We start from the raw sequence: 90164 nt of genomic DNA, 5'->3' as shown, positions 1-90164 counted from the left end.
GGTACTGCAGGGGGGACCCTGTGGGAGAGTAGGACGCCGCCGAACAATTTTTGGGAAAACCCCCGCATCTTCGGATGCGGGGGTTTTCTGCGTTTCAGGACTTTTACGACGGCTGAACCAGCTTCGTGTCGTACGCCAGAATGACCGCTTGAATGCGGTCACGGGAACCGGTCTTCGCGAGAATGCGGCCCACATGCGTCTTCACCGTCGACTCGGCGAGATGAAGACGCGTGGCTATCTCCGTGTTCGTCCAGCCCTGGCCGATGACCGTGAGGATTTCGCGTTCCCGGTCGGTGAGGGACGCGAGGCGGGCGTCCTCCTGTGGACCGGCATCCGTCTCGGGGCCGGCCGGGAGGTGATGGACGTAGGCGTCCAGGAGGCGGCGGGTCAGGCTGGGAGCGACGACCGCGTCGCCGGTGGCCACCGCGCGAATGCCGGCGAGGAGCTCCTCGGGCTGGGCGTCCTTGACGAGGAAGCCGGAGGCGCCTGCGCGGAGGCCGGCGTAGGCGTACTCGTCCAGGTCGAAAGTGGTGACGATCAGGATGCGGGTGCGGTCGCCGGCGGCGGTGATGCGGCGGGTCGCCTCGATGCCGTCGAGGCCGGGCATGCGGATGTCCATCAGGACGACATCGGGGCGGAGCTCGGCCGCCAGGCGGACCGCCTCGCTGCCGTTCGGTGCCTCGCCCACGACCGTCATGTCGTCCTGGCTCTCCAGCAGCATGCGGGAACCGAAACGCTGAAGGGGCTGGTCGTCGGCGATCAGGACCGTGGTCACTGCGGGGATTCCTCCGGGAGATGCAGGCGGACACGCCAGCCCCGCTCCGGGTGGGGGCGAGGGCCGGCCTCAAGTGTGCCGCCGTACAGGGCGCTTCGCTCGCGCATTCCGGGTAGTCCCCGGCCGTCGCGGGACGGCCCGTCGGTGCGGCTGCCGACGCCGGTGTCCGTGATGGTGACGGTGACGGCGGCCTTCTCCTCGTAGCAGAGGGTTATCTGGGCGGTGGCTTCGGGGCCGCCGTGTTTGAGGCTGTTGGTGAGGGCCTCCTGGATGACGCGGTAGACGGTGAGTTGGCGGCCCGCGGGGAGGGTGGGGCTCCCGTGGATGGTCGCGCCGACGGGGAGGCCTGCGGAGCGTACGCCGTCGAGGAGCCGGTCGAGGTCGGTGAGGCCGGGCTGGGGGGTCAGGTCGGGTTGTTGCTTCTCCTCCTCTCGCAGGACGTCGAGGAGGCGGCGGAGTTCGGTGAGGGCCTGGCGGCTGGTGCCGGCGATGGCGTCGAGGGCCTGGGCCGCGCGTTCCGGGGACTTGGCGGCGGCGTATCGGCCGCCGTCGGCGAGGCCGGTGATGACGGAGAGGTTGTGGCCGATGATGTCGTGCATCTCGCGGGCGATGCGGGCGCGTTCGGCGGCGGCCGCGAGCTGGGCCTGCTGGTCGCGTTCGGTCTCCAGGCGGCGGGCGCGGTCCTCCAGGGCCTCGGTGTGGTCGCGGCGGGTGCGGACGGTGACGCCGATCAGGGCGGCCACGGTGATCGACAGCAGATACGAGCCGATCTGCTGGTCCCAGGTGCCCTCGCCGTGGCGGAGGACCGACACGAGGACCGGGGCGAGCACCAGGACCGTGGCCCACCACAGGTTGTGCAGCGGCCGGCGCAGGGCGAGGTGGTGGACGAGGACCAGTTGGAGCAGGGCTGCCTGGAGGGCAGCGCCGGTCCAGGCGTTGACGAGGGCGAAGGGGACCATGGCGGCCAGGACCGCCCCGGGGTGGGTGCGACGCCAGAGGAGCGGGGCCGAGAGGCCGAGGCTCAGGGTGATGAGGAGCCAGCCGGGGACGTCGAGGTCGTGGGCGTTGTGGCGCCAGCCGCCGCCGGCGTAGTCGATCAGGGCGGCTGTCACCCAGAAGCCGGTGAAGTGCAGGTCCCACAGGAGGGGGTGGCGTCGGTCGAAGGCGCGCACCTTGTGGGTGAGGCGCTGGGCGTACTCGGTGAGGGGCTCCGGCGCCCGGTCTTCCGTCACGGGGTCCATCGTGAGGGTTCCGGGGGCGGCGGGCGTCGGACCGGCGGGGTAATCGGGGTGAGGGGTGTCGTACTCGGGTACTACCGTTGCCGCATGAGCTATGTGATCCGGTCCGTCCGTGCCGGCGAGTGGGCAGCGGCGAAGGAGCTGCGGCTCGCGGCGCTGCGGGACGAGGTGGCGCACCTGGCCTTCCTGGAGACCTACGAGGAGGCCGTGGCCCGGCCGGACTCGTTCTGGCAGGAGCGGACGGCGGGGGCCGCCGAGGGAGCGGACCGGGCGCAGCAGATCATCGCCGAGGGGCCGGACGGGCGGTGGGTGGGGACTCTGACGGTGCTCGTGGAGGAGCCCGGGACGACCGACTGGGCCGGGTTTCCGGTGGAGCGGAAGCAAGGGCATGTGGTCGGCGTGTTCGTACGGCCGGAGGAGCGCGGGAGCGGGCTGACCGAGGTGCTGTTCGACGCGGCCCTGGAGTGGTCGTGGGCTCAGGGGCTCGAGCGGGTCCGGCTCATCGTGCACGAGGAGAACGGGCGGGCGCAGCGGTTCTACCGGCGGGTGGGGTTCCTGCCGAGTGGAGTGATCGTGCCGCTCGGGGACGCGGGGGAGCGGGAGCTGGAGTTCGTGCTCGAGCGGGAGTGAGCGTCTGCGGGGTGCGGCTTCAGACCGGTAGTTCGTCGTGCGGCCAGCGGGCGCGGCCCTGTTCGCGGGACCGGAGCAGGGCCAGGGTCGGCAGGCCCCGGTCCGCTCCGGTGGCCAGCAGCTCCGGGAGCTGGGGAAGCGGGGCCACGGCCGCGACGTCGTCCAGGACGAGCGTCATTGGTGGGTCGAGGCGACCGGCCGATGACCGTTCGGCCATGTGCCGGCCGCGCTCGACCACGCTCGAGACGAGGGCCGTCAGGAAGGGCATCGCGCCCGGGTTCGTCCTGGGGTCCTCGATGGATTCCCCCACCACGTAAAGCGTGCCCCCTTCGTGGACGAGGGAATCCAAGGCGAGGGCATCAGTTCGGTTGGGAGTGCAGGCTTCGCGGATGTTGACCGTGGAGAGGGCGGCGAGGGCACGGGTCGTCAGCTGCTGGGCCATGTCCCGGCGTTCGGGGTGGGCCGTGAGGGCGCCTTCGAGTTCGCCCGCGGAGCCGGGGGCCGCCTTGGGGTTGGTGCGGAGGATGCGTACGGCGTCCTGGATCTGGGTGCCCTGGGACCAGCGGTGGACGTGGCGGATGGTGCGGCCGTCGATCGCTGCGGCGTGCAGGTAGCTCCGCAGGAGGGTGGCGGCCGTGTCGCTGAGGGCCTGGTCGAGTTTGGCCGTGGGGCGGACGGGGGTGAGGAGGGCGGTGGCGCGTTCGGTCGCCGTTGCCTTGTCCTCGCAGCCGGTGGTGGGGGACCAGTGGAGGCGGGAAGGGGTGTCGCAGAGGTGGGTGGGGTCGTAGAGGTGGGTGGGGCCCAGTTTGGCTCTGGCGTCCTTGGTTTCCTGCCAGAGTGTGGGGTTCGAGGTGACGACGAGGGCCGGGCCCTCGGCGTCGCGGACCGCCTGGGTCGCGGTTGTCCGGCGGGTTTCCCTCGGGGCCACGAGGATTTTCTCCCATCCGCCCACTCGTTCCTGGGTGAACAGGGAGGCCGGAGTCAGGGGGACGGTTGCCGCGGGCGGGGCAGGCGTTGCCGTCGGGTGCGGGGGGCCGCCGAGTGGTGCCGTGGGTTCCAGGATCTGCGTGGGCTCGGAAGCCGCCCGGGGTGTGGGGACCTCGTGCGGTGTGGTCCTCGTCGGCATGCCGTGCCGGGCCGTTAGCGGTACGTCGTGCTGGCCGGGGTCGGGCTCGGGCTCGCGCTCGTGGGACAGGCTCTCCGCCCTGCGTCTCGCCCGTACGGCGCGCCAGCGGGCCCACGTCCCCATGACGAACATCGTCAGGACGAACAGGATCATGAGCTGGCCGATGAACAGGCCCCAGAACAGGCCGTAGCCGGAGAGTTCGCCGGGGGGTGTGTCGGGCCAGGCGCCGGGGATGTCGTGGGGCTGGGCGACGAGGTCGCGCATGGCCAGGGGCGTGCGTGTGAAGGTGACGCCGGACGGCCAGGAGCCGTGGGCGAACCAGGCGGCGAGGCCGGTGGCCGTCCACACCAGCAGGGTCATGCCGAGGAGGAACGCGAGTATGCCGATCAGCAGGCCGTCGGGGATGCCTCCCTGGCCGCCCCGCTGGGTGTGGCGGTCGTCCGGTCTCACGCGTCCTCCCCTGCCGCCTATGCCACCGTTGATTCGGAGTCGCCCAGGTGGTGCTCCACGAAGGCCGCGGCCCGTTCCTCCGCCTCGAGTTCGGCGGCGCGCAGGGCGTCGTCCGCGAGTTGGGCGGAGGTCTCGGTCATCGCGCGGTCGGTGAAGACCAGGGGGCGTTCGGTCTCGGTGATCAGGTGTTTGACGACCTGGACGTTGCCGTTGACGTCCCAGACGGCGATGCCGGGGGTGAGGGTCGGGATGATCTCCACCGCCCAGCGTGGCAGGCCGAGGACGCGTCCGGTGGCCCGCGCTTCGTCCGCCTTCTGGGCGTAGATCGTTCTCGTCGACGCCATCTTCAGGATCGCGGCCGCTTCCTTCGCGGCCGCGCCGTCCACGACGTCGGACAGGTGGTGGACCACCGCCACGAACGACAGGCCCAGGCGTCGGCCGAACTTCAGCAGGCGCTGGAACAGCTGGGCGACGAAGGGGCTGTTGATGATGTGCCAGGCCTCCTCGACCAGGAAGATGCGCTTCTTCCGGTCGGGGCGGATCCAGGTGTGCTCCAGCCACACGCCGACGATCGCCATGAGGATGGGCATGGCGATGGAGTTGCGGTCGATGTGGGACAGGTCGAAGACGATGAGCGGGGCGTCGAGGTCGATGCCGACCGTGGTGGGGCCGTCGAACATGCCACGCAGGTCACCGTCGACCAGGCGGTCCAGGACCAGGGCGACGTCGAGGCCCCAGGCCCGTACGTCGTCTATGGCGACGTTCATCGCCTCGGCCGACTCGGGTTCGGGGTGGCGCAGCTGTTCGACGATGTCGGTCAGGACCGGCTGGCGGTCGACGATGGTCTCGTTGACGTAGGCGTGGGCGACCTTGAGGGCGAAGCCGGAGCGTTCGTCGAGGCCGTGACCCATCGCGACCTCGATGATCGTGCGGAGCAGCGCGAGCTGGCCCGTCGTCGTGATCGCGGGGTCGAGCGGGTTGAGGCGGATGCCCATGTCCAGGGCAGCCGTCGGGTCCAGACGGATGGGGGTTATCCCCAGCTCCTGCGCGATGAGGTTCCACTCGCCGACGCCGTCCTCGCCCTGGGCGTCCAGGACGACGACCTGGCGGTCGCGGAAGCGGAGCTGGCGCAGGACGTACGTCTTCTCCAGCGCCGACTTGCCGTTGCCGGACTCGCCGAGGACGAGCCAGTGGGGGGCGGGGAGCTGTTGGCCGTAGAGCTGGAAGGGGTCGTAGATGTAGCCCTTTCCGGAGTACACCTCGCGGCCGATGATGACGCCGGAGTCGCCGAGGCCCGGGGCGGCGGTCGGGAGATAGACCGCCTGGGCCTGGCCCGTGGACGTGCGCACCGGGAGCCTGGTCGTCTCGACCTTCCCGAAGAGGAAGGAGGTGAAGGCGTCGGTGAGGACGGACAGCGGATCCCGCATCAGGTCCTACCTCCGAATGCCGGTGGCGAAGGGAAGGGTGTTCACGAAGGCGCGGTGGTGCTCGCGGTCGCACCATTCCAGCTTGAGGTACGACTTTCCCGCCGAGGCCCTTATCGTCCGTTTGTCGCGGGCGAGGGCGTCGGGGGAGCGGGAGCTGACGGTGATGTAGCCGACGAGGTTGACGCCGGCGGCGCCGCTGGCGAGGTCCTCGCCGCGCTGGTCGAGCCGGGAGTGCGCGGCGATGTCACGCGGGTCGACGGTGCGGTTCATCTTGGCGGCTCGGGAGGCCTCGGCCTCGTCGTTGGTCTTCTCGGTGAGCATGCGCTCGATGGCGACCTCGGTGGGTTCGAGGTCCATGGTGACGGCGACCGTGCGGATGACGTCCGGGGTGTGGACGAGGAGCGGGGCGAGGAAGTTGACGCCGACGGGGGTCATCGGCCACTCCTTCACCCAGGCCGTGGCGTGGCACCAGGGGGCGCGGGTGGAGGACTCGCGGGTCTTGGCCTGGAGGTAGGTGGGCTCCATGGCGTCCAGTTCGGCTGGCCAGGCGTTGCGCTTGGTCATCGCCTGGATGTGGTCGATGGGGTGGTCCGGGTCGTACATGGAGTGGATCAGCGAGGACAGCCGTCCCTGACCGAGCGGCTGGCGGACGCGGATGTCGGCTTCCTGGAGGCGCGAGCAGATGTCGGTGAGCTCGCGGGCCATGACGACGGCGAGTCCGGCGTCCCGGTCGACCTTGCCGCCGTGGGCGCGGGCGGCCCGGGCCATGGCGTTGGCCTCGGCGGCGAGTTCGCGGGTGTAGTGCATGCAGGCCACGAGGTAGGCGCGGTGCTGCTCGCTGCTGGTGGACACCATGGACTGGAGCTGTTCGTAGGACTCCTGGAGCCAGGGCAGGGCCTTGTCGTCGCCGCGGATGGCGACGTCCTTGGCGTGGGCGTCCGGGTCGGCCGGGAGGGTGCGGGCCAGCATCTGCAGGCGGGTGACGAAGCCGTCGCCGTTGGCCACGTGCTTGAGCAGGGTGCCGAAGCGGTCGACGAGGGCTTCCTGGTCCTCGCTGTCGCGCAGGCCGACGCCCGGGCCCTCGATCTCGATGGCGGCGGTGACGGTCTTGCGGTCGGCGTGCAGGAGGACGGCGATCTCGTCGGGGCCGAAGGGTGCGGCCAGCCAGGTGATGCGGCCGATGCCCGGGGGCGGGCCGACCTCGATTTCCTTGCCGTCCAGCCGGGTGCCGGCCTCGATCGCGGTGGAGCGGTAGGTGGTGCCCTGCTTGAGGGTCCGCTTGTAGCTGCGGTTGATCTCGAACCACTTGTAGAAGGTGCGGTGCTTGTACGGCACGTACACCGCGGCCAGCGCCAGCATCGGGAACCCGGCGAGCAGCACGATGCGCAGCGACAGGACCGGGACGAGGAGGCCGCACATCATGCCGAGGAACGCGCCCACGACGATCAGGGCGATCTCGCCGGTCTCGCGGTTGCGGCCGATGATCGCGTTCGGCCGGGCGCGGCCGATCAGATATGTCCGGCGGGGCGTGACCGGATGGGACACGTGGGACTCGGTCGTCAACGCCCTTCACCTCCCGTGCGGTTGGTACTGCTGTTGCGGGTGTTGCTGGCGTGGGGAGTGTTGACGGGGCTGCCCGAGCGGGGGGCGGGTGCGGCGGAGGGGACAGATCCGCCGCCGCCGTTCGAGGTGCGCGCGCTGTGCGCGGCGACTCCGCCGGAGGCTGGGTTGCTGGGGCGGGGGGCGGAGGACTGGCTGCCTCCGCCGTTGTTGTCGGCGCGGGTGCTGTGGGTCTTGATGCCCTGCGCGACGAGGGACGCCGGGGAGCTGATGACGGCCGCGGCCTTGCCTTCGGCGCCCTGCATGAGGCGGTTGTTGCGGGAGCCGGCGATCTCGTCGCCGAAGCCGGGGACGAAGCGGTAGATCATCGCGCTGGCGAAGATGGCGAGCAGGATGATGGCGAGGCCGGAGACGACGGCGGAGAAGGCGTTCGGGCCGTCGTCGGCGGAGAGTGCGCCGGCGAGGCCGAGGACGATGACGATGACCGGCTTGATGAGGATGACCGCGATCATGATGCCGGCCCAGCGGCGGACGTGGCCCCACAGGTTCTTGTCGACGAGGCCGGCGTAGACGACGGTGCCGAGGAGGGCGCCGACGTAGAGGAGCGCGGCCCTGATGACGAGCTCCAGCCAGAGGACTCCGGCGGCGAGGATGCTGACCAGGGAGACGACGATCAGCATGATCGGGCCGCCGCCGATGTCCTCGCCCTTCTTGAGGGCTTCGGAGAACGTGCCGAAGAACGCGTCGGTCTGGTCGCCGGTGGCTTTGGCGAGGACCTCGGTGATGCCGTCGGTGGCGGATACGACGGTGTAGAGGATCAGGGGGGTGAAGGCGGAGGCCAGCACCGTGAGCCACAGGAAGCCGATGGCCTCGGACAGCGCGGTGGTCAGGGGTACGCCGCGGACGGCTCGCTTGGCGACGGCCAGGAGCCAGAGCAGCAGCGTGAGGATCGTCGAGGCGGCGAAGACGACGGCGTACTGCTGGAGGAACTTGGGGTTGGTGAAGTCGACGTTGGCGGTCTCCTTCACGGCGTCGCTGAGCTTGTCGACGGTCCAGGAGGCGGCGTCGGCACAGCCCTTGGCGAGGGAGGAGAGGGGGTCGAGGGTGGAGGTGGGGTCGAGCCGGGAGGTTCCGCTGCCGCTTTGGCTGCCGGTGTCGCCTTGGCAGATCTCCAGGGCCCGGCCGGAGAGCAGGGAGCAGTTGTCGTTGCTGGGGCTGGGCGAGGGCGTGGGAGCGGCTGTCGCCCTGGTGGCGAACAGGACCAGGGCGGTCTGCACGGCGGTGAGGGTTGCGGCGACCTTGACTGAGCGGCGCGGGCTACCGGGCATACGTGAACCCTCCGAACTCCTCGACGGCCTTCGAGATGGCGTCCGACGTCGACACCCTGTTGTCGCCGTTGACCGGCGCGGGGCCTTCCTTCTGGGAGAAGCTGTCGACCTTCCAGTCGCCCTCCGTCCAGCGCAGCTGGAGGGTCATGGTGAACCAGTCGTTGGTGACCGGGGTCTGTGAGTTCTCCCCCGTCATCCCGAACACGCCCGTGCACCAGACCTCGACGGTGGCGGTGTTGCCCGAGTAGTCGGTGGCCTTGGTACCGACCGGCATGGTGCGGGAGACGTAGGTGCTGCCCTTGGGCGCTTCGCCGTTCGCGTCGAGGCCGACCTTCTCCAGGAACGCCTTGCTGTAGACCTGGTCGAGGTTTCTCTCCAGCTCGGAGACCTTGTCCGCGTCGAACACCTGACGGATAATCTCTGGCCGCCGCGCGGGCTTGAGGATGTCGGCGGAGACCAGCACGACGGCGTAGTTCGCCGCGGCGCTCTCCGCTCCCTCCTGGTCCTGGGCGAAGCCCGAGGGGATGCCGGCGGACGACTTGGACTTGACGGGGCGCTGGCCGGAGGGGGCCGTCGCTGTCGAGTCCGGTTTGCCCGAGGATCCGTCCGTCGAAGAGGACGAGTCGCCGTCCCCCCGGTTGGCGAACGCGATCGCTGCGATCAGGAGGACCACCACGCCGACCACCGTGACCAGGCTGCGGGACGAGGAGCGGCGGCGGGGGTCGCCGAAGGCGTCGCCGGAGTCGGGCAGGCGGGTGCGCGTCTGGCCCGTGCCGGCGTAGCCGCCGGAGGACTCGTGGTCGTCACCGAGACTCATGCCGCGTACGCCCCCTCGACGTCGTGCGGAAACACTTCGTACCGGTCGTACTTCTCATACTCCTCGTACGACGGTAGCCGTGCTGGTTCCCGCGCGGGCGCGGTGTGGTGACTCGACATCAGGGAAACGCAACCTCAGCCGGTGGGCACGACGGGCGGGTGGGATGGAGGGGGAGCCGGGCGTGACCGGCCGGGCGGACGGCGCCCGGGCTACACGGCCATGCCGTACACGATGGTGAAGAGAGTGCCGAGGGAGCCGATGATGAAGACTCCTGTGAGGCCGGCGATGATGAGGCCCTTGCCCTGCTCCGCGCTGAAGGTGTCCCGCAGGGCGGTCGCTCCGATGCGCTGTTTGGCGGCGCCCCAGATGGCGATGCCGAGGCAGAGCAGGATGGCCACCGCCATCACGACCTCGATCATCACCTTCGCCTCGTTGCCCAGGCTGCCGAAGGGGCCCCAGTCCGGAGCGATCCCGCCGATGATGGTGTTGATGTCTCCCTTGTCGGCCGCAAAGAGCATGTAAGTCACCGCCCCTGTTGGGTAGTTCCGCAACCCTCTGCGGTCGTGCAGAGGTCAGGCCTCATTGTCGCCGACAATGATGCTGTCGGATGTCGACTTGGCGTCATTGATTGGCGGGTTTCGTACGAATACCTTGCCACCGTTCCGCTCCGGGCCCTAGGGGAGGTGACGGGCGGTGCACGAAGGATCGTATGGTCACTCTGTGTATCACGGCAGGTCACGCCGGGCAATGAGGCCTGAGCGGAACCTGGTGTGTGGTTCCGTCGTTGTTCCCTCTCGCGGCCTTTCCCACCTTTGGGGGCCGTTTCTGACGGCTGGTCGGGTGAGTGGTCGCGCCGGTGTTCCCCGGGTGAAGGCTACCTGGCAAGGCGAAGGGGCCGCGGCTGGGATGCCGCGGCCCCTTCGTTTTCCCGCCGTCCCGGGCCCCCACGGCGCCGGGCGGCGCCCCCCCGGTGACGGTCTGTCACCGGGGGGAGGTGCGTCAGCCGGTGAAGGCGCCGAGCCCCTCCGGGGTGCCCAGACCGGTCGGGCCGTCGTAGCCCGTCCGGGCGGTGCAGAAGTAGCTGGTGGTGCAGCTGCCGTTGCTGCCACTGGTGACGTCGTTCAGGGCGGTGGTGTTCGCGTAGGGGAACCTGGCCGGGTAGGAGCCGGTGGACGGGGTGCCCGCGAGGGCGTAGACGCTCGCGATGATCGGGGCGGAGGCGCTGGTGCCGCCGTAGGTGGCCCAGCCCTGCCCGTCGGCGCCGTAGGTGTCGTAGACGGAGACGCCGGTCGCCGGGTCGGCGACGGCGGAGACGTCGGCGATCATGCGCTTGGTGCAGCCGGTGTCGGTCTGCCAGGTGGGCTTGGTGTCGTAGGCGGAGCAGCCGGAACCGGTGCCTTCGGTGCTGCTGGTCCGCCAGACGCTCTCGGTCCAGCCGCGGGTGGTGGAGGACGTGGAGAGCCGGGTGCCGCCCACGGACGTCACGTACTTGGAGGCCGCCGGGTACTCGGCGCCGTAGCCCGCGTCGCCCGCGCTGACGGTGATGGCGACGCCCGGGTGGTTGAAGTAGGCGGAGTCGTAGGAGGCGTCGGAGGAGGACTCGCCGCCGCCGTAGCTGTTGGAGACGTACTTGGCGCCGAGGGCGACGGCCTCGTTGACGGCGGTGCCGAGGTTGGCCATGGACGCCGACTTCGCCTCGACGAGGGTGATGTGGCAGTTCGGGCAGATGGCGCTCGCCATGTCGAGGTCGAGGGATATCTCGCCGGCCCAGCCGCTGTCGGGGGTGGGGAGGGCGGTGGTGGAGCCGGTCTGGCTGACCTTCTTGAAGCAGCCGTTCGCGGTGGTGCAGGCGGGCAGGCCGTACTGGGAGCGGTAGGCGGCGAGGTCGGACTCGGCGTTGGGGTCGTCGTAGGCGTCGACGATGGCGATCGTCCGGCCGGAGCCGTTGCCGGCGGCGGCGGAGGTCAGGCCGTAGGCGCTGCGGAGGTCGGAGGGGCCGTAACCGGAGGGGGAGGAGGCGTCGGCGGCTTTGGCGGAGATGCCGTGCTGCTGCTGGAAGGCGGTGCGGCCGCCGGTGACGCGCAGGGCGTTGCAGGCCATGTCGCCCTGGTGGCGGGGCAGGGCGCAGGAGCGGGTCCAGGTGACCTTGGAGGACGTCGACGAGGTGCTCGGGTCCGCGGCCTGTGCGTGGGCGGCGGTGGTGAGGCCGGTGAGGAGGAGTGCGGCGGTGGCGGTGACGGCGGACGCCACGCGGCGCCATCTGAGGCGCGAAGTGGGGGGAGTCGAGGGTGTCGTGCGCAAGGTACAGCCTCCTGGCAGTGGTGGGCAGAGGCCTGCGGGGGGACCGCCGGTGTGTTTCCCGGCGGGGGCGGCGACCCGCGACGACAATCGCTTGTTGAGTACGTGACAACAAGACGGCGATCGGAATCCTGACTTCCGCCTTACTGAAGAGGGCGTGGGGCTTACCGGTCGCTGACGGCCCGATGGCCGGGCGATGGGCGCGGCTTGACTCGAGGGGTGCGGCGGCAGGGAGCTTCAGGACGCCGTCGGCGGCTGGGTACGACAGCCCTCGGGTGAACGGCGAAGGGCAGGTCGTCGGTGTCCTCGGCGGGCACAAGCAGGGAGGGGCGACTCCCGACGTCTCCTACAGCGTCGTCCTCGGTGCGGAGGCGGAGCGGCTGTACCGGGCGGCGGCGGGGCGTGCGTGACGCGTCGCGATCCCGTACGTCGGCCGGATCCGTCGCGCGCCCGCCGCTCCCACCGTGCCCTTGCCGCCCCCGCCGTGCCCTCACCGTGCCCTTGCCGCCTCCGCCGTGCCCTCACCGTGCCCTTGCCGCCTCCGCCGTGCCCTCACCGTGCCCTTGCCGTGCCGCCCGTGCCACGCCCCGCCCCCGTCCGCCCCGACTCTCCTCCACGTGATCATTCCCGGGCGTGCCGACCGCCTCTACACTGGCCGACGGACTCCTGGGCGGCGAGGGGCGGTTGACGGTGCGTAAGGCATGGATCGTGGCGAGCGTTGCGATCAGCTCCGCCCTGGCCTTCGTGATGCTGCTCGTCGTCGGGGTCTATCTCGTCGCCGGGAACCTGGTCAACGGTGTGGGCGGCGGGGCGAAATCGCTGGCCAAGGGGTCGGTGCCGGCCGCGTACGCGGCCCTCGTGCAGAAGTGGGGCAACCTCTGCCCCGCGATCAGCCCGGCCCTGCTCGCCGCCCAGCTCTACCAGGAGAGCGGCTTCAACCCCAGGGCCCAGAGCCACGCCGCCGCGCAGGGCATAGCGCAGTTCATCCCCGGAACCTGGGCCAGTCACGGCATCGACGGTGACGGCGACGGCGACCGTGATGTGTGGGATCCGAAGGACGCGATTCCCTCGGCCGCCTCGTACGACTGCGAACTCGCCTCGTACGTGAAGAAGGTTGGCGGGAATCCGACCGAAAACATGCTGGCCGCCTACAACGCGGGTGCGTACGCGGTGATCAAGTACGGGGGCGTGCCGCCGTACAGCGAGACCCGGAACTACGTGAAGCGGATCACGACGCTCTCCGAGAGCTTCGCGGCGCCGGTCGGGCGGGTCGACCCCTCCGAGCAGGCCGCGGCCGCGATCGAGTACGCGCAGAAGAAGCTCGGCACGCTCTATCTGTGGGGCGGTACCGGCACCGCTGAGCAGGGCGGACGTTTCGACTGCTCGGGGCTGACCCAGGCCGCCTACGCGTCCGTGGGCATCAAGCTCCCGCGCGTGGCCAACGACCAGTACAACGCCGGCCCGCACCCCTCGCGGGACGAACTGCTCCCCGGCGACCTGGTGTTCTTCTCGGGCGACCTCACCAATTCCCGCGCCATCCGGCATGTCGGCATTTATGTTGGAGGCGGGTACATGATCGACGCGCCCCGGACCGGTGCCGTCATCCGATTCGACCCGATCGACACCCCTGACTACTTCGGGGCCACCCGCGTCACCGAAGATGGCGCGAAAGCACTGCCCACGACGGTGTGAACCGTCCGTGAACCCGCCCCCTGAGCTGCGAAGACTTGTCTCTCTTCGATAACGTCTGCGTGATCATTCGGTGGAGTGTGGAACGTATCAACGGGGACCATGCGTTCCTGATGACGTAGCCGAGCGGACGTCAGTGCAGCGGAAGCGGATCTACAACCACGGGGGTGGCAGGAGCGGCGCACGCACAGGTGCGCCGGGAGAGACGACGAAGGGGCCGCAGCGCCATGGCTGGACTCGCCGATTCCGGGTCGAACCCCGACGTCGACCTGCTGTACGACATCAATGGCCTGGCCAAGGACGCACCGCCGTGGTCCGACCGCGTCATGGAGTACGTCGGTGAGTACGGGCTGCTGCTCGCCATCGTCCTGCTCGTGGTGTGGTGCTGGTGGTCCGTGCGGCGGCGTGGCGACGAGGACGCGGCGTCCACCGTCGCGGCGCTGGTCTGGGCGCCGTTGGCCGCCGGTATCGCCGTCCTGGTCAACGTGCCCATCCGGGGATTCGTGGAGCGGCCCCGGCCGTTCCTGGACCACCAGGGGCTCGACGTGCTGGTCCAGGGAAAGACCGACTACTCGTTCGTCAGCGACCACGCGACACTCGTCATGGCCCTGGCGGTCGGCCTGTTCGTCGCCAACCGCAAGTTCGGGCTCGTCGGGCTCGTGCTGGCGTTGTTCGGCGGGTTCATCCGCGTCTACATGGGCGTGCACTACCCGACGGACGTTGTGGGCGGGTTCGCGCTGGGCACCGCCGTGACGCTGCTGCTGTCGCCGCTCGCCATGGCCCTGCTGACGCCTTTGGTGAAGGCCGTCGAGCGCTCGCCCCGGCTGGGGTCGCTGGTGCGCAGCAGAGGGCGTGCCGAAGGGGAGGACACGGTGATCCCCGAGACGCGCAGTGAGCGGGCCTCGGAGCGGGACCTCGCCGCGTAAAGGCCTTACAGCGCCTGGGGATGGGTGAAGAAGCGGTCGGGGTCGTACTGCTTCTTCAGCTTCGCCAGGCGCGTTGCCGCATCCCCGTAGTACGCCTTGCGCCAGTCGGTCAGGGTCGGGTCCGTGTAGTTCTGGTAGGCCGCCCCCGAGGCGTACGGGCGCATCGACTTGTGGGCGGAGGCCAGCCAGTCGCGGGCCGTCGCGCCGCTCGTGCCGGCCCGCCACGCGGCGATGTACTGGGCCAGCATGCGGGAGCGGCGGTGGACGAACGCCGTGGAGGTGGGGGAGACGCGGTTGACCGCTCCGCCGAGGGCGGTCAGCGCGATGCTGCCCGTGCCGCCGCGTACCGAACCGATCCCGGACAGCAGCGCGCGGATGCCGGCCGTGGACAGGGAGCGGTCGAAGAAGTCCGAAGCCGCGGCGTACGTCTCGCGGCCCAGTGCGCCCTTCGGTGAACGGCCCGGGGTCGAGCCGGGCAGATGGCACTGCGCGTCCGTCGGGAACGAGGAACAGCCCGCGTACACCTCCATCGACTCCTCGTACGAGCGGCGCTTCAGGGAGACGCTGCGGGCCGGGGCACCGACGCGGTCGGCCAGCCGGTCGACGGCGTTCTTCAGCTCGCCGTAGGTGCCCAGGGAGAACGCCGAGACCGAGACGGTCGGGGTGCCGCCCGCGGCGTTCGCCAGGTGCAGGGACGACCAGATCTCGTCGGGCTGCGACGGGCCCCACTCCTGCCAGGCCTTCACCACCGCGGCCGCCTTCGACCAGGGCCAGGACAGGTACGCCGAGACGCCCTGCGGTGCCGGGTGGGTCGTGAAGTGCAGCTCCGTGACCACGCCGAAGTTGCCGTTGCCGGCGCCGCGCAGGGCCCAGAAGAGGTCCTTGTTCTCGCGGGCGTCGGCGGTGAGCTGCTTGCCGTCGGCGGTGACCAGGGTGGCCCGGGTGAGGCTGTCGCAGGTCAGGCCGTAGGCACGAGAGACGACGCCGTGGCCGCCGCCGAGGGTGAGGCCCGAGACGCCGACGGTCGGGCAGGAGCCGGCCGGGATGGTGACGCCCTTCGCGGCGAGCGCCCGGTAGACGTCGATGAGTTTGGCGCCGGCGCCGACCACGGCGGTGGTGCCCGAGGCCCGGACGCGGTTGAGTTTCGAGACGTCGATGATCAGACGGCCGTTGCCGGAGGACCAGCCGGCATAGGAGTGGCCGCCGTTGCGGATCGCGACGCGCAGGGCGTGGGCGCGGGCGTAGGCCAGCGATGTGCGGATGTCGTCCGGGTGGGACACATACGCGACCGCGGCGGGCTTCAGGGTGTCGAAGCGGGTGTTGTAAAGCTGCCGGGCCGCCGGCCAGTCGGCGTCGCCCGGGCGGATGAGGGGGCCGTCGAGGTCGCGTGCCAGGGCGGACCAGTTCGCGGCGGTGATTCTCGAAGTGGTGGAGGCGCGCACGGCGTCGGTGGCCGTCGCCGTGGCTCCGGAGCGGCTGCCCGACCGGGTGCAGGCGGTGGTGAAGGGGGTCGCGGCCGCGGCGATCGCCGCCGTGCCGGCTGTGAGTATCGTGCGTCGTTCCATGGGGCCTCCCGGTGGTTCCGTCCTGGGAGACGGGATGACGGGGGTGGGGGTTCCATGGTCCGGACCCGGCCCGGCGGTGTCCGCCACGGGTCTCAGCCCGTCGCGTGCCGCTCCGCGTCAGTCCGCGCCTGGCTTCTCGCTCTTCGTGCCGGGCCACGCCAGCCACAGATGCACTGGGCCATGCAGAAACGGCCCTTCTCCATGGTCGTCGTGCGGTGTTCCGGGAGGTTGGGGGGAAGTTCCAGCCCGTCCTGCTGCGCCACGCCGACAACGTTACCCAGTACAGGTGAAGGGTTCGCAGGGCGGTCGGCGCGGGCTCGCGTGACGGGGGCACAAACCCGTCGTTAACCGGAACGACGAGGGGGCCCGTGACGGACGTACCGGCTGGGGGTAGGCAGGCGATGACTGGGCGGCAGCGGGAAGGGCGGCACAGGCGGACGGGTGCGACGGTCGTCGCCGCGGTGGTCCTGGCCGGGGCGGGGCTGGGGTCCGCGGGGTGCTCCGGGGGTGACGCGGCCGCCGGGGACTCCCGTGACGGGGAAGCGGTCACCGTGCTGCGGCAGTCCGCCGACCGGCTGGTCGGCGCGGGGAGTTCCAAGGCCCGTACGGCGATGGAGATGGCCGCCGGCGGGACCCGGGTGACCATCCGGGGCGCCGGGGTGTACGACTACCGCAAGCGGATGGGGCGGTTGAAGGTGCTGCTGCCGCAGGATCCCGCGGGAGTGGCCGAGCGCCGGCCGATCACCGAACTGCTCGCGCCGGGTGCGCTGTTCATGAAGAACCGGGGCGCCGGTGTGCCCGCGGACAAGTGGGTGCGGGTGGACACCCGGACCCTGTCCGACGGAAACCTCGTCACCGGTGGGGCCACCGACCCGTTCACGGCGGCCGAGGTACTGCTCGGGACGCGGACGGCGACCTATGTGGGCAGGACGGAGGTCGCGGGAACCGGAGTGCGTCACTACCGGGGGACGGCCAACCTCGCCGACGCGGCCAGGCGGGCGTCGAAGCGGAACGAGGGGCCCCTGAAGGCGGCGGCCGAGGGGTTCGCCACCGCCGAGGTGCCGTTCGACGCCTATCTCGACGACGAGGGACGCATCCGCAAGGTCAGGCACCGTTTCAGCTTCCTGAACGGTCAGCAGAAGCGCCCCGTCGCCGTCGCCTCGACGACGCTGCTCTACGATTTCGGGGCCTCGGTGCGCGTACGGTTGCCCCGGACCGACGACATCTACGCGGGCAGGATCGCCGAGGAGTGACCGGCGTGAACTAGCCCGTCCGTGCCATGCGCGGCGTGTAGGCCGCTCCCTACTCTAGGAAGTCGGCAACGGCAGAGACGAGGTGATGCACGTGGCTCCGGTCGGCGGTACGGCAGTTCAGGACCACGTGGCCCTCGCCGAGATCGAGCTGTGCGGAGAGCTGATCATCGCGGCCTCGGCCGCCCGCGAGCGGCTGAGCATGGAGAGCATCGACGAGGTGCTGAAAGTGGCCGAGGAGCGGGACTCCTCCCGAGGCTGAACAGGCAGAGGCTGAACAGGGCCCGGCTCACGTCCGCAGCATGCGGGCGATCGCCTGGGTCGCCTCCTTCACCTTGGCGTCGATCTCGTCACCGCCCTTGAGGGCCCCCTGAGCGGAGCTCTCAACGGCCGCCGTCGCGACGCAGTGCCGCAGGTGTTCCTCCAGCAGCTGCAGGGCGAAGGACTGCAGGGCCTTGGTGGAGGCGGAGACCTGCGTGAGTATGTCGATGCAGTAGACGTCCTCGTCGACCATGCGCTGCAGGCCGCGGATCTGGCCCTCGATGCGGCGCAGGCGTTTGAGGTGCTCGTCCTTCTGTTTGTGGTACCCGTGCACCCCGTGGTCGTGATCGGTCGTCGCGTCCGCACCGGCGGTCTCGGCGCTGCCGGTGGTGACATGTGCGACATCTGTTGTGTCGGTCACGTCCGTCATCGCTTCCTCCTGGTGGGCAGTGGGCCGACATATACCCCTGGTGGGTATATGGTACCGAACTTTGCGGGGTATACGGCCCTGACAACCGCCCCCGTGCTCATCACTGTGCCCGATGGGCGACACTGGTGGGCGGCCCGATAGCCGTGGCCGGATGTTGCACCTAGCATCAGCCTGACCGAAACCGAAGCACCCCGAGGACCCCACGTGCGCTTTCGTCTGACCCCCAGGGAGACGAGCTTCTACGACATGTTCGCCGCCTCCGCGGACAACATCGTCACGGGCTCGAAGCTCCTGATGGAACTGCTCGGGGCGGACTCATCCGCCCGGGCCGAGATCGCAGAGCGTATGCGGGCAGCGGAACACGCCGGTGACGATGCCACGCACGCGATCTTCCACCAGCTGAACTCCTCGTTCATCACGCCGTTCGACCGCGAGGACATCTACTCCCTCGCGTCGTCCCTCGACGACATCATGGACTTCATGGAGGAGGCCGTCGACCTGGTCGTCCTCTACAACGTCGAGGAACTGCCCAAGGGCGTCGACCAGCAGATCGAGGTGCTGGCGCGTGCTGCCGAGCTGACGGCCGAGGCGATGCCGCACCTGCGGACGATGGAGAACCTCACCGAGTACTGGATCGAGGTCAACCGGCTGGAGAACCAGGCCGACCAGATCCACCGCAAGCTGCTGGCACACCTCTTCAACGGCAAGTACGACGCCATGGATGTGCTCAAGCTGAAGCAGATCGTGGACGTGCTCGAGGAAGCCGCGGACGCGTTCGAGCACGTGGCGAACACGGTGGAGACCATCGCCGTCAAGGAGTCCTGAGCCCTTCATGGACACCTTTGCTCTGGTCGTGACCATCGCGGTCGCGCTGTTCTTCACGTACACCAACGGCTTTCACGATTCCGCGAACGCGATCGCCACGTCCGTCTCGACGCGAGCGCTGACGCCGAAGGCCGCGCTGGCCATGGCGGCGGTGATGAACCTCGCCGGTGCCTTCATGGGGTCCGGGGTCGCCAAGACCGTCAGCGAGGGCCTGATCCAGACACCGACCGGGTCGAAGGGGATGGGGATCCTCTTCGCCGCGCTGGTGGGGGCGATCGTCTGGAATCTGATCACCTGGTACTTCGGGCTGCCCTCCTCGTCCTCGCACGCGCTGTTCGGCGGCATGGTCGGTGCGGCGCTGGCCGGCGGGACGACCGTCTACTGGAGCGGGGTGCTGGAGAAGGTCGTCATCCCCATGTTCATCTCCCCGGTGGTCGGTATGCTGGCCGGCTATCTGGTGATGACCGCGATCCTGTGGATCTTCCGGAAGGCCAACCCGCACAAGGCCAAGCGCGGCTTCCGGATAGCGCAGACCGTCTCGGCGGCCGGCATGGCGCTGGGGCACGGTCTGCAGGATGCGCAGAAGACCATGGGCATCGTCGTGATGGCGCTCGTCATCGCCGATGTCGAGGACTACGGCGATCCGATCCCGGTGTGGGTCAAGATCGCCTGCGCGGTGATGCTGTCGCTGGGCACCTACGCCGGCGGCTGGCGGATCATGCGCACGCTGGGCCGGAAGATCATCGAGCTGGACCCGCCGCAGGGCTTCGCGGCGGAGACCACCGGAGCCTCGATCATGTTCACCACGGCGTTCCTGTTCAAGGCGCCGATCTCCACGACGCACGTCATCACCTCGGCGATCATGGGTGTGGGCGCCACCAAGCGCGTCAACGCCGTGCGCTGGGGCGTGGCCAAGAACATCATCCTGGGATGGTTCATCACGATGCCGGCCGCGGCGCTCGTGGCCGCGGCGTCCTTCGGGATCGTGAATCTGGCGTTCCTGTAGCGCACCGGACACAGACGACAGGGCCCGCCCCCGGGAGCCGGGGGCGGGCCCTTTTTCGGCCTCGCGGTGGCACCGCCATGCAGCACCGCGAGGAGACTCGGCGGACCGGGTTAGGCCGGATCAGCCGAAGCGGCCGGAGATGTAGTCCTCCGTGGCCTGGATCGACGGGTTGGAGAAGATGCGCTCCGTGTCGTCGATCTCGATGAGCTTGCCGGGCTGGCCGACCGCCGCGAGGTTGAAGAACGCCGTGCGGTCGGAGACGCGGGCCGCCTGCTGCATGTTGTGCGTCACGATGACGATCGTGAAGCGCTCCTTGAGCTCGCCGATCAGGTCCTCGATCGCGAGCGTGGAGATCGGGTCGAGCGCCGAGCAGGGCTCGTCCATGAGCAGGACGTTCGGCTCGACCGCGATCGCGCGCGCGATGCACAGACGCTGCTGCTGGCCGCCGGAGAGGCCCGAGCCGGGCTTGTTCAGGCGGTCCTTGACCTCGTTCCAGAGGTTCGCGCCCTTGAGGGAGCGCTCGACGATGTCCGAGAGCTCGCTCTTCTTGTAGTTGCCGTTCAGCCGCAGCCCCGCCGCCACGTTGTCGAAGATCGACATCGTGGGGAACGGGTTCGGGCGCTGGAACACCATGCCGACCTCACGGCGGACCGACACCGGGTCGATGCCCGTGCCGTAGAGGTCCTCGTCGTCGAGGAGCACCTTGCCCTCGACCCGGCCGCCCGAGGTCACCTCGTGCATCCGGTTCAGGGTGCGCAGGAACGTCGACTTGCCGCAGCCGGAGGGGCCGATGAACGCCGTCACCGAGCGGGGCTCGACGGTCATCGAGATGTCCTCGATCGCCTTGTGGGAGCCGTAGTAGGCGGTCAGTCCGCTTACGTCGATTCGCTTGGCCATTACTACTTCACTTCCAAAGTCTGGGGGTCGCTGTGTGGCCCCGCGCGGCGGTAGCCGCAAATTGACGCTTTAGCGACCGGTCTTCGGGGCCTTCCAGCGGGCGATGCCGCGGGCCACCAGGTTGAGGATCATCACGAAGGCGATCAGCGTCAGGGACGCCGCCCACGCACGGTCGTACGCTGTGGCCTCGCCCGATCCGTACTGCTGGTAGATGTACAGCGGGAGCGACGCCTGCGCGCCCTCGAAGGGGTTGGCGTTGATGAACTTGCTGCCGAACACCAGCAGCAGCACGGGCGCGGTCTCACCGGCGATACGGGCGATGGACAGCATGATGCCGGTGGTGATGCCGCCGAGCGAGGTCGGCAGGACCACCTTCAGGATGGTGCGCCACTTGGGCACGCCGAGCGCCAGGGAGGCTTCGCGCAGCTCGTTCGGGACGAGCTTGAGCATCTCCTCCGTGGAGCGGACGACGACCGGCATCATCAGGATCGCGAGGGCGAGCGAGCCGGCGAAGCCGAACGGCTCCATCTCGAACATCAGCATGAGGCTGAGGATGAACAGGCCGGCGACGATCGACGGGATGCCGGTCATGACGTCGACGAAGAAGGTGACGGCCCGGGCGAGGTTGCCGCGCCCGTACTCCACCAGGTAGATCGCGGTGAGCACGCCGACCGGCGCGGCGATCAGCGTGGCGAGGCCGACCTGCTCCAGCGTGCCGAGGATGGCGTGGTAGATGCCACCGCCCGCCTCCGAGTCGGCGACCACGCCCATCGAGTGGGTCAGGAAGTAGACGTCGAGGACCTTCACGCCGCGTTGGACGGTCGACCACACCAGGGAGGCCAGCGGCACCACGGCGAGCAGGAACGCGACCCACACCAGCGAGGTGACCACGCGGTCCTTGGCCTGGCGGCGGTTCTCGACCCGGGCCGCGATGACGTACGTGCCGAGGACGTGCAGGATCGCGGCGATCAGGGCCCACTGGATGTCGCTGTGCAGGCCGGCCGCGGCGCTGATGCCGAGGCCGAGGGCGACGGATCCGGCGGCGATGGCCCACGGGGCCCACTTGGGCAGATGGCCGCCGCGCAGGGTGCTGGGGCGCTTCGGGGTGGTGGTTGCGGTGCTCATGCGTTGGCCCCCGAGTACTCCTTGCGGCGGGCGATGATCGCGCGGGCCGCTCCGTTGACCAGCAGGGTGATGACGAACAGGACCAGACCGGAGGCGATCAGCGCGTCACGGCCGAACTCGGTGGCCTCGCTGAACTTGCTGGCGATGTTCTGGGCGAAGGTGCCGCCGCCCGGGTCGAGCAGGCTGGTGTGGATCAGGAAGTCGGGGGAGAGCACGGTGGCGACGGCCATCGTCTCGCCGAGGGCGCGGCCGAGGCCGAGCATCGAGGCGGAGATGACGCCGGAGCGGCCGAAGGGGATGACCGCCATGCGGATCACCTCCCAGCGGGTGGCGCCGAGCGCCAGGGCCGCCTCCTCGTGCATCTGCGGCACCTGGCGGAAGACCTCGCGGCTCACGTTGGTGATGATCGGCAGGATCATGATCGCGAGCAGGATGCCCACGGTGAGCATGGAGCGGGCGGCGCCGCCCTGCCAGGAGAAGATGCCGGTCCAGCCGAGGTAGTCGTTCAGCCAGCCGAAGAGGCCGTTCATGTGCGGTACGAGGACCAGGGCGCCCCACAGGCCGTAGACGATGGACGGCACGGCGGCGAGCAGGTCGATCACATAGGCGATCGGGCCGCGCAGCCGGCGGGGGGCGTAGTGGGTGAGGAACAGCGCGATGGCGACCGAGACCGGGACCGCGATGACCATGGCGATGATCGAGGAGATGATCGTGCCGTAGGCCAGGACCGCGATGCCGAAGACCGGCGGATTGACACCGGTGTTCCATTCGAACGTGGTGAGGAAGTTGCCCTCGTCCTTGCTGATGGCGAGGACCGCGCGGTAGGTGAGGAAGCCCGCGATCGCGGCCATGATCACCAGGAGCAGGATGCCCGAACCACGGGAGAAACCGAGGAAGATCCGGTCTCCGGGCCGGGTGGCGCCACGGGCCGCGCGCTTCTGCTCGGCCGTGGGTGGCTGCGTGGGGGGAGGTGCGTCGGCTATCTGTGTAGTGTCCATCGGATTCTCCGGTCTGCGGAACCGCACGTGCTGTGCGGCTCCTGGCGGCGGTGCACCGGACGGTGCGGTCCGGTCTCCCCGGGGAGACCGGACCGCACTCGGGTCAGCTCAGGCTCTCGACGGTCGTGCGGACCTTGGCGATGATGTCGTCGGGCATGGGCGCGTAGTCGTTCTCGGCGAGGATCTTCTGGCCGTCCTCCGAGGCCGCGTAGCGCAGGAACGCCTTGACTGCGGGCAGGGTGTCGGCCTTGTTGCCCTTGTCGCAGACGATCTCGTACGTCACCAGGACCATCGGGTAGGCGCCGTCGGCCTTGGTCCCGTAGTTCAGCTCCAGCGCGAGGTCCTTGCCGGTGCCGACGACCTTGGCCTCCGCGATCGCCTTGGTGGCGTTGTCGACGGTCGCCTCGACCGGCTCGGCTGCGCCGGTGTCGATGGCGACGGTCTTGATGCCGTCCTTGGCGTACGACAGCTCGAAGTAGCCGATCGCGCCCGCGGTCTGCTTGACCTGCGCGGCGACGCCGGAGGACTGCGGAGCGGACTGGCCGCCCTTGGCCTGCCAGGCCTTGCCGCCCTCGTACGGGAAGTCCTTCTTGGCGGTGGCGATCAGGTACTTGGTGAAGTTGTCCGTGGTGCCGGACTCGTCCGAGCGGTGGAACGCCTGGATCTTGAGGTTGGGCAGCTTCGCGTCGGGGTTCAGCTTCGCGATCGCCGGGTCGTTCCAGTTTGTGATCTTGCTGTCGAAGATCTTGGCGATCGTCGCGGAGTCCAGGACGAGCTTGTCGACCCCCGGCACGTTGTAGCCGACGGCGATCGGGCCGCCGACCATCGGCAGGTCGATGCCCTGGCCGCCGGAGCAGATCTTCTTGGAGGCCGCGACCTCTTCGGGCTTCAGGGCCGAGTCGGAGCCGGCCCAGGGGACCTGGCCCTGCGTGAACGCGGTGACACCGGCGCCGGAGCCGCCGGCCTTGTAGTTGATCTCCACCTTGCAGGCCGCGGAGAACTGCTTGACCCAGGCGTCGACCGCGTTCTTCTGGGCGGAGGAGCCGTCGGCGAGCACCTGGCCCGAAGCGTCGTCACACTTGACGTTGCTCGGCGCGGCGGCGTTGGAGGAGCCGCCGCTGGAGCCGCCGCCGGTTTCGTCGGAGCCGCACGCCGTGAGGGCCAGGGCGCCGGAGACGGCGAGAGCACCGAGAGCGAGGGCCCGCCGGTTCATGCGCTGAAGCTTCACTTGAGTTCCTTCCAGGAGCCGCCGTCCTGATCGGCGGCGTGCGAAGACGAGGTGTCGCGGACGCGGTCGCATTCAGAGGCGCGGCGCGCGTCGGTAAGGCCGAAATTAGGCAGATCAGGTGAAGGCGCCGATGGCCGCACATGAACGAGGGGTGAACCCCTGCCTAAGGCCTGGTGAGGTAACGGAATGCTTACGGGGAGAGCACGTCGGCATTCCGCTTTTGCGGACGAAACGGTACCGTCCGGTCAGCCACCCGCCCGGGGCAGGTGCAGAACGGCGAGCAGCTCCTCGACCAGGGGCCGGTCGTAGGGCTGCGTGAGACGGTCGCGGGCGGTGGCGGGCGCCAGCCACAGAACCCGGTCCACCTCGTCCGTCGGCGAGAACGCGCAGCTCACCGCCTCGGCTGCCCAGTAGCGGACCTGCTTGGGGCGGCCGCCCGCCAGGTAGCGCAGGGTGGACAGCTCGGGACCCGGCACCGCCTGGCAGCCCGTCTCCTCCGCCACCTCGCGCAGTGCTCCGGCGAGTGCGTCCTCGCCGCGCTTCAGTTTCCCCTTCGGCCACGACCAGTCGTCGTATTTCGGCCGGTGGATGAGACAGAGCTCCGGCCCGCCGGTGGCCGGGGACCGGCGCCACAGGACGCAACCCGCCGCCTGGACGGTGGTGTCCTTGGGAGCGTTCACGGTGTTTCACCGCCTCCTGGTGCCGGGCCCGGTCATGACGCGCCCACGGTCTCCTTCTCCCAGGCCTGCTGGAACGCGAAGCGCGCCGCCTCCACCTCGTGCCGCTGGTCGGCGTGGAGCACGCCGAGGGCGTACGCCGTGGCCGGGGCGATACGCGGGGTACGGGCGGCCTGGGCCGCCGCTGCCGCCGCCTCCGAGGCGTCGCGGTGCCGGTTCAGGGCCTGGCCCGCGGAGAGCAGGCGCAGATCCACCACGGCGTTGCCCTTCGGGCCGCTGAGGGCCTCGCGGGCGTAGCGGTGCAGGCGCAGCAGCAGCCGGACCTGGTGCCACGGGGCGTCCTGCGGGTGCGGCACCGTGTCCGGGGACAGGCCGTGGACGAGGGCCGTGGCGTTGTACGGGTTGCCCGCGGTGAGCAGGGGGAGGGCGGCCACGGCGTCGGCGAGGCGGTCCTGGGCGGCACCGGCGAGGGGGCGCAGGTCGGTGGTGCCGGCGGTCTTGGTCAGGGGGACCTCGCTGGCCAGGACGGCGACCTTGTCCGCGACGGCGTGGAAGCGGCTGCTGCCCAGGGCCTGCAGGGCGGTGGAGTGGGCCCGGGTACGGGCGAGGGTGAGCTGGCGGTCGAGCAGGGCGCCCGCCTTGGCCGCCCCCACGGTCAGGTTGCCGCGTTCCGGTGCCGGGGCCGGGGAGGTGCGCAGCCCGGCCTCGCGGGGCGCCGCTCTCTGCGGGGCGGGTGCCGCCCCGGTGGCACGACCGCCCGCAGCGGTGGCGGCCGGCTGGGACGGGAGGGCTGTGGAGCCCGACAAGCGGTGCAGGGCCGCCAGCAGGCGTTCCAGACGGGCCGTGTAGGCGTGCTCCATCGCCAGCGTCCCCGACACCCAGGCCAGTTCGGGGCGCATCGTCTCGCACCAGTCGGCGTCGAGAAGGGACTGGAACGAGTGCAGGCTGGCGCTGATGCGGCGGGCCGAGCGGCGCAGGGCGCGGGCCGCCTCGGCCGACCCCTCCGAGCCGTTCGGCCCCGACCCCGTCTCCCGGTGCAGGCGCAGCGCTCGGAGGAACTCCGTGGCCTGGGCCCGCAGATAGCCCGCGAGGGCGTCTCCGGTGGGGGTGGGCCCGTCGTGCCCGGACCGGGGGTCCGTAGGGTCAAGGTGTTGCTGTGCCACGCCGGCGCCTCCGGGCGTCTATGAGCATCTCCTGGACGTTGCGCAGGGGCTGTCCGTCCGCGTCGGTCGCATGCCGGGTCCAGTCGCCGTCCGGGCCGAGGTGCCAGGAGGCGGTGGAGTCGGACATGCCGGTCTCCAGCAGCCGGTTCAGGGCCGCCCGGTGGGCCGGGTCGGTGACCCGGACGAGGGCCTCTATCCGGCGGTCGAGGTTGCGGTGCATCATGTCGGCGCTGCCGAACCACACCTCGGGCTCGCCGCCGTTGCCGAAGGCGAACACCCGGGAGTGCTCCAGGAAACGGCCGAGGATCGAGCGGACCCGGATGTTCTCCGACAGGCCCGCCACGCCCGGGCGCACCGCGCAGATGCCGCGCACCCAGATGTCCACCGGCACGCCCGCCTGGGCCGCGCGGTAGCAGGCGTCGATGACGGCCTCGTCGACCATCGAGTTGACCTTGATGCGGACGTACGCGGGCCGCCCCGCGCGGTGGTGCTGGATCTCCTTGGTGATCCGTGAGACCAGGCCGTCGCGCAGCGACTTGGGCGCCACGAGCAGCCGGCGGTAGGTCTCCCGGCGCGAGTAGCCGGACAGGCGGTTGAAGAGGTCCGAGAGGTCGGCGCCGACCTGCGGGTCGGCCGTGAGCAGGCCGAGGTCCTCGTAGAGGCGGGCCGTCTTCGGGTGGTAGTTGCCGGTGCCGACGTGGCTGTAGCGGCGGAGCGTCTCGCCCTCCTGGCGGACCACCAGCGACAGCTTGCAGTGGGTCTTCAGGCCGACCAGGCCGTAGACCACGTGGCAGCCGGCCTCCTCCAGCTTGCGCGCCCACTTGATGTTGGCGTGCTCGTCGAAGCGGGCCTTGATCTCGACCAGGACCAGGACCTGCTTGCCGGACTCGGCGGCCTCGATGAGTGCGTCGACTATCGGGGAGTCGCCCGACGTCCGGTACAGGGTCTGCTTGATGGCGAGGACGTCCGGGTCTCCGGCGGCCTGCTCCAGGAAGGCCTGGACGGACGTGGAGAACGAGTCGTACGGGTGGTGCAGCAGGACGTCCCGCTCGCGCAGCGCGGCGAAGACGTCCGGCGCGGACGCCGACTCGACCTCGGCGAGGTCGCGGTGGGTGCCGGCGACGAACTTGCGGTACTTGAGCTCCGGACGGTCCAGGGAGGCGATGCGGAACAGGCCCGTCAGGTCCAGCGGGCCCGGCAGCGGATAGACCTCGGCCTCGCTGATCTTCAGTTCGCGCACGAGGAGGTCCAGGACCTCTCGGTCGATCGACTCCTCGACCTCCAGGCGCACCGGCGGCCCGAAGCGGCGCCGCATGAGCTCCTTCTCCAGCGCCTGCAGGAGGTTCTCGGCGTCGTCCTCCTCGACCTCCAGGTCCTCGTTGCGGGTGAGGCGGAAGGCGTGGTGCTCCAGGACCTCCATGCCCGGGAACAGCTCCTCCAGGTGGGCGGCGATGACGTCCTCGATGGGGACGTAGCGGCCCGGGGAGCTCTCCAGGAACCGCGACAGCAGCGGCGGCACCTTGACGCGGGCGAAGTGCTTGTGGCCGGTGACCGGGTTGCGTACGACGACGGCCAGGTTCAGCGAGAGGCCGGAGATGTACGGGAAGGGGTGCGCCGGGTCGACCGCCAGCGGGGTCAGCACGGGGAAGATCTGGTGCCGGAAGAGGGTGAACAGGCGGGCCTGCTCCTTCTCCTGCAGCTCGTTCCAGCGGACCAGGTGGATGCCCTCCTCCGCGAGTGCGGGGGCGACGTCCTCGTGGTAGCAGGCGGCGTGCCGGGCCATGAGTTCGCGCGAGCGGGCCCAGATCATCTCCAGCACCTCGCGCGGCTGGAGGCCGGACGCGGACCGCGTGGCCACGCCGGTGGCGATGCGGCGCTTCAGACCGGCCACCCGGACCATGAAGAACTCGTCCAGGTTGCTGGCGAAGATCGCGAGGAAGTTGGCCCGCTCCAGCAGGGGCGTGTTCGGGTCCTCGGCGAGTTCGAGCACCCGCTCGTTGAACGCGAGCCAACTGCGCTCCCGGTCGAGGAAACGACCCTGCGGCAGCTCGGGCCCGTCGTACGGCGACTCCTCGTACGCGTCGAGGTCGGCGTCGATGTCGGGTTCCAGATCGGAGACGACGGCCGCCACCGTGTGGGGGCGGTGCGCTGCTATGGAGCCCACGGAGGGCTGCGCGTGCTGGACCTGTGCCTGGGCGTTCGGCTGGCTCATGGACCCATTCTTCCGCGCCGCGAGCATCACGGGCGCGTCGGACAGCGCGGGCGGGAGCGGAGGTGTCACATGAGTGCTCCCATTTCCCTCGGGACCCTCACGGGGCGGGGGAGGCTCGGGCACGGCGGGATTCATTGGCCGAGCTTCGCAAGCTCGTCTGAATCGATGGTTACGGAGACATGACGTGCGGGACACCGGGGGGCGGCCCGCGGGCGTCCACAGGGCAGGGCGGGCGGCCGGGGCGGTTGCCCACAGGCTGTGGACGCTTCTTCGCGCCGCCGTGCGTCACGGGGTGTTCCGGTGTTGGTGTGGGGCGTGTGTCAGGGGGTGTTCCGGTGTTGGTGTGGGGCGTGTGTCAGGGGGTGTTCCGGTGTTGGTGTGGGGCGTGTGTCAGGGGGTGTCCCGGTGTTGGTGTGGGGCGTGTGTCAGGGGGTGTCCCGGTGTTGGTGTGGGGCGTGCGTCAGGGGGTGCCGCGGTGTCGGCGTGGGGCGGGCGCCACGGGGTGTTCCGGTGTTGGTGTGGGGCGTGCGTCAGGGGGTGCCGCGGTGTCGGTGTCGGGTGTGCGCCACGGAGTGTCCCGGTGTCGGTGTCGGGCGTGCGCCACGGGGTGTTCCCACAGGGCGGGCCGCGCGTCCATCCCCCCGTGGAAGGACGCGCGGCCCGGGTTCAGGGGAGGCGGCGGCCCAGGAGGAGGAAGGCGGCGGCCGTCGCTGTGCCGGCCACGGCCAGCAGGAGGCCGGTCTCCACGTACTGGAGCGGCCAGAAGTGGGACTGCGGGTGGAATGTGACGTGGCTGATCTGGACGCCGTCGGGGGTGGGGGCGTCCCAGGTGACCTGGAAGACCGAGCGAGGGAGCTCGATGCTGCCGGGCGCGATGCGGCCGACGGTCGGCCAGAGGTCCTCGCGGTGCCGTTCGAGGAGGCTGTGGAGGAGCAGCGAGGCGGCGAGGGCCACTCCCGTGGCGGGCAGGGCCCGCCGCCACACCAGTCCGGCGAGGGCGCCGAGGGCGAGTCCGGCCAGGGCGTAGGCCACGGCCACCGGGCCCGTCGACACGAACACGTCCGGGTTGTACCAGTCGCCGACCAGGTCGGGATCGCCGTCCCCGCGCGCCCAGACGTTCAGCAGCACGAGCGCGCCGGTGCCGGCGGTGAGCAGCGCGGCCGGGGCGGCCAGTTTCGCGGTCAGCCAGCGCAGGGGCGTGATCGACTGCGTCCAGGCCAGCTGGGCGGTGCCGCTCTCCAGTTCGCGGCCGACGAGGGCGCCGCCCGCCCAGGCGGCCACGGGGAACATCACCCAGGACAGGGCGGTGGCGAGCACGGCGATGCCGTTCGCGTACACCTCGTCGGCGGTGATCGCCTCGACCGCCGCGCAGGAGGGGAGCCGGTCCGTGGGGGGCGTGGCGCAGGCGCTCATGCCCGCCCGGGCCTCGGTCTCGAGGGTGTGCAGCCAGACCAGGGCGGCGGTCGCGGCGGCCAGGGCCAGCAGCGACAGGACGAGGGCCGTGCGGTGGGTCCGCAGCACCGCCCGCAGCAGGCCGTACCGGTGGAGGGCGGGGCGGGCGGCGGGGCTGGTCGTCTCGGCGAGGGCGGTCATGCGGCGGCTCCCGTGCGGCGGCGCAGCAGGGCGAAGGCGGTCGCGGCGGCCAGGGCGGCGACGGCGAGGAGGAGGCCGGTCTCCATGAGCTGGAGGGGCCAGAAGTGGGAGGCCGGGTGGTAGTCGGCGTAGTAATGAGTGATGCCGTTTCTGGCGTCACAGCCGGGCTCGCCCGAGCACGCCGGGATCGGGACGCGGGCGCCGGTGGCGGTCAGGGCACCGGTCTCGACGATCATGCTGTCGGAGCCGGCGGTGCCGTCGTCCAGGCCCCTCACGACCGTCTTCACCGGCCACAGGTGCGGGCGCAGCTCGTCGAGGACGTAGACGAGTGACACGACGGCCAGGATTGCGACGCCGAGGGCGGGCAGCGTCCGGCGCAGCAGCAGCCCCACCAGGACGCCGAGGGCCAGGGCGGCGAGGGCCTGGGCGGCGGCGATGGTGCCGTTGAGCTCGAAGATGCCGTCGTCGTACCACGCGTGCCAGCCCATGACGCTGAGCGGGGCACGGTCCGACGACCACAGCGCGCGGTGCAGCAGCGTCAGCGTGAGCGTGCCCGTCACGAGCAGCAGGGCCGGGACCGTGAGCTTGGCGGCAAGCCAGCGCAGAGGGCCCACCGACTGGGTCCAGGCGAGCTGTGCGGTGCCGTTCTCCAGCTCCCGGCCGATGAGGGCGCCGCCCGCCCAGGCCCCGGTGAGCAGCGGGAGGAGCCTGACGAGGCCGATGCCGACCGTCACGGCTGTCTGGTACCGGCTGTTCGCGGCGCCGGGGAGGTCGCAGCCCAGGTTCGGACGGGACAGGTCGCAGCCCATGGCCTGGTACTCGGCCCAGGCGGCGTCCGCGCCCGGGCCCATCGCCCACAGCAGCGCCCCGGCGGCCACCGCCACCAGTCCCAGCCAGAACAGCAGCGCCGTGCGGTGCAGCCGGAGCATGGCCAGGAGCAGGCCGCGCGACGGCGAGGTGTGCCGGGTGAGGGCGGGTGTGGTCAGGGTGTCGAGGGCGGTCATACGGCGGCCTCCCGCGCGTCGAGCAGGAGCGGCGGGGCGTCGGGGGAGCGCAGGTGGGCCAGGACGACTTCCTCCAGGGACGGGCGGTCACCCTGGAATCCGTCGCCGAGGGGGCCCGTGGGCCGGACCAGGGCGGTCAGCTGGCGGCCGGTGGTGCGGGACTCGACCACCGTGTGCGGGCCGAGGGACTCGCCCGCCCGGCCGGTGACCAGGGTGTGCGCGGCGAGCAGGTCGTCGAGCGGCCCGGCGAGCCGGACGCGGCCCGAGCCGAGCAGCAGCAGGTGGTCGCAGGAGCCCTCCAGCTCCGCGACGACGTGCGAGGACATGACGACCGTGGTGCCGTGGTCGGCGGCGTCGGCCATGAGCGTGGCCGTCAGCTGGTGCCGGGCGAGCGGGTCGAGGTCGGCCATCGGCTCGTCCAGCAGCAGCAGTTCGGGGCGTTTGCCGAGGGCGAGGGCGAGCGCGACGCGGGTGCGCTGGCCGCCGGAGAGCGCCCGGATCTTCGTGTCGGGGTCGAGGCCGCCCTCCGCGACGATCCGCTCGGCGACCCGGGCGTCCCAGCGGCGGGGGTTGAGGTCGCGGCCCAGCCGCAGGGTCCCGGCGATGGTGAGCTGGGGGTGCAGGGGCTTGTGCTGGGCGACGTAGGCGAGGCGCTCGCGGGCCGCGGCCGGGGTGGTGCCGAGCACGGTGACGGTGCCCTCGGTGGGGCGGAGCAGCCCGGCCGCCAGGGCGAGCAGGGTGGACTTGCCGGCGCCGTTCGGGCCGGTGAGGGCGCAGACGCGGCCCGCGGGGAGCCGGAAGGCGCAGCCGTCCAGGGCCGCAGCGCGGCGTCGCCCGAACCTCCTGCCCAGCCCCGCCGCCTCGATGGCGGTGTCGGTCATGCGTCCCCCTTGAAGTCTGCGAAATGCGCGTCGAGTACGGAAGTGAAGAGGGCGGCCACGTCCTCGCGCTCCAGGCCGGCCTCGCGGGCCCGGACCGCCCAGGTGTCCAGGTCGGCGCGCAGCGGGGAGTCGGCGGGGGCGGTGCTCAGGGCCTTGCGGACGAACGTGCCCAGTCCGCGGCGGGCCTCGACCAGGCCCTCGCGCTCCAGCTCCCGGTAGGCCTTGAGGACCGTGTTCGGGTTGATGGCGGTGGCCTCCACCACCTCACGGGCCGTCGGGAGCTTGTCGCCCGGCTCCAGCAGGCCCAGGCGCAGGGCCTGTTTGGTCTGCTGGACGATCTGGACGTAGGTGGCGACACCGCTGCGCCGGTCGATGCGGTACTCGACCACTGCTGCACCACCCTTTCACTAATTGAGTAGTGAAAGGGTGGTGCAAGGGGGCGGGGAAAGTCAAGCGTGCTTTCGTGAACCGTTCGGGCCGGGCCGTCCGATGAGGAGACGTGAGCGATACGAGAAGCGACGGGGAGCTGCTGCGGGCCATAGCCGCGGACGCCGACCGGCGTGCCTTCGAGGAGCTGTACCGGCGCCACGCGCCATGGCTCCGGGCCCGGTTGCGGGGGCGGTGCGCCGATCTCGGGGTCGTCGACGACGTGGTGCAGGAGACGTTCCTCGCGGTGTGGCGGGGCACGGCCCGCCACCGGCAGGAGGGCCACTCCCCGGACGCGGCCGGGTGGCTGTGGCGCATCGCCTCGCGGCGGCTGGTGGACGCGCTGCGGGGCGACGGGGCGCGGGGCCGGCTGCGGCAGGCCCTGGCGCGGCTGCGGCACCGGGACGAGGTGTCGGCGGAGGAACGCGTGCTCGCGGGGGTGGAGCACGGGGACCTCGCCGGGGCGCTGGTCCGGCTGTCGCCGGAGCTGCGGGCGGTGCTGCAGGCGACCGTCATCGACGGGCTGACCACCCGTGAGGCGGCCGTACTGCTCGGGATACCGCCCGGGACGGTCAAGACACGGGCGATGCGGGCCCGGAAGCAGTTGCGGGAGGCCCTGGCATGAGCTGGCACGTGTCCGAAGAGGAGCTGCGCGCCTATGCGCGAGGGGAGTTGCAGGCCCCCGCGCTCTGGTCCGCCGACGCGCATCTGACCTCCTGCGCCCGGTGCCGCGGGGTGCTGGCCGAGGCCAGTGATCCCGTCGCTCTCGACGCCGGCTGGGACCGGCTCGACGCCGAACTGGACGCGCCCCGGACGGGGTTGCTGGAGAGGCTGCTCGTGCGGGCCGGGGTGGCCGGGCACACCGCGCGGCTGCTGGCGGCGACGCCGGTGCTGCGGCGGTCCTGGCTGGGGGCGGTCGTCGCCGTGCTGCTGCTGAGCGTGGCGGCCGGGCATGCCGTGCGCGGCGGGGAGTTCCCCACGCTGTTCCTGGCCCTCGCGCCGCTGCTGCCGCTGGCCGGGGTGGCGTTGTCGTACGGGCCCGCGCTGGATCCGACGTACGAGATGGCCGTCGTCGCGCCGATGCACGGGTTCCGGCTGCTGATGATCCGGACGGTGGCCGTGCTGGCCGTCGTGCTCGCTCTGAACGGGCTGGCGACCCTCGCCCTGCCCGCCTACGGGCTGCGGGCGCTGGCCTGGCTGCTGCCCGGGCTGGCGCTGACGACGACCGGACTCGCGCTGATGCCCCGTCTCGGCCCGGTGCTCGCACCGTCGCTGGTGGGCGGGGCATGGGCCGGGCTGCTGCTGACGGCCGACGCGCTGCGGGCCGGGGCGGACGTACCGCTCGCGCCGTTCACCGTGGCCGGGCAGGGCGTGGCGGCGGTGGTCGCCGCGCTCGCCGCCGGGTCGCTCTTCCTGCTTCGTGACCGATTCGATCTCTTCCAGGGACGTGCCGCATGACCACGACCGTGTCCGCCTCCGGGCTGAGCCTCCGCTACGGCGGTACCCGGGCCCTCGACGACGTGTCGCTGCGGCTGTCCGCCGGCGTCACCGGGCTGCTCGGCCCCAACGGCGCCGGCAAGACCACCCTGCTGCGGGTGCTCGCCACCGCCCTGCCCGCCGACCGGGGGGCCTTCACCGTGCTCGGGCACGACCCGGGCACCGCCCGCGGCCGGCAGGAGGTGCGGCGCCGGCTGGGCTACCTGCCCCAGACCCCGGGCTTCCACCCGGACTTCACCGCCTTCGAGTTCGTCGACTACGTGGCGATCCTGAAGGAGATGACCGACCGGGCAGCCCGGCACCGGGAGGTGCGGCGGGTGCTCGACGGGGTCGGCCTGGCGGACGTGCGGGGCAAGCGGATCCGCAAGCTGTCCGGGGGCATGCGGCAGCGCGTCGCCCTGGGAGCCGCCCTGGTCGGCGATCCCGGGTTCCTGGTGCTCGACGAGCCGACCGTCGGGCTGGACCCCGAACAGCGCATGCGCTTCCGGGAGTTGATCGCGGAAGCCGGTGAGGGGCGGACGGTGCTGCTGTCCACCCACCAGACGGAGGACGTGGCGATGCTCTGCCACCGCGTGGTGGTCATGGCCAGGGGCCGGGTGCGGTTCGAGGGCACCCCGGCCGAGCTGACCGGGCGGGCCGCGGGGCGGGTGTGGAGCAGCACCGAGCGGGCCCCCGGGGCGAAGGCGGGATGGCGCACCGGGACCGGCACCTTCCGCAACGTCGGGGACCCGCCGCCCGGCGCCGAGCTGCTCGAACCCACCCTGGAGGACGGCTACCTGCTCACGCTCGACGACGCCGGAGCGGAGGTGGCGGCATGACCACGGTCGTGGAGAAACCGCTCGCACCCGGGATACGGAATGAGCCCGGCGGGCCCTTCAAGGCCGTGCTCGCCCTGGCCCTGTTCGAGTCCCGCCGGCTGCTGACCCGGATTCCGGTGCTGCTCGCCTTCGCCGTGTACCTCGGCTGGACCGTGTGGCGCGCCGGCAAGGCGTGGGGCGACTACCCGGCCCTCCAGGACGCCGACCGCGCCACCCAGAACGCCCCGATGCTGGTCGGCCTCGCGGTCCTGCTGTCCGTCAACCAGGCCGCACTGCGCTCCCGACGGCACGACACGGAGCGGCACTTCGCGGTGCTGGTGCTCCCGCACTGGTGCCGTACGGTCGCCCACGCCCTGTCGGTCGTGGCCGCGGCCCTGGTCACCGCCGTGTGCGTGGCCGGGCAGTTCGGCTGGGAGGCGCTGCGGCCCGGGGCGATCGGGCAGGGGTCGGTGGGCGAACTGCTCGTGGGTCCGCTGACCGTGCTGCTGTCGGGGCTGGCCGGGCTGCTCATGGCCGGGCTGGTGAGGTCGGTCATCGCGGCCCCGCTGCTGGTCGTGTTCGGGCTCTTCCTGTTCGCCTTCTTCTGGGGCACGAGCGACGACGCGAGCCGCTGGCTGCTGCCGGCCGTCGGGGAGGCCACGAGCAACACCCTGCCCTCCGACCTGATGGGCCGGCCCGCCGGCTGGCACGCCCTGTACCTCGCCGGACTGGCCCTGACCTTGGGCCTGGTGGCGGTCCTGGTCGCCGGTGGCCGCAAGCCGGCCGTCCTGGCCGCTGCCGCCGGGGCGCTCGCCATGACACTGGTCGGCGGGGTGGCCCAGTCGGGCGGCGACTCCCCCCAGCTGGTCAAGGCACGCGAACGCGCCACCGTGCACCCCGAGCAGGTGCAGTCCTGTGTCCGCCGGGACGGGTCCACGTACTGCGCGTTCCCCGAGTGGGGGCCATGGGTCGGGGACTGGGCCGCGGTGGTGGACCGGGTCCGCTCCCTGGCCGGGGGCGGCGCCCACGAGCAGGACGTCGTCGTGCGGCAGCGGGTCGAGGCGCGCTACGGCCTCTCCGGCGACGGCGCGCTCATGCCGCTGGAGCGTCCGCACGAGGTGACGGTGGGCACCCAGTGGGGCGGCAACCGTGTCCCCGAGTTCTCCGCCGCCGTGGCCGGTGTGCTGATCGCGGGCGACGAGAAGGCCGCGACCTCGATCTGCGACGCCCGCATCATCCCCCTCATGTGGCTGGCCGTGGGCTGGGAGTCCGACCCTCTCGACGCGCTGCGCCGCGTCCGGCTCGACGACAGCATCACCGGCTCCGCCATGGTGCTCCAGCCCACCAGCGGGCTGTCCATGACCGCGGCCCAGACCGAGGTACTGCGCGGCCTGCTCGACCTGCCCCGGGGCGAGGCCGGCGCACGGGTCAAGGACCGGTGGGGCGAACTGACCGCGCCGAAGGTCACCGCGGCCCGGGCCGCGGAGCTGCTGGACCTGCCCGCGCCCGACGGGGAGGACAAGTGCTCCTGACCCGGCAGCTGGTGCTCCCCGTCCACCGGACACTGCCCTGGGGGGCGGTCGGCGCGGCCGGGGCGGCGGGACTGCTGCTCACCGCGCTGACCCGGACCGGCGAGAGCGCGGAACGGCTCTCCCTGTACCTGCTGCGGGCGGCGATCCTCGCCTTCGCGGTGGGCCTGGCCTTCCTCCTGGACGACCCGGCCCGGCACACCACGGCCGCCGTGCCGACCCCGCGCCCGGTCCGGATCGCGTGGCGCGTCGCCCTGGCGGCCCCGGCCGCGGCGGCCTGCTGGACGGTGGCCCTGCTGCTCGTGCCGCCGGGCGTGCGGCCCCCGGTCGGCGACATCACGCTCGAAGCCGGGGCCGCCTGCGCCCTGGCGGTGACCGGGGCGGCGGCCGCCGTGCGCTTCAGCGAGATCGCCCGGCCCGGACTGCCGGTCGCGGTCGGCCTGCTGACCACAGCCGTCCTGGTGATGCTGTTCTGGCCCGGGCGCTGGGCGCTGTTCGTGCCCGTGGAGGACGAACGGTGGGCTGCGGCCCACGACCGGTGGGCCGTGGTGCTGGCGGGGGCCGTGATCCTGGGCGCGGTGTGCGCGGTGGAGCCCTTGCGGCGACGGGTGCGGTTCTAGCGGAAGCCGGTGCGCATCCAGTCGTCCGGTGCACATCCAGTGGTTGTGCACCGGACCGCATTCCGCCTCAGGAGCCGAACCTTCCGAGCTGTCCGACAACCACATGGTGTGTGGCTAGGCTGCCCCTCGTGGACCTCAAAGCCGTACGCGCCTTCGTCGCGATCGCCGACTCCGGGCAGTTCCAGAAGGCCGCCGTGGACCTGGCCCTCACCCAGCAGGCCGTGTCCAAGCGGATCGCGGCGCTGGAGAAGGACCTCGGGGTGCGGCTGCTGGTCCGGACGCCGCGCGGGGCGGAGCTCACCATCGACGGGCAGGCCCTGCTGCCGCACGCCCGGATCCTGCTCCAGGCCGAGGAACGGGCGACGGCCGCCGTACGGCCCGGGGACCGGGCGCTGCGGGTGGACGTCGTGGGACGCCGGGCCGCCACCGGCGGGCTGGTGCAGGAATTCCACCGGGCACACGCGGAGATCGCGCTGGACGTCGTCACGCTCTTCGACGTGGACACGGCCGTGGCCGCCGTGCGGGACGGGGCCCTCGACGCCACCTTCCGTGCCGTCACCATGCCCGGACACCGGCTCCCCGACGGCATCGCCGCCCTCCCGGTCCTCGACGAGCCGATGCACCTGTGCGTCGGCCCCGACCACCCGTTCGCCCGGGCCCCCTGGGTGACACCGGCGCAACTGGCCGGGCACCGGATCTGGATGCCGGGCAACGTGCCCGGGACCGAGTGGCACGCCTACTACGAGGCGCTCGCCGCCGAGTTCGGACCGGTCATCGACACCATCGGGCCCAACTTCGGCCTCGAAGCGCTCCTCGACACCATCGCCGGCTCCCCGACCGTGGCGACCTTCCTCAGCGAACGCACCCCGCACGTCTGGCCCGTGGGCCACGACCTGCGGCTCGTCCCCCTGCGCAACCCGGTCCCGGTCTATCCGCACTGCCTGCTCTGGCGCACGGACCACCCGCATCCCGGCCTGACGGCACTGCGCGAGCACCTGACGGCGACCCGGCCGCGGCCGCCCGAGGGCGAGCTCTGGCGGCCGTCGTGGGCGGAGCCGCCGCCTACTCGAGCCGCTTCTCCAGCAGCGTGAAGGACTTGGGCGGCCCGCCCGGCTGCGGCTTGCCCTCCTTCCGGCCCACGACCCGGTAACCGGCCGCCTGGTAGTACGCGCTGAGCCGGGTGTTCGTGGCCAGGCAGTCCAGGCGCACGGAGGTGCGCCCCGACTCGGCCACGCGGCGTTCCGCGGCCGTCAGCAGCAGCCGCCCCGTCCCCGGCGCGGCGGCGGACCGGTCCACCATCAGCCGGTGCACGTACCCGGCCACGGGCGGCTGCGCACCCCAGGCGTCCTCGTCCTCCCACCACAGCTCCCAGGCACCGACCGGGCGCCCCGCGGCCTCCGCCAGCCAGATCTCGCCCCGCGTCATGATCCGGCGGAAATGCTCCTCGTCCAGCTCACCCGGCCGCCATTGGCCGGTGATGCCACGGGCCAGCATCCAGCGGGCGGCGTCGTCCCGCAGGCGCACGAGCGCGGCCAGATCGGCTTCGGCGGCCGGGCGGACGTCGAGGTCCCGCGTCGAGGGCAACGCTCAGGTCTCCGTCCGGTACATCAGGTCCACCTCGTGCGTGGTGAACCCCAGCCGCTCGTACACCGACACCGCCGCCTTGTTGTCGGCGTCGACGTACAGCATCGCCGTCGGCACCCCCTGCCCCGCCAGGTGCCGCAGCCCGATCGTGGTCAGGGACTTGCCGAGGCCGCCGCCCTGCGCGCCGGGGCCGACGCCGAGGACGTACACCTCGCCCAGGCCCTCCTCGGCGTGCACCTTGGTCCAGTGGAAGCCGACGAGTTCGTCGCCGCGGAAGGCGAGGAAGAAGCCCTCGGGGTCGAACCACGGCTCGGCCTTGCGGTCGTCGAGGTCGCGCTGGGTGAGGGAGCCCTGCTCGGGGTGGTGGGCGAAGGCGGCGGCGTTCACCGCGAGCCAGGCCGCGTCGTCCTTGCCGGGGACGAAGGAGCGGACCGTCACGCCCTCGGGGAGCACCGGCTCGGGCGCGTCGAAGTCGGTCAACGGCCGGCGCATCTGGCGCAGTTCACGGAAGAGCGTGAGGCCGAGGACCTGCGCGAGGTGCCGGGCCGCGGAGTGCCCGCCGTGCGCCCACACCCGCAGCCGCTTGCCGGAGGCCGCCAGCAGCGCCGAGCCGAGCGCCCGCCCGTGTCCGTGCCCGCGGTGCCCGGGGTGCACGACCAGCTCGGCGGCCGGCGGCTCCACCAGGTCCGTGTCCTCCAGCTGGGCATAGCCGACAAGTTCCCCGCCGGCGGTCAGCAGCAGATGGGACACGCCCTCCCGCTCCCCGCCGCGCAACTGCAACCGGCCCTGTTCGGACACCGCCTGCTGCCCGTCGGTCCGGGCCGCCTCGTCGAGCAGTCCGAGCACGGCCTCGGTCTGCTCCGCGGAGAGCGCGGCAAGGGTCTCGATCGAGCGGGGGCGGCCCGGCCTTACGGTGTCGTCGCTGGTCATGCGTACGAGGGTACGGGGCACCACCGGCAAATCGGCGGCAAAGAAGCAACCAGGCCGTAACCATGAAACACCTGTTGCGCTACGCGCGTTGACTCTAGGCTGCGCCGGACGACATCACTGTCCCAGCAGACCTACAGGGGGGGCGTATGCCAGCCACTTCACCGGCGCACCCGGACCGCCGCAGACGTCGTACGAACCGTTTCGCCGCTCTCGCCGCCGGTGTCGTCACCGTCGGCGCGCTGGCCGCGGCCGGGCTGCCGGGCTCGGCTTCCGCCGGGGAGGAGCACGGCGAGGGCGGGTACGGCCACGGGCACGGCCGCTACCAGGACGTCCAGTTGCTGTCCTTCAACGACCTGCACGGCAACCTGGAGCCGCCCGCCGGTTCCTCCGGCCGGGTCACCGAGACGCAGCCCGACGGGACGACGAAGACCATCGACGCCGGTGGTGTCGAGTACCTCGCCACGCACCTGCGGCAGGCCCGCAAGGGCGAGAAGTACTCCATCACGGCGGCCGGCGGCGACATGGTCGGCGCCTCCCCGCTGCTCTCCGGGCTGTTCCACGACGAGCCGACCATCGAGGCGCTGAACAAGCTCGACCTCGACGTCACCTCCGTCGGCAACCACGAGTTCGACGAGGGCGCCAAGGAGCTGGGCCGTCTGCAGAACGGCGGCTGCCACCCGAAGGACGGCTGCTACTCGGACCAGAAGTTCGAGGGCGCCGACTTCCCCTACCTGGCGGCCAACGTCCTCGACGAGAAGACGAAGAAGCCGATCCTCAAGCCCTACTGGGTGTGGAAGAAGAACGGCGTCAAGGTCGGCTTCATCGGCGTCACCCTGGAGGGCACCCCGGACATCGTCTCCGCCGAGGGCGTCAAGGGCCTGTCCTTCAAGGACGAGGTCGAGACGATCAACAAGTACGCCAAGGTGCTCCAGAAGCAGGGCGTGAAGTCGATCGTCGCGCTCATCCACGAGGGCGGCTTCCCGGCGTCGACGTCGTACAACTACGACTGTGACTCCCCGGGCGCGGGCGACGGCGTGTCCGGCCCGATCGTCGACATCGCCAAGAACGTCACGCCGCAGGTGGACGCGCTGGTCACCGGCCACACCCACAGCGCGTACGTGTGCAGCATCGCCGACCCGGCGGGCAAGCCCCGCATGGTCACCTCGGCCGCGTCCTTCGGGCGCCTCTACACCGACACCACGCTGACCTACGACCGCAGGACCGGCGACATCGCCCGTACGGCGGTGAAGTCCGCTAACCGCGTGGTCACCCGGGACGTCCCCAAGGCGCCCGACATGACCGAGCTGATCAGCAAGTGGAACACGCTGGCCGCGCCCATCGGCAACCGTGCGATCGGCTGGATCTCCGGCGACATCGGCAACACCGGTACCGAGTCCCCGCTCGGCGACCTCATCGCCGACGCCCAGCTCGCCCACGGCAAGCAGCTCGACCCGGAGACCGACCTGGCGCTGATGAACCCGGGCGGTATCCGCGCACCGCTGACCTACGTGGCCAAGGGCGCCGAGGGCGACGGTGTCGTCACCTACGCGGAGGGCTTCACGGTCCAGCCGTTCGCGAACACCGTGAACCTCCAGGACTTCACCGGCGCGCAGGTCATCCAGGCGCTCAAGGAGCAGGTGTCCGGCCCGAACACGGCGGCCCCGAAGATCCTCCAGATCTCGTCCGGCCTGACCTACACGCTGGACCTCACCAAGTCCGGCGCCGACCGGGTGGTCACGGACAGCATCAAGCTGAACGGCTCGGCCATCGACCCGTCGGCCACCTACCGCGTCGCGACGAACAGCTTCCTCGCGGGCGGCGGTGACGGCTTCCCGACCCTCGGCCAGGGCACGAACGACGTCGTCGGCGCCGACGACCTGACCGCGCTGGAGCAGTACCTGACGGCCAACTCCTCGGCCTCGAACCCGATCGCCCCGCCGAAGGCGGACCGCATCACGATCGTGAAGTAAGTCGCATACCGGGGGTTCAAGTTGCGGGTGGGGGCGGTGCGCATGATCGGATGGATCGATGCGTACCCCCCACCACCTCGATGCGCATCCCCGTCCGAACCCGTACGAGGAGCTCGCCGCCCTCGATGACGGGCCTCTGGAGGAAACCCCTCTGGAGGAGTTCCTCCCGGAGGAAAGCAATGCGGGCGCCGAGGACGCCTGGGCCCCGCCGGACCATCGCCGCGGCGGCAAGCGGCGTCGGAAGAATCGTTTCGCTGGCTTGCCGTTCGCGGTGAAGGCCGTCGTCGGCCTGGTCGTCCTCGCCTCGTTCGCCGCCCTCGGCGATCGCTGGGCGGTGCTGTACGCCGAGCACCGGGCCGCCGACACCCTCAAGGACCGTCTCGACCTGGCCGCCGCGCCCGAGGTGGAGATCGGCGGCTTCCCCTTCCTCACCCAGCTCGCCGACAAGCGGCTGGAGTCGGTGAGGCTGACCGTCCCGGACGTCGCCGCCGACCGCGTCTCGCTCGCGAAGGTGTCGGCCACGGCCCATGACGTACGGCTCAAGGCCGACGGGCTGACGTCCGTGCGCGGCGCCGACGTCCCCCGGTTCGACGGGGACGTCATGCTGTCCTTCGAGGACCTCAACCGCGAACTCGGAGCCTCCCAGGTGACGTTCACCGGCGAGGGCCGGGACCGGGTACGGGCACGCGGCACCCTGCCGGTCGCCGGGCACCACCTGAAGCTGCGGGCCGAGGCCCGGATCCAGCGGCAGGGCGAGCGGGGCATCGCCACCGAGATCGGCGGCATGCGCCTGGACATCGGGGACCTGGCGACCTACCGCCCCGGCAAGCGCGCCTCGGAAGGGCTGCACCTGACGCCCGAGGCGTCCGCGGATCTGGCCCGGGAGACCCGGAAGGCCAAGGCGCTGCTGTCGGTCCCGGCCATCGTGCAGCGGATGGGCGTGCCCGAGACGACCGTGAACCAGGCCCTGGCCGACGACGGCAAGCTCGCCGAGCTGACCGGCTCCCCGCGCTTCGCCCGCCAGGCCGAGCGCCTGAACCTCATCGACCTCGCCCTGGACAACCCCGACGTGCTCAAGAGCCTCGGCCTCGACCCCGGTCTCCTCGGGGAGTTGTCGCGCCTGACCCGCCCGGTGCTGGCCGACCGGCTCGCGCTGGCCTTCGAACTGCCGAAGCCGGAGCAGGGGGACGTGAAGCTGGAGGACGTACGGGTGGAGGAGGACGGCATCCGGGTGCGGCTGTCGGGCTCGGGGCTGACGGTGGGCGGCTGAGCCGCACCGGCTCCGGGGGCTTTTCGCGCAGGGGAGTGTGCCCGGAAGTCTGGCCCGCTTGCGCTGTCCGCGCCCCGTGATCCCTCGGAGACTGGGCCGGGCGCACCGGACCGAGACGAGGATGATGCGGATGCACAGGCACGGTAGGTCTCCGGAACCTGAGGCGGACGCACGGGACGGGCACCCCCACCGGCCCGTGCTCCGACCGCACGAGGACGGTCCCCAAGGGGCCCGGATGGCGGCCGGCGGCCAGATGACACCCGACGCGGCCCTGTCCCTCCAGCGCACCGCCGGGAACGCCGCGTTCGTGGCCGTGCAGCGCATGCCCCAGCAGGACAACGGCGAAGGCCCGGCCGAGGAGAAGCCCATGGACGGGCTGAGCCGACTGCGGCGGGCCCACGCCCGGGCCGAGAAGCGCGGTCAGGCAGCGGTCACCTACGGACCCGGTCAGAGCCCCTTCGGTCCGTACACGGTGAACAAGGGCCGGGGCGCCGGCCCGTACATCACCTCGAACAAGAAGACCCAGTACCCGGGGAGCGAGGACCTCGGGACCACGTACAAGGAGCTGGTCCAGGCGCTGGACGCCGAGCACGAGCCCATGGTGGCGGCCGCCGCGCGCGGCGAGGCGCTGGACGAGGAACTCCTCGCCGGCATGAGCGTCACGCAGAAGCGGGCCGCCGCCATGCTCTACGGGATCATGAAGGAGTCCGAGGAGCGCAGGTTCCCGGGGGCCGGCAAGGCCATGCGAGGCGCCCTGACGAAACAGGGCGACGCCTACCACGAGGCGGAGGAGTTCGACGAGGACTTCCCGATGGCCAAGGAGAAGGGCGCGCAGTACTACCGGGACGTGCTGGCGGGCAAGAAGCAGCTCTCGGACAAGGCCCGCAAGAACCTGGAGGACATGTCGTCGTCGTCCTCGGACGGGGAGAAGTCCTCCTGAACGGCCCGCTCCAGGGCCGTGGGTGAAACTTTGTGTGCAGATGTGTTGACCTCTGTTCGAGTTCCCTTCTAGTTTCGTGCTCCACTGAGCGGTCCCGTTGTGGGCTGCTCACCCTTGCACCTGCTCAGAAGGGGATGTCGTGTCACGAAAGAACCACCGCGGGACAGCTTGCGTGGGGGCGCTGCTGGCCTGCGTCACGGCATTCGGTGGAGCGCTCGCCTCCCCCGCGGCCGCCTCTCCCGCCCACCGTCCCGCCACCCCGCCGCCCGTCAGCGACTTCAAGGGCGTCAACTGGGCCGACCCGCGCGACAACTACGCCGACGACGCGGTCGTGCCCTCGGGCCTGTCCACCTCCGACAGCTACGCCACCACCTACGCAAAGTCCAAGGCGATCATCGGCGGGTTCTCCGGGCTCGGCGCCAACACGGTCCGCCTCCCGGTCAACCCGACCTCGGTCAACGGCCCGTTCTGGAAGTCGTACCGGGGCGCGATCGACGCCGCCACCGCCAAGGGCTTCAAGGTCATCCTGGGTTACTGGGAGGCCGACAACGCCAAGGACGGCAAGATCGACGACCAGGCGTCGTGGGACCGGATGTGGGCGCGGATCACCTCCGCCTACGCCGGCAACTCCAAGGTGTACTTCGAGCCGATGAACGAGCCGTTCGGCTACACCGCCCAGGAGTGGACGGACATCGCGGCGAAGTGGGTGAGCACCCACCGCTTCATACCCCGCGACCGGGTCCTGATCGGCGGGTACAAGTACAGCGAGGACGTCAAGCCCGTGTGCGCCGACCCGCGCCTGAAGGGCACGCGCCTGGCCCTGCACAACTACGGCTTCTGGCACACCGACTGGACCAGCGTCGACCAGTGGAAGGCCGACTTCAAGGCCCGCATCGGCGACTGCGCCTCCCGCACGATCCTCGACGAGTTCGGCGCCTCGATGACCACCGGCCTGGACTACAACGGCCCGGTGGGCACCTCCAACGAGATCGCCTACATCCAGGCCGCGACCGACACCATCCGGGAGCTGGGCCTCGGCTCGGTCTACTGGCCGGGCCTGCGCAACGGTGACACCTACTCCCTCACCACGCTCCAGGGCACGGGCACGAACCTCAGCCTGACGGTGAACAACCAGAGCGGCCTGGACCGGCTGCACTATGCCTGGAAGCGGTAACCATCCCTGAAGTGGTGGCCCTTCCGGGTCCGGCGCCGCTCGTCAGCCGGACCCGGAAGGGAGCCGTTCAGGACGCCGAAGGCGTCCAGTCCGCGAGCCAGTCCGCGACCTCCTGGTTCGCGGCCTGCGCGTCGCTCAGATGGGGCCGGTTCGTGCTCGCCGGGCCCGCCCCGGCGCCGTAGTTGCCGTACTCGGCGAACCGGTCGTCCTTCCACGAGAAGCCGCTCATGTCGGTCCACGGGGTCGACTTGATCGCGTTGCTCAGGTTGGTGTTGCGGACGGTGGTCTGCGGATCGAGGGACGCGTCCCCGCCCGCGTGCCAGGGCCGGCCGAGGTAGAAGCTCCCGGCCGAGACGTCGCCGTTCACCGTGGAGTTGGCGATCAGGATGCCCTTGCGGTTCGCCGCGGTGCTCGGCGCGGTGACGTACCCGGCCGAGGTTCCGTCCCAGCGCTTCTTCAGCGTGATGACGGACCGGTCGACGACGGCCGTGGCCCGGCCGAAGATGAAGTCGACGTTGCCGATCACGTAGGAGTTGCTGACGTAGACCCGGCCCAGCCGGTCCTTCGACGCGGTGTCGAGCAGCAGCGTGTCCTGGTCCCCGCTGACGATGATCCCGTCCAGGAACACCTTGTCGGCCGCGGTCCGCAGCGCGACGGCCTGATGCCCGCTGAGGTTCTGGTTGGCCTTCTCGTCGAAGTCGTTGGAGATGGTCAGGTTGCGCGCATGGAAGTCGTCCGCCTCGACGGCGACGGTGGCGCTGCCGCCGGTGCCGTAGGTCCCGCCGCCGGGCTTCGGCGTGCCCGACGCGTTGTTGTAGACGATCGTGGTGTCCTTGCGGCTGCCGCCGGTGCCCTGGATGGTGACGTGCGGCTTGTTGGACGGCACCTTCACCAGTTCCCGGTACGTCCCCGGCTTCACGGCGATGACCACGCGCGAGGGGTTGTTCGCCGGTACGGCGTTCACGGCGGCCTGCACGGTGCGGTACTGGCCGCTGCCGTCCTGGGCGACGGTGAGGGTGGTGGCGGCCGCGGCCTTGGCGGCGGCGGTCGTGCCGATGGAGGCGCGGGGCCCGGCACCGGCCTTGAGGACCGACGGGAGGTCGGTGGCCTTGTCGAGGCTGTAGGGGTAGTACGCCTTCGGGTCGAAGGCACTCCCCCCGCTCTCGTTGCGCCCGCTGGTGCCGGAGAAGGAGTTGCCGCGCTGGACTATGGCGGCACCGCTGTCCTTGATGACGGGGTTGTTGACGCCCTGGAAGAGGGAGTTCTCCAGGACCATCTTCGTGCCGCCGCGCGAGTAGTTCCCGTACGCCGACTTGATGGCGGTGCCCGGGGCGTCCTCCAGGAAGTTGTTGTAGAGGTGCGCGTGGGCGGCGTTGTCGGTGGAAGGGTTGCGCTGCTCGGTCTCGCGGATCCAGTTGTGGTGGATCGTGATGTCGGTCCTGACGTTCTCGGTCCATCCGATACCGAAGGTCTTGTTGTTGTCGCTCAGCTTGTTCCAGGAGACGGTGACGTTCGTCGAGTCCTTGCGGACGTCGATGAGCCCGTCCGCCATGTGCCGCAGATCGTTGTGGTCGATCCACACGTGATGGGCGCCGTCCATCTGGATCGCGTCGAAGTCGTGGTCCTTGTCGTTCCAGATGCCCTGGTACGCGTCCCGGATGGTCAGGTTCCGGATGATCACGTTGTGCACGCCCTGGCCGAGGAAGAACCCACCGCCGACGATGTGCCCGGCGGTCCCCCGGCCCACGATGGTCTTGTCGGACTGCACCTTGATCTCTTTGCCGACCGGGTTCATGTTGATGGTCCCGGCGACGACGATGACGTACGGCTGGGTCGCCGTGGCGTACTTCTCCAGCTCGGCCTGCGTCGTCACGGTGACGACCTGGCCGCCCCGCCCGCCGTACGTCCCGTTCTGCCCCAGGGAGTTGACGGAGGCGAACCCGTCAGCGATGTCCGCGGCCCAGGCGGGGGCGGCGGCGGAGGCCTCCTGGACACTGCTGCCCAGGATGCCGAGGTCGGTGCCGTAGGTGAAGGTACCGGCGGCGGTCAGGGCCAGGGGGACCCCGACCGCCAGGGCGGTGCGGCTTCTGCGACGACGGTGCTGGGCCTTGCTGCGCGGCTCACTCATACGGCGATCCGTTCCGTGTGGGGGAATGACCGCTGATCAGTCGCCGCCCCACACGGAAAGGTTGCCGGGGTATCTGCCCTACTCGGTGCAGGACTTGGGGTCGAGCTTCTCCTCGATCTTGTCCTCGCGTCCGTCGGGCTGGCCGCTCGGGAGGAGCTTGTCGGAGATGCCGTCGATGTAATACCCGTGCGAGTAGATGGTCTGGTAGCCCCGGTCACGCCAGCTGTGCACGGTCCGGTCGCCGTCGCCCTTGTTCCACTCGTAGTCCTCGACGTGGAAGACCGGGTTCACGCGCACCACGCGCTGGTACGGCGTCCAGGTCACGGCGACCTGCCTGCAGGGCGGAATCGTCTTCTCGCTCCGGGTCTCGAACCTGGACTCCTTCTCCCAGCCCCACTCGTAGCCGGCGCTGCCGCCCACGGTTCCGCTGAAGATGCTCTTGGCGAGGGAGAGGCTGATGGAACCGCCGACGCTCTTCTTCGCGAACGTCTTGGTGCTGTAGCTGCTGACGAAGGTCTCCTTGTCGTCGGCGGACCCCTTGTTCCCGATCCAGCGGGACGTGCGGACGGTGTCGCCCTTGATCGACCAGGTCGAGGCCTCGGCGTATCCGCACCAGCCGCGGAACAGCTCCCACGGCCCGGCCGGCTTCCACAGCCCGAAGACGTCCCGCAGGTACTCGTCCCGGGTCTTGAACTCACCGGTGTCGACGTTCAGGGCGCCGTACACGCCCGTCAGGCTCGTCTCCTGGCCGCAGAGCCGCTCGATCATCCGGTCGGTGTCCCCGGGGTCGACGCCCCGGATGTTGGTCGCCCCGGCGGGCCCGGCCGAGGCGGTCCCCGCGCCGGCCAGCAGACCGGTCACGGCGAGGGCGGTGGAGGCGGCAACTATGCCGATTTTCCTGACAGTTGACGTGCGAATGAGACGCATGTGGGGGGCTCACTCCTGCTTGTCGTTCTGTGACGGCGATGAAGATGTCAGAACAGCGGCAGGAGTTTGCGCTACTGATGGGTATGACAGGACATCGACAGGTGCGCGGGGTGTATGTCCTGCCTTATCGGGTGTCGCCGCCGCGACTGACAGCGATCCGCAGCACGTCGCCCAGGGCCTCCACGGTCCGTGTCAACGCGAACCGCACGGCGCGTTCACCGGCCTTGGGGTCGTGCAGTACGGCTCTGGCGCCGGCGAGCACGGTTTCGGCGGACGCGAGCTGAGCGGCCTCGACGTCGTCGGCGAGCCGCGAGAGCAGGCTGTCGGGGTCGTCGGTGGACAGGTAGCAGGGCTTGCCCTCGGCCCCGGTCCAGGGGAGCAGCCTCATGCGTAGACCTCCAGGGTGCGGAGGTAGGGCCGGACGAGGGGGGTGTCCAAGTGAAGGGGCTCCACGTGGAGGGGGCGAGGGCGGTGCGTGGGCGGGGGCAACGGCCGTGGCAGGGCGGGTGCGACGGCTCGATGCCGCCCTCGGGCGGGCAGCAGGAGTCGTACGAGGGTGAGGAGCAGCGACTCGCAGAGTTCGGCGGCGCGCAGGCGTAGGCGCATGGGGGTCCCTTCCGGGAGGCAGGCAGGGGGGTTGACGAGCGGTGATCACCGTTCGTGCCTCCATGGTTACGGCTCGCGCGTACGCTGCGGAAGGGGCCAGGTGTTGCCTGGCGCTCCAGGCAACGGTGAGGGGTGACGTGGGCGAAGTGGTTGACGGAGGACGGGCCGTTCTGGGGCGGACGCTGAGGTTTCTGCGGGAGAAGGAAGGCAAGTCGCTGGGGCAGTTGGCCGAGGCCACTGGCTACGACAAGAGCTACTTGAGCCGCCTGGAGTCGGGCGAGCGACTGTCCAAGCTGGCCGTCATGGAGGACCTGGACAGCTACTACGGGTGTGGTGACCTGCTGGTTCGCGAGTGGCGGAACGCGCGCAGGGAGGTCATCAAGGACAAGTACAAGGCGTTCATGGACCTGGAGGCGACGGCGCGGATCATGTGGATGTTCCAGCTGCGCGTGCCGGGTCTCTTGCAGACCGAGGACTACGCACGAGCGGTGTTGTCAGGGTTGTCTGGCGCCCAGACAACGGCAGGCAACAGTGAAGAAGTCGAGGAACAGGTGGCTGCGCGGGTGGGGCGGCAGGAACTGCTCTACCGTGAGTCGGCGCCGGACGTACGCGTGATCCTTGACGAGGTCGCTCTGCGACGGCCTGTCCCTGACACGAAGGTGTGGGCGGAGCAGTTGTCTCACCTCCTGGATGCGGCCGAGTCGCCGAATATCGCGATCCAGATACTGCCCTTCGCGGCCGGGGTGCATGACCTCATGGACAGCCACCTCTGGCTCTTCTGGCAGCGCGCTGGTGATCCAGTCGCCTGGACAGAGGGCAATGGCTTTGGTGAATTGATCACGGAAGCGGACAAGGTCCTGCGCTTCCGTTTGTCCTACGATCGCGTCAGGGACGCGGCGCTGACTCCCATGGAGTCGACGGCGTTCATCAAGCGCCTTCTAGAGGAGTGCAGAGAATGAACCGAGCCCCTGACCTCGCCGCCGCCGCGTGGCGCAAGTCGTCCTACAGCGACGGGGGTGGCACAAACTGCCTTGAGGTCGCCGACAACTGCCCCGACATGGTCCCGGTCCGAGACAGCAAGCTCCCGCACAGCCCCATACTCGTGTTCGGCGCAGGCTCCTGGGGGATGTTCCTGGCCGGCGTCAAGGCTGAGGGGTCGGCCCGCAGTCGCGGGTGAAAAACGGGAGCAAGCCGACCCCCCCCTAGGGGGTTGTGGTGCGGCTATGGTGAGACTATGGCAGAGACCACGACGATCCAGGTGTCACGGCAGGCACGCGACCATCTCGCTCAGGTCGCGAAAGAACGTGGGGTGACCCTGGGGCAGCTCGTCGAGCAGCTCGCCCTTGAGCAGCCCACGGCCGAGCAGGTCGCCGAGCGGATCGCCGCGGACCGCCGCGTCGTGCGGGAGACGATCGGCGTGGACATCAGCGATGTCGAGTTCGACGAGGCGCCTGACATCCTCGGCAACATCTACCGCATCGCCGCGGAGAAGGTCCGTGCGGCGCGGGGTGCCTCCGCGTGATCATTCTGGACACCGGCGCCACCCTGGCTCTCGCGCAGGGGCACAAGACGCTGAACCTCCTCGCCGGGAACATGGCACGCACCCCTGGCGACCTCCTGCGGATCCCCGCCCTGTGCCTCATGCAGGCGGAGTCGCAGGACGAGGGAGCTGCACAGCGAGTACTCGACTTCTCGTCGGTCGTGGTCGACAGCCTCAACACGGCCGCCTCCGTCACGGTCGGCACCTTGATCCGGGACGGTTACGGCGGCCCGGACAACTGCCACGCTCTGTACTGCGCACTGCCGCGTGCTGAATTCACAGGGATGTCGATTCTGCTCACGGACCGCGAACGGCAGTACCCACCCGGCGTGGTCACTGTCGACATCGACTCACCAGGCATGCTCGGCTTCCACTGAGCCCGGTTGGGGCCGCCCGCTCCGTCAGGCCGAGGGCAGATCCTCCGGCGGAGGCACCGCCGCCCCCGGCAGCCGTACCGTCGCCACCGTGCCACCGTCCTCGGCGTGGGACAACGACACCTCACCGCCGGCCTGCTGCACCGTACGCGCCACGATCGACAGGCCCAGGCCCGAGCCCGGCAGGGCCCGCGCGCCGGGGGAGCGCCAGAAGCGGTCGAAGACGTAGGGGAGTTCGTCGGCGGGGATGCCCGGGCCGTGGTCGCGGACCGTGAGGACGCCCTCGGTCAGGCGGACCTCGATCAGGCCGCCCTCCGGGCTGAACTTCACCGCGTTGTCCAGGATGTTGACCACCGCCCGCTCCAGGGCGGAGGGCTCCGCACGGACGAACCAGGGCTCGACGTCCGCCGTGATCGTCAGCTCGGGGCCGCGCAGCCGCGCCCGCCGTAGCGCCGACTCGACGGTGTCGTGCCAGGCCACGATCTGGGTCCGGTCCGAGTGCTGCCCCGGGTCCGGGCGGGACAGTTCCTGAAGGTCGCCGATGAGCGTGGCGAGTTCCGTCATCTGGGCCTTCACCGACGCGAGCAGCGCCTTGCGGTCCGCCTCGGGGATGGGGCGGCCCGTCTCCTCGCTGCGGGTGAGGAGTTCGATGTTGGTGCGGAGGGAGGTGAGCGGCGTGCGCAGTTCGTGGCCGGCGTCCGCGATCAGCTGCTGCTGGAGGTCACGGGAGCTGGCCAGGGCCGAGGTCATGGAGTTGAAGGAGTGGGACAGGCGGGCGACCTCGTCCTCGCTGTCGTCCTCCACGGGGATGCGGATGTTCAGGTCCTCCGTGCGGGCCACGTGCTCGACGGCCTCGGTCAGCTTGTCGACGGGGCGCAGCCCGGCCCGGGCGACGGCCAGGCCGGCGGCTCCGGCGCCGATGACCCCCACGCCGGAGACCAGGAGGAGGATCAGCGCCAGTTCGTTGAGCGTGGACTGCGTTCCCTTGAGCGGCAGGGCGATGACGAGGGAGTGGTCGGCGGCCACGCCCACGGGCAGGCGCCCGTTCTTGATGACGACCGCCGTCGTCAGGACGCGCAGCTTGTTGCCGTGTTCGTCCGTGCCGTCGCGGATGTGGCCCTGGTTCGGGTCGGGATCCTTCGCCACGGCCTTGTCGTCGCTGCTGACCTGCACCTGTGCCGTGGAACTCGGGAAGAGGCACAGCTTGCCGTCGACCCGGACCAACTGCCCGTAGATCTTGGGCCGCGATGCCATGCCCAGCTCGTCGGAAGGCGTCTGACGGCAGGCGTTCGTGAGTTCCTGGTAGTCGTCCAGCTGAAGCGGCCCGGCCGAGGACCTCAGGTCGTTGTCGATCTCGTCGTACAGCTTCCCCTGCACGATGAACCAGCACGTCACCGACACCGCCGCCACCGCGAACGCCACCGCCGCCGCCACCAGCAGCGCCAGCCGTGACCGGATGGGCAGCGTGCGGAATCGCCGTACGACCTTGCTCACTCGGCGCCGCCCTGCCGCAGTACGTAACCGACCCCCCGCACCGTGTGGACCAGGCGCGGCTCCCCGCCCGCCTCGGTCTTGCGGCGCAGGTACATCACGTACACGTCGAGGGAGTTCGACGACGGCTCGAAGTCGAAGCCCCAGACGGCCTTGAGGATCTGCTCGCGGGTGAGGACCTGGCGCGGGTGCGCCATGAACATCTCCAGGAGGGTGAACTCCGTGCGGGTCAGCTCCACTTGGCGCCCGCCCCGGGTGACCTCCCGCGTCGAGAGGTCCATGCGCAGGTCGGCGAAGGTGAGGGCGTCCTCGTCGGCCGCGCCGGCCGCCCCCACGGCCGCCGCGTAGGTGCTGCGGCGCAGCAGCGCGCGGATGCGGGCGAAGAGTTCGTCCAGTTCGAACGGCTTGACCAGGTAGTCGTCGGCGCCCGCGTCGAGGCCGGTGACGCGGTCGCCGACCGTGTCCCGGGCCGTGAGCATCAGGATCGGCGTGGTGTCGCCGGCGGCGCGGATGCGGCGGGCCGCCGTCAGGCCGTCCATGCGCGGCATCTGGATGTCGAGGACGACCAGGTCGGGCCGGTAGGCCGCGGCCTTGTCCAGCGCGTCCGCGCCGTCGACGGCGACCTCGGTCCCGTACCCCTCGAACGCGAGGCTGCGCTGGAGCGCTTCGCGTACGGCCGGCTCGTCGTCGACGATCAGGATGCGCTGCGGGTCACGGTCGCCGTCTGCGGGGCTCATGGGTCGGAGGTCCTCGGGGGTGAAGGGGAACGGGGGTGCTCTGACGCTCTCAGCGTCGCACGGCGGCGGGCGGTGCCGGGAGGAGCGTCAGCCCCGTGCCGCGCGGCGTCGGGCGCGCGCCGGCCGGCTCGCCCCACGGGCCGGCGTGGCTGCCGTCGGCGCCACCTCCGGCGCCCGGCCCGCCGGTGCGTGCAGGTCGTGCGCCACCGCCAGGGCCAGTCCGACGCCCGCCGGGTCACCGCCCGGCTGCGCGTGTGCGATCTGCTGGATCATCGCCGTACTCGTCGCTGTCAGATGCTCGGACTCAGTCGGTCGCACCCGCCCGCAGCTTCGCGAGGTCGGCCTTGACGGTGTTGATCGGGATGGCGAAGCCCAGGCCGACACTGCCCGCGTCGGAGGACGAGGAGGCCTGGCTGGTCGGCGAGTACATCGCGGAGTTGATCCCGATGATGTTGCCGTTCATGTCGATCAGCGCGCCGCCGGAGTTGCCCGGGTTGAGGGACGCGTCGGTCTGGAGCGCCTTGTACGTCGTCGTGTCGGACCCGGTGTCGCCGTTGAACTGGCGTCCGCCGAACTCGAACGGCCACTGCTCGCCCTGCCCCTGGCCCTGCCCCCACTGCTGCCGGCCCTGGTCCTGGCCCTCCTCGGTGGGGACGGTGACGTCACGGTCGAGGGCCGAGACGATGCCGCTGGTGACGGTGCCGGACAGCCCCTCGGGGGAGCCGATCGCCACGACCTGGTCGCCGACCTGGAGCCCGGCGGAGTCGCCGAGCGTGGCCGCCTTCAGGCCGGAGGCGTTCTCCAGCTTGATCAGCGCCAGGTCCTTCTTGCTGTCGGTGCCGACGATCTTCGCGGTGTACGACTTGCCGTCGCTGGTCGTCGCCTTGATCTGGGAGGCCCCGGCGACGACGTGGTTGTTGGTGACGATCTCGCCGCCACTCGTGATGATCACGCCGGAGCCGGTGGAGGACCCGGCGTTGGAGTCGGCGCTGATCTCGACGATGCTCGGGCTGACCGCCTTCGCGACCCCGGCGACCGTGCCCTTCTGGCTGGACGGGACCACGTTGGTGCTGGTGGAGCTGGAGGCGACGGTGTCGTTGCCGGTCAGTTCCTGGATGCCGTAGGCGGTGCCGCCGCCTATCGCCGCCGCGACGATCGCCACGGCGGCGATCAGGGCCAGGGGGCCGCGGTTGCGCTTCTTCGGATGCGGAGCATGCGCCGGGGCGTACGCCGGCGGGGGCGGCCACTCGGGGTTCACCGGGGCCTGCTGCTGACCCTCGTGAGGGTTCTCGTACTCGCCACTGCGGTGGAAGCTCTCGGTCATGGAACAGAGCTTGTCGCCCGACCATGAGAGCTTCCTGAGTGCTCCCTGAGAAGCCCGACAGAACCTCGTATGCCCGATATAAAGAGGCCTGGCGCCCCGGGCCCGGGGCCGATCGCCCGTCGCTACGGGCAGCCGCAGGACTGCCGGGTCACCAGCCGCGAGGGGAAGACCTTCAGCCGCTCACGCCGGGTGCCCGCGACCCGCAGCCCGTCGTCGAGGACGAGGTCCACCGCCGCCCGGGCCATCGCCGGACGGTCGGACGCGACCGTCGTCAGGGGCGGGTCCGCGAGGGCCGCCTCCTTGATGTCGTCGAAGCCGGCCACCGCCAGCTCGCCGGGGACGTCGATGCGCAGCTCGCGCGCCGCGCGCAGCAGGCCGATCGCCTGGTCGTCGGTGGAACAGAAGATCGCCGGCGGGCGCTCGGGGCCGGAGAGGATCTTCAGGGCGGCCTGGTAGGCGTCGTAGCGGTTGTAGAGGGCCTCGAAGAGGCGGCCCTCCGTGGAGATCCCGGCGTCGTCCATCGCGCGGCGCCAGCCCTCGACGTGGTCGGAGACCGGGTCGCCGACCGCGGGCGTCTCGGCTATGCCGCCCATACAGGCGACGTATTCGTAGCCGTGCTCCAGCAGGTGCCGGACGGCGAGCTCGGCGCCGCCCAGGTCGTCCGTGGTGACGGCGACGTCGTCGATGGCCTCGGGGCGTTCGTGCAGCAGCACGACCCGGGCGTCCCAGGCCTCGATCTCGGCGGCGGCCAGGTCGTTGAGCGCGTGGCTGACGAGGATCAGGCCGGAGACCCGCATTCCGAGGAAGGCGCGCAGGTAGTGGACCTCGCGCTCGGCCACGTAGTCCGTGTTGCCGACGAGGACCATCTTTCCGCGCTCGGAGGCGGCCTGCTCGACCGCGTGCGCCATCTCCCCGAAGAAGGGCTGGCGGGCGTCCGGGATGATCAGGCCTATGAGGTCCGTGCGCCGGGAGGCCATCGCCTGGGCCACCCGGTCGGGCCGGTACCCCAGTTCCTTGATCGCGGCGAGGACACGCTCGCGCGTGGCCGGGGCGACCGGCCGGGGTCCGTTGTTGATGACATAGCTGACCACGGCAGTGGAAGTCCCTGCCAGCCGCGCCACATCATCCCGAGTCACCTTGGCCACGCGCGGAGTCTACGCGGATATACCTGCTCCGGGCAGGGCGTAAAGGAGGTTCCGTACGATATCCCGACCGCCGTCCGGGGCACCCGTGCGGGAAGCGATGCCCAGGTCGGCGGCGCGATACGCCTCCTCACGCCTCGGCGCGGACCTCGACGGCGTCCAGGGCGGCCGACTCGTCCGACTTGTCCGTCTTTGCCTTGGCCGCCTTGGTGTTCGCCTCCTCGGCGGCGCGCTCCATCTTCTCCGGCTTCTCCGGCGTAACGAATCGATAACCGACGTTCCGGACGGTGCCGATCAGCGACTCGTGCTCGGGGCCCAGCTTGGCGCGCAGCCGCCGTACGTGCACGTCGACCGTGCGCGTACCGCCGAAGTAGTCATAGCCCCAGACCTCCTGGAGCAACTGGGCGCGGGTGAAGACCCGGCCGGGGTGCTGCGCGAGGTACTTCAGGAGCTCGAACTCCTTGAAGGTGAGGTCGAGGACGCGGCCCTTGAGCTTGGCCGAGTACGTCGCCTCGTCGACCGACAGGTCGCCGTTGCGGATCTCCATGGGGGAGTCGTCGCTGACGATCTGCTGCCGGCCCATGGCGAGGCGCAGCCGCGCCTCGACCTCCGCGGGGCCGGCGGTGTCGAGCAGGACGTCGTCGATGCCCCAGTCGGCGGTGACGGCGGCGAGGCCGCCCTCGGTGACGACCAGGACGAGCGGACAGCCCGGCCCGGTGGAGCGCAGCAGCTGACAGAGGCTGCGGACCTGGGGCAGATCGCGCCGGCCGTCGACGAGGATGACGTCGGCGCCGGGGGTGTCGACGAGGGCGGGGCCCTCCGCGGGCGCCACACGCACGTTGTGCAGGAGCAGGCCGAGGGCGGGGAGCACCTCCGTCGACGGCTGGAGGGCATTGGTCAGGAGCAGCAGAGAACTCATACGTCTGGTTCCTCCTCGGTCCCTGCGAGGACGTTTGTTGGCACAGCACCGCTCTGCGATCCCGAAGGCCCCGTACACCTGCGGTTTCCCGCGTCGTATACAACGCTTCCGAAAGCACAAAAGGACCCGGGGGCTACGTTGCCCGAGTCCTCTGCCCAGCAGAATAGCCCACATGAGCTCTGGTTCGGCAGGTCATGTGGCGCGTTCCACCGATCGTCCGCATTCCGAGACAAGCGGTGGAAAGCCCGTGCGGATGTCTTCGAGGGCGTTTCTGCGCACGTCCGACGGGGTTGCGATCGACGCCGTATACGAGCCGGGAGCGGCTGTATGCGACACATCCCCGACCCCTTCCGCTCATCCCGTGTTCGTCGTCGCCCACGGGTTCACCGGCGCGGTGGACCGCCCGCACGTGCGGCGGATCGCGCAGGCGTTCGCCCGGCACGGGGGTGTGGTCACCTTCTCCTTCCGCGGGCACGGGATGTCCGGCGGGCACTCCACGGTCGGCGACCGGGAGGTGCTCGACCTGGCGGCGGCGGTGGCCTGGGCGCGGAGTCGCGGGCACGCGCGGGTGGTGACCGTGGGCTTCTCCATGGGCGGCTCGGTGGTGCTCCGGCACGCGGCGCTGCACCCGCGGCAGGCCGACGCGGTGGTGTCGGTCAGCTCGCCGGCCCGCTGGTACTACCGGGGCACCGCGCCCATGCGGCGGCTGCACTGGCTGGTGACCCGGCCCGAGGGGCGGGTCGTGGGCCGGTACGGATTCCGCACGCGCATCCACCACCGGGACTGGAACCCGGTGCCCCTCTCCCCGGTGGAGGCCGTGCCGAGGATCGCCCCGACCCCGCTGCTGATCGTGCACGGCGACGCCGACGGCTACTTTCCCGTCGACCATCCGCGCATGCTGGCCGCGGCCGCCGGTGACCAGGGCGAACTGTGGCTGGAGCGGGGTATGGGGCACGCCGAGCACGCGGCGGGCGACGAGCTGCTGGCCCGGATCGGGGAGTGGGGTGTCGGCCGGGCGGGCTAGCCTGACGGGGTTCACCGTCGAATTCATTGAGGAAGCAGATGCCAAAGGTCACGGTGCGCTACTGGGCCGCAGCCAAGGCCGCGGCCGGGGTGGCCGAGGAGCCGTACGAGGCGGTCACGCTCGCCGAGGCGCTCGCCGGTGTGCGCGAGCGGCACCCCGGCGAACTCGAGCGCGTCCTGCGCCGGTGCTCGTTCCTCGTGGACGGTGACCCCGTGGGCACCCGCGGGCATGAGACGGTACGGCTGGCCGACGGCGGCACGGTCGAGGTGCTCCCGCCGTTCGCAGGAGGGTGAAGATGACCGACCAGCCGAACCGGCCCTACCAGCCGTACGACGGCTACGACCCCTACGGGCAGCAGCCGCAGGCGTGGCCCGGGCAGGGCCACCAGGGGTACGAGGACCCGCACGCCGCTCAGCAGTACACGCAGCAGTGGCAGGGGCAGACCTGGGAGACGCAGAACCACCAGCCCGTGTCCGGGCAGGCGCCGGACCCGGAGACGGCGATCCTGACACCCCAGTCACCGCGGTCGCCCCGGCCGGTCCAGAACCCCCGGACGCCGCAGGGACCGGCGGCCCCGCCCGCGGGCGCCGCCGCCGACACCTCCGCTGCCGGTTACGGCCCCGCCACCGTCGGCGGGAACACGCGCGTCACGGACGCCCAGCGGGCCCGGGCGGAGGGGCGCTCCCCGATCATCGAGCCCGGTATGCAGCCGGCCGCGCTGACGGCGGTGCTCGGGCTGCTGCTGGCCGGTGCGGCGGCGGTCGGGACGTACGCGCTGCTCGTGCCGCTGGTCGTCCTCCAGGCGGTCACGGCGGCGGGCTGGTTCCGGCTGAACGGGATGTGGCCCGCCCGGCAGGGCATCGCCCTGGGCTTCGCGGGCGCGCTGGCCGCCGACGCCGCGCTGCTGGTCTCGGACCGCTCGCCGTCGGCGATCCTCGGCACGCTCGGGGTGTGGGTGCTGCTCGCGCTGGTCCTGCAACTGCGGTCGCACGCCGATCCGGACGAGCGGATGTACGGCCTGATGGCGACGGTCGCTGCCTCCGCGCTGGCGATCGTGGCCGGCGGGTACCTCGCGGCCGCCGCCGACGCGGTGACGGTGGGTGCGGTGGCCGTGGCGGTGGCCGTCCTGGCCCGCGCCCTGCCGCTGCCGACCCCGGCCTCGGTGGTCGTGTCCCTCCTCGCCGCGGCGGGGGCGGGCATCGCGGCCGGGTCGGTCACGGACCTCGGCACCTCCGGGGCCCTCCTCGGCGCGGGCGCCGCCGTCTGCGCCCTGATCGGCCACCGGGTCGCGAGCTACGACTACCCGTCCCGGTTCGTGCACTTCACGGCGGGCGTGGCCCTGCCCCTGGCCGCGGCGGCCCCGGCGGTGTACGTCCTGGGCCGGGCGTTGACGTAGCGCGGAGGCCCGGACGCCGGGCTTCCGGTCTGTCACAGATGATCAACAATCCTCCGGTTCCCCTTCCCCTCGGCGTTACCCTCGCGCAAGGGACGGCCACCGGGTCGTCGCAGCACCGGACCGGTGGGGGACACACCGCATGCGCGCACTGCGAATACTGCTGATCTTCGTCGTGATCCTGGGCGGCCTCTTCGTGATCGCCGACCGCGTCGCGGTCAACTTCGCCGAGGACGAGGCCGCCGACCGGCTGAAGACCACGGAGAACCTGTCGGCGACCCCGGACGTGTCGATCAAGGGCTTCCCGTTCCTCACCCAGGTCGCCGGCGGCTCCCTGGACGACATCGAGGTCGGCATCAAGGACTACGAGGCCGCCGCGGGCAGCGACGGCCGGAAGATCCGTATCGACGACCTGCGGGCCGACATGAAGGGCGTCGAGTTCTCCGGCGACTACAGCTCCGCCACCGCCACCAGCGCGACCGGCACCGCGACCATCGCCTACGACGAGCTGCTGAAGACGGCGAAGTCCGAGCCCACGCAGGTCGCCCCGGGCGTCACCGCCAACGTCATCGGCCTCTCCGACGGCGGCAACGGCAAGATCAAGGTCACCGTCGAGGCCACGGTCCTCGGCACCAAGCTCCCGGAGCCGGTCTCCGTGCTCAGCTCGGTGAAGGTGGACGACGGCACCGTCCGGGTGCACGCCGACGGCCTGCCCAGCTTCGGCGGTGTCGACATCGCCGAGAACCGCGTGCGGGCGATCACCGACTTCCAGCAGAAGATCGACGGTCTGCCCGGCGGCATCAAGGTGGACACCGTCCAGGCCGCCCCGGACGGCGTCGAGATCACGGTGAAGGGTTCCGACGTCCGGCTGGCCGGGTAGGGAGGGCGCAAGGCGGTGGACCAGGGGTGTCCGGTGGGCGAGACGGCGGCGTCCGCAGCTCAGATGTGACGGCCGATACATCGGGTCACGACCCCTGCCCCTACGCCTCGCAGGGCTCTCTGGTCCCACATCGCGGATCATCTCGTCTCAGCATGCGACACACCGGTGACACGCCCGCCCGAGCGTCCCTACGATCGACGCTATGAAGCGACAGGCGGACCTCACGAAGCGGCGGGCAGTAGACCTGTGCCGCGTCGCCGCCATGCTCTGTCGCACCTTCTGAGCGATCGCGTCGGCAGTCGCGCCGGCGCGCGCATCCCCGCAGCCCCGCATCACGGGCACCCGTGCGCCGCCCTGCCTCAAGGGCGCGCCCTGCAGACCTCGCACGCCCCGCCGTAACTGCCCCGGAGGAGAAGAAGCATGAGCCGCAACGACGTCCTGGTTGACGCCGACTGGCTCCAGGAGCACCTGGACGACCCGACCATCGCCATCGTCGAGGTGGACGAGGACACGTCCGCCTACGAGAAGAACCACATCCGCAACGCCATCCGGATCGACTGGACGCAGGACCTGCAGGACCCGGTCCGCCGCGACTTCGTCGACCAGGAGGGCTTCGAGAAGCTCCTGTCCGACAAGGGCATCGGCAACGACCACACCGTGGTCCTCTACGGCGGCAACAACAACTGGTTCGCCTCGTACGCCTACTGGTACTTCAAGCTCTACGGCCACGACAGCGTCAAGCTCCTCGACGGCGGCCGCAAGAAGTGGGAGCTCGACGCACGCGAGCTGGTCGCCGGGGACGAGGTGCCGGAGCGCCCGAAGACGGACTACAAGGCCAAGGCCCAGGACACGTCCATCCGTGCCTTCCGCGACGACGTCGTGGCCGCCATCGGTTCGCAGAACCTCGTCGACGTGCGGTCGCCCGACGAGTTCTCCGGCAAGCTGCTCGCCCCGGCCCACCTGCCGCAGGAGCAGTCCCAGCGCCCGGGCCACGTCCCGTCCGCCCGCAACATCCCGTGGTCCAAGAACGCCAACGACGACGGCACCTTCAAGTCGGACGACGAGCTCAAGGAGCTCTACGCCGCGGAGAGCGTCGACCTGGCCAAGGACACCATCGCCTACTGCCGCATCGGTGAGCGCTCCGCGCTGACCTGGTTCGTGCTGCACGAGCTCCTCGGTGTGGAGAACGTCAAGAACTACGACGGCTCCTGGACCGAGTACGGCTCCCTCGTGGGCGTGCCGATCGAGCTCGGCGCCAACAAGTAAGCAATCCCGACCGACCTTTCCAGACTTCAGGAGTACGACATGTGCGGTGCGAAGGCCGGCGGCCCCGACGCCTCGACGATCAAGCCCGGTGAGACCACCATCCAGGGTCAGGTGACCAAGGACGGCGAGCCCGTGGTGGGCTACGTCCGTCTGCTGGACTCGACCGGCGAGTTCACGGCCGAGGTGCCGACCTCGGCGACCGGACAGTTCCGCTTCTACGCGGCCGAGGGCACCTGGACCGTCCGTGCCCTCGTGCCCGGCGCCACCGCCGACCGCACGGTCGTCGCCCAGCAGGGCGGCCTGGCGGAGGTCGCGATCGCCGTCTGACGGCGACCGGTCCTCGAAGGGCCGCACCCCTCGGGTTGGACGCCTGGGGTGCGGCCCTTCGGCCTGCCCGGACCTACGCTGGAGGTATGTACGCACGGCGGCGTCATACGTACTTCGCGATGATGGGCCTCTGCATCGGCCTCTTCGTGCTGGCGTGGGGCGTCGTGCGGCTGTGGTCGATCCCCGTGGCCGTGGGTATGTGTGTGGTGGCCATGGTGATCCCGCCCGTGGCGGCCATGGTCGCGAACCGGCGCGGCCCGGAGGACCGGTGGTGGGACGACCCCTCCGGGGACCCTCAGTCCGACGAGTGGTGGGACGAGCTGGACGGCAAGAAGCGCCGGTAGCGAACCGGCCGGGGGAGGGCCATGCGCCTGGCGGCGGCGACTCTGGACGCACCGGACGCCCGTGAACTGGCGGACTTCTATCTGCGGCTGCTGCCCGGCTGGGCCGTACGGCCGGGCGAGGACGGCCCGGACTGGGTGCACATCCGGCCGCCCGACGGCGGCACGGGGCTGTCCTTCCAGACCGAGCCCGCGTACGTGCCGCCCGTCTGGCCGAGCGGCCCCGGCCGGCAGCAGATGATGATGCACCTCGACCTCGAGGTCGACGACCTGGAACGGGCGACCGCGCGGGCCGTCGCCGCCGGGGCCCAGCTCGCCGGATTCCAGCCGCAGGACGGCGTGCGGGTGCTGCTGGACCCCGCCGGGCATCCGTTCTGTCTGTTCACGGACTCTCAGTAGACGAGCGCCTGCGTCCCGTCCGCCACGGCCTCCTGGACGAAGACCTGCGCGCCCGCGATGCGCACGCCCTCGATGACGTCCTGCTCCGTGATGTCGCGGCGGGCCGCGCACTGCGTGCACAGGGTGACGCGGCCGCCCGCGAGGAGGGAGTCCAGCAGGTCGGGCAGGGGAGCCGCGTGCGGCAGCTCGAACTCGGCGGCCCGGCCGGGCAGGGCGAACCAGGCGGACTCGCCGGTCAGCCACAGGGAGACGTCGACACCGCTGGCGACGGCCACCGCCGCCACCGTGAACGCCTGGGAGCACCGCTCGGGGGCGTCGGCCCCCGCCGTCACCTTGATCACCAGCTTCTTCGCCATAGCCGGAATCGTAGTGCCGAAAGGGCCCGCGTAAGCTGGGCTCGGCCCTGTGCAACCGTTCGCACCCCCGCTCAAGGAGCACCCCGTGGAGATCTTCTTCGAAATCCTGTTGGTCCTGGTCGCCGTCGGCGTCCTCGCCTTCGCCGGACTGACCGTGAAGAAGCTGTACCAGGGCCAGCGCTGACCCCCGTCTAGGAAGTTCCCATGATCGAGATCCCGTCCGACCTCCACAAGGACCTCGTCCCGCTCGCCTTCCTGCTCGGCAACTGGGCGGGCGCCGGCGTGCACGACTTCCCCGGCTCCGAGAAGTGCAACTTCGGGCAGGAGGTCACCTTCACCCACGACGGCCGGGACTTCCTGGAGTACCAGTCGCACAGCTGGGTGCTGGACCAGGACGGCAACAAGGTCCGTCCCCTGGAGTCCGAGCACGGCTACTGGCGGATCGACGCCGGCCGCAAGGTCGAGGTGACGATGACCCGCGACGACGGCGTCATCGAGATCTGGTACGGCGAGCTGGCCGACAAGAAGCCGCAGATCGACCTCGTGACGGACGCGGTGGCCCGCACGGCCGCCTCCCAGCCCTACACCGGCGGCAAGCGGCTGTACGGCTACGTCAAGAGCGACCTGATGTGGGTCGGCGAGAAGCAGACCCCCGAGGTCGAGCTGCGCCCCTACATGTCCGCCCACCTGAAGAAGGTCGTCACCCCGGAGGAGGTCGAGCGCTGGGCCAAGGCCCTGCCCGACGACATGCCGGACGACGGCATCGCTTTCTTCAAGTAGTCCTAGACTCAGGGGTGTGGTGAGCACCGACTGGAAGAGCGATCTGCGGCAGCGCGGCTACCGGCTGACCCCGCAGCGGCAACTCGTGCTCGAAGCCGTGGACACCCTTGAGCACGCGACCCCCGACGACATCCTCGTGGAAGTGAGGAAGACGGCGTCGGGGGTCAACATTTCGACGGTGTACCGGACGCTGGAGCTCCTGGAGGAGCTCGGCCTGGTCAGTCACGCCCACCTGGGACACGGAGCGCCGACGTACCACCTCGCGGACCGGCACCACCACCTCCACCTGGTCTGCCGGGACTGCCAGAACGTGATCGAGGCGGACGTCTCGGTGGCCGCCGAGTTCACCGACAAGCTGCGCCGGACGTTCGGCTTCGACACCGACATGAAGCACTTCGCGATCTTCGGCCGGTGCAAGGACTGCACGCTCAAGGCTTCAACTACCGAGTCGTAGGCTTACGGATATGAAGAGCCCCCTGCTGACCCTGCCCGGCGCCGTCCCCGCCGAGGGCGTGGACGAAGGTGTCGCCGCCCACTACGGCGACCTGTTCCGTGAGCAGCGTGCCCTCGCCGACGGCACCGGATTCGTGGACCTCTCGCACCGGGGGGTCGTCGCCGTCACCGGCGAGGACCGGCTCGCGTGGCTGCACCTGCTGCTCACCCAGCACGTCAGCGACCTCCCGGCGGGCCGGGCGACCGAGGCGCTGATCCTCTCCGCGAACGGCCACATCGAGCACGCGCTGTACCTCGTCGACGACGGCGGGACGGTCTGGGCCCATGTGGAGCCGGGCACCCAGGAAGCGCTGATCGCGTACCTGGAGTCGATGAAGTTCTTCTACAAGGTCGAGGTCGCCGACCGCACGGCCGACATCGCCGTGGTGCACCTCCCGGCCGGCTCCATCGCCGAGGTCCCCGAGGACGTCGTCGTGCGGGAGACGCCGCACGGCCGGGACCTGTTCCTGCCCCGCGCCGACCTGGAGTCCTACGCGGCGCAGGCCGGGCCGCCCGCAGGGATCCTCGCCCACGAGGCGCTGCGCGTGGAGCAGCACAGGCCGCGGCTCGGTTTCGAGACCGACCACCGCACCATCCCGCACGAGCTGGGCTGGATCGGCTCGGCGGTGCATCTGCAGAAGGGCTGCTACCGGGGGCAGGAGACGGTCGCCCGGGTGCAGAACCTGGGCAAGCCGCCGCGCCGCCTGGTCTTCCTGCACCTCGACGGCAGCGAGGTTCATCTGCCCCCGGCCGGGACGGAGCTGCGGCTCGCGGGTGGGGGCACCTCCCGCTCGAGCGAAGCCGAGAGTGGGGGAGGACCCGACGGCCGCAAGGTCGGCTTCATCACGACGTCCGCCCGCCACCACGAGCTCGGCCCGGTCGCCCTCGCCCTGGTGAAGCGGAACGTGGCGGTGGACGCCCCGCTGGTGGCCGGGGACACCGCCGCGGCGCAGGAAGTCGTCGTCGAGCCGTAGGAATTGTAGATCTTTCGGGTCAGATTTCGATCTGCACGGTGAACGGGCCGTCGTTCGTCAGTGATACGCGCATCGCCGCCCCGAAACGGCCCGTGGCCACCGTCGCGCCCAGGGAGCGCAGCTGGGCGACCACCTCGTCGACCAGCGGTTCGGCCACGTCGCCGGGGGCGGCGGCGTTCCAGGTGGGGCGGCGGCCCTTGCGGGCGTCGCCGTAGAGGGTGAACTGGCTGATCACCAGGAGCGGTGCGTCGATGTCGCTGCACGACTTCTCGTCGTGCAGCATGCGGATCGACCAGAGCTTGCGGGCCAGCTGGGCCGCCTTCTCCTTGGTGTCCTCATGCGTGACGCCGACGAGGACGCACAGCCCCTCGCCCTCGATCGCCCCCACGGTCTCGCCGTCCACGACGACGCTCGCGCCGTCCACCCTCTGCACCACTGCTCGCATACGTCCATCATGCAGGGCGGTGACATCCGCGCCGCGGCCGGTCGGGGCATGGCCCGAAAGGGTGGTTTGCACGGGCGCCAACAGCCCCTGCACGGCCGTATTTTGCTGCTATACCGCCCATCTGGGGTCTATCGGGGGCACTCGTTCCCATAGCGGCCACTTGGGGTGGCACGATGCTTGCACACACCGGTCGAGGGGACGGTTGAGGCACATGAGCACATCAAGCACCGGACAGCAGCAGGCGGCTTTCCGGTCGACGTACACGGGGATCGGCGCGTCGGAGTACCACCGGCCGCCCACACAGCGCACGGACAGCCCGCGGCTGCCCTCGGACAGCTCCGGACCCGAGCTGCCCGCGCTGAGCCTGCCCGAACTGCGCACGCTGCGCCGCGAGGCCCAGCGCGACGAGGCCGACCTCAGCTATCTGCGGCGGCTGCTCCAGGGGCGCATCGACATCCTGCGCGCCGAGGTGGCCCGGCGTGCCCCGGCGGGCGCCGCGTCCGTCGCCGCGGCCGAGGAGACGTCGGTGGTGGAGCGGCTGGCGGAGATCCTGCGGGACGCCCCGGCCCGGCACCGCTCCTCGGCCCGCCACGTCACCCTGGGCACGCCGCAGGGCGAGGAGTACCGGCGGCTGGCCGCGGAGATGCTCGCCGAGGTCGAGCTGTCCGACCTGGGCGCGCGCACGGACCTGGAGCTGAACACGGCGATGGGACGGCTCGAGCGGCACGAGCAGCAGGTCTCCCGGCGCCGTCAGCGGCTCCAGCGCAGAGCCGACGAGTGCAGCGCGGAGATCGCTCGCCGCTACCGCGAGGGGGAGGCGCAGGTCGACGACCTGCTGGTGTGAGCTGTTCCGGGCCGGGCTCCGGGGCGAGGGGAGGGCCGGTCGGATATTCACGCGACACCGACCGGTCCGGTGCCTAGCGTGAGGTCATGACCCCCATGCCCCGTGCCGACGACATCGACATACGCCCGATCACCGACGGCGAGTTCGCCGACTGGCTGCGTGCCGTGAACACCGGCTTCCTGCGGGCGTCCGCTCTCACCGAGGAGGAGATCGAGGGCCGGCGCGGGCGGTTCGTCGAGGGTCGTTACCTCGGTGCCTTCGACCACGGCAGGTGCGTGGCGACCTTCCGCTCCTTCGACCAGGAGCTCACGGCCGTCGGCGGGGCCGCCGTCCAGGCCGACGCGATCTCGGGCGTCACCGTCACCGCCACCCACCGGCGGCGTGGACTGCTCAGCCGGATGATGGCGAAGGACCTGGCGGCCGCGAAGGACCGCGGGGACGTCGTCGCGACGCTGATCGCCGCCGAGTACCCGATCTACGGCCGCTACGGCTTCGGGCCGGCGACCTGGATGGCGGAGTGGACGGTCGACGTGCCGCGCGCGGGTCTCGACGCCCGTTGGGCGGGCCCGGCGGACGGCGGGCGGGTCGACCTGGTGGAGGGCGAGGACGTCCGCAAGCTCGGCCCCGAACTGCACGAGCGGCTGCGTCGCGGCCTGCCCGGCGCCGTCGACCGCGACGAGACGTGGTGGAAGACGAACACCGGCGTCCTGCGCTGGGACCCGTCGTGGAAGCAGCCCTTCTACGCCGTGTACCGCTCGGCGTCCGGCGAGGTCGAGGGCATGGCCGCCTACGAGGTGGACGACAACTGGGGCGACGGCAAGCAGCCGTTGAACACGGCGACCGTGCGGTGGCTGCTCGGCACGACACCGGCCGCGGAACGCGCGCTGTGGGAGTACGTCTGCTCCGTCGACTGGGTCGCGAAGGTGAAGAGCGGCTGGCGGGCTCCCGACGATCTGCTTCCGCACCTCCTGCCCGACCCGAGGGCGGCCCGGATCACCTCGCTCGCGGACTGGCTGTGGGTGCGGATCCTGGACGTCGAGCGGGCGCTCGAGGCGCGGACGTACGAGGGCCAGGGGGCGCTGGTGCTGGAGGTCACCGGCGTGGACGGGCTGACCGGCGGGCGTTATCGGCTGGAGGCCTCGCCCGCGGGGGCGTCCTGCACGCCGACCACCGAGAGTGCGGAACTGGAGCTGGGGCCGGGCGAGTTGGCGGCGCTGTGGCTCGGGGACGAGTCGGCGGTACGGCTGGCGGCGCTGGGGCGGGTGCACGAAGGACGAGTGGGCGCCGCCCGGAAGGCCGACGCCCTGCTGCGTACGTCCAGGCGGCCTTGGTGCCCGGACATGTTCTGAGCCGCTCCCTTCTGCAGGAGGGCCGGCGGTGTGCCGGTGGTGTGCTGGGGACCCGCATCCGTAGCGAGCTGTTCAGTTGTGGTTGTCGTGCGGCCGTGCCGGCCGGGCGGGACTCCCGGCTCCCCTCCGGAAGGAAGTCCCTGAGCGGGTGGCCAACCCTTTGAAGGTCTGACCATGTTCCCCAAGTTGGCTACCAACTTCTCTGTACTTATCTCCGTCTGGAAGCGGCTCATAACCACCTTTCCCTGAACTGCCTAAAGATGGCGGGAAGTTGTACTGTTCGGTTGTGGACCCGGAACACGACTCCGTCAACGGACGGAAGAGGTCAGGGCGGCCACGGAGAACACATCACCAGGTGGCCGACGAGCTGCGCGCCCGGATCAGGTCAGGGGCGCTGCGCCCCGGTGAGCGCATGCCCACCCAGGCTCAGCTGGCTCACGAGTTCGGTGTCGAGCGCGGTGCCGTGCGGCAGGCCCTGCGGATCCTGCAGTCCGAGCGGTTGCTCACCAACGTGTCCAAGGGCAGTCCGGCGACCGTCGCGCCCGACCCCGTCGGTGCGCTGACCGGCCCGCAAGCGCCGCCGCGGCCCACGACGGTGGCCCTCGCTCCCCGGATAGCGGAGGCGTTCGCGGCGGAGCACGTCGAGATCGACGCCGTGTGCCTGACGTCCATCTCCCTCACGCTGGCCATCGGTGAACCGCTGCGGCAGATCCACGCCGGACGGCGGAAACCGGCCAAGGTCGACGTCCGGGTGCTGCTGCCGAGCCGGGACATCGACCTGGCCTTCCCGGTGCCGGTCGAGGGGCGCGGCGACGGCGGGGTGCACGAGCGGTGGCTGACGATGCGCAACGCCCAGGGGCAGGTCCTCCAGCACAACCTGCTGGCCCTGCGCGCCACCCACGGCATCGACGTGCACGTCACGTTCCGGGCGCTGCCCTTCACTCCGCCGGTGAAGCTGTACCTGCTGAACGGCACGGAGGCGCTGTTCGCGTACTACACGCTGACGCGCCGGGAGGCCGAGACCGATCGCGAGCAGCCGGCGCTGTACGACGCCCAGGGCACCCAGTCCATGCTGTTCGCCTTCCGGCAGGGCGCAGGGCTGCGCGACACGACGTTCGTGGAGCAGTCGCACCTGTGGTTCAACGCACTGTGGGAGACGATCAGTTCGGAGCTGGTGCTCACGAGCTGACGTCTCCCACGGGTCGTTCCGGGGTGGTGCGGTGACTCATCGGGCGGGCCCCGTCATCAGCAGCGCGAGCACGACGGCACCCGCGGAGCTGACGGCCGGGCTCTTGGCCTTGACGCCGACGGTGAGAAGGATCAGGCCGACGATGCCGGCCGGACCGTACTTCCACTGGACGAGCTGTTCGAAGGCGACGACGAAGGCGGCGGAGAGGAGAGCGAGGGCGGGCATCGGTGTTCCCCCTTCGGAAGTCCGGAAGCAAAACTTCCGCCAACTCCGAGAAGTTGGCAACCAACTCTGATTAAGTTGTCCCCACTTGGCCCCTACTTATAAACAACTTCCAAGCAACTCCCGTCAGATGGATCAGAGTTGTAGCGTTTGGCCGTGGTCCAGGAGAGTGTGGCGGAGAACGTGGCAGTGAACGGCAGCAGAAGGTCATCGCCCCAGGAGATCGCCGACAGCCTGCGGGAACGCATCCGAGCCGGTGAGCTCAAGCCGGGGGACCGCCTGCCCACCCAGGCCGAACTCGCGGAGGAGTTCGGTGTGGAGCGCGGCGCGGTCCGCCAGGCCCTGCGGTCCCTCCAGGAAGACGGTTTCCTCACCAACGTCAGCAAGGGCAGCCCACCGCGGATCGCGGCCCCGGCCCCGGCCCGGGGCGAACCCCAGCCGACCATGGTGGGCCTGGCCCCCCGTCTGGCGGAGGCGTTCTCGGCCCGGCATGTACGCGCCGATGTCGTCTGCCACACCGCCGAGACGCTGATGGTCGCCATCGGCGAGCCGCTCCGCATGATCCACGAGGGCCGCATCCGCCCCGAGTCGATCGACGTCCGCATCCTCGTCCCCTCCCGCGACATCGAACTGGCCTTCCCGGTCCCGGTCGAGGCCCACGGCGACGACAACCCGGTCCACCAGCGCTGGCTGGCCATGCGCAACGCCCAGGGGCAGGTCCTCCAGCACAACCTGCGGGCGCTGCGCTCCACGCACGGCATCGACGTACGGGTCCGCTTCCGCGCGCTGCCCTTCACCCCGCCGGTGAAGCTGTACCTCCTCAACGAGGAGGAGGCCCTGATCGGCTACTACATGCTGACCAGGCGCGAGGAGGAGTGGGGCAGCCAGACCCTGGACATGTACGACGTCCTCGGCTCCCAGTCCCTGCTCTTCTCCTTCGTGCAGCGCACGGGCCGGCGGGACGCGGCGTTCGTGAAGGAATCCCAGAAGTGGTTCAACGCCCTCTGGGAAACCATCACGACGGACCTGACACTCTCCTAGTGACTCCTGATACGGCGCAGACTGGTGCGGTGACAATCGAGACCGAGAACGATCCGTACGAACTCCGCGATCTGACCAGACGTGCGCGCGTCGTGCTCTGGGACTTCGACGGGCCCATATGCCGCCTGTTCGCCGGGCACTCGGCGGAGCAGGTGGCGAGCGACCTGGTCTCCTGGCTGGAGAGCCGGGGCCTGCACGGCCTGCTCACCGAGACCGAGCGGGAGTCCCTCGACCCGCATGTGGTGCTGCGCGCCGTGGACCGCCGGCACCCCGGCAGCGACCTCGTCGCCGAGCTGGAGGAACGTCTCACCCAGGAGGAGCTGCGGGCCGCCTCCTCGGCGTGGCCGACCGCGTACGCCGACCCGCTGATCCGCACCTGGACCGCCGTGGGCTCGCGCCTGGCCATCACCACGAACAACTCGCCACGGGTGGTCCGCAAGTACCTCGCGGGGCGCGGTCTCGCCGACTGCTTCGCCCCGCACATCTACGGCCGGACCCAGGAACTCCACCACCTGAAGCCGCATCCGCACTGTCTGAACCGGGCGCTGAACGCGATGGGGGTGGCGCCGGGTGATGCTCTGATGATCGGCGACACGCCATCCGACCACGAGGCGGCCGAGGGGGCCGGGGTGCCCTTCCTGGGGTACGCGCGCAACGACAGGAAGGCCAAGCTCCTGAAGGCGGCCGGGGCCGAGGTGGTCCTGGAATCCCTGGAGCCGCTGTTGCGGCTGCTGAGCCCGCGCCGACCCTAGTACTGGGCGAGTAACAGGCCCATGAGGACGGCGGCGATGATCAGGCAGGTCGGGTTCCGGGCTCGCAGGCCGGCTCCGAGGAGGAACAGGCAGAGCATGCCGGACGTGCCGTAGCGAATCTCGATCACGCGCTCGATGGTCAAGCCGAAGAGTGCGGACAGCAGTTGTGCGAGTTTCATGGCGCCCCCAGAACCACTTCCCGAAAAGCGATCAACTTGCAGTCCAATTGGACTGGTTGTCGCACAGTGGTTCTGCCCTGGGCTGTTGATCCCTTAACCAGCGGCCGAGTTGACTGCCCGAGTTGACTGAAGGCGGTTTGCCCACCTGGGGAAAGAGGTACGGTCGCGGTGTGAGTGAGGGGCACACCGGCGAGGGCGGCGGCAGATCATTCGAGCGCGTCGCGGGTGAGCTGCGGGCGCGTATGGCCAGCGGCCGCTATCCGCTGCACTCGCTCCTGCCGCCACAGCGCGAGCTCGCCGACGAGTTCGGCGTCTCCCGGGACACCGTTCAGCGGGTCCTCAAAGAGCTGAAGAGCGAGGGCTGGATCGAGTCCCGTCAGGGCAGCGGCTCCCGGGTGATCAAGTCCCAGCGGATCCATTCGCCGATGAGCAACCAGCGGCCCGACCGCGTGATCACGCTCGGACCGCTCATCAGCGCGGCGTTCGAACAACCTCAAGTCACGCTCGACGTCTACACGTTGACGTCCGAGTCGCTGGACGTCCACATCCGGCTGCAGGCCGAGCGGATCCGTTCCGGCGAGATCGCGCCCGAGCGCATCGCCCTGCGCATGCTCCTGCCGTCGGAGTCGCTGGAGCTGCCCTACCCGCGGGCTCTCGACGCCGCGGACGCTCCCCGCCTGAGGGACCGCTTCCGCACCATCACCAGACGGAGCACCGAGTCCCTGATCCATGTGCTGAGGGATCTGAAGGCGGCGGAACTGGTTCCGTCCGTGGAGCTCCAGATCCGGCACGCGCCCCTGACGCCGACCTTCAAGCTGTACGTGATCAACGGGGTCGAGGTGCTGCACGGCCTGTACCAGATCGTCGAGCGGGAGCTGGTCCTGGACAGCGGGGAGCAGTTGCGGGCACTCGACGTCCTGGGCCTCGGCGCCACGCTGACACACCATGTGCAGGACGATGATCCGGACTCGGCCGGTACCGTCTTCGTGGACACCATGCGCAAGTGGTACGGCTCCGTCTGGGACCTGTTGTCCGAGGGGCCCGAGTAGCGAAAAGGCGCCGGAGAGACTGAAGGGGCCGAGGGGGCGGACGGGTGTAGCATTCCCGCACCGTGCAGCGATTGAGTCAAACGCTCGTCCTCGTTCGTATGGGAAAGGGCCGACCGGCCGCCGTCGAACAAGCTCGCGCACGCTCATGCAGATGAGTGGCAAACCACCCGTGATGGCGCACTCCGCCATGCGCGGCACCGGCCGTGAACCTACCGTTTGCCTGACCGTCCCCCCTTCTCGTACTCCCGGAGCGGCCCGTGGGCGCACCCTCTCCTTCCCGTCCTCTTCTCGGGGAGCGCGCCTCGCACGACGCCACCTGCCGGGCCTTCGTGAAACGGGCCGCCGAGCTGGGAGTGGCGACCAGCGGCCACCACAACCGGAACTACGTCCTGCCGCTCACGGAGGGCATGGCCCGCCTGGTCGGGCGTGAGGCGGGGACGTCGGTGACCGTCCGGATCCGGCGTCCGGACGCGCTGCCCGTCGTCATCCGGACCTGGCAGGACGAGGCGGAGATCCTCGGCGCCGTCCGGGGGGTCCTGCCGCACGCGCCGGAATGCCTGGTCAAGGACGAAGGGTTCGCCGTCCACAGCTTTGTGGAAGGCGTTCCGCTCTCCAGCGTCTGCACCGACGGCAAGCCCGTCGACACCCTCCTCATCCGGGCCCTGGCGGGTCTGCTCGCGCAGATGGCACACGTACGGCGTGGCGCGCTGCCCGCTCTCCCGCCCGTCTGGCCCCGCAACGACACGGACAGCCAGGGCTTCCTCCAGACGCTGGTCCACCTGGCCGACCTGCAGATCAGGCGGCCCAACCGGGCCGCCTTCGGGGGGCTCTTCGCGGCGCTCGGCATCCCGGAGGACGCCCTCGCCGGGCTGGCCGACCGGGTGCCTGCGATGGCCCGGCGGCCGTACAGCCTGCTCCACGCCGATCTGCACCGCGACAACGTGATCGTGTCGTACGCGAGCGACCCGCCCCTCATCTGCGTCGACTGGGAGCTCGCCACCTACGGCGACCCGCTGCACGACCTGGCGACGCACCTCGTCCGGATGCGGTACCCGGCGCACCAGTGGGCCGAAGTGGTCGACGCCTGGGGCGAGGCCATGCAGCAGGTCCGTCCGGCCGCGGTCAGCGGCCTGGCGAGGGATCTGCGGCACTATCTGGCGTTCGAGCGGGCGCAGTCCGTCTTCCCGGACGTGATGAGGGCCGCCCGGTCGCTGGAGGAATCGTTCACGCAGACGAGCCTGGACGAGGCGACGGCCGAGGTGCGCCGGGCCCTGGAGGCGGCGGCGGAACCGCTGCGGCTCGTCGCTGTGCCGAGGGAGGGCGAGATCCGGCGGGCCCTGTTCCGGTGGCTGGTGTCGCGGATGAACGGGGACATCAGCGGGCGGGCGTGGATCGCGGAGGCGTTCGAGTGGCGGCCCGACCGGCGGGTGCCCGAGCGCCCCGACTTCCCGTCCACGGCGGTCCGGGAGGCCCTGCTGGCGGAGGGGGCCGCGCCCGCGGGCCGGGTGTTCAAGGGCACCGCGCACCTGAACACCGTGGTGGCGGTCCCGGGCTTCGATTCCCCCGTGGTCGTGCGGCGGAAGCTGCCCTACGTGTGCCGCAGGGAGCGTGGCTTCCTCAGCGAGCACGCCGTGCTGCGCGCGATCGAGGAGTCGTCCGCCCGGGTGGCGGCGCCGCGGGTGCTCGCCCTGGGCGAGACCTACCAGCGCGACACGATCGCCCTGCACACCTACGTCGGGTCGCGGGACGTCGACCGGCCCCCCAACCACCCCGTCCACGGTCTGCTGCCGCACGAGGCGGACGGCCTGGTGGACCAGCTGTGCGAACTGACGCAGGTCAGGTACGAGCAGGTCGACCCGATCGCCGGCCAGGGCGCGTTCCACGACTGGCTGCGGGAGCAGCTGATCTCCCTGGTGCGGGACCTGCCGAAGGCGTCGCAGCAGCTGGCGCGGCACCTCGGGCTGCCCGACCCCGACCGGTTGCAGCTGATCCTCTCCCGGCACGAGGTGAGCGACCGGGAGCCCGCGCTCCTGCACGGCGACCTGAACCCCTGGAACCTCGTACGCCGCGACGACCGGCTGGCGCTGACCATCATCGACTGGGAGATGGCCGTCGTCGGCGACCCTCTGTACGACCTCGTCCGGCACATGCACCTCACGCCGACCCGGCCGGAGATCAGGGAGCGCATGTTCCGCCGCTGGGAACGCCGGCTGCCCGCCGAGTACACCCGCGACTGGCGCAAGGACTGGCGGGTGTACCGCCGGCTGGAGATCGTGCGCTCCGCCTACGTCGACCTGGACCGCATCGTGACGGGCGCGAGCCTGGACGCCCCCAACGTCCGGCGGGCGGTGGACTCCTACGCGGTGACGCTGGCCGTCGCCACGGGCTCGCTCGGCCTCCCGGTGCGCTCCACGGCGAACCCGTATCTCGCCCGCGCCCTGTCCTGACCCCACCGCTGCGTAGGCTCCCCGGTATGACCAACCAGGGCCTGCGCGAGCGCAAGAAGCAGCGGATGTACGAGACCGTGTCGGACATCGCCGTGCGGCTCTTCCTGGAGAAGGGGTTCGACGCGGTGTCCGTCGCGGAGGTGGCGGCGGCGGCCGACATCTCCAAGCCGACGCTGTTCCGGTACTTCCCGGCCAAGGAGGATCTGGTGCTGTACCGGATCGCCGACCACGAGGGGGAGGCCGCCCGGGTGGTGGCGGAGGCCGGGACCGCGCCCGTGGAGGCGCTGCGGCGGCACTTCGTGGACGGGCTGGAGCGGGGGGATCCGGTGACCGGGCTCAACGACCATCCCGACGTGCTCGCCTTCCATGCCCTGCTCTACGGGACGCCGTCCCTGGTCGCCCGGGCGCACGCGCACCAGGAGCGGTCGGAGGCCGCGCTCGCCGACGTGCTCGGGGGTGATCTGGACGCGCGGCTGGCGGCCGGGCAGATCATGGCGGTGCTGCGGGTGCTCGCCCTGGAGAACTGGCGGCGGATCGCGGCGGGGGAGCGGGTGGCGGACGTACGGCCGGACGCGGTGGCGGCCGCGGAGCGGGCGTTCGGGCGGCTCGCGGCCGGGCTGTCCCCCGGCCCCCTTGGCGAGACTCGGTAAATTATTTAACTCGGTTAGATTTTCGCGTACGCTCGGTGGAATGACCTCGACCGAGCCCGCACTTCAGCACGCCCTCGACACGGAACGCGCCCATCACGAGCGCTGCCGGACCGCCCTCGCCGCGATGGTCGAGGGCGCCGGTGAACAGGTCGTCATCGGCGAGGACGTCTCCGCGTCCGGGGCCGATGCCGAGGTCCTCGGGTACCGGCTGCGCAGCCGGGCGAAGGCGCTGCGGGAACTGCCCGAGGGGCCGTTGTTCTTCGGGGCCCTGGAGAGCGGGGACGGGCCGTTGCACATCGGGCGGCTGCGGATCTCCGAGCACCCGGCCGAACCGCCCCTCGTCGTCGACTGGCGTGCGCCCGTCTCACGCGCCTTCTACCAGGCCTCTGCGCACGACCCGCAGGGCGTCGCCGTGCGGCGGCGGTTCGGCTGGGCGCCCGGCAGCCGGGGCGACTCCGCGGACCTCACCGGCCTGGAGGACGAACACCTGGAGCGGGGGGAGGCACGCGACAGCGAGATCGTCACCCGGGAGATCGAACGGCCCCGGGTCGGGCCCATGCGGGACATCGCCGCGACGATCCAGCCCGAGCAGGACGACCTCGTACGGGCCGACCTGGCGGTGTCGGTGTGTGTGCAGGGCGCGCCGGGCACCGGCAAGACCGCCGTCGGGCTGCACCGGGCCGCGTATCTGCTCTACACGCACCCGCAGCGCATCCGGCGCGGCGGCCTGCTGATCCTCGGACCCAACCGCACCTTCCTGTCGTACATCGCCGAGGTGCTGCCGGCCCTCGGGGAGACCGGTGTGCGCCAGTCGACCCTGGGGGAGGAGATCGCCCGGTGCCCGGTCCGGGGCGTGGACGACAAGCCGGCCGCGGTCGTCAAGCACGACGCCCGGATGGCCGAGGTGTTGCGGCGGGCGCTGTACGCGCGGGTGCGCGCCGACGGCGGCGGGGCGTCGCTCGCGGTGCCGGACGGGTCGTACCGGTGGCGGGTCCCGGCGGGGGTGTCGGCGGAGATCGTGGACCGGGTGCGGCAGGAGGAACCGCCGTACGGGGTGGGGCGGGAGCGGGTGCGGGCGCGGATCGTGCGGTGTCTGCGCGAGCAGGCCGAGCGGCGGTCCGGTCCGCCCCCGAACGCCTGGGTGCGGCGGATCGAGCGGGCGCGGCCGGTGTCGGAGTACGTCGACGCCGTGTGGCCGCGGGTGCGGCCCGAGGAGGTCGTGGCCGGACTGCTCGGCGACGAGAAGGCGTTGGCGGCGGCCGCCGAGGGGCTCCTCGACGCCGGTGAGCAGCGGGCGCTGCTGTGGCAGCGGCCGCCCAGGTCCTGGAAGTCGGCGCGCTGGTCGGCCGCCGATCTGGTGCTGCTCGACGAGGTGGCCGGGCTGATCGGGCATCCCGAGGGGTACGGGCACGTCGTCGTCGACGAGGCGCAGGACCTGTCCCCGATGGAGTGCCGGGCCATCGCACGCCGGGCCCGCTTCGGTTCGCTGACGGTGCTGGGCGATCTGGCGCAGGGAACGACGCCGTGGGCGGCGCGGTCGTGGCGTACGGTCCTCACGCACCTGGGGAAACCGGACGCGGCCGTGGTCGCCCTGACCACCGGGTTCCGGGTGCCGCGGGCGGTCGTCGGGCTGGCCAACCGGCTGCTGGAGCGACTGGAGGTCGACGTGCCGGCCGCCCGTTCGCTGCGCGGGGACGGGGAGTTGCGGATGCGGGAGACGACCGTCGACGGTGTGCCCGGGGCGGTCGTGGCGGCCGTACGGGACGCACTCGGGCGGGAGGGCTCGGTCGGGGTCGTCGCGGCGGACGCGGACGTCACCCGGGTGCGGGAGGCGCTGGACGCGGCCGGCATCGAGGCGGCGGGCCCGGACGACCTCGGCGCGCGGGTCGCGCTGGTGCCGGCGAGCGTGGTCAAGGGCCTGGAGTACGACCAGGTGGTGGCCGTCGAGCCGGCGGCGATCGCCGAGGCGGAGGAACGGGGGCTGCACCGGCTGTACGTCGTGCTGACCCGGGCGGTCTCCCGGCTGGAGGTGGTGCGGGGGAGGCCACTGCCGTTCTAGGGGACTTCTCCGACGGCTAGGGTCCGATGCCATGACCGACGTCGACGCGTTCACGGACATACCCACGACCGCACTGGCCGATCTGCTCGGCCGCGGGCAGGTCATGGACATCGGGATCCGGCCGCTGTGGGGGCCGGTGCCGCGGGTGGCCGGACCGGCCTTCACCGTACGGTGCCCTCCCGGCGACAACCTGATGCTGCACGCCGCGATCCACCGGGCCGGGCCCGGTTGCGTCGTCGTCGTGGAGTCGGGCGACCTGGACTACGCCCTGGCGGGCGGCAACGTGTGCGCCGTCGCCCAGCGCCGGGGCATCACCGCGTTCGTCGCCGATGGGCTGATCCGCGACCTCGCCGAGGTCCGGGACCTGCGTTTCCCGGTGTTCGCACGCGGCGTCATCCCCATCCCCGGTACCAAGTCGGCCGCCCGGCCGCTGAACGAGCGGGTGCGCTGCGGCGGGGTCGTGGTGGAGGCGGGCGACACGGTCGTCGCCGACGAGGAGGGCGTCGTGGTCGTCCCCGGGACCCGTCGCGAGGAGGTCCTGGCCGCGGCCCGGGCCAAGCTGGCCAAGGAGGCCGACGAGACCCTGGACGCCTGGGAGTCGGCCCACCGCAGGCGCATCGACGCGATCCTGGCGGACCAGGGCTTCGAGGGCTGACCGGCCGCCCCCGGCAGGTCGCTATGCCGCGGTGAAAGGCCCTCCGTTGGTGAAGGCCAGTTCGTGGAAGCGGTCGCCGAGGTGGCGGTGGGTTGCCGCGTCGGGGTGGACGTGGTCGGGCAGGGGGTGGGCGGCGGCGTCCTTCGCGCCGTAGAGGTCGAGGCCGTCCAGGTAGTGGAGGTTCGGGTCGTCGGTGGCGCGCTGTTCGACGACGCGGGACAGTTCCTCGCGGATGACGGTGAGGGTGAGTTTGCCCAGGGGCGTCTCCGCCGGGTCGCCCATGGCGGAGAAGACCAGGCGGCCCTTGCCGATCTCCTCGCGGTCCGGGGCGGTGGGGCCGGGCGTGTCCTCGTGGATGGCGCAGTGGATGGGGGAGACGAGCAGCAGCGGGGTGTCCGGGTGCCCCTCGCGGATCGTGTCGAGGAAGCCGTGCACCGCGGGACCGAACGCGCGCAGCCGCATCGCGTCCGCGTTGACGATGTTGATGCCCATCTTGACGCTGATCAGGTCGGCCGGGGTGTCCCGCATGGCGCGCGCGGTGAAGGGGTCGAGCATCGCGCTGCCGCCGAAGCCGAGGTTGACCAGCTCCACACCGCCGCGCAGCGCGGCGATCGCGGGCCAGATGGCGGTGGGGCTCGCGGCGTCGGAGCCGTGGCTGATCGAGCTGCCGTGGTGCAGCCACACCCGGCGGCCCCGGTCCGGGGCGGGCGCGACGGGGGCGTCCGTGCGCAGGGCGACCAACTCGGTGGTCTCGTTGTGCGGCAGCCAGATCTCGACGTCCTTGTCCCGCGCGGGCAGACCCGTGAAGCGGACCGTGCCGACCGGGCCGGACGCGAGCTCGCCCTCCCAGGTGGCCAGGTCGACGGTCAGGACGTTGCCGTCCCTCCCGGCGGCCTGGCCGGCCGGGCGGCCGTCGACGAGCAGGTCGTACAGCCCGTCCGGGCGCGACGGGAAGCCGGTGTAGTCGCGCTTGGTGCGCAGCGTGTCCAGCTCGACGGCGGTCGCGGCGGTACGGAACACCAGCCGTACGCCGGAGGGCTGGGCCTCGGCCATCGCCAGCTGCGCGTTGGTGTTCTGCGCGCGGGCCCGGGCGGGCAGGCGGTGGGGGAGCAGGCCGTGCTCGGTGCGCTCCACGTCGAGGGCGCCGCGCAGCAGGTCCGCCGTGACGGGCGTGGTGATCCAGTCGTGCTCGGTGTGCATGGGTGTCAGCCTCGGGTGTCGGTGGGGGCCGCGGGCCAGTTCCGCAGCAGCGTGTCGAGGGCGTCGAGGATCCGGGCCCAGGTCTCCTCGGTGTCCGGGGCGCTGTGGCTGAAACCGCCGCTGAGCTCCAGGCTGACGTAGCCGTGGAAGACGCTGCCGAGCAGCCGGACCGCGTGGGTCTGGTCCGGTTCCGTCAGGTCGTAGCCGCGCAGCAGTGCCCGGGTCATCTGCGCGTGCCGGACGCCGGCGCTCGCGGCCGCCGTCTGCGGGTCGAGTCGCAACTGGGCCGCGGCGTAGCGGCCGGGGTGTGCCCGGGCGTAGTCGCGGTACACGTTCGCGAGGGCGGACAGGGCGTCCTTGCCGGCCCGTCCGGCCAGGGCGTCGGCGGCGCGGTCGGCGAGTTCGGTGAGGGCGAGCAGGGCGATCCTGGTCTTCAGGTCCTGGGAGTTGCGCACGTGCGAGTACAGGCTCGCGACCTTGACGTCGAACCGCCGCGCGAGCGCCGAGACGGTGACCTGCTCGAAGCCGACCTCGTCGGCGAGTTCCGCGCCCGCCTCGGTCAGCCGCTCCGGCGTCAGTCCCACGCGTGCCATGAGGGCTCTCCCTTCTGCCTGAAGAGAGTGTGTATCTACCTAAAGCCTTTAGGCAAATGGGCGTGACCTTGTGGCCCGCCGGGTCCTCCCCCAGGGCTTCAGGACGGAGATCACCGTCATGAACACGCAGGCGGACAGCGACACGACCGGCCCGAACAGCACGTCACCGGCGTCCGGCAGCGGCCCGCCCGCGGCGACGGCGGTGACCGCGGAGTTCACCCCGGGGCGCAGGGCGAACACCGTGGCGGTGGTCGTGGCGAGGGTCAGCCAGAACTTCGTGTACACCCACCGGTACCTGGCCAGACCCCACACCGTGCCCAGTGACAGCACCAGGCCGCTGAGGAGCGTCAGAGTCGCCACGGGGATCAGGAGCCAGTCGGCGAAGAGCTTCATGGCCCGGACGGATGCCTCCACGGTCGCGGCGGACCCGGTGGAGGCCGCGGTGGTCCCGAGCGCGAGCAGCCCGAGCGAGAGCCCGAGCCGGCCGGCGGAGGCGGTGACGTGGACGACGAGCACGGCCCGGCGGGCGCGGCGGCTGAGTTTCGGGTTCGGCTTCACGCTGTCACCGTGCCGGGGAAGGGGCGGTGCGGGCGTCCTGCAGCGGGAGTGAACCGGCGTACCGACGTCGGAGTACGAGGAGTGTCAGTGCCGTCGCCTAACTTCACGGCATGAACGAGCCCTCTTACATCACCGCCATCCGCGAGTCCTACGACACCGTCGCCGCCGACTACGCCCGACTCGTGCCGGAGCCCACCGAGTTGGACCCGGTCTCCCGCACCATGCTGGCCGCCTTCGCCGAACTCACAGCCTCCCTCGGGCCGGTCGCCGACCTGGGCTGCGGCCCCGGCAAGGTGACGGCACACCTGGCCGCCCTGGGAGTTCCGGTGTTCGGCGTGGACGTGTCGCCGAAGATGATCGAACTGGCCCGGGCGGCGTACCCGGAACTCCGCTTCACCGTCGGCTCGATGACCGCACTGGAGATCGGCAGCGGCGAACTCGGCGGCATCCTGGCGTACTACACCACCCACCACATCCCGCCGCAGTGGCTGCCGACCGTGTTCGCGGAGTTCCACCGCACCCTCGCGCCCGGGGGCCGGCTGATGCTGGCGGGCCATGTGGGCACGGGCGAGCACCTGCGCCCGACGCAGGCGTACGGCGATCACCCCTGTCCTACGAGTCACACCTGCTGCCGCCTGACCGGATCGCGGAACTGCTCGCCCGGGCCGGGCTGGTGGTCACGACACGGGTGGTGCAGGAACCGGAGGGCATGTCGAAGCGGCAGGCGGGGACGTTTCTGGCGTACAAGCCGGAGTAGCGGGACCGGGTCGGCGGGGCGGGTCCCTTCAGCCGTTCGGCTCGTTCTCTTCGGAGGCGTGGCCGACCGGCTGTTCGACGACGAAGGAACCTTTGCCTCGCACGGTGACGATCAGGCCGCGCTCGCGGAGTTCCTGTGCGGCCCGTCGCGCGGTGAGTCGTGCTACGCCGTACTCGTCGGCGAGGTGGTTCTCGGACGGGATGGGCCTGTCCGGTGCCAGCTCACCGGATGCGATCTTCCCGGCGATGACATCGGCCAGCTGCATGTAGAGCGGTCTCGCGCTCATCGGGTCCAGAGTGGGCTTCGACGCTTCGGTATCGCTCATACGTCCAACATAGAGCGGTAGTGACCTGCCCAATCGTGTGGATCCCTCTGTACTTGTATGTAGAGGGCTGCATCCAGGTGTAGCGTCGAAGACGGAAAGACCCCGGCGAGGTGTCCAGACCTCCCGGGGCACGGCCAACGCTTACCAGGAGCGTCGACATGCACGACCTTATCTTCCGCGCCCTCCAACGGCTGCGCCTCCTTCTCGCTCCCGGCACCGGGAAACGGCGTCGGTGCCGCCCCCGCCGTCCCCTCTTCCCCCACGTGCACCTCACCCTCGTCAGCTGCCCCTCCGTCCCTCCGTCACCGCACCTCCCCCGCCACCGCTCCCCGTACGGCCTGCACAGTTCTTACGACGGGGCCGCCTCCCCTCTTGTCCGCCCCTACCTCGCCGCACACGAAAGGGAAGCCGCTCTCCAGGAACGCCGCCGCCTGGCCCTCGTGCTCGCCGCCGACTTCGGGATCGATCTCGACCAGCACCTGATCGGCGCGGGGGAGGTGGCCGCCTGATGGAACGCCCCACCGGTCGGACACACGTCACGCCGCCACCCCGGCTCCTGCCCTGGCCGTCGCCCGGAGGCAACCCCTGCTACCTGGTGACCGACGACAACGGCAGCTACCTCTCCCGTCTCGCCGACGACTTGGAAGCCGTCCAGCTCGCCACCGGCATCGACGTGCTCGGTCACGCCCGCAAGGTGCTGGACGACCCGGCCTCGCCGTACCGAGAGGTGCGTTTCGCCGGCTTTCGTCTCGCCGAGTGCCTGACCGACGCCCTGCGGGTCGCCGAGTCCCGGGGGATGCGCCTGCCGGTACCGGACACTGAGGACGCCTGAGAGGGCTACCCGCGGTGTGTCCACACCCGCAACGGGCCGATCGGCTCGAAGCCGTGCCGGAGGGCGACCCTCAGATCGTCACCCTGCTCGTAGCCGACCACGGACAGGGTGGGAAAGAGGTGGGCGAGTGCATGCAGAACGACCGGCCAGGCCGCGTCGGGTCCGTCCTCCCGCCCGAAGACGTTGGAGACGCCGACGACATGCTCACTGCGGGTCGCCACGGCTCCGGCGACCACGCGGTCGTCGGAGCCGCGGGCAGGCCGCGCCAGGATCACGAAGGTCTCCGGGTCGGCGAGCAGCCCGGGGCGGAACAGGCCGGCGTCCCCGGCCCCGTCATCCCAGGCCAGTGCCCAGGCACGCAGGGTGTCCGAGTCGCCCACCACGTCCCACACGAGATCGGATGACGCGGTGGGTGCCCCGGCCGGCCGGTGGACCCACTGTGCCTCGAACAGCACCTGGAACCCGGCTGCCGCCAACTCCAGGTCGGCGAAGCTGTCCTTGACCGAGGCGCCGGGCGAGGCCGTGTCGATCCGGGCGGTGAGCGCGTCGGGGTCGGCGTCCGGCTCCAGCGTCACCGCGTCGGGGTAGTAGAGCGGCGTCCGCACCGGGGCGGCCCAGGCGTCGGCCCCCATCTCTCCCGCCACCCCGTGCGCCCGGCACATCGCCGCACACCACTCGGCATTGTTCCGGGCGGCGGCCCGTACCAGGGCTTGCCGCGAAGTCGTCATGACGTGGATCAAATCGATGGCCGGCCCGGTCCGTCCACCGATTTGATGGTGCCGCTCCGACCACAGCTGGAAGGACTCCACTCTGTGCCTGCTTCCCTTGCCGAGTCAGGACCGGCCGTCGCGCTCCTGAGCGCGCTCGGCGCGGCGGACATCGCCCATCCGGGCGGCACCCTTCTCGCGCACCTCACGCGGGTACAGAGGCAACTCGCCGCGTGGGACGCCCGCCCGGCCCTACAACTGGCAGGCCTGTGCCACGCGTTCTACGGCACCGACGGCTTTCCGGGCACCCTGCTGCCCCTGGACCGCCGGGGCGAACTCGCAGCGGCGGTCGGCGCCGAGGCCGAGGCTCTGGTGTATCTGTATGCCTCGTGCGATCGAGGGGCCACCTATCCGACGCTCGCGGATGTCGATGGACCGTTTCATGACCGGTTCACCGGCCTGAGCCACACCCCGGAGCCGCAGTCGCGGCGGGACTTCGCCGAGTTGTCCGCCGCCAACGAGATCGACCTCGCTCGCCTCGACCCCGCCTTCCGTGCCCAGTGGGGCCCCGAACTCCTCAGCCTCTTCACCCGCATCCGTCCCCTGCTGAGCCAACCGGCCTGGGCGGACTGTCAGGAGGTGCTTGCCCGATGAAGTTGAGCGCGATAACCCTGGACTGCCCCGATCCGCTCGCCCTGGCGGTGTTCTACCAGCAGGCCACCGGACTGGAGCTGCATCCGAAGTCGGACGCCGACTTCGCCGCGCTGGAAGGTGAGAACGGCCTCTCCCTGGCCTTCCAGCGGGTCGACGACCACCGGCCTCCCAGCTGGCCCGACCCTGACGTTCCCCAGCAGCTGCACTGCTGTTTCCGGGTCGCGGATCTGGACGAGACGGAGACACGGCTGCTGAAGCTGGGCGCCGGCAAGCCGGACCCACAACCGAACGAAACCAGGTGGCGCGTCCTCACGGACCCGGCCGGGCACCCCTTCTGCATCGTCGGGGGTCTCGCCGAGCCTGACTGATGCGCTCGGCCCCTCATCCGGAACGAGTCCCCGGCGGCGGCCGGCGGTTCGGCCAATATGGGTTTCATGACCTCGTCGAACGCACCGAACTCCCCGGCCCCGGCGGCCTCATCACCCACGCTGTCCGCGACGGAGATCACCACACCCCGGCTCCGGCTGCGCAAGGCGCACGACGCCGACCGCGCCGGGCTCATCGAGCTGCAGACCGATCCCCAGGTCCGGTCACACCTCGGCGGCCCGAGGCCGCGGAGCGCGGTCGAGCAGTACGTCGACGCGATGGGTGTCTCCCACGTCACCGACAGGCCCGGCACGTTCGTCATCGCCGACCGGACGACCGACCACTTCGTCGGGACGCTCCTGATCCACCCGCGCCCCCTCGACCTCCCCGGACACGTCACCGAGGAGGGCGGGGAACTGGAACTGACCTACGTCCTGCGCCGCGCCGCCTGGGGCACGGGCCTGGCCTTCGAAGCAGCCACGGCCGCGTTGCGCGCCGCCGCGTTAGAACTGCCCGATCAGCCGGTCCTGATCGTCACCCAGACGGCCAACACCCGCTCCCTCGCGCTGGCCGCCCGCCTCGGCTTCCGGCGCGTGAGCACCTTCGAGGCCTACGAAGCCGAACAGACCCTCGCGGTGGCCGAGCTGCACTCGTTCCTGGCCTGATGTCCTGTCCCGGACAACCGTGGGCAGGGTGAGTCCCTGGCCTGCGGTGCTTACGACTGAGTGGGACGAGTGGACGCCTCACGGTCCCGCTCCCCCTCCACCATGGGCAGTCGCCTCTGGGGGTGCAGCACAGCCGAGCGCCCTGGGGAATGTCGGCGCACGCGGCACGGGGTCAAGGCGGAAAGAAGATCTGTGAATCTTCGCGTGCGCGGCAACTTTTCGGCCTCCCCGGACCACTCAGGGCTGTCCGGCCAGGTGGTCCGGTCAGATGCAACGGCTGAAAGAGAGCACAACATGTCCCTCGCCCACCCACGTCATCGGTGGCGTACCGCGCTGGCGGCCGTCGTGCCGCGCGGCGGCGGTAGTCGCAGGTCGTCCCACTCTGCCGACAAGAGCGGACGAAAGGCGATGCATCGTGGCCGTCGGTTCTTCGCGCGTCGCGGTGTCTGGGCGGCCATCGCCATGACTGTCGTGGCCGGATCCGTGGTTGTGGTCAACACGGCCTCGGCGGACACCGTGGATCCGAAGGCCTGGTACGTGCTGGTCAACCGCAGCAGCGGCAAGGTGATGGATGGCCGCGCCTTCGCCACGAAGGACGGCGCGACGGTGGTGCAGTGGGGTCGTCACGGCGGCGCCAACCAGCAGTGGCGGTTCATCGACGCGGGTGATGGCTACTACCGGCTGAAGAACCGGAACTCCGGCAAGGTGCTGGACGACTACAAATGGTCGAAGACCGCCGGTTCCGACCTCGTGCAGTGGAGCGACCGGAACAGCGCCAACCAGCAGTTCGAACTGGCGAAGTCGCCGGACGGTTACGTGCGTTTGATCAATCGCTTCAGCGGCATGGCCGTCGAGGTCGACAACGCGTCCAAGGCCGACGGGGGCGATGTCGTCCAGGACCGCGACCGGGACGGCGCCCATCAGCAGTGGCAACTCGTCCCGGCCGGGAGCGTCGGCAGCGCCGACACGCCTGTGAAGGGCGGAAGTGCCCCGTCGGCGTCGTCTCCCGCGGCCGGAGGCGGCAGCTCGACGACCAGTTTCATGGGCAACAACAAGGTGCTCATCGGCGGCTCGATGCCTGACGAGTCGGCCAAAGCCGCGCCGTTCGATGTGCGATACGCCTATGTGCACAGTCAGCCCGCGCCCTCGTCGGACTACTACTCGGCATCGAAATGCAAGGATGCGTGGAAGAGCTGGTGGGGCTGCTGGGGCGGCAGCACCACGGAGCCCGGTAGTTACGTGACCTGGTCGGACGCCCAGGCGGCCAAGGCGACTTACAAGGGCAGCCCGCGTCCGCAGAAGTTCTTCTGGACCTGGTACTCGTTGCGCGATCTCGGGGATCTGGCCGGCCATGGCGACGGTCCGGGCGAGGTCGAGGCCATCAACCGGGTCGACCTGCTCACCCGGTATATGAACGACTACCGTTTCTTCCTCCAGAAGATCGGCAACTCGCCTGACATGATCGACCTCGAGCCTGACTTCTGGGGCTATGTTCGGTCGCTCGGCGATCCGCACAAGGTTGCCGCGAAGGTCTCGGGCGCGAATCCGAAGGATTGCGGATCACAGGAGAACAGCGCCGCCGGACTCTCCCGCTGCCTGATCGCGATGGCGCACAAATATGCGCCGAACACCGCCGTGGGATTCCACCTTTCCTGCTGGGACTGGCAGAGCAACACCCAGGGGTGCGCCAAGGATTACGCGAACCTCGGTGCGAAGAACGCCGACTTCCTGGTCGCCGATGTGTCGGACCGTGACGCGGGCTGGTACGCACAGCCGGCCCACGGCGGCCGTGACAACTTCTGGACCGACAAGAAGGCCGCTGCCGCGCTGGGGTTCTACAAGACGATGGCCGAGTCCGTTGGCAAGCCGGTGGTCCTGTGGCAGATCCCTGTGGGCAACATGGCGCAGAACAACACCCTCAACCATTACAAGGACGACAAGGTCGACTGGTTCTTCGCGCACATGGACCAGGTGGCGAACGCGCATATCGTCGGCCTGCTCTTCGGTGCGGGGCACCACGAACAGACATCGATCGAGACCGATGGCGGAAACCTGATCAGAAAGACGATCGCCTATCACAACTCGGGCGGCGTGGCGCTCAAGTAGCGGAGATGCGAACCCGACCCCATCTCTTCGATGGGGTCGGGTTCGTCCTCTTCGTCGGGCTGAGGACCTCTCGGCTATGGCGAGGTCGAGACAGCGCGGGCCGTGCAGGTCGATGAACGCGTCGATGTGGGAGGTCTCCGGGTCGGGGCCTTGGGCGGGACTGCCTGCACATCGCAGAGACAGGACACCTGGCCTGAGCCGCGGGCCGGAGGCGACAGCCGAGTGCCGTGGCGCACTTTTGCAAGCGGGTGCTTGCAATAGTTAGCGGAGTGCTGCACTGTGGAGGCATGGCATCGCTCAACGTCGGCAATCTCGGTGACTATCTGCGCGAGCAGCGGCGCAACGCGCAGCTGTCGTTGCGGCAGCTCGCCGACGCCGCCGGGGTGTCCAATCCGTATCTCAGCCAGATCGAGCGCGGGCTGCGCAAGCCGAGCGCGGAGGTGCTGCAGCAGGTCGCCAAGGCGCTGCGGATCTCCGCCGAGACGCTGTACGTCCGGGCCGGCATCCTCGACGCCGAGCGTGACCGGGACGATGTGGAGACGCGTGCCGTCATCCTCGCCGACCCGACGCTGAACGAGCGGCAGAAGCAGGTGCTGCTGCAGATCTACGAGTCCTTCCGCAAGGAGAACGGGTTCGGGACCGGCGACGGCTCGGACGGTGCGGACGGGTCGGGCGGTGCCGGCGTCGTCGGTGTCGTCACCGCCGACGGGGCGGTGAGCGTCGACGGGGACGCTCCCGGCACCGGGATACCCCCGGCCGGCCCGGCCGACGGCGGTCAGTCCGCCCGGCGCCGCAGCCGCAAGAGCACCGCACGGAGCGACAGCACGAACGACGGCGGTACGACCGCCACCCGCCGCGCCCGCAAGAGCACCGGCGGCAGTGACACCGATCCGCAGCAGACGGCCGGCTGAGCCGGACCAGGGCATGGGCCGCCCGCCGCGGATCACACAACCCTCAGCCGAACCCCCAAGCGATACAGAATCCGGGAGGACCATCACCATGGCCATCACCGACGACCTGCGCAAGACCTTCAGCAACCCCACCCCGCTCTACTTCGCCGCAGGCACCGCCGACCTCGCCCTTCAGCAGGCCAAGAAGGTGCCGGCCCTGGTGGAGCAGCTGCGCTCCGAGGCCCCCGCGCGGATCGACGCCGTACGCAACACCGACACCAAGGCCGTCCAGGAGAAGGCCTCCGCCCGGGCCAAGGAGGCCTCCGCCCGCGTCAAGGAGACGCAGGAGACCCTGCAGACCAAGGTCACGGAGTTCATCGGCTCGATCGACGTCGACATCAAGAAGCTCGGCAGCACGATCGACTCGGACCTGAAGAAGTTCGGCGAGAGCGCCCAGGACTTCGCGCTGCGCGGCGTCGGCGTGGCCGCCGAGTACGCCGTCAAGGCCCGTGAGACCTACGAGAAGGTCGCCGAGCACGGCGAGCAGGCCGTCCGGACCTGGCGCGGCGAGGCCGCCGACAGCATCGAGGACGTCGCCGAGGGCGTCGAGGAGCTGGCCGTGGCCGTCGAGCCGAAGCCGAAGCCGCAGCCGGTCGAGGTCAAGGAGGAGCCGGCGAAGCCGGCCGCCGCCGCCCAGGCGAAGAAGGACCCGGCCGCCAAGAAGGCCCCGGCGCGCAAGACCACCACCACCGCCAAGAAGACCACCCCGCCCGCGAAGTAGTACGGCGGAGCGGCGCACACGGGCCGGGCACCCTGGGGGTGTCCGGCCCGTTGTACGGGTACGGTGACCGCGTAGGACGAGCCGAGTCAGGTGGTGGACGTTGTGCTGATGCAGGGCTTCGCAGGGTTTATGTGGCTACTGAGCATGGCCCTGATCGTTTTCAGCGGCTTCGCGTTGCTCGACGCGGCTGTGCGCCGGGAAGACGCCTACCGCGCGGCCGACAAGAAGACCAAGCCCTTCTGGCTGATCATCCTCGGCATCGCCTTCGTGGTGAACCTGCTCTTCCCGATCCTGTCGTTCCTGCCGATCATCGGCCTCATCGCGACGATCGTGTACATGGTCGACGTACGGCCCGCGATCCGGGCCCTCCCGGGCGGCGGCCGCAGCCGGCGCGGCTCCAGCAGCGACGGCCCCTACGGCCCGTGGAACGGCGGCCGGTAAGGGCCCTCGCCGGCAGCTGAGCCGGGGGCTACGGCACCCGGTCCAGCAGCAGCACCGCCACGTCGTCCGTCAGCTCGCCGCCGTTGAGGTCGCGCACCTCGTTCACCGCCGCCCGCAGCAGCTGCTCGCCCCGCAGGCCCTCGGCGAACTGGCGGCGGATCATCTCCGTCATGCCGTCCTGGCCGAGCCGCTCCCGGCCCCGGCCGATGTGGCCCTCGATCAGGCCGTCGGTGTAGAGCATCAGGCTCCACTCGGCGCCCAGCTCCACCTGCATCCGCGGCCAGCGGGCGCCGGGGAGCATGCCGAGGGCCGGTCCGTTGTTGTCGTACGGCAGCAGGCGGGCCGGTTTGCCCGGGCGGGCCAGCAGCGGCGAGGGGTGACCCGCCAGGCACAGCCCGGCGCGGCGGCCGTCCGGCGCGATGTCCACCGTGCACAGCGTCGCGAAGATCTCGTCGTCGGCCCGCTCGTGCTCCAGCACCTGCTGGAGCGTGCCCAGCAGTTGGTCGCCGCACAGGCCCGCCAGCGTCAGCGCCCGCCAGGCGATCCGCAGCTCCACACCGAGCGCGGCCTCGTCCGGGCCGTGCCCGCAGACGTCGCCGATCATGGCGTGCACCGTGCCGTCCGGCGTGCGCACGACGTCGTAGAAGTCGCCGCCGAGCAGCGCGCGCGAGCGACCGGGGCGGTAGCGGGCGGCGAACCGCAGCGAGGAGCCCTCCAGCAGCGGCGTCGGCAGCAGACCGCGCTCCAGGCGGCGGTTCTCCTGCGCGCGCAGCCGGCCCTCGGCGAGCCGGCGCTCCGCCGACTCGGAACGCTTGCGCTCCACCGCGTAGCGGATCGCCCGGCTCAGCAGCCTGCCGTCCAGCTCGTCGCGGAAGAGGTAGTCCTGGGCGCCCACCCGCACCGCCTCGGCGCCGCGCTCGGCGTCACCGGACGCGGTCAGCGCCAGGACGGCGTGCCGGGGCGCGAGCTCCAGCACGTGCCGGAGCACGGCGAGCTCGTCCGCGGAGTCGCTGTGGCCCGGCGCGGGCAGCGCCAGGTCCAGCAGGATGCAGTGGACGTCGTCGGTCAGCAGCCGGCCGGCCTCCGTCAGGTTGCGGGCCGTGCGGATGCGGATCGGCTTGCCCGCCTGGTCGAGCATGTCCGGCACGATCGGTGAACCGGCCGGATCGTCCTCGATCAGCAGCAGCGTCAGGTTGGTGTGGGCGGTGTTGTTCTCCACCTTGTCCGTGGTGTTCCCGGCGGTGTCCGGCGTGCGGTCGGCGGGCGAGGCGTCCTTCACGGACTCCTCGGCCGAGTCGCCGCGCGGGGACGCCGCCTGCGCCTGACCACTCTCCACGGCCGGGATCGCTCTCTGCCGCGGTATGGGTACGGGCATCGTCTTGGGTTCCTTCCCTCCCCCCGAGGGCACGGTGGGGCGAGGGACCTCGACCCACCGAGCGGGACCATAGCGGGTGTCGGCGCCGCATTGGAATGGTGTGAGCCACGCCGCTGTGCCATCGGCCCGTGTCATATGCCGCGATATGCCCCGCAGTTGGACAGCTCGGAGATGCTGCGGGGATGACGAACGTCACGTCAGCGCACGGTTTGCCCGCGGTGAGGCGTGCGGTGGGTCACGTGGGCCGGGTCACCGCGGGTGTCCTTTGTCCGGTGGGCCGTCGTCCGGCCGGTGTTCGCGCTCAGTCGGCGTCCGTGCCGGGGTCCGGCCGCACCACCCCGAGGATGGGCATGGTTCCGGCGCCCGCGATCGTCACGGTCCGCCCGGGGCGCGGCGCGTGCACGATCGCCCCGTCGCCGATGTACAGGGCGACATGGCTGGCGTCGTCGAAGTAGATGATGAGGTCGCCGGGGCGCATGTCCTGGATGTCGATGTGCCGCAGCCGCTTCCACTGCTCCTGCGAGGTGCGTGGGATGCCGCGCCCGGCGGACAGCCAGGCCTGTGACGTCAGCCCCGAGCAGTCGTAGGTCCTGGGGCCCTCGGCGCCCCACTGGTACGGCTTGCCGATCTGGGCCGTGGCGTACTTCACGGCCTTTTTGCCCTGCTCGGAGGCCTTGCCGTTGATCTCCTCCAGGATGCCGGAGCCGAGCCAGGCGGTCTGCGCCTTGTTCGCGGCCTCCTTCTCCAGCTCGGCGAGGCGCTCCTGCTCCTCCTTCTGCAGCTCGGACTCGAGCTTCTCCGCCCGCGCGATCTGCTTCTCGATCTTCTTCTGCGCGGCGGCCTTGGCCTTGCGGCCCGCTTCCAGCTTCTTCAGCTGTGCGGAGGCGTCCTTGGCGTACTGCTCCAGGTCCTCCTGGGTGCGGGTCAGTTCGCCCAGCAGGCCCTTGGTCGCGTGATGGCCCTCACGGACCCGGCCCGCGCCGTCGAGGAAGTCCTGCGGGTCGTCGCTCAGCACCAGGTGGGCCTCGGGCGGCAGTCCGCCCCCGCGGTACTGGGCGGCGGCCGCGGCGCCCGCGCGGGCCTTCAGCTTCCTGAGCTTGTCCTGGCCCTTGACGATCTTTTTGGCCAGCTCGACGACTTCGGCGGACTGCTTGTCCGCCTTCTCGTCGGCGGCGTTGTACTCGTCGGTGGCGCGGCCCGCGGCGCGGTAGAGCGTGTCGAGCTTCTTGCGGACGGCCTCGAGGTCCTTTGCGGGTGCGAGTGCCGGGCCCGCGCTGGGGGTGGGTGAGGGGGTGGGGTTCGCGAACGCCGTGCCCGGTGCCGCCAGCACCGTGACCGCGCAGACCACGGCCACCGCGGTCGCCATCAGGCCACGCTTGCCCGTTCCCATGCCTCAGCCCCCAAACTGATTAACCATCAGTAACTTGTGGTTCGCATGGGGATGCTGCCATGTCGGCCCGGAAAGCGACAGAGGTAGTACTTCCCGTCACCCGCGCG

At 70.9% G+C, this 90164-nt stretch carries 97 protein-coding genes and 2 pseudogenes; 54 read left to right on the top strand and 45 right to left on the bottom strand.

The annotated features are described in order from the left end of the window. Positions 1-103 precede the first annotated feature (103 nt). On the bottom strand, positions 104-775 hold the full coding sequence (locus ACZ7EG_RS17465; protein WP_471078764.1) for a response regulator: 672 nt from the start codon (positions 773-775) through the stop codon (positions 104-106). Beyond that, positions 772-2016 carry a sensor histidine kinase gene (locus ACZ7EG_RS17460; protein WP_471078761.1) on the bottom strand — a complete coding sequence of 415 codons (1245 nt, stop codon included), beginning with the start codon at positions 2014-2016 and terminating at the stop codon, positions 772-774. The genes ACZ7EG_RS17465 and ACZ7EG_RS17460 overlap by 4 nt, the downstream gene beginning before the upstream one ends. An 84-nt stretch (positions 2017-2100) precedes the next feature. Here ACZ7EG_RS17460 and ACZ7EG_RS17455 point away from each other — a divergent pair, with 84 nt between their 5' ends. After that, positions 2101-2643 (top strand): GNAT family N-acetyltransferase, encoded by a 543-nt coding sequence (locus tag ACZ7EG_RS17455; protein WP_471078758.1) that lies wholly within the window; start codon positions 2101-2103, stop codon positions 2641-2643. Between the two features lie 19 nt (positions 2644-2662). Here the strand turns inward: ACZ7EG_RS17455 and ACZ7EG_RS17450 are convergent, their stop codons facing one another. The 7 genes from ACZ7EG_RS17450 to ACZ7EG_RS17420 all read right to left on the bottom strand — a co-directional run bounded on the left by ACZ7EG_RS17450 (position 2663) and on the right by ACZ7EG_RS17420 (position 11652). Next, positions 2663-4219: a type IV secretory system conjugative DNA transfer family protein gene (locus ACZ7EG_RS17450; RefSeq protein WP_471078755.1), complete on the bottom strand. Its 1557-nt coding sequence runs from the start codon at positions 4217-4219 to the stop codon at positions 2663-2665. Between the two features lie 17 nt (positions 4220-4236). Continuing rightward, positions 4237-5646, bottom strand: a complete 1410-nt coding sequence (locus ACZ7EG_RS17445) for an ATP-binding protein (protein WP_471078752.1) — start codon at positions 5644-5646, stop codon at positions 4237-4239. 6 nt (positions 5647-5652) lie between these two features. After that, positions 5653-7209, bottom strand: coding sequence for an SCO6880 family protein (locus ACZ7EG_RS17440; RefSeq protein ID WP_471078749.1), 1557 nt, complete (start codon positions 7207-7209; stop codon positions 5653-5655). Then, entirely contained in the window at positions 7206-8534 is a 1329-nt protein-coding gene (locus ACZ7EG_RS17435) for a hypothetical protein (protein WP_471078746.1), read from the bottom strand. The genes ACZ7EG_RS17440 and ACZ7EG_RS17435 overlap by 4 nt, the downstream gene beginning before the upstream one ends. Beyond that, a complete protein-coding gene (locus tag ACZ7EG_RS17430; protein WP_471078743.1) occupies positions 8524-9351 on the bottom strand; it encodes a DUF8175 domain-containg protein in 828 nt (275 codons plus the stop codon). The genes ACZ7EG_RS17435 and ACZ7EG_RS17430 overlap by 11 nt, the downstream gene beginning before the upstream one ends. A 209-nt stretch (positions 9352-9560) precedes the next feature. Further along, complete coding sequence (locus ACZ7EG_RS17425; RefSeq protein ID WP_003991275.1) at positions 9561-9869, bottom strand: hypothetical protein; 309 nt, start codon at positions 9867-9869, stop codon at positions 9561-9563. Positions 9870-10350: 481 nt separating this feature from the next. After that, positions 10351-11652, bottom strand: a complete 1302-nt coding sequence (locus tag ACZ7EG_RS17420) for a S53 family peptidase (RefSeq protein ID WP_471078740.1) — start codon at positions 11650-11652, stop codon at positions 10351-10353. A gap of 263 nt (positions 11653-11915) precedes the next feature. Between ACZ7EG_RS17420 and ACZ7EG_RS17415 the strand changes: the two are divergent. The 3 genes and pseudogenes from ACZ7EG_RS17415 to ACZ7EG_RS17405 all read left to right on the top strand — a co-directional run. Beyond that, positions 11916-12059 (top strand): annotated as a pseudogene (locus ACZ7EG_RS17415) (serine protease); the annotation flags it as partial. 337 nt (positions 12060-12396) lie between these two features. Next, positions 12397-13341, top strand: coding sequence for a bifunctional lytic transglycosylase/C40 family peptidase (locus ACZ7EG_RS17410; protein WP_471078852.1), 945 nt, complete (start codon positions 12397-12399; stop codon positions 13339-13341). 224 nt (positions 13342-13565) lie between these two features. Next, positions 13566-14264 carry a phosphatase PAP2 family protein gene (locus ACZ7EG_RS17405; RefSeq protein WP_471078737.1) on the top strand — a complete coding sequence of 233 codons (699 nt, stop codon included), beginning with the start codon at positions 13566-13568 and terminating at the stop codon, positions 14262-14264. A 5-nt stretch (positions 14265-14269) separates the two neighbouring features. Here the strand turns inward: ACZ7EG_RS17405 and ACZ7EG_RS17400 are convergent, their stop codons facing one another. Further along, a complete protein-coding gene (locus tag ACZ7EG_RS17400) occupies positions 14270-15829 on the bottom strand; it encodes an FAD-binding oxidoreductase (protein ID WP_471078734.1) in 1560 nt (519 codons plus the stop codon). Between the two features lie 401 nt (positions 15830-16230). Here ACZ7EG_RS17400 and ACZ7EG_RS17395 point away from each other — a divergent pair, with 401 nt between their 5' ends. Both ACZ7EG_RS17395 and ACZ7EG_RS17390 read left to right on the top strand, forming a co-directional pair. Continuing rightward, the gene (locus tag ACZ7EG_RS17395; protein WP_471078731.1) at positions 16231-17082 is read left to right on the top strand and encodes an SCO4651 family lipoprotein; all 852 of its coding nucleotides are present in this window, start codon (positions 16231-16233) and stop codon (positions 17080-17082) included. A gap of 91 nt (positions 17083-17173) precedes the next feature. After that, on the top strand, positions 17174-17341 hold the full coding sequence (locus ACZ7EG_RS17390) for a hypothetical protein (RefSeq protein WP_471078857.1): 168 nt from the start codon (positions 17174-17176) through the stop codon (positions 17339-17341). A gap of 27 nt (positions 17342-17368) precedes the next feature. Here the strand turns inward: ACZ7EG_RS17390 and ACZ7EG_RS17385 are convergent, their stop codons facing one another. Beyond that, positions 17369-17770: a metal-sensitive transcriptional regulator gene (locus tag ACZ7EG_RS17385; protein WP_471078728.1), complete on the bottom strand. Its 402-nt coding sequence runs from the start codon at positions 17768-17770 to the stop codon at positions 17369-17371. A gap of 204 nt (positions 17771-17974) precedes the next feature. Between ACZ7EG_RS17385 and ACZ7EG_RS17380 the strand changes: the two genes are divergently transcribed. Together ACZ7EG_RS17380 and ACZ7EG_RS17375 are read left to right on the top strand one after the other, a co-directional pair. Next, entirely contained in the window at positions 17975-18595 is a 621-nt protein-coding gene (locus tag ACZ7EG_RS17380) for a DUF47 domain-containing protein (protein WP_362235767.1), read from the top strand. 7 nt (positions 18596-18602) lie between these two features. Next, complete coding sequence (locus ACZ7EG_RS17375) at positions 18603-19601, top strand: inorganic phosphate transporter (protein ID WP_471078724.1); 999 nt, start codon at positions 18603-18605, stop codon at positions 19599-19601. 120 nt (positions 19602-19721) lie between these two features. Here the strand turns inward: ACZ7EG_RS17375 and pstB are convergent, their stop codons facing one another. The 11 genes from pstB to ACZ7EG_RS17320 all read right to left on the bottom strand — a co-directional run bounded on the left by pstB (position 19722) and on the right by ACZ7EG_RS17320 (position 31768). Continuing rightward, positions 19722-20498: a phosphate ABC transporter ATP-binding protein PstB gene (pstB, locus tag ACZ7EG_RS17370; protein ID WP_175433388.1), complete on the bottom strand. Its 777-nt coding sequence runs from the start codon at positions 20496-20498 to the stop codon at positions 19722-19724. Between the two features lie 69 nt (positions 20499-20567). Then, positions 20568-21623, bottom strand: a complete 1056-nt coding sequence (gene pstA / locus ACZ7EG_RS17365) for a phosphate ABC transporter permease PstA (protein ID WP_471078720.1) — start codon at positions 21621-21623, stop codon at positions 20568-20570. Then, positions 21620-22621, bottom strand: coding sequence for a phosphate ABC transporter permease subunit PstC (pstC, locus tag ACZ7EG_RS17360; protein ID WP_471078717.1), 1002 nt, complete (start codon positions 22619-22621; stop codon positions 21620-21622). The genes pstA and pstC overlap by 4 nt, the downstream gene beginning before the upstream one ends. A gap of 103 nt (positions 22622-22724) precedes the next feature. Then, entirely contained in the window at positions 22725-23849 is a 1125-nt protein-coding gene (gene pstS / locus ACZ7EG_RS17355; RefSeq protein WP_471078714.1) for a phosphate ABC transporter substrate-binding protein PstS, read from the bottom strand. A 245-nt stretch (positions 23850-24094) separates the two neighbouring features. After that, positions 24095-24529, bottom strand: a complete 435-nt coding sequence (locus tag ACZ7EG_RS17350) for an NUDIX hydrolase (RefSeq protein WP_471078711.1) — start codon at positions 24527-24529, stop codon at positions 24095-24097. Between the two features lie 32 nt (positions 24530-24561). After that, a complete protein-coding gene (locus ACZ7EG_RS17345; protein ID WP_471078708.1) occupies positions 24562-25689 on the bottom strand; it encodes a CHAD domain-containing protein in 1128 nt (375 codons plus the stop codon). Continuing rightward, positions 25670-27901, bottom strand: coding sequence for an RNA degradosome polyphosphate kinase (locus ACZ7EG_RS17340; protein ID WP_471078705.1), 2232 nt, complete (start codon positions 27899-27901; stop codon positions 25670-25672). The genes ACZ7EG_RS17345 and ACZ7EG_RS17340 overlap by 20 nt, the downstream gene beginning before the upstream one ends. A 666-nt stretch (positions 27902-28567) precedes the next feature. After that, on the bottom strand, positions 28568-29494 hold the full coding sequence (locus ACZ7EG_RS17335; RefSeq protein WP_471078702.1) for a hypothetical protein: 927 nt from the start codon (positions 29492-29494) through the stop codon (positions 28568-28570). Continuing rightward, on the bottom strand, positions 29491-30498 hold the full coding sequence (locus ACZ7EG_RS17330; RefSeq protein ID WP_471078699.1) for an ABC transporter permease: 1008 nt from the start codon (positions 30496-30498) through the stop codon (positions 29491-29493). Before ACZ7EG_RS17330 ends, ACZ7EG_RS17335 begins: the two co-directional genes overlap by 4 nt. Next, complete coding sequence (locus tag ACZ7EG_RS17325) at positions 30495-31379, bottom strand: ATP-binding cassette domain-containing protein (protein WP_471078696.1); 885 nt, start codon at positions 31377-31379, stop codon at positions 30495-30497. Before ACZ7EG_RS17325 ends, ACZ7EG_RS17330 begins: the two co-directional genes overlap by 4 nt. Further along, positions 31376-31768, bottom strand: coding sequence for a GntR family transcriptional regulator (locus ACZ7EG_RS17320; protein WP_471078693.1), 393 nt, complete (start codon positions 31766-31768; stop codon positions 31376-31378). The genes ACZ7EG_RS17325 and ACZ7EG_RS17320 overlap by 4 nt, the downstream gene beginning before the upstream one ends. A gap of 110 nt (positions 31769-31878) precedes the next feature. On the opposite strand from ACZ7EG_RS17320, the gene ACZ7EG_RS17315 reads away from it, so the two are divergent. From ACZ7EG_RS17315 to ACZ7EG_RS17290, 6 genes are all read left to right on the top strand, one after another. Then, positions 31879-32430, top strand: a complete 552-nt coding sequence (locus tag ACZ7EG_RS17315) for an RNA polymerase sigma factor (protein WP_471078690.1) — start codon at positions 31879-31881, stop codon at positions 32428-32430. Continuing rightward, entirely contained in the window at positions 32427-33263 is an 837-nt protein-coding gene (locus ACZ7EG_RS17310; RefSeq protein ID WP_471078687.1) for a cupin domain-containing protein, read from the top strand. Before ACZ7EG_RS17315 ends, ACZ7EG_RS17310 begins: the two co-directional genes overlap by 4 nt. Beyond that, a complete protein-coding gene (locus ACZ7EG_RS17305; protein WP_471078684.1) occupies positions 33260-34120 on the top strand; it encodes an ABC transporter ATP-binding protein in 861 nt (286 codons plus the stop codon). The genes ACZ7EG_RS17310 and ACZ7EG_RS17305 overlap by 4 nt, the downstream gene beginning before the upstream one ends. Beyond that, positions 34117-35631: an ABC transporter permease gene (locus ACZ7EG_RS17300; protein ID WP_471078681.1), complete on the top strand. Its 1515-nt coding sequence runs from the start codon at positions 34117-34119 to the stop codon at positions 35629-35631. The genes ACZ7EG_RS17305 and ACZ7EG_RS17300 overlap by 4 nt, the downstream gene beginning before the upstream one ends. Next, positions 35622-36248: an ABC transporter gene (locus tag ACZ7EG_RS17295; RefSeq protein ID WP_471078678.1), complete on the top strand. Its 627-nt coding sequence runs from the start codon at positions 35622-35624 to the stop codon at positions 36246-36248. The genes ACZ7EG_RS17300 and ACZ7EG_RS17295 overlap by 10 nt, the downstream gene beginning before the upstream one ends. Before the next feature lie 128 nt (positions 36249-36376). Beyond that, positions 36377-37339, top strand: a complete 963-nt coding sequence (locus tag ACZ7EG_RS17290; protein WP_471078675.1) for a LysR family transcriptional regulator — start codon at positions 36377-36379, stop codon at positions 37337-37339. On the opposite strand, the gene ACZ7EG_RS17285 is transcribed toward ACZ7EG_RS17290, so the two are convergent. Both ACZ7EG_RS17285 and mshD read right to left on the bottom strand, forming a co-directional pair. Continuing rightward, positions 37311-37832 (bottom strand): GNAT family N-acetyltransferase, encoded by a 522-nt coding sequence (locus ACZ7EG_RS17285; RefSeq protein ID WP_471078672.1) that lies wholly within the window; start codon positions 37830-37832, stop codon positions 37311-37313. The two genes, ACZ7EG_RS17290 and ACZ7EG_RS17285, sit on opposite strands and share 29 nt — an antisense overlap. A gap of 3 nt (positions 37833-37835) precedes the next feature. Then, positions 37836-38762, bottom strand: a complete 927-nt coding sequence (gene mshD / locus ACZ7EG_RS17280; RefSeq protein ID WP_471078669.1) for a mycothiol synthase — start codon at positions 38760-38762, stop codon at positions 37836-37838. A 146-nt stretch (positions 38763-38908) separates the two neighbouring features. Here mshD and ACZ7EG_RS17275 point away from each other — a divergent pair, with 146 nt between their 5' ends. The 4 genes from ACZ7EG_RS17275 (at position 38909) to ACZ7EG_RS17260 (ending at position 44116) form a co-directional block, all read left to right on the top strand. Then, complete coding sequence (locus ACZ7EG_RS17275) at positions 38909-40732, top strand: bifunctional metallophosphatase/5'-nucleotidase (protein ID WP_471078666.1); 1824 nt, start codon at positions 38909-38911, stop codon at positions 40730-40732. Between the two features lie 58 nt (positions 40733-40790). After that, complete coding sequence (locus ACZ7EG_RS17270; protein WP_471078663.1) at positions 40791-42002, top strand: LmeA family phospholipid-binding protein; 1212 nt, start codon at positions 40791-40793, stop codon at positions 42000-42002. Positions 42003-42237: 235 nt separating this feature from the next. Then, positions 42238-42942 (top strand): hypothetical protein, encoded by a 705-nt coding sequence (locus tag ACZ7EG_RS17265; RefSeq protein ID WP_471078660.1) that lies wholly within the window; start codon positions 42238-42240, stop codon positions 42940-42942. A 139-nt stretch (positions 42943-43081) separates the two neighbouring features. Then, complete coding sequence (locus tag ACZ7EG_RS17260) at positions 43082-44116, top strand: glycoside hydrolase family 5 protein (protein WP_471078657.1); 1035 nt, start codon at positions 43082-43084, stop codon at positions 44114-44116. 67 nt (positions 44117-44183) lie between these two features. Here the strand turns inward: ACZ7EG_RS17260 and ACZ7EG_RS17255 are convergent, their stop codons facing one another. The 4 genes from ACZ7EG_RS17255 to ACZ7EG_RS17240 form a co-directional block, all read right to left on the bottom strand. Next, the gene (locus ACZ7EG_RS17255) at positions 44184-46244 is read right to left on the bottom strand and encodes a pectinesterase family protein (RefSeq protein ID WP_471078654.1); all 2061 of its coding nucleotides are present in this window, start codon (positions 46242-46244) and stop codon (positions 44184-44186) included. A gap of 78 nt (positions 46245-46322) precedes the next feature. Continuing rightward, positions 46323-47171 carry a hypothetical protein gene (locus ACZ7EG_RS17250; protein WP_471078651.1) on the bottom strand — a complete coding sequence of 283 codons (849 nt, stop codon included), beginning with the start codon at positions 47169-47171 and terminating at the stop codon, positions 46323-46325. 124 nt (positions 47172-47295) lie between these two features. Then, on the bottom strand, positions 47296-47559 hold the full coding sequence (locus ACZ7EG_RS17245) for a hypothetical protein (RefSeq protein ID WP_471078649.1): 264 nt from the start codon (positions 47557-47559) through the stop codon (positions 47296-47298). Beyond that, positions 47556-47777 (bottom strand): hypothetical protein, encoded by a 222-nt coding sequence (locus ACZ7EG_RS17240; protein WP_471078646.1) that lies wholly within the window; start codon positions 47775-47777, stop codon positions 47556-47558. The genes ACZ7EG_RS17245 and ACZ7EG_RS17240 overlap by 4 nt, the downstream gene beginning before the upstream one ends. 137 nt (positions 47778-47914) lie before the next feature. Here ACZ7EG_RS17240 and ACZ7EG_RS17235 point away from each other — a divergent pair, with 137 nt between their 5' ends. From ACZ7EG_RS17235 to ACZ7EG_RS17220, 4 genes are read left to right on the top strand one after another with little or no spacing between them, the layout of a single operon-like run. Continuing rightward, positions 47915-48736: a helix-turn-helix domain-containing protein gene (locus ACZ7EG_RS17235; protein WP_471078643.1), complete on the top strand. Its 822-nt coding sequence runs from the start codon at positions 47915-47917 to the stop codon at positions 48734-48736. Beyond that, positions 48733-48954 (top strand): DUF397 domain-containing protein, encoded by a 222-nt coding sequence (locus ACZ7EG_RS17230; protein WP_471078640.1) that lies wholly within the window; start codon positions 48733-48735, stop codon positions 48952-48954. Before ACZ7EG_RS17235 ends, ACZ7EG_RS17230 begins: the two co-directional genes overlap by 4 nt. Positions 48955-49011: 57 nt before the next feature. Further along, on the top strand, positions 49012-49299 hold the full coding sequence (locus tag ACZ7EG_RS17225; RefSeq protein ID WP_471078637.1) for a hypothetical protein: 288 nt from the start codon (positions 49012-49014) through the stop codon (positions 49297-49299). Continuing rightward, entirely contained in the window at positions 49296-49694 is a 399-nt protein-coding gene (locus tag ACZ7EG_RS17220) for a PIN domain-containing protein (protein WP_471078634.1), read from the top strand. Before ACZ7EG_RS17225 ends, ACZ7EG_RS17220 begins: the two co-directional genes overlap by 4 nt. Positions 49695-49718: 24 nt before the next feature. On the opposite strand, the gene ACZ7EG_RS17215 is transcribed toward ACZ7EG_RS17220, so the two are convergent. The 6 genes from ACZ7EG_RS17215 to ACZ7EG_RS17190 all read right to left on the bottom strand — a co-directional run bounded on the left by ACZ7EG_RS17215 (position 49719) and on the right by ACZ7EG_RS17190 (position 55304). Then, a complete protein-coding gene (locus tag ACZ7EG_RS17215) occupies positions 49719-51185 on the bottom strand; it encodes a sensor histidine kinase (protein WP_471078631.1) in 1467 nt (488 codons plus the stop codon). Next, positions 51182-51919, bottom strand: a complete 738-nt coding sequence (locus ACZ7EG_RS17210; protein WP_471078628.1) for a response regulator transcription factor — start codon at positions 51917-51919, stop codon at positions 51182-51184. The genes ACZ7EG_RS17215 and ACZ7EG_RS17210 overlap by 4 nt, the downstream gene beginning before the upstream one ends. 87 nt (positions 51920-52006) lie before the next feature. Then, on the bottom strand, positions 52007-52192 hold the full coding sequence (locus ACZ7EG_RS17205) for a hypothetical protein (RefSeq protein ID WP_471078625.1): 186 nt from the start codon (positions 52190-52192) through the stop codon (positions 52007-52009). Between the two features lie 31 nt (positions 52193-52223). Beyond that, positions 52224-53243, bottom strand: coding sequence for a S1C family serine protease (locus tag ACZ7EG_RS17200; RefSeq protein WP_471078622.1), 1020 nt, complete (start codon positions 53241-53243; stop codon positions 52224-52226). Between the two features lie 122 nt (positions 53244-53365). After that, entirely contained in the window at positions 53366-54388 is a 1023-nt protein-coding gene (locus ACZ7EG_RS17195; protein WP_471078619.1) for a LacI family DNA-binding transcriptional regulator, read from the bottom strand. Between the two features lie 127 nt (positions 54389-54515). After that, complete coding sequence (locus tag ACZ7EG_RS17190) at positions 54516-55304, bottom strand: winged helix-turn-helix transcriptional regulator (RefSeq protein ID WP_471078616.1); 789 nt, start codon at positions 55302-55304, stop codon at positions 54516-54518. A gap of 172 nt (positions 55305-55476) precedes the next feature. Here ACZ7EG_RS17190 and ACZ7EG_RS17185 point away from each other — a divergent pair, with 172 nt between their 5' ends. The 9 genes from ACZ7EG_RS17185 (at position 55477) to ACZ7EG_RS17145 (ending at position 60934) form a co-directional block, all read left to right on the top strand. Continuing rightward, positions 55477-56328 carry an alpha/beta hydrolase gene (locus ACZ7EG_RS17185; protein ID WP_471078613.1) on the top strand — a complete coding sequence of 284 codons (852 nt, stop codon included), beginning with the start codon at positions 55477-55479 and terminating at the stop codon, positions 56326-56328. Between the two features lie 38 nt (positions 56329-56366). After that, positions 56367-56621, top strand: coding sequence for a MoaD/ThiS family protein (locus ACZ7EG_RS17180; RefSeq protein WP_351628205.1), 255 nt, complete (start codon positions 56367-56369; stop codon positions 56619-56621). Positions 56622-56623: 2 nt separating this feature from the next. After that, entirely contained in the window at positions 56624-57724 is a 1101-nt protein-coding gene (locus ACZ7EG_RS17175) for a hypothetical protein (protein WP_471078610.1), read from the top strand. A 139-nt stretch (positions 57725-57863) separates the two neighbouring features. Further along, on the top strand, positions 57864-58601 hold the full coding sequence (locus ACZ7EG_RS17170; protein WP_471078607.1) for an LmeA family phospholipid-binding protein: 738 nt from the start codon (positions 57864-57866) through the stop codon (positions 58599-58601). A gap of 202 nt (positions 58602-58803) precedes the next feature. Continuing rightward, entirely contained in the window at positions 58804-58884 is an 81-nt protein-coding gene (locus ACZ7EG_RS17165; protein WP_350310325.1) for a putative leader peptide, read from the top strand. Between the two features lie 137 nt (positions 58885-59021). Continuing rightward, a complete protein-coding gene (locus ACZ7EG_RS17160; protein ID WP_097217446.1) occupies positions 59022-59867 on the top strand; it encodes a sulfurtransferase in 846 nt (281 codons plus the stop codon). Between the two features lie 39 nt (positions 59868-59906). Next, positions 59907-60194, top strand: coding sequence for a DUF1416 domain-containing protein (locus ACZ7EG_RS17155; protein WP_003991226.1), 288 nt, complete (start codon positions 59907-59909; stop codon positions 60192-60194). 86 nt (positions 60195-60280) lie between these two features. Then, entirely contained in the window at positions 60281-60538 is a 258-nt protein-coding gene (locus ACZ7EG_RS17150) for a DUF3099 domain-containing protein (RefSeq protein ID WP_062927666.1), read from the top strand. A gap of 21 nt (positions 60539-60559) precedes the next feature. Continuing rightward, positions 60560-60934, top strand: a complete 375-nt coding sequence (locus ACZ7EG_RS17145; RefSeq protein ID WP_471078602.1) for a VOC family protein — start codon at positions 60560-60562, stop codon at positions 60932-60934. Here the strand turns inward: ACZ7EG_RS17145 and ACZ7EG_RS17140 are convergent. Next, positions 60928-61290: a DsrE family protein gene (locus ACZ7EG_RS17140; protein WP_471078599.1), complete on the bottom strand. Its 363-nt coding sequence runs from the start codon at positions 61288-61290 to the stop codon at positions 60928-60930. The two genes, ACZ7EG_RS17145 and ACZ7EG_RS17140, sit on opposite strands and share 7 nt — an antisense overlap. A gap of 204 nt (positions 61291-61494) precedes the next feature. Between ACZ7EG_RS17140 and ACZ7EG_RS17135 the strand changes: the two genes are divergently transcribed. The 3 genes from ACZ7EG_RS17135 to ygfZ are packed head-to-tail and all read left to right on the top strand — an operon-like array spanning position 61495 to position 63536. Next, the gene (locus ACZ7EG_RS17135) at positions 61495-62070 is read left to right on the top strand and encodes a heme-binding beta-barrel domain-containing protein (RefSeq protein WP_361310629.1); all 576 of its coding nucleotides are present in this window, start codon (positions 61495-61497) and stop codon (positions 62068-62070) included. A gap of 16 nt (positions 62071-62086) precedes the next feature. Next, the gene (locus ACZ7EG_RS17130) at positions 62087-62524 is read left to right on the top strand and encodes a Fur family transcriptional regulator (RefSeq protein ID WP_471078594.1); all 438 of its coding nucleotides are present in this window, start codon (positions 62087-62089) and stop codon (positions 62522-62524) included. 10 nt (positions 62525-62534) lie between these two features. Continuing rightward, positions 62535-63536 carry a CAF17-like 4Fe-4S cluster assembly/insertion protein YgfZ gene (gene ygfZ, locus ACZ7EG_RS17125; protein ID WP_471078591.1) on the top strand — a complete coding sequence of 334 codons (1002 nt, stop codon included), beginning with the start codon at positions 62535-62537 and terminating at the stop codon, positions 63534-63536. Positions 63537-63555: 19 nt separating this feature from the next. Here ygfZ and dtd read toward each other — a convergent pair whose 3' ends face one another. Then, positions 63556-63981, bottom strand: coding sequence for a D-aminoacyl-tRNA deacylase (gene dtd / locus ACZ7EG_RS17120; protein WP_030242984.1), 426 nt, complete (start codon positions 63979-63981; stop codon positions 63556-63558). A 211-nt stretch (positions 63982-64192) separates the two neighbouring features. On the opposite strand from dtd, the gene ACZ7EG_RS17115 reads away from it, so the two are divergent. The 3 genes from ACZ7EG_RS17115 (at position 64193) to ACZ7EG_RS17105 (ending at position 67363) form a co-directional block, all read left to right on the top strand. Next, the gene (locus tag ACZ7EG_RS17115; RefSeq protein WP_471078588.1) at positions 64193-64825 is read left to right on the top strand and encodes an RsiG family protein; all 633 of its coding nucleotides are present in this window, start codon (positions 64193-64195) and stop codon (positions 64823-64825) included. A gap of 95 nt (positions 64826-64920) precedes the next feature. After that, a complete protein-coding gene (locus tag ACZ7EG_RS17110) occupies positions 64921-66174 on the top strand; it encodes a GNAT family N-acetyltransferase (RefSeq protein WP_471078849.1) in 1254 nt (417 codons plus the stop codon). Between the two features lie 286 nt (positions 66175-66460). Beyond that, positions 66461-67363, top strand: coding sequence for a winged helix-turn-helix domain-containing protein (locus ACZ7EG_RS17105; protein ID WP_471078585.1), 903 nt, complete (start codon positions 66461-66463; stop codon positions 67361-67363). 36 nt (positions 67364-67399) lie between these two features. Here the strand turns inward: ACZ7EG_RS17105 and ACZ7EG_RS17100 are convergent, their stop codons facing one another. Then, positions 67400-67588: a hypothetical protein gene (locus ACZ7EG_RS17100; RefSeq protein ID WP_031143363.1), complete on the bottom strand. Its 189-nt coding sequence runs from the start codon at positions 67586-67588 to the stop codon at positions 67400-67402. 186 nt (positions 67589-67774) lie between these two features. On the opposite strand from ACZ7EG_RS17100, the gene ACZ7EG_RS17095 reads away from it, so the two are divergent. Both ACZ7EG_RS17095 and ACZ7EG_RS17090 read left to right on the top strand, forming a co-directional pair. Beyond that, positions 67775-68626, top strand: a complete 852-nt coding sequence (locus ACZ7EG_RS17095; RefSeq protein WP_471078846.1) for a winged helix-turn-helix domain-containing protein — start codon at positions 67775-67777, stop codon at positions 68624-68626. A gap of 29 nt (positions 68627-68655) precedes the next feature. After that, positions 68656-69378: an HAD family hydrolase gene (locus ACZ7EG_RS17090; RefSeq protein WP_471078582.1), complete on the top strand. Its 723-nt coding sequence runs from the start codon at positions 68656-68658 to the stop codon at positions 69376-69378. Here the strand turns inward: ACZ7EG_RS17090 and ACZ7EG_RS17085 are convergent. Further along, positions 69375-69557 carry a hypothetical protein gene (locus tag ACZ7EG_RS17085; protein WP_471078579.1) on the bottom strand — a complete coding sequence of 61 codons (183 nt, stop codon included), beginning with the start codon at positions 69555-69557 and terminating at the stop codon, positions 69375-69377. The two genes, ACZ7EG_RS17090 and ACZ7EG_RS17085, sit on opposite strands and share 4 nt — an antisense overlap. Before the next feature lie 170 nt (positions 69558-69727). Here ACZ7EG_RS17085 and ACZ7EG_RS17080 point away from each other — a divergent pair, with 170 nt between their 5' ends. The 5 genes from ACZ7EG_RS17080 (at position 69728) to ACZ7EG_RS17060 (ending at position 76417) form a co-directional block, all read left to right on the top strand. Next, positions 69728-70606, top strand: a complete 879-nt coding sequence (locus ACZ7EG_RS17080) for a winged helix-turn-helix domain-containing protein (protein WP_471078575.1) — start codon at positions 69728-69730, stop codon at positions 70604-70606. 257 nt (positions 70607-70863) lie between these two features. Then, positions 70864-73053, top strand: coding sequence for a phosphotransferase family protein (locus ACZ7EG_RS17075; protein ID WP_471078572.1), 2190 nt, complete (start codon positions 70864-70866; stop codon positions 73051-73053). A 26-nt stretch (positions 73054-73079) separates the two neighbouring features. Then, positions 73080-73703: a TetR family transcriptional regulator gene (locus ACZ7EG_RS17070; protein ID WP_471078569.1), complete on the top strand. Its 624-nt coding sequence runs from the start codon at positions 73080-73082 to the stop codon at positions 73701-73703. Between the two features lie 40 nt (positions 73704-73743). Beyond that, positions 73744-75762 carry a HelD family protein gene (locus ACZ7EG_RS17065; protein WP_471078566.1) on the top strand — a complete coding sequence of 673 codons (2019 nt, stop codon included), beginning with the start codon at positions 73744-73746 and terminating at the stop codon, positions 75760-75762. A 31-nt stretch (positions 75763-75793) separates the two neighbouring features. Further along, positions 75794-76417 carry an RraA family protein gene (locus ACZ7EG_RS17060; RefSeq protein WP_471078563.1) on the top strand — a complete coding sequence of 208 codons (624 nt, stop codon included), beginning with the start codon at positions 75794-75796 and terminating at the stop codon, positions 76415-76417. Between the two features lie 21 nt (positions 76418-76438). Here ACZ7EG_RS17060 and ACZ7EG_RS17055 read toward each other — a convergent pair whose 3' ends face one another. From ACZ7EG_RS17055 to ACZ7EG_RS17045, 3 genes are read right to left on the bottom strand one after another with little or no spacing between them, the layout of a single operon-like run. Then, entirely contained in the window at positions 76439-77617 is a 1179-nt protein-coding gene (locus ACZ7EG_RS17055) for an SGNH/GDSL hydrolase family protein (protein ID WP_471078560.1), read from the bottom strand. Between the two features lie 5 nt (positions 77618-77622). Further along, a complete protein-coding gene (locus ACZ7EG_RS17050; RefSeq protein WP_471078557.1) occupies positions 77623-78210 on the bottom strand; it encodes a TetR/AcrR family transcriptional regulator in 588 nt (195 codons plus the stop codon). 48 nt (positions 78211-78258) lie between these two features. After that, positions 78259-78768 carry a DUF2269 domain-containing protein gene (locus tag ACZ7EG_RS17045; RefSeq protein WP_471078554.1) on the bottom strand — a complete coding sequence of 170 codons (510 nt, stop codon included), beginning with the start codon at positions 78766-78768 and terminating at the stop codon, positions 78259-78261. Positions 78769-78878: 110 nt separating this feature from the next. Between ACZ7EG_RS17045 and ACZ7EG_RS17040 the strand changes: the two are divergent. Beyond that, a pseudogene (locus ACZ7EG_RS17040) lies at positions 78879-79525 on the top strand (class I SAM-dependent methyltransferase). A gap of 28 nt (positions 79526-79553) precedes the next feature. Here the strand turns inward: ACZ7EG_RS17040 and ACZ7EG_RS17035 are convergent. Then, the gene (locus tag ACZ7EG_RS17035; protein WP_471078843.1) at positions 79554-79811 is read right to left on the bottom strand and encodes a GntR family transcriptional regulator; all 258 of its coding nucleotides are present in this window, start codon (positions 79809-79811) and stop codon (positions 79554-79556) included. 197 nt (positions 79812-80008) lie between these two features. Between ACZ7EG_RS17035 and ACZ7EG_RS17030 the strand changes: the two genes are divergently transcribed. Beyond that, positions 80009-80359: a hypothetical protein gene (locus ACZ7EG_RS17030; RefSeq protein ID WP_471078551.1), complete on the top strand. Its 351-nt coding sequence runs from the start codon at positions 80009-80011 to the stop codon at positions 80357-80359. Then, positions 80359-80682, top strand: a complete 324-nt coding sequence (locus tag ACZ7EG_RS17025) for a hypothetical protein (protein WP_471078548.1) — start codon at positions 80359-80361, stop codon at positions 80680-80682. Before ACZ7EG_RS17030 ends, ACZ7EG_RS17025 begins: the two co-directional genes overlap by 1 nt. Positions 80683-80687: 5 nt before the next feature. Here the strand turns inward: ACZ7EG_RS17025 and ACZ7EG_RS17020 are convergent, their stop codons facing one another. Next, positions 80688-81410, bottom strand: coding sequence for a hypothetical protein (locus ACZ7EG_RS17020; protein ID WP_471078545.1), 723 nt, complete (start codon positions 81408-81410; stop codon positions 80688-80690). An 84-nt stretch (positions 81411-81494) separates the two neighbouring features. On the opposite strand from ACZ7EG_RS17020, the gene ACZ7EG_RS17015 reads away from it, so the two are divergent. The 7 genes from ACZ7EG_RS17015 (at position 81495) to ACZ7EG_RS16985 (ending at position 87292) form a co-directional block, all read left to right on the top strand. Beyond that, positions 81495-82043 (top strand): DUF6817 domain-containing protein, encoded by a 549-nt coding sequence (locus ACZ7EG_RS17015; protein ID WP_471078542.1) that lies wholly within the window; start codon positions 81495-81497, stop codon positions 82041-82043. Beyond that, positions 82040-82411 (top strand): VOC family protein, encoded by a 372-nt coding sequence (locus ACZ7EG_RS17010; protein ID WP_471078539.1) that lies wholly within the window; start codon positions 82040-82042, stop codon positions 82409-82411. Before ACZ7EG_RS17015 ends, ACZ7EG_RS17010 begins: the two co-directional genes overlap by 4 nt. 66 nt (positions 82412-82477) lie before the next feature. Next, complete coding sequence (locus ACZ7EG_RS17005; protein ID WP_471078536.1) at positions 82478-83074, top strand: GNAT family N-acetyltransferase; 597 nt, start codon at positions 82478-82480, stop codon at positions 83072-83074. A 294-nt stretch (positions 83075-83368) separates the two neighbouring features. Next, a complete protein-coding gene (locus ACZ7EG_RS17000) occupies positions 83369-85180 on the top strand; it encodes an RICIN domain-containing protein (protein WP_471078534.1) in 1812 nt (603 codons plus the stop codon). A gap of 287 nt (positions 85181-85467) precedes the next feature. Then, entirely contained in the window at positions 85468-86091 is a 624-nt protein-coding gene (locus ACZ7EG_RS16995; protein ID WP_471078532.1) for a helix-turn-helix domain-containing protein, read from the top strand. Positions 86092-86179: 88 nt separating this feature from the next. Beyond that, a complete protein-coding gene (locus ACZ7EG_RS16990) occupies positions 86180-86851 on the top strand; it encodes a hypothetical protein (RefSeq protein WP_471078531.1) in 672 nt (223 codons plus the stop codon). A gap of 108 nt (positions 86852-86959) precedes the next feature. Continuing rightward, the gene (locus tag ACZ7EG_RS16985) at positions 86960-87292 is read left to right on the top strand and encodes a DUF2516 family protein (protein WP_351636152.1); all 333 of its coding nucleotides are present in this window, start codon (positions 86960-86962) and stop codon (positions 87290-87292) included. Positions 87293-87320: 28 nt separating this feature from the next. Here the strand turns inward: ACZ7EG_RS16985 and ACZ7EG_RS16980 are convergent, their stop codons facing one another. Both ACZ7EG_RS16980 and ACZ7EG_RS16975 read right to left on the bottom strand, forming a co-directional pair. Continuing rightward, positions 87321-88667 carry a PP2C family protein-serine/threonine phosphatase gene (locus tag ACZ7EG_RS16980; RefSeq protein ID WP_471078529.1) on the bottom strand — a complete coding sequence of 449 codons (1347 nt, stop codon included), beginning with the start codon at positions 88665-88667 and terminating at the stop codon, positions 87321-87323. 301 nt (positions 88668-88968) lie between these two features. Then, positions 88969-90057: a C40 family peptidase gene (locus tag ACZ7EG_RS16975; protein WP_471078527.1), complete on the bottom strand. Its 1089-nt coding sequence runs from the start codon at positions 90055-90057 to the stop codon at positions 88969-88971. Positions 90058-90164: the final 107 nt, after the last annotated feature.

The sequence above is a fragment of the Streptomyces sp. NPDC037100 genome (assembly GCF_055606225.1).
The sequence above is the reverse complement of the archived record's forward strand: the minus strand, read 5'-3'. Positions and strand labels throughout refer to the sequence as shown.

Bases quoted from the DNA above. Each gene is read 5' to 3' on its own strand.
- ACZ7EG_RS17460 (WP_471078761.1), bottom strand. From the start codon at position 2,016: ATGGACCCCGTGACGGAAGACCGGGCGCCGGAGCCCCTCACCGAGTAC.
- ACZ7EG_RS17455 (WP_471078758.1), top strand. From the start codon at position 2,101: ATGAGCTATGTGATCCGGTCCGTCCGTGCCGGCGAGTGGGCAGCGGCG.
- ACZ7EG_RS17445 (WP_471078752.1), bottom strand. From the start codon at position 5,646: ATGCGGGATCCGCTGTCCGTCCTCACCGACGCCTTCACCTCCTTCCTC.
- ACZ7EG_RS17435 (WP_471078746.1), bottom strand. From the start codon at position 8,534: ATGCCCGGTAGCCCGCGCCGCTCAGTCAAGGTCGCCGCAACCCTCACC.
- ACZ7EG_RS17430 (WP_471078743.1), bottom strand. From the start codon at position 9,351: ATGAGTCTCGGTGACGACCACGAGTCCTCCGGCGGCTACGCCGGCACG.
- ACZ7EG_RS17425 (WP_003991275.1), bottom strand. From the start codon at position 9,869: ATGCTCTTTGCGGCCGACAAGGGAGACATCAACACCATCATCGGCGGG.
- ACZ7EG_RS17410 (WP_471078852.1), top strand. From the start codon at position 12,397: ATGCTGCTCGTCGTCGGGGTCTATCTCGTCGCCGGGAACCTGGTCAAC.
- ACZ7EG_RS17405 (WP_471078737.1), top strand. From the start codon at position 13,566: ATGGCTGGACTCGCCGATTCCGGGTCGAACCCCGACGTCGACCTGCTG.
- ACZ7EG_RS17400 (WP_471078734.1), bottom strand. From the start codon at position 15,829: ATGGAACGACGCACGATACTCACAGCCGGCACGGCGGCGATCGCCGCG.
- ACZ7EG_RS17395 (WP_471078731.1), top strand. From the start codon at position 16,231: ATGACTGGGCGGCAGCGGGAAGGGCGGCACAGGCGGACGGGTGCGACG.
- ACZ7EG_RS17385 (WP_471078728.1), bottom strand. From the start codon at position 17,770: ATGACGGACGTGACCGACACAACAGATGTCGCACATGTCACCACCGGC.
- ACZ7EG_RS17375 (WP_471078724.1), top strand. From the start codon at position 18,603: ATGGACACCTTTGCTCTGGTCGTGACCATCGCGGTCGCGCTGTTCTTC.
- pstB (WP_175433388.1), bottom strand. From the start codon at position 20,498: ATGGCCAAGCGAATCGACGTAAGCGGACTGACCGCCTACTACGGCTCC.
- pstA (WP_471078720.1), bottom strand. From the start codon at position 21,623: ATGAGCACCGCAACCACCACCCCGAAGCGCCCCAGCACCCTGCGCGGC.
- pstC (WP_471078717.1), bottom strand. From the start codon at position 22,621: ATGGACACTACACAGATAGCCGACGCACCTCCCCCCACGCAGCCACCC.
- ACZ7EG_RS17340 (WP_471078705.1), bottom strand. From the start codon at position 27,901: ATGAGCCAGCCGAACGCCCAGGCACAGGTCCAGCACGCGCAGCCCTCC.
- ACZ7EG_RS17335 (WP_471078702.1), bottom strand. From the start codon at position 29,494: ATGACCGCCCTCGCCGAGACGACCAGCCCCGCCGCCCGCCCCGCCCTC.
- ACZ7EG_RS17330 (WP_471078699.1), bottom strand. From the start codon at position 30,498: ATGACCGCCCTCGACACCCTGACCACACCCGCCCTCACCCGGCACACC.
- ACZ7EG_RS17325 (WP_471078696.1), bottom strand. From the start codon at position 31,379: ATGACCGACACCGCCATCGAGGCGGCGGGGCTGGGCAGGAGGTTCGGG.
- ACZ7EG_RS17310 (WP_471078687.1), top strand. From the start codon at position 32,427: ATGAGCTGGCACGTGTCCGAAGAGGAGCTGCGCGCCTATGCGCGAGGG.
- ACZ7EG_RS17305 (WP_471078684.1), top strand. From the start codon at position 33,260: ATGACCACGACCGTGTCCGCCTCCGGGCTGAGCCTCCGCTACGGCGGT.
- ACZ7EG_RS17300 (WP_471078681.1), top strand. From the start codon at position 34,117: ATGACCACGGTCGTGGAGAAACCGCTCGCACCCGGGATACGGAATGAG.
- mshD (WP_471078669.1), bottom strand. From the start codon at position 38,762: ATGACCAGCGACGACACCGTAAGGCCGGGCCGCCCCCGCTCGATCGAG.
- ACZ7EG_RS17275 (WP_471078666.1), top strand. From the start codon at position 38,909: ATGCCAGCCACTTCACCGGCGCACCCGGACCGCCGCAGACGTCGTACG.
- ACZ7EG_RS17270 (WP_471078663.1), top strand. From the start codon at position 40,791: ATGCGTACCCCCCACCACCTCGATGCGCATCCCCGTCCGAACCCGTAC.
- ACZ7EG_RS17265 (WP_471078660.1), top strand. From the start codon at position 42,238: ATGGCGGCCGGCGGCCAGATGACACCCGACGCGGCCCTGTCCCTCCAG.
- ACZ7EG_RS17255 (WP_471078654.1), bottom strand. From the start codon at position 46,244: ATGAGTGAGCCGCGCAGCAAGGCCCAGCACCGTCGTCGCAGAAGCCGC.
- ACZ7EG_RS17250 (WP_471078651.1), bottom strand. From the start codon at position 47,171: ATGCGTCTCATTCGCACGTCAACTGTCAGGAAAATCGGCATAGTTGCC.
- ACZ7EG_RS17245 (WP_471078649.1), bottom strand. From the start codon at position 47,559: ATGAGGCTGCTCCCCTGGACCGGGGCCGAGGGCAAGCCCTGCTACCTG.
- ACZ7EG_RS17240 (WP_471078646.1), bottom strand. From the start codon at position 47,777: ATGCGCCTACGCCTGCGCGCCGCCGAACTCTGCGAGTCGCTGCTCCTC.
- ACZ7EG_RS17230 (WP_471078640.1), top strand. From the start codon at position 48,733: ATGAACCGAGCCCCTGACCTCGCCGCCGCCGCGTGGCGCAAGTCGTCC.
- ACZ7EG_RS17225 (WP_471078637.1), top strand. From the start codon at position 49,012: ATGGCAGAGACCACGACGATCCAGGTGTCACGGCAGGCACGCGACCAT.
- ACZ7EG_RS17210 (WP_471078628.1), bottom strand. From the start codon at position 51,919: ATGAGCCCCGCAGACGGCGACCGTGACCCGCAGCGCATCCTGATCGTC.
- ACZ7EG_RS17205 (WP_471078625.1), bottom strand. From the start codon at position 52,192: ATGATCCAGCAGATCGCACACGCGCAGCCGGGCGGTGACCCGGCGGGC.
- ACZ7EG_RS17200 (WP_471078622.1), bottom strand. From the start codon at position 53,243: ATGACCGAGAGCTTCCACCGCAGTGGCGAGTACGAGAACCCTCACGAG.
- ACZ7EG_RS17190 (WP_471078616.1), bottom strand. From the start codon at position 55,304: ATGAGTTCTCTGCTGCTCCTGACCAATGCCCTCCAGCCGTCGACGGAG.
- ACZ7EG_RS17185 (WP_471078613.1), top strand. From the start codon at position 55,477: ATGAGCTCTGGTTCGGCAGGTCATGTGGCGCGTTCCACCGATCGTCCG.
- ACZ7EG_RS17180 (WP_351628205.1), top strand. From the start codon at position 56,367: ATGCCAAAGGTCACGGTGCGCTACTGGGCCGCAGCCAAGGCCGCGGCC.
- ACZ7EG_RS17175 (WP_471078610.1), top strand. From the start codon at position 56,624: ATGACCGACCAGCCGAACCGGCCCTACCAGCCGTACGACGGCTACGAC.
- ACZ7EG_RS17170 (WP_471078607.1), top strand. From the start codon at position 57,864: ATGCGCGCACTGCGAATACTGCTGATCTTCGTCGTGATCCTGGGCGGC.
- ACZ7EG_RS17165 (WP_350310325.1), top strand. From the start codon at position 58,804: ATGAAGCGACAGGCGGACCTCACGAAGCGGCGGGCAGTAGACCTGTGC.
- ACZ7EG_RS17160 (WP_097217446.1), top strand. From the start codon at position 59,022: ATGAGCCGCAACGACGTCCTGGTTGACGCCGACTGGCTCCAGGAGCAC.
- ACZ7EG_RS17155 (WP_003991226.1), top strand. From the start codon at position 59,907: ATGTGCGGTGCGAAGGCCGGCGGCCCCGACGCCTCGACGATCAAGCCC.
- ACZ7EG_RS17150 (WP_062927666.1), top strand. From the start codon at position 60,281: ATGTACGCACGGCGGCGTCATACGTACTTCGCGATGATGGGCCTCTGC.
- ACZ7EG_RS17145 (WP_471078602.1), top strand. From the start codon at position 60,560: ATGCGCCTGGCGGCGGCGACTCTGGACGCACCGGACGCCCGTGAACTG.
- ACZ7EG_RS17140 (WP_471078599.1), bottom strand. From the start codon at position 61,290: ATGGCGAAGAAGCTGGTGATCAAGGTGACGGCGGGGGCCGACGCCCCC.
- ACZ7EG_RS17135 (WP_361310629.1), top strand. From the start codon at position 61,495: ATGATCGAGATCCCGTCCGACCTCCACAAGGACCTCGTCCCGCTCGCC.
- ygfZ (WP_471078591.1), top strand. From the start codon at position 62,535: ATGAAGAGCCCCCTGCTGACCCTGCCCGGCGCCGTCCCCGCCGAGGGC.
- dtd (WP_030242984.1), bottom strand. From the start codon at position 63,981: ATGCGAGCAGTGGTGCAGAGGGTGGACGGCGCGAGCGTCGTCGTGGAC.
- ACZ7EG_RS17115 (WP_471078588.1), top strand. From the start codon at position 64,193: ATGAGCACATCAAGCACCGGACAGCAGCAGGCGGCTTTCCGGTCGACG.
- ACZ7EG_RS17110 (WP_471078849.1), top strand. From the start codon at position 64,921: ATGCCCCGTGCCGACGACATCGACATACGCCCGATCACCGACGGCGAG.
- ACZ7EG_RS17100 (WP_031143363.1), bottom strand. From the start codon at position 67,588: ATGCCCGCCCTCGCTCTCCTCTCCGCCGCCTTCGTCGTCGCCTTCGAA.
- ACZ7EG_RS17085 (WP_471078579.1), bottom strand. From the start codon at position 69,557: ATGAAACTCGCACAACTGCTGTCCGCACTCTTCGGCTTGACCATCGAG.
- ACZ7EG_RS17070 (WP_471078569.1), top strand. From the start codon at position 73,080: ATGACCAACCAGGGCCTGCGCGAGCGCAAGAAGCAGCGGATGTACGAG.
- ACZ7EG_RS17065 (WP_471078566.1), top strand. From the start codon at position 73,744: ATGACCTCGACCGAGCCCGCACTTCAGCACGCCCTCGACACGGAACGC.
- ACZ7EG_RS17060 (WP_471078563.1), top strand. From the start codon at position 75,794: ATGACCGACGTCGACGCGTTCACGGACATACCCACGACCGCACTGGCC.
- ACZ7EG_RS17055 (WP_471078560.1), bottom strand. From the start codon at position 77,617: ATGCACACCGAGCACGACTGGATCACCACGCCCGTCACGGCGGACCTG.
- ACZ7EG_RS17050 (WP_471078557.1), bottom strand. From the start codon at position 78,210: ATGGCACGCGTGGGACTGACGCCGGAGCGGCTGACCGAGGCGGGCGCG.
- ACZ7EG_RS17035 (WP_471078843.1), bottom strand. From the start codon at position 79,811: ATGAGCGCGAGACCGCTCTACATGCAGCTGGCCGATGTCATCGCCGGG.
- ACZ7EG_RS17030 (WP_471078551.1), top strand. From the start codon at position 80,009: ATGCACGACCTTATCTTCCGCGCCCTCCAACGGCTGCGCCTCCTTCTC.
- ACZ7EG_RS17025 (WP_471078548.1), top strand. From the start codon at position 80,359: ATGGAACGCCCCACCGGTCGGACACACGTCACGCCGCCACCCCGGCTC.
- ACZ7EG_RS17020 (WP_471078545.1), bottom strand. From the start codon at position 81,410: ATGACGACTTCGCGGCAAGCCCTGGTACGGGCCGCCGCCCGGAACAAT.
- ACZ7EG_RS17010 (WP_471078539.1), top strand. From the start codon at position 82,040: ATGAAGTTGAGCGCGATAACCCTGGACTGCCCCGATCCGCTCGCCCTG.
- ACZ7EG_RS17005 (WP_471078536.1), top strand. From the start codon at position 82,478: ATGACCTCGTCGAACGCACCGAACTCCCCGGCCCCGGCGGCCTCATCA.
- ACZ7EG_RS17000 (WP_471078534.1), top strand. From the start codon at position 83,369: ATGTCCCTCGCCCACCCACGTCATCGGTGGCGTACCGCGCTGGCGGCC.
- ACZ7EG_RS16995 (WP_471078532.1), top strand. From the start codon at position 85,468: ATGGCATCGCTCAACGTCGGCAATCTCGGTGACTATCTGCGCGAGCAG.
- ACZ7EG_RS16990 (WP_471078531.1), top strand. From the start codon at position 86,180: ATGGCCATCACCGACGACCTGCGCAAGACCTTCAGCAACCCCACCCCG.
- ACZ7EG_RS16985 (WP_351636152.1), top strand. From the start codon at position 86,960: ATGCAGGGCTTCGCAGGGTTTATGTGGCTACTGAGCATGGCCCTGATC.
- ACZ7EG_RS16980 (WP_471078529.1), bottom strand. From the start codon at position 88,667: ATGCCCGTACCCATACCGCGGCAGAGAGCGATCCCGGCCGTGGAGAGT.
- ACZ7EG_RS16975 (WP_471078527.1), bottom strand. From the start codon at position 90,057: ATGGGAACGGGCAAGCGTGGCCTGATGGCGACCGCGGTGGCCGTGGTC.